The following is a 90,704-nucleotide window of genomic DNA, read 5'->3' on the forward strand; positions in this document are numbered from 1 at the left end:
AAACAAGTAATCTTATTGATATTAAAGCTATTGGTAAAATAACTATTAATTTAAGTAATGAACTACTTTTAATATTTTTTTTGTAATCTATATTAATAAATAATAAAATTAATGCAAATAAAGCTGAATAATGAAACATAGTTGCTAGTAAAACCATTATTATATATTTTGTTTTGTTATTATTTAAAATAAATTGATAAGCTAATAAAATTATTGATACAGCTAAACCCAACCTTATTATTCCAAAATAATAAAAGTATTGAGTTGTTGCAAACATAAACACAATAAGTGGTAACGATGCATTCCCTATTTGATTAGCAAAGATTTTATAGAAACAATACACTGTAAAAGCAGAAGTAATAATTATTAACCATTGAAAATCATCAAATATTACATAAATAATTCTATTTAAAATATAAAAACCTGGTTCAGTTGTATAAGTTTGATAGTATTGTCCTAATCCTACACTGTTTGCATAAACATAACTTCTAAGATAATTTAAATCATCAACTCCTATACTAGGACTTCTCAACCCCATAACTAAGATCAATACACTCATTGATAGGAGCCAAAAAAATAAGTGTGGCACTTTTTCACCATTTTTGTTGTACCTGAAGTACCTCTCTGCTAGACCTGCAAATAAAGTGGCTAACATTATAGTTAATATATAAAATATATAAGAATACATATTAGTTATGCTCCTAACTTACAACTTCAAATTCCTATACGCTATTCTTCATTGAGTGAATTTTTAAATTCCTTTAAAAATCTTTTTCTCCGTATTTCAATTAATGCTTTATCATACATTTTAGCTTCTAAGTAATTTCGCTTCGCTTGCAAAATCATATTCTCTTTATTAAAGCTAACAATCATATTAGCTATATTTTCTATATATTTTTTGTTTTTATTAATAATAAACTTCGATTCAAGTAACTCTGGAATCCCTCCACTTTTTGTACCAAATGCAGGAAGGCCAAAACTCATAGCTTCTATTAAAGCTCGGGGCAAACCTTCGGTTTTACTTGGTTGCACATAAACGTCAATTTTCTTTAACCATTCAAAAATCATATGATGTGACATGGTACCATAGAATTTTATATTTGCTCTCACTTTATATTTTTCTGCAATTTCAATTAAACGATTCTGGTCTCCACCTCCCACTAGGTGATAGCTAATATTTTTATAGCCTCTTTTGTTTAGTAAACCAATTGCTTTAATTACATCTTCTTGACCCTTATATTTAACGTTAACATCTCCAATTGTTCCAAGAGAGATTTTTTCTTTATAATTTGAATTATTAATTAATCTCAGTCTATTGTTTAGAACTTCCTCTTTAAAATCTGTTAATACTACATTTGAACAATTAACACTTTTTCCTAAAGTAGGATAACGTTTTTGCAAAAAGTTACTTGTAACATATATTGTAAAAGTAGCTTTTTTAACTTTGTTTCTCATTTTCATAAAACTAAAATAAGCAAGCATTTTTCCTTTATAATTATAATTCCATAAAGTATCTAATGAGCACCCAACTACTTCTATCAAATAAGGTTTTTGATGTTTTTTAGCATATCTTATAGCTAGATTCCCAGCGTTGCTAGGCAATCTAGCTATAATATAATCATTTTTAATTACATTTCTTTCGATAATTTTCATTTTATTCATATTTTCTTTAATATTAATAAACGACTTAACTGAATTTTTTGTGTCAGGAAGCAATTCACAAGGATTATTTAATATATTAAAATTTTTTTCAGCATAATCCGAGTCATAAATATACTCTTCTTTTCTTCCTATAATTGTTATGTTAGAAAAAACAGATTTATACCTTTCCCAAACCTCTTCGTTATAACTTCCACCTGTATAATAGTTTCCATATTCATCTTTTTTTATCTTAGTATCATGTACAAAAAGCAAACTCATTTATTCACCTCATATCTGTTAACGTGTCAAATTTTCTTTATACCACTTTATTGCAGCCTCAATTCCCGCTTCAAAACTCCATTGAGGCTCATAATTCAACATTTTTCTTGCTCTAGATACATCTGCATTACTATGCTTAATATCACCAGCTCTTTCAGGTCCAAATATTGGTTTTACACTTTCCTTTTTTAGTACTTTACATAGGATTTCAAAAATATCTATTAAATACTCTCTACCACCATAAGCAATATTATAGGCTTCTCCAGCCGCCTCACCTTGAGCTTTACAAGCTTTTAAATTTGCCTCGATTACATTTTCAATATAAGTGAAATCTCTACTTTGTTTTCCATCACCATTAATTGTTGGGGATTGATTGTTGAGTAATTGTTTAATGAATTTCGGGATTACTGCTGCATAAGCTCCATCTGGATCCTGTCTTCTCCCAAAAACATTGAAGTAACGAAGTCCATATGTGTCAAGGCCATACAATTTTGCATACAACTTCCCATATTCTTCATCTACTTTTTTTGTTAATGCATAGGGCGAAAGAACATTCCCTTCCCTACCTTCTTGTTTAGGGAGATTTGGTTCATCTCCATAAACAGATGAACTTGATGCATACACAAATTTTTTAACCCGGTTTTGTTTAGCTGCTTCCATCATAAATAAAGTACCTTTAATATTGATCTCTTCATAGAATAGAGGCATTTCAATACTTCTTGGGACACTACCCCAAGCAGCCTGATGCAGTACATAGTCTATACCTTCGCATACTTTCATACATGTCTCTAAATTAGTAATATCACCTTCAATAAAAGTGTAATTTTGATTATCAATAAACAATTCTACATTTTCATTTTTACCAGTAGAAAAATTATCTATTCCTGTTACTTCATATCCCAAATTGAGAATAGCTTCTACTAAATTTGAACCAATAAATCCAGCTGAGCCCGTCACTAAAAACTTACTTCCTTTTGGAAATTTCAAATCTTTATATCCCACTTTACAACCTCCAATATAAAAAGCTTTCTTCTGCTTCTGATTTATTGAATAACCCTTTTACATCAATTAATACACGAGCATTTTTTAGATCTTCTAGATAGGACTCTGAAAACAAACTACTACTGCCCTCAATTAACGCATTACTTTTTTTGGTTATTTTAAACATTTTCTTAATATCTTCTAATTTGATCATTTTAAATGCTTCATGTGGCACAGCCATTATTACCGCATCTACATCGTTAACTTCCTCGACTTCGCTTAAGGTTATTCCATATACACGCAATAAATCTTCTTTATCAGCAACTGGGTCTATAATTTTCACTTCTACTCCGTACTCTTCTAACTCTTCGGTAATATCTATTATTCTCGTATTTCTAACATCTGGAGTATTTTCTTTGAATGTAAAACCAAATATAGCAACTTTGGCGCCTTGAATCTGTTTATTAGCTTTTATCATTTTCTTTACTGTATTTTCAGCGATATACTTTCCCATTCCATCGTTAATTTTTCTCCCTGAAAGTATTATCTGAGAATGATATCCTAACTGCTCTGCTTTATATGTAAGGTAATATGGATCAACACCTATGCAGTGTCCTCCAACAAGACCTGGACTAAATTTCAAAAAATTCCATTTAGTACCTGCTGCTTTTAACACTGCATTTGTATCAATATTCATCTTATTAAAGATAATAGAGAGTTCATTCATAAATGCAATATTAATGTCCCTTTGTGCATTTTCAATTACTTTTGCTGCTTCTGCCACTTGAATTGTTTCCGCTTTATGGACGCCCGCATCCACTACCAATTCATACACTTGGGCTGCTATATTTAATGTATCGTCATCCATGCCAGATACTACTTTAACGATAGTTTCAAGACGATGCACTTTATCACCTGGATTAATTCTTTCAGGAGAGTACCCAACTTTAAAATCTACACCACATTTTAAACCAGACTCTTTTTCTAAAATAGGTACACAAATATCTTCTGTAACACCAGGATAAACTGTTGATTCAAAAATCACTATTGATCCTTTTGTTAGATTTCTTCCAAGTATATGGCTTGCTGATTCAATAGGAGTTAGATCCGGAGTATGGTCGGAATTAACAGGGGTCGGTACAGAAACAATATGAAATTTTGCTTCCGTTAACTTCTTTTCATCGGAAGTAAAATCTACTGTAGTATTTTTAATTATTTCATTCCCTACTTCTTTTGTTGGGTCTATTCCAGCTTTATAAAGGTCAATCTTTTCTTTATTAACATCAAAACCTATAACCTCCGCTTTACCCGCAAAAGCTACAGCGATAGGCATACCTACATACCCTAAACCAATGATAGATATCTTTTCTGTCTTATTAACAATTTTTTCATATAAACTCATTATGTTCTCCTTTTTTAATTACATTTTCTATTTCCACAAGATAAGAATCAACGACTTTCCTTCTATCAAATTGACTTTCGATTTTCTTCCTTGCGGAAAATCCCATAGCTTTTTTTTGACTATAAGTTAAATTAATGAATTTGTTTAGCGTATTGTATAAACTATCAACATTTTTCGGTTCTAAGCCTAAGCCTGAGATCCCTTCATCAAATATTTCCTTACATCCTGAGATCGATGAAGCTATTATTGGTCTTCCTATTGCTCCAGCTTCCAAAAGAACATTAGCCATTCCTTCATGATAAGAAGGTAAAATTACAGCATTACAATTAATAATAAATTCTTTTACATTTTCTTGAACTCCATGAAAGGTAATAATATTCAATCTTTCCAATTCCTCAGCTTTATCCATGTAATCTTCTTCATAAAAGCCCACTGCTTCAAAATTAACTTTTTCATTGATTTTTTTTATTAATTTAGCTGCTTCCGCTAATTCTTCAATTCCTTTCTCCTTCATTACTCGGCCAATATAAAGTATATTTATTTCTTGACTCTCTTTTGGATATTTGTTGAAGGGAAATTCTTCTAAATTCACTCCTGATCCTGGAACAAGTTTGTGAGAATCAAGTGCAATATTATGCTTTTTAAAGAAATTCATATTCTCATTATTTTGAAAAAATAGGGTTTGTACATTTTTAAATGCAATTTTATATAAATTTATTATTATATTTCGCATGATTCCATCTTTTTCTAAAGCAGTTCCTAATCCTGTAATAGTAGCTATGTACGGTACTTTAAGAGATCTGCAGGCTAAACCGCCATATATATTAGGTTTTATTGTGTAACTAATTACTATATCCGGTTTAATTTTTTTAATCATTCTTCTATACTCTGCAATTAATTTAAAATCATTGACTACATTCGTACCGTGACGCTCAATATTAGTTTCAACATAATGAGCTCCTATTTCTTTTAATAATTCTATTTTTTTTCCGTATGGGGAGGATATGTAAACTTCATATTTATTGCTTATTAATTGCTCAACTAATTCTTTCCTAAAATTATAAATAACCACATCATGATTCACTAATATTAGTACTTTACTCATTTTTTACTACTTCCTAACTCAGTCTCTTCAATAGAGCTCTTGAAATCATGTACTCTATAGTTCTTTTTATAATCACTAATTTTCATCTCATAAACTAAATTACCAAAGACCTTATTAAAAATTTTTATTTTGCCTACCAAAGGAATTAATATAGGGTTAAAAGTTCTAATTAACCTAATTTTTTTCCCATGTACTTCAGAAATAGTTTTTACAATATCACTTGTTTTAACATATTCGTTATTCTGTGGAAAAAAAAGTCCTCTTTCTTCATGTTCAATCATTAATCGGATAAACTCAGAGAGATTATTAATATGAAGAATACTGCGTTGATTATCAACATTAGGAAAGATAGGAAGTTTACGAGCTACTTTAGCTAGTTTAGGATAATTTCCTTTTGAATCTTTGCCATAAATCATTGGAGGTCTTATAATAACGACTTTAAACTTCTCATCTTCTAAAAGACTTATTCCTTCTTCTGCTTGAAGTTTACTTTTACCATAGAAGTCGCTTGGGTTTGGTTGAGTTTTTGAATCGATAACTTTAGATTCTTTACTACTTTCTCCATATACAATGATGCTGCTCATAAAAATAAACTGTTTCACTCCATCGTTTTTCGCTTTTTCTGCCACTTCGACCGTAAGGTCTCGATTAATTTTGTAATATTGCTCTTCCATTTTAGGATTGGAAGATACGTGTGCTATCCCTGCAACATGAAACACGATATTATAATCCGAAAAACTTTTCTCTTTCCATGCCTCTCCTCTTACACTTATAGCATCCAGTGAGTATGCATAGGGATACTGATCTAACCAGTTTTTTAAACTCTTTCCGACATAGCTGTTTGCTCCTGTTACTAAAATTTTTTTCATAAAGAGCGATTCTCCTTACTACTAGCTATTTCTTTATCAATTTCTATATCTCTTACTCCACCTTCAAGTACTCCATCATTTCTCATCACGCTTAGTATTGTTCCAAAGAAACACTTCACATCCATTTTCAAACCAATATTTTTTACATAATCTCCGTCAAGCTTTGATTTTAAAGAAATAGGCAGTTCATCTCTTCCATTAATTTGTGCCCATCCTGTTAACCCTGTAGGAACATTATTCGCCCCATACTTATCACGTTCAGCAATAAGATCATATTGATTCCATAAAGCCGGCCTTGGACCGATGATACTCATATCGCCCTTTAGTATATTAATAATTTGAGGAAGCTCATCTAAACTAGTCTTCCTTAAAAATTTTCCACTTTTAGTAATAAATGCATCCGGATCTTGTAAAAGGTGAGTTGGCATATCCTTTGGGGTCTCTGCTCGCATTGTTCTGAATTTTAATATATAAAAATATTTTTTATTACTCCCAACTCGCTTTTGTTTGAAGAACACTGGTCCTTTCGAATCAATCTTTATAATTATTGCCAGTATAAGAAAAACAGGCCATAAAAATAGCATAGCTAAGAAAGATAAAGTAAAGTCCATCAATCTTTTAATTTTAAAATACATCTTAATACCCTCCTTTATAACTCAATTAATTTCAAGAAACTATTTTTTAGGCGCTATCCCTATTTAATAAGTTTAGTTTTTACTTTGCCATAGCGAATTTTCCTAATTTCTCTTCTTTAAAATGCGCAATATCCAACACTATTTCTCTTAACTCTGTAGGAGTGTTTCTACCAAACTGGGCTAACAAATTATGAATTACTTCAATATTCACTGGAGGCGTTTTTCCACGATAAATCATCGGATATATTTGTTCTTGATGCACCTCATTTTCTCCAAGTAACTCCTCAAATAGTTTTTCTCCAGGTCTCATTCCAGCGTATTTAATAGGAATTTCATTTTCAGAGAACCCTGACAATCTAATAAGATTCTTAGCGAGATCTACTATTTTAACCGGCTCTCCCATATCAAGTACAAAAGTTTCTCCACCTTCTGCAATTGCACCTGCCTGCAGAACTAACCTCGAAGCTTCCGGAATCGTCATAAAATACCTTGTCATATCAGGGTGAGTAACTGTGACAGGTCCACCCACTGCAATCTGCTGCTTGAAGAGTGGAATTACACTTCCGCGGCTTCCTAATACATTCCCAAAGCGAACTGCGACAAATTTTGTGTTGCTGACACGATCCATATGCTGCACGACCATTTCTGCAATTCGTTTTGAAGCTCCCATCACACTAGTAGGGTTTACGGCTTTATCAGTTGAGATCATTACAAAAGATTTCACACCGGCAATATCTGCAGCTTCCGCTACGTTCTTTGTACCGATTACATTGTTTTTGATTGCCTCATGGGGATTTTTTTCCATTAATGGAACATGCTTATGAGCCGCTGCGTGATAAATAACTTCTGGCGTATATTTGAGCATAATGGCTTTCATTCTTTCTTTATCCTGGACGTCTGCAATTTCCGCTTCCAGAATAATTTCCGGAAATTTCATTTTCAGTTCCATTTCAATGGTATAAATGCTGTTTTCTCCATGTCCTAATAGAATGAGCCTTTCCGGAGAGTAACGTGCGATCTGTCTGCACACTTCTGAACCGATCGAACCTCCTGCACCTGTAACAAGAACAGTTTTCCCACTGAGCTTTCTCTCAATTTTTTCCGTCTCGAGTTCTACGGGATCTCTCCCGAGTAAATCTTCTACCTGGACATCACGCATCGCAGTAACATTTACACGCCCGGACATAATATCTTCAATTGAAGGCATAATCTGCGTTCTTACCTTTGTTTCTGCACACTGTTCAAAAATCTTGTTTAAATTTTTTTTAGATAAGGAAGGGATTGCAATGATGATATGTTCAATTTCTTTTTCGTGTGCAATTTTTTCAATTTCATTGCTTGATCCGAGGACTGGTACCCCCATCATTTCTAAATGGAGCTTTGAATGATCATCATCGATAAAAGCTACGGGGCGCAGTTCCGATACTTCACTGTTCATCAACTGTCTCGCTACCATTGTGCCACCGTTGCCTGCCCCGATGATCAGTGTTCGCTTCTTATTAGGGTCGACTTTGAATTTCGTATCGCGGTATAGCCTCCAGGAGAAACGCGAAGCTCCGATCAGAAGGATGTGCAACATCCATGTGATTAACAGCGTTCGTGAATACACCGTTTGAAACATAGCTATTTGCATTAGTGCCACTACTGCAATTGAAAAAGTTACAGCTGTGAAAATAGAGGAAAGCTCTTTAATACTTGCATACTGCCAAACGCGTTTATAAAGCTTAAAAATATGCGCAAAAATGTGGTGGCTGATTATAAGAGCAATGGAAGTAGCAATCAGACCGGCAGTCAGAATCTGCGCTGCGGGAGCAATCAGCCAGTTACCTACAAAAATAGACAGCATTACGATCAGAGAATCAATCAGTATAAGTAAGCCGAGTCGTGTTCGATAACCCAAGGTGGAGTCCTCCTCATTTGTTTAGTACATGCTGCAAAAACACAAAGCCCTTTATCTCATTTCATCGAATGTGAAAAACGGCTTTACGTTTTATGTCTGCTTACTTCATTGGTTCATTTAACCAAGTTGCTCATATAGATGAAGAGGGCTTTTATTACACCCTCCTGTTTTTTCTTGAAAATCATTAAAGGGTTTACGAATATTCCTTAATTTAGATGTCTAGCTGAAGAAGGAGATTTAAAGAAGAAACAATTTTTAAAGTGAGGCTACTTAATAAACGTAAAGGCTTATGTAAATCAAAAGAACCCCACTATTTTTTTATAATATTATTCCATAGTTTACCACATAATGAATGTTAGAAATAGGTCTTTCTTTTATATTTTCTCATAATACCCAATTTTTATGAGTCGATTCTTCCTTATTCATCATCAATTCGTATTATTCAGCTTCCTAATCGAAAGAAATTAATATATTCACTGGGTATATAGATTCACTTTATTTCTTAAGAATCTTCTCTATAAAAGATTTTGGCTTTACTTTCTGCGGTGGCTCCAGCAGAACATATTCGTTTGCAATGATTAATTCCGCATTTCTTTGAAACCTTTCTGTCATATTTACTCCATATTTATTTGTAGTAAATTCATAAGCCTCGTACATATAGAATCCTCGAGAGGTAGTATTGTGCGCATCACTTGCAACCACATGCGTAAGGTTCGCTTCTATTAAATCCTGCGAAAACCGCTGAATATTTTTTCCGAATTTCCCGAGAATACTAGCTGCGGTCACCTGGGTAATCGCTCCATTCTGTACAAATTGGAACAGCTTGTCCGGATGCTCCATCAAAACTTTATTTCTTTCCGGGTGAACGATCACAGCAACATATCCTTTTATCTGCAGATCGTACAGAAGCTGTTTGGCGTAGCGGGGCACCTGGTTAGACGGAAACTCAATAAAGATATATTTCGATTCATTGAGCGGGAGGATTTTCTTAGCATCGATATCTTCCAGCAGTTCTCCGTAAATACGTACTTCCTGCCCGGGAAGAATCGTAAGATCCATTTGATTTTTCTGCAGAATTGCATTCGCTTTTTCTACTGCTTTTTTAATTGTCTCTGCCTCATTCAGGTAAGTGCCATTCTGATGGTGCGGGGTGGCTGTAATCTGGGTAATCCCGTTTTCAATTGCGGCTTTCGACATCGTAAGCATCTCATTTTCAGAGGAAGCTCCGTCATCAAGTCCCGGAAGAATGTGGCTGTGTAAATCAATCATACAAAACACTCCTTTACGTGAAAGAGAGAGCCTCAGCTCTCTCCATAATAATAATAATACTGGGATTCTTCCATCGCGCGGTCATTCAAAACCGCTCCCAGAATATTTGCATCTACTTTTCTTAATGACTCTACGGCCTTCTGTGCATGTTCTTCCTCTGTCTGACCGCTGCGGACTACCAGAATTGTACCGTCTACCAAGCCGGCAATAATCTGCGGATCAGTTACTGCATTTACCGGCGGGGCATCAAAAATAACATAATCATACACAGCCGTTGCATCTCTTACAAATTTTTTCATACGCGCCGATCCAAGCAGCTCACTCGGATTCGGCGGTAATGGACCAGATGGTAGTACATCAAGCCTTTCAATAGAAGTTTCAAAAACTGAATCTTCTAAGGAAGCTTTGTTTGTTACCACATTCGTAAATCCTGCCTGGTTCGGCACCTGAAATGAGAAGTGTACTGTCGGTTTGCGAAGATCTGTATCGACAAGCAGCACTTTATTATCCTGCTGTGCAAGTACGATACTTAAATTCGCTACAGTGGTTGACTTCCCTTCTCCCGGAGAAGAAGACGTTACCATGAGTGTTTTAATTTCTTTATCTACAGAAGCAAATTGAATATTTGTTCGTAATGTGCGGTACTGCTCGGAAATTGGTGAGCGCTTATCAAACTCTGTTATCAGCGCCCGCTGTTTATCGGACATCTCCTGCTTGTTTGCTTTACTACGCGCCATAAGTTTCACGTCCCTGAGATCGTTTCGTATGCGTTAAATTCGCATCAGTTAATTTATCTGTGTTCATCGTAGAAATAGAAGCTAAGACCGGGATGCCCAGTTTCTGCTCTACATCTTCTTCTGTCTTCACTGTTTTATCCAGGAATTCCAAAAGGAAGGCAATACCAACTGCTAGCATCAGTCCAACCACAAAAGCAATTGCCATATTTAATGTCGGGTTCGGTGCCACAGGAGTAGGGTTTTCAGTGAGTTCTGCCGCAGACAGCATAGAAACATTATCTACACTCATAATTTCCACGATATCATCTTGAAATACAGCTGCGAGTGTATTTGCAATCTGTACTGCTAGTGCTGGATTTTCATCCTCTACTGTTATTGTTACTACTTGAGAATCTCCTTCTGCGGATACATTAATTTGGTTACGTAAGTCACCAATACTGCGCTCTAAACCGAGCTCTTCCAGTGTAGGCTCCAAAATTCTCGGAGACGTAATAATTACATTATAAGTATTAATTAAATCAACATTGGTTCTGATATCAGTTTGTGTATAAAGCTGTCCTTCTTCAGCGGATTGATTGACGAGAAGCTGCGTGGACGCGTCATAAGTGGGGGTTAGAATAAAGTAGGATACGATAGCTGCGAAAGCAACGGCTGCGAGTGTAATGCTTATAATCATTTTTATACGTCGTTTCAGCGTCTGGAGAATCTCCGAGAGGCTTATTGTTTCTTCCATTATGTTCCTCCTGTAATCGATGAAATGGTTAGTCATTAGCTCTTATATATGCTAACGGATATTTGCAGGAAAGTAAATCTTTTCTCCCAAATTCTTTCATTTTCTTCAAAAATGTTTATTGCTAAAGCAGTGCTTCGGGATTATACTAAAATCAACAAAAGAATGGATAGGGGAGCAAATATATGAAAAAATTTCTAATTATCGCAGGCAGTCTGTTTTTACTCTTACTGGTTATCGGAGGCGGCTATGCATATTATCTGTATGATTCTGTCAGGGACACGATAGATTCAGATATGCATGTAACACTGGAACGGGACAAATCAGATAAGCGGGACATGGAAGTGAATATGGACAACGAAGATCCTGTATCTTTTCTTCTATTGGGTGTAGATGCGGAGGAGTCCACTTCTGGGCGTACAGATACTATGATGGTAGTTACCGTCAATCCAAACGATGAATCTATGCGGATGGTAAGTCTCCCGCGTGACACCCGTATGGAAATTGTCGGTAAAGGCATTATGGATAAAGTAAACCACGCCTATGCATTCGGTGGTGCGGATATGGCAATGGATTCTGTAGAAAATTATTTTGATATTCCGATAGATTATTTTGTTACTGTCAACATGAGTGGCTTTAAAGATATGGTCGATGCACTCGGCGGTGTAACCGTAGATAACAATTTTGAATTTAACCAGAGCGGTTATACGTTCAATGAAGGCCAGGTAGAACTGGACGGAGATCAGGCACTTGCTTTCTCCCGTATGAGAAAGGAAGATTCCCGCGGAGACCTCGGGCGAAATGACCGGCAGCGACAGGTTGTGAATGCGATGATTAGTGAAGGTGCACAGTTCAGCTCCATCACGCGGGTGCAGGATATCCTCGGTGCTGTAGGTTCAAATGTAGTCACCAATATGAATTTCGATAACATCACTGATTTGATGCAGAATTATTCATCTGCACGTAACAATCAGGAGACAATGGAAGTTACCGGTGAAGGAGCTACCATTGACGGCATTTGGTATCTGTTGGTGTCAGACGAAGAACGCCAGCGCATCAGTAATGAACTTCGGACGCACCTTGAGCTGGAAGACGGTTCTGTTGCTGTAAATGATGAGGAAGACGAATCTTAATACTTCTCGTTAAACAGAGGCTTTGCGCCTCTGTTTTTTATAGGTATATTTTCTTTTTTTTCGCTTTTTTTACATATTTCCCTTTACCTTTCTTTCAGAATGTTCGATACTAGAAGGAGTGATTTTACTTGAAGGAGCGATTGTTCATGTTTTGGAATTTTAACAGAAAAAAAGAAGTGCTGGACGCAACGCACGTTAAATGCCCAAGTTGTGAAGCGCTTACGAAAGTAAAAGAGTGGAACGAAATGGCGGAAGGCACCTACAGAGACGTTCCCGATATCCGGCGTGCAGCTGTAAACCGTAAAAATTCTTTTCCCTTTCAGTGTCCGGAGTGCTTTAAAGGATACTCTGCGCATAAGCTCACTTTTCAGAAGGAAACATCTGGAAACCCGCACATTGCACCCAATACTTCTGAATCTACGAACTAACATATAGAAATTCTTCTGAGCCACTCCTATGAGTGGTTCTTTTTATTTTCACAACAACAAAAAGACTACCCAAATGGATAGTCTCCTTTCTATTACTGCGTCACAAATGATTGTATTAAGTAATTGCTCCAAAGTTCGTGTCCGGACTGATTCGGCATACGCTCTTCCGTTACATACTCAAGCAGCTCTGCCTCATCGATTCCCGGCCAGGCTTCCCAGTGATCAATGTATATAAAGCCTTCATCTTCGACAAACTGCTCAAACTTTTCGATCTGTTCCGGGTAGATAGAAGTTTCAAATGCCGGAGGCGACGGCTGAATCGCTGTAATCAGATCTTCATTCTCAGAAGAAGCCGTATCTATGATTGCAAGAATATTCTCCTGCGCATCTTCTCCAGTGACGACCGCAAGGTTGTCATTCCAGTTAAACCCTTCCAAGAGGAGAATATCTGCGGTAGTATCTGCCAGGCCTCTGTGGCGGTTCTGTGAAACGATTTCTTCTGAAGTATATTCTCCAAAGGAAACGTTATTAAAGGTAAATACACCTTCTCCGTATGCTTCATTTAAACTTTCTTCCAGAAGCTCCGGCCAGGGCGTCACACCTTCGTTATAATAATCTGCCGAAGAACGGGACCCTACTGTTAAGACAGAGACTGCCTCGTCGCTGCTCAGCCGCTCGGTAATTCTTTCTCCGATCTCCGCAGGAATATCTGCTGTTAATTCTTCCAGCTCGTCTGCAGTAAACAAAGCCTCACCGGATACTTCCTGCTCTTCCTCTATTTCTGGTTCTTCCATTACTTCTTCCTCTGCGTTTTCTTCCGTATCCTCGGTTCCGGCACTTTGTGATGCTGCAAGTTCCTGCTGCGCAGATTCTGCTGTGGAAGCTAACTTTTCACTGTAATACATGCGCCCCGCAATAATTATCATTAATGCAGCGGCTATTACTACAAATACACCATATTTCCGCATGAAGATCCCCCTTACGTTTTCACTTTTACCATTATACCTATAATGCTGAGTGCCGTACAGAGGACTTACAGTTTTTTTCTATTTAAACGATTGCCGACTGCTGCAGGGAACGAATTTCTAATGTGACTTCTTTTACAGTCTTAGGAAGCGCAAGCTGAAAGTAGCCGAATTCATCCGTAGCTCCGTGCTGCACTACCCGGTTATTTTCATCTTTTATAATGACCTGCTGATTTGCGCTTGGCTCCTGCAGCACAAACCCGATTGCAAATTTTCCTCCTGCCTCGTTTTCGTTTACTGCCATTTCATAATAATGTTCCATCTCTGTCATTCTCTCCTTCTGTTTTTCTGCTGTATAAGTCGCTAAGCAGGAAAAAGCGTTACATTTTCTGTTAAATTCCCAAAGAAACTCCGGGGAAAGTCCCCGGAGTCTGCGTTAATTCATTACTGCACCATTATTTTCTGTTTCTGTATCCCACGTATTTTCCTGCTCTGTAGTACTGTCTTCACCAGGATTTTCTTCAGGAGAAGTAGTGTCCGTGTCTTCTGTACCGTCCGGCGCTTCCGCATTGTTTCCGTCGAGCTCCAGATTCGGTTCACCGCTGCCGCTCTCTTCCTCATCTCTCTCGAGTGGTTCGCTGTACTGAGGATCGATCTCTTCAATCATCCCTAAATGCTGCTGCAGCAGCTGCCTTGTTCTTTCGAGGGAATAGTCATCTGCTTCGTAGTAGTATACGCCGCCGATCATTACGCCTTCTCCCTCATACGTCAGGGATTCAATGTTATCTAGCTCTGAAGCGTAGGCATGCATATCCACAATTTCGCTGAAATCGACATTCGTATTCAGATTTCTGCCGATCGTGTTGAGCAGGGAATTAAAGTTTGCAATCGAGTTGAAAGAGGCAAGCTCTCTTACGACAGAAGCCATTACTTCTTTCTGGCGCTCGCCGCGCCCAAGATCTCCGTCCGGGTCCTGCTTGCGCATTCTTACATAGGCAAGTGCTTCCTCCCCATCCAGGGTCTGCACACCTTCATTAATAATAATTGTTCCGTACGTCGCATTATCCGTTTCTGAAAATGCCATAGGGGAGTCCACGGTGACGCCGCCGAGTTCATCTATAATTTCCATAAATGCATCAAAGTTAAGAGAAACAAAGTAATCCACCGGAATTTCAAAGAACTGCTCTACTGTGTCTACCGTAAGATCAATGCCGCCATAGGCGTGCGCGTGGTTAATTTTATCTTCTTCCATTCTGCCGGGAATTGGTACGCGGGTGTCCCGGGGAATGTTCACCATTTGGATGGTACTTTCATCAGGATTAAACGTCGCAAGCACCATTGCGTCTGTGCGGCCGCTTAAGTCGCCGTCGCGGGTATCAAGTCCGAGAAAAAGAACAGACACCGGATCGATATCCGGCTTTACTTCTGCATCGCGGTATTCAGACTGGTCGCCGCGCTCCAGCTCCACCTGGGACTCCGAAGTAACATTCTGTACCTGGTTTACTACGTAAGCCAATGCTCCCCCTGCCAGTAATAGGAGTATCAGGAAAGACAGTACCATTATTTTCAGGATAGGACGGGATTGCTTGCCAGAGTTGTTCCGGGATTTCTTTTTATCCATCCGGGAAGGCTGCATAGGGGACACTCCTTCTATATTAAAAACATTCCATGACTTAACAACGGGAAATAAAACCTCAATTATTTATTTTACTGGACATTCCGGGTTTCGTAAAGTTACTTATCTACTTTTTTGTAAGAAAAGGTAGGACTTTTCGTTTAAAAGGGCGTATAATAGGGAATATAAGGTAACTTATTTTTGGAGGGATTACATACTATGGTAAAAGTCAGAAAAGCAATAATTCCCGCAGCCGGACTCGGTACAAGATTCCTGCCGGCAACGAAAGCCCAGCCGAAAGAGATGCTTCCCATTGTAGACAAGCCGACAATTCAATATATTGTAGAAGAAGCGATCGCTTCCGGCATTGAAGATATTATTATTATCAGCGGCCGCGGCAAGCGTGCCATTGAAGACCACTTTGATACTTCCTATGAGCTCGAAGAAACGCTGCGCCGCAAAGAAAAAACAGCACTCCTGGAAGAAGTGCAGGCCATTTCCAATCTGGCAAACATCCACTATATCCGCCAGAAAGAAGCAAAAGGCCTCGGCCACGCGATCAGCTGCGCAAAACACTTTATCGGCGATGAGCCATTTGCGGTGCTGCTCGGAGATGACATCGTCAATTCGAATGGCACTCCGTGCCTGAAGCAGCTTGTCGATGTATTCGAACGCTACAATTCTTCTGTCGTCGGTGTGCAGCCGGTGGCGGATGAAGATGTGTCCAAATACGGCATCGTCTCCCCGAAATCTTCCGAAATTGAACCCGGGGTCATTCACGTGAATGATTTAGTGGAAAAGCCTGCAGTAGAAGATGCGCCTTCCAACTATGCAATCATGGGCCGCTACGTACTCCGCCCGGAAATTTTTGAGATCCTGGAGAACCTTCCTCCCGGTTCCGGCAATGAAATTCAGCTGACGGATGCGATTAAGAAATTAAACGAAACTCAGATCGTGCTGGCTTATGAATTCAGCGGCAAGCGTTACGATGTCGGTGACAAATTCGGCTTTGTAAAAGCGACCGTAGATTTCGCGCTCGAACGCGGCGATTTAAAAGAAGATGTATTAGCTTACTTAAAGGAAGTTACAGCGAAATATAATTAAGATATAAAGAAAGGCGCCTGGAATTTTTCGTTCCAGGCACCTTTTTTATTTACTTATAATAGTTCTTTAATCCCTTTACTACCTCTCCTGCAAGCTTATCCTGTTCATTTACAAGCTTCGCAAGGTCTCCGCTGTTCGTGATAAACCCGGGTTCAATCAGCACTGCCGGCATATTTGGGCCGGTAAGCACCTGCAGGCTCCGGTTGACCGTACCGCGGTTGCGGAAGTTCATGCCGTTTGCAATTGCTGACTGCAGTTCGAGTGCCAGCATGCGGGAATCATTCGGGTGCTTTCCTGCGGCACTGTACAATACTTCTGCACCACTCGCGGCAGCATTCGGAAAAGCATTCGTATGCACGCTGATAAATAAGTTTGCACCAGACTGGTTTGCCTGCGTTACGCGGTTTCCAATGGAAATAAAGCGGTCATCCGCGCGGCTCATGACAACACGGGCACCTTCAGCTTCCAGTTTCTGCTTTATCTTGTGGCTGAGACTTAGTGTGATCGTTTTTTCATATACATTTCCAGCAACTGCACCGGGATCTTTTCCTCCATGTCCCGGGTCCAGGAAGATCGTTTTCCCGCTTAAGCTGCCGGTCCCACTTCCCGTAGTTCCGGCGTTCGCAGATACTTCCCGCACGTAAGACGCATGGACGTAGCCCCAGCTGCCGTTTGTTTTAATTGTGTACCAGTTGTTGTTTTTCTCGTGAATCTCCACCCGGGTGCCGCGCGTTAAGCTGCCGGTGATCTTGGCGCTGGTAGAAGCTTCCGCCCGCACGTTCAGGCTGGAAGCTGTTACTTCCCCGGTCGTCGTCTTTGATGACTCTGCCGGTGCTGTATTGGCACTGCCGGAGCCGGCTGTTTTTACGTAGGAATCGTGAATATATCCCCACGTATTCCCGACTTTAATTTTATACCAGTTGCCGGACTTTTCGTGCAGGTCGACTGTTGCCCCTCTTTTCAGGCTGCTGATAATCGAAGCAGAGGTGGAAGCGCTCGAGCGGACGTTCAAGCTGCTCGCTGTGATTTCTCCCTTCGTAACGTTGGAAGATCCTTCTGCTTTTTTACTCGAGCTGTCAGCGTTCCCGGAGACTTTTACGTAAGAGCCATGTACAAAACCTTCCCGGCTGCCAGATTTTATTTTGTACCATTCTCCTTTTTTCTCCAGCAGCTCTACTTTTGCTCCCCGCTTTACGCTTCCTGTAATAGAAGCACTTGTTGAGGCGGCAGAGCGGATATTCAGGCTGCTTGCAGTGATTTCTCCAGTTCCTAAGGAAGAACTTTGGTTCGATGCAGCAGCTGCAGTTTTCACGTAACCACTATGTATGTATCCCCAGCCGTTGTTGAAGCGGACCTTGTACCAGGAATTCTTCGTTTCGTGAATCTCGACTTTTGCACCTTTGGAGAATCCCCCGATTATCTTCGCAGTCGGCGAAGCATCTGCACGGACAAATAAGGAAGAAGCAGTGATTTCCCCCTGCGTGACGCCCTGGGCATAAGCAGTATTGTCTTTCGTCTGTTCTATTCCGTGAAATAAAGTAATAAATAAAATAAAAATAAGAACCAGTACTGTCGTTCTTTTCAAAGATCTCCCTCCCTGCTGAATAAGTTTTGCTAAATACTGTGTAATTATCAGATTTTTCCCTTTAACTTTATCCTAGTAACGCTTTGTTGTATATAGTATTTTTTAAATTATTTTGTTGCTTGTTGTTAGCAGCAGGTAATTAATTTTAAAACGAATAAATTATTATCGTATCTTTTATAAGACTGTAGAGAAAAAACTTTTCAAAAGCTCAGCATATCTATCTGAAATTCACACCTCTGCACTGCGTCTGCCGGACTGTTACTGTAAGAATTTTTCGATAAACTGCATGCAACCCCTCCCCCAGATAAAAACATTTATGTAAATCAATAAAAATGTATAGCTTTTGTAACCTCTCTGCCTTAATATCGTCATAGTAGTAGTAATATGCAATTATACGTACCTAATTTTACTTTGACTGTCCCTAACTTGTTTGTATAAAAAAGGAGATGCTAGCATTGAGCGAATTATCAAGATCTGATCGTCAGCCGAAACGACGGTCCCCTTTCCGGCGCTTTTTGAAATTTACGATGATTGTGGTATTAATGGCGCTGATTATTACCGGCGGTGTGGCGGGCTACATGGTCTATCAGGTGCAGAGCGCAGCAAAAGGTTCCCACGCGGAACTGGAGCGCGGAGAAAAATCTGACCTGCGGGCAGATGCAGTGAATCCGGGAGACGAGCCGGTTTCTGTTTTGTTTCTCGGACTCGACAGCCGGGAGGATGATTTAAGCGGACGCACCGATGCGATGATCCTTGCCACGTTTAACCCGGAAGATAAATCGATTAAAATGGTGAACATTCCGCGTGATTCCTATGTAAATATTCCGGATAAAGGAACGAACGACAAGATCAACCACGCGCACGCATTCGGCGGCGTACCTTATACGATTAATACGGTAGAGCAGATGCTTGATGTGCCGGTCGATTATGTTGTCTCCCTTAACTTCCTTGCGTTTATGGAAATTGTCGATACGATCGGCGGCGTGGAAGTAGACGTACCGATGCCGATCAGTGATACGGATAACGCTACGTACGGTTCCATTGAAATCGAAGAAGGCATGCAGACGCTGAACGGAGAAGAAGCGCTTGCCTATGCAAGAATGCGTAAGCAGGATCCGCGCGGCGACCTTGGACGCGGCGACCGCCAGAAGGATATTATTGAAGCAGTCGTACGTCAGTCCGCCAGCTTCAGTACTATTACCCGTTTTGATTCCCTGTTAGACAGCCTGGAGCGGAATTTAAGCACAAACTTAACCTTCGGCAACATGGTAAGCATGCATTCCTACGCAGGCGAGTTAAATGATATTGAATCCCTCACTTTTGAAGGAGACGATTCAATGGAAAACGGCGTCTATTACTACAAGATCCGTGATGCATCTCTTGCGGAGGTATCCAGTACATTGAAAGAACACTTGGAGATCGGATCTGCAGGAACTGCTGCAGAATAACTTTTCAGGAAACCGCTACGGGAGAAGACAAAAATAAGAAAAGCGAGTCCCTTTTCCGGGAGCTCGCTTTTCTTATCTTCTCACCCATTTTCTGCAAGACTTCGATAATATTTCATCGTTTCTGCAATTCCTCTATCAAGCGGCACTTCCGGTTTCCAGCCGAAACTCTGTGCCAGGTGCTTATAGGTGAGGTAACTGTGTTTAATATCCCCGGCACGCTCCTCGGCGTACTTCGGAAAAAATGGCTTCCCCGCAGCTTCACTGAGTTTTTTCAGCAGCGTCTCCACGCTCGTCTGCGATGATGTACTGACGTTGTACACAGGATTGTCCTGCTGGGGTTGTTCCAAAGAAGCGAAAATTGCTGCTGCCACATCTTCCACGTACACGAAGTCCCTTGTCTGCTGTCCGTCTCCCTGAATCGTCGGCGCTTCTCCGGCAAGCAGTTGATCGATAAAAATAGTGATCACCCCTGCCTCGGTTGCTGCGGTCTGCCTCGGCCCGTACACATTTGAGAACCGAAGAATGCCGATTTCGAAGCCGTACAGCCTATGAAACATCTGAATGTATGCTTCTGCAGCAAGCTTTGAAGTGCCATAGGGAGACAGCGGTGCCGTAGGCGATGCTTCTGTTACAGGGAGTTCTTCCACATGTCCGTAGACCGCTGCAGAGGAAGCAAATACAAATTTTCTGGTGTGATACTTCTGCGCTGCCTGCAGGAGATTTACAGTGCCAAGGACGTTTATCGCCATATCTTCCTCCGGCCTCTCCACAGATGGACCGACTTTACTCTGCGCTGCCAGGTGAATAACGCCGTCAATCGAATACTCTGCAAAAATACGTGCTGTTCCTTTTTCGTCCCGGATGTCCCCTTCGATAAATACTGCCTGTTCCGGAACATTGTTACGGTCCCCGGAACTCAGATTATCCAGAATAATCACCTGGTAGTCTCGGCGGAGAAGAAGTTCAACGGTGTGCGAGCCGATGAAGCCTGCCCCGCCGGTGATGAGTATCGTTTTCATATGAGACCGCCCTTCTTCTCTTTCTCTTAAAAGTTCATGGAGGATTTCTTTTTTGTCGTCTTGTCTTCTTTTTGACTGTCAATTTTCTGCACCGTCACCGATTCTATTTCTGTTCCCTCGGATTTTGATTTATCGAAAATTACGAGGCAGGTTTTCAGCAGAATCACAATATCCAGCCAGAGGCTGTAGTTGCGGATGTAGTAAAGGTCGAACCGCAGTTTGTCCTCTACATCTGTAGAATATTTCCCCATCACCTGCGCATACCCGGTAATGCCCGGCTGCACCCGGTTGCGGTAGCCGTAGTGGTAGTATTTCTGGGAAAGCTCATTTATGAAAAATTCTCGTTCCGGACGCGGTCCTACAAGTGACATGTCACCTTTGAGCACGTTAAACAGCTGCGGGAGCTCATCCAGTCTTGTAGATCGCATTAATCGTCCGACTTTGGTAATCCGGTCATCTTTCTGGCTGGCAAGCACAGGCCCGGTTTTTGTTTCTGCATTTTGAATCATAGAACGGAATTTATAAATCGTAAACGGCTTATTATGTTTTCCGAGGCGCTCCTGGGAATAGATAATATCTCCCTTCGGATCTTCCAGCTTTACCATAATGGCCGAGAAAATTAATAAAGGAGAAGTTAAAATGATTAAAATTACGGCAGAGAGAAAATCAAACACTCGTTTCACGAATACTTTATCCCAGGTTAACCCGAATGGCCGGACACCCATTACGAGCGTATCATCCATCGGGGAAGTGGTGGAACGCTGCAGCAGAAGCTCATAGAGTGTAGGAATGACGTACACTACTTTGTTCCGCTCCATCGCATGATAAATGATCTGCGATTTCTTTTCTTTTGAAACGTCCGTCGCCAGAACGACGAAGTCGACTTCTTCCATATGATAATCGAGTTCTGCGATCGACTTCTCTTCCTGAATATGCTTTACAGAGGTTCCTTTCATCATCGGATGCCTGATTTTCGTCAGCAGCTTCTCCGTATTTTCTTCATTCCCGATCAGCAGTACTTTCCCGATAATATTTCCCCTGGTGAGTTTTAAGTAAAGCACTTTAAATATCACGAGCAGGAATACCGTAAACACACTGGCAATCAGCACGACCGAACGCGGCATTGCAAACTCTCGGAAGAGGTAGGATGCGGCCATCGTCAGAAAAGTCATGAGCGCGGTTGCGACAAGGATCTTACGCACAATATCACTGACCGTATGCTTCCTGTCCAGGTTGTACAGTTCATAGACGGAAATAAAGAAAAGGCCGATCAAAAGAATCCAGGGAAGCAGTGAGATAAAAGCCTCCCAGTTTCTTCCAGGAAAATCCAGGTAACGAATATAAAACGCACTGATATAAGCGATTAAAATACAGATGAGATCGCCTAGTACAATAAAAAATTTATGATTTCTCGAATTATCCATGTTATACATAATGAAACCCTCTTTCTTTCTCCTTCAGCAAATAAATGTCTGGTTCGGATGCGCGAGCTGTTTCCGCGTGCACCATTCTCTATTATAAAGCTTTTACCAGGTTGACGCTATGGTTTCTCAGAAATCCATCGTCACAACTAATAGTCGGTAAAGAAAGGGAAAAGTCACACCTTATTTGTGTGGATCTTCCCCGGCCCAAAGTCTGGAAGAGGTACGCTAGGGAGAGGGGGGCAGGATTATGCGGGGGACTTATTTATTTGTTTACCCTTTTTATTAAGAGTGGAAGCGTGTTATTTAGGTGCAGATGTATGCAGGTGAAGTCGCTAATTTACGTTCTTGCCCGCTTACTTTACTGACTCGGCTCTTAATTTACGCTGTCCCCTCTATACTTTACACGTTTCCCTCTGTAATTTATTCCCCAGCCTTATATGCTTCGTCCGAGAGGCGCATATTACCTGGAATCCAAAGTGCATATTACCTGATTTTAATGCAATCTCAGTTCTCACAAAAAACCCAAAGAAATTTTGTTTATTATTTACATAAAAAAGTCCCTGTCTTTTTATCAGACAGGAACTTTTTTATTATCCAAATAACGCTTCGTAGGTGATACTATCCACAATACCGTTAACAGTCAAGCCTTTGCTCGCTTGAAATTCAGCAACTACACCAGCCGTTACCCTTCCATACACCTGTGATGGTGATGACGGAAAATTCCCGTAGCCAAGTTTGGTTAACTGAATCTTAATGTCCCGAATTTCTACACTTGCACTTCCTGCCTGATAAAATGTATTTGTGTCCCGATCAAGCAGCTGGATTACACGGTTCGTCACTTCGCCGGATTTCTCCAGTCTGTGGTATTCCTGAAATTCTTTCACCACGCTTGCTGTTACGGAACCATAGACTGTGGATGGATTTGCAGGGAAGCTTCCAAAGCCAAGCTGTGTCAGCTGCTGCTTTATTTTTACAATCTCCTGGCTCCCGCTCGCCCCAATACTGAACAAAATTTCAGAGAGTTCAGACATTTTTTTCTCCGTAGTTCGGTCAATATTGCCAGTTACCATTAACTGTTGATCCCTTTGAAAATCTTTCACCACAGCAGTCGTTACGCTTCCATAAACCCCGGAAGGTTTGGTGGGGAAATTCCCATAGCCTAAACGTGTGAGTTCTATTTTTAATCTGGTTATCTCAGGATCACTGTCCCCGCTCTTCCATGCCTGGCTTAAAAGATGATCGATTTCCTTAAGTGTAATTGAATTCGCAGTACCGGATACTCTTAATCCTGCACGTTCCTGGAATTCTTTTACTACAGAAGATGTTACTGACCCGTAAGCACTTGAAGGTCTGTCAGGAAAGCTCCCATGTCCCAGCCTCGTTAAATTTTGTTTCAGTTCTCTTACTTCTTCTGAATTGTCTCCTATTTTTAATGACAATGTCCACTGTCTTTCCATATGCTCCAAAGTAACTGGATCGCCAATTCCATTATCTTTTAAATTATAAAAGCGCTGGTAATCTTTTACCACCCCGGCTGTAACAGAACCATATACCTGAGATGGATTATCAGGGAAAGTTCCAAAACCCAAGTGTGAAAGCTTTTGTTTAAATCCTATTACTTCTGGTGTACTTGAAGGGGAGGAGAAATCCCCGTTGACAATATTGGTCATAAATTTTAAAACTGATTCATCAGCTTTGCCGCTCACTTCTAACCCATAATACTTTTGAAGTTCTATTATCTGATTTTCGGTATGAGCACCAAATATAAGTTTTTCATCTTTATTGGGGTCAAAACCAAGCTTTTTAAGCATTGCTTGTAAGTCTCCAACCCCCGCTCCATTGTCTCCAAGAGAATACGCTTCTACTTCTTTTAGTATACCAGCAGTATATGAGACGGTGTTGCCGGCACGGTCTTCTACCTTAATAATTAATTCCGATGCCCCATCTCTTAATTTATTGTTTATTGTAAACTTTCCTTCTTTATTAATTGCCAGATTGCCACTTTCATATCTATTTCCGTCTTGTTTCAATTCAAAAGAACCTGTTAATGAAGTGTCTGCCTCTTTCTGCTGTGAGAAATACGAAATAATTTGTCCGGAAATTTGATTCCTCTGGACAGTTTGCTTATCAATTTTCACCTGAGGCTTCACGCTGTATATTTTTAAAGGAATATCTTTTATTGCAGAACTGCTGCCGGCACTCCCAGTAAGCCTGAGCAGATAATCACCATCTGAGATCTTTTTATTCCCCCCCGGAGTATTATAAATCATATCCCATGATAGGGAGGTTGCTCCCTGCCGCAGTGGTATCTGTCCCAATACTTTTTTTGTATCTTTTTCTAAAAGGGCCAATGAAGGATTATAGCCTGAACGAAGAGACCAATTCAACGGAAGATTTTTTGTTCCATTTATCACCGCTGCGCCTGCACTGAAACTGTTGATAGGATCTTCTCCTATTTCTATTACTCCTCCATAGGGTATACGTATTGCTGGCTTACCTGATGACTGGAAGTGAATGTACCCTTGGTAATACCCCCCTTTATCCATAAAAGAAGACAAAAATGAAATAGGAATCTCTTTTGTTTCTTTTCCTTTTAAAGTAACAGAAGATGGGGTTTGTAATTTAAGCGCACTGCTTCCTATTGGTTCACTTTTAATAGAGTAGGTGACTGGTTCAGCTGAATAATTTCGTAATTGTATTGTGCGGTCTTCTTTGAACTCACCGCCCACTTTTAGTCTATTTATGTTTAAACTGCCATTCCAGTAATCATGTTTCTTTTGTTTACCTTCCTCTTCGTATTGATGAGAATCTTTAATTAACGCTGATGCAGTAGTGTTTAAAGCAGCTTGAGGGTTCACCCTGCCTGCACCTGCATCATTTACCCCTGCATTCGTCACAGCAGAAGCTGTATTCATAATTCTCGCCTTCACTTCTTCAGGAGTATAAGAAGCATTTTGTTCAAGCATAAGAGCTGCTACTCCTGCAACATAAGGTGCGGCAAGGCTTGTTCCATCATATGTTCCGTATGCATTTGTATAACTCGTTGTTCCGGTTGTAGAGCGGGAAGCTGTAGAGAAAATTGATACTCCGGGAGCTAGTACGTCCGGTTTAATATCTAAGGAAGTCTTGACAGGTCCTCGTGAAGAAAAGGGTGCAGTATATTCTTTGCCATTTATCAGATGAGAAGCTCCTACAGTAATAGCCAGCGCAGCAGTTCCCGGTTCTCCCACTGTTTCTTTACTGCTTCCATTATTACCGCTTGCCGCTACTACCACGATCCCATTTAACACAGTATTGTTAATCGCCTTCGTTAAAGAGGTATCCGGGTTATTATTTTTGTTGCCAATTGACATATTCACAATATCTACATTATCTTTTGCAGCTTGCTCCAGTGAATTTAAAATAGAAGTAGTAGTACCTTTGTTAGTATTATCTAATGCTCTATACGAATAAATAGCTGCGTTTGGAGCAATACCATTTACTCTCCCTTTACCGGCAATGACTCCACTTACATTCGTACCATGTGTAGAGGTCACACCATTGCGCCCTTCCAAAGGACTCGTTCTTCCATCTTCCACAAAGTTCGCTCCACCTTTATAAGCATGTTTGAGATCTGGATGATGAAAGTCTATACCGGTATCGATTACTCCTATTTTTACACCTTTTCCTGTTAAGCCCAGGGTCGAGAGTGCAGAAATTTCATTATGAACAGCTTTAAATTGCTCTTCTGGATCTGCATCTTTATTATCAACCGCTTCATAAACATGGCTCCTTTGGATTATGTTTATAAAGTCGAGAGAAGTCAGCATTTCTATTTGATCAGCCTGAATAAATAAAGAGAAACCATTGAACACTTCTTCAAATTCATTCAGCTGAGTATATACAATATTTTCGCTTTCCAAAAACTCAATAAACAATTCCGCTGTATCTTGTCGTTCTTTTTCAGCGGTGGCAGCATCGAATGTTTCATTCTGCTCCTCAGCATTCTTTTCTTTGATAGATAATGGATCTTCTTTTAAATCGATAATAATTTCTATCATTTCTTTCGTTTCAGTTGGAACATCAGGCTCTATTACAACGCCTTCTGCAGCTCCTGCATGTGTGCTCATTAGGAAAAATAATAAAAAATACATTACTATCGACATATGTCTCATAAAATCCACCATCCTTATTAGTACCTATATCATATAAAGAAAAGCAAAGGTTCACTATAGGAACCTTTGCTCATATTATATCGTTTATTTTCACATATTTACATATATCTTTGATATTTTCACATAATCACTGATAAGACGGTACTTCAAATGGCAAATATGGATTATCAATTTGATCATATAACGTTTTAATCATATCTGTTTGTTTGTATGCCCATCCAATATCAGTTGCATACTGGTAAAATCTTGTTCTTGGAATAGTTACACTACTATTCATTGATGCTTCATGGAAGTCTGGATCCCATCGCATTTTGTAGAGTGTATCCTGTCCACGATCCAAATAGCTGTTAGATATAAATTGTGCCCCGCCTCGGATTGAATCCTCCGGAGTAAACCAGCCTTCACGGAAAGCTCTTACTGATCCTCTGGTATGGGGATCACTGTCTACTGCTTCAATTCCAAACATATTATAAGTTTTTCTTAAAGTAATATTATTTGTATTAAAGCTGTCATTCCGTGTGCGGTGCCAGCTGTTGGTGCTGGGACGGTATTCTAAAATATAGGTAGCTTTACTGCCGTTTGATAAAGGCTGTATGGAAACCCATCTGTTCGTACTGATCTCTCCCACCTCAATCGAACCATTGGATAATATTGAAGTGCCGTGGCCAGTTTCCAAAATTGCATGAGAGATTAAATAAATATCATTAACTCCCTGTGTTTCTGCAGCTGATTTGAAAGTAGCTCCGGTCCCATGCAGAACTCCCCGGTTACGGAGAATGTTATTCAGCTGCGAAGCAGAAACTCCTGATGTCTGAGAAAGAACTAAAAATTGATACATATCCCGGCTGTTCGGATCCGCTGTGAAATTGTTAGGATCGAGCCAGCGAGCTACTTCAACTGATGTAGCGTTTCTCCAGCCGCCTCCTGCAGCACTTGCCTGAGGAGCAAACATCATCTGTCTTTCAAGCATTTGATTTAAAGTGATTTGGTATGTTCTATATTGAATATTGTTTCCGATTTTATTTAATTCTGTATTAATTTTCTGCATAGTTACAGGATCCCCTATGCCATTCTCCACTAATCCATGATGCTTTTGGAAAGATTTCACAACGCTTGCTGTTACACTTCCATACGCTGTGGAAGGATTAGAGGGAAAACTTCCGAACCCAAGCTTCGTTAAATTTATTTTCAACTCTTTTACGTTCGCATGAGACTGCCCGCTCACGTAGTGAGAGCTGAGAATTGATTCCAGATACTCTAAATTTGTTTTAGACATTTTTCCAGTAGGGTTTAAACCGTAGTACTCCTGGAATTCTTTTACTACTTTTTCTGTTACAGATCCGTAAACTCCTGATGGATTAGATGGGAAGCTTCCGAACCCTAGTTTTGTTAACCCTTGTTTCATGACACGGATTTCGTCTCCGCTGTCCCCTCTTTCATAAGGGAATGCAACTCCTGCTCCCTGTACTTCAATGAAAGAAGCACTTACGTACGCAGGCGACTGAGAAATAGATGCATGACTGATTTCATACCATGTGCCGTGATCTACAAGGATATCCACTATCGTTCCATTCGGTAATGTTCCGTACACTGTACTGGAACTCCCCGTACTTCTAGTACTTCTTACATTTAAATTCGAGGCTGTCACTTTCCCCTGCGCAATAACAGATCTCTGCGCGGTCTGGGAGTCGATCAGCTTCATTGTTACAGAATCTCCAATTCCATTTACCCGGAGATTATTTGCCTTTTGAAAATCTGCTACTACCGAAGCCGTAACGGATCCATAAACTCTCGAAGGATTTTCCGGAAAACTTCCAAATCCAAGAGAAGTCAGATTCTCTTTTAATTCTTTAATTGCATCCGAGGATGGCTGTCCAGATCTAAATGGTGAATTTAGTTCTTTTTGAATTCTGTCTAGAGTTCTTTTATCTACATTTTGGCTTGTCGTTAAACCAAAATAAGTTTGAAAATCATTTACTACTCCTCTTGTAACGCTTCCGTACAAAGTAGAAGGATTCTCTGGAAAACTTCCAAATCCTAAAGTTGTTAAATCTTGCTTCAATTTGACGATTTCTTCACCACTGTCCCCGTTCTTATAAGGGAGGGATAACCTGGAGCTTATTAATTCTTCTTTCAACTCTTTTATTCTATTTAAAGTAACTGAATCTGCTATACCGCTCTCTACCAGATCTTCGGCTTTTTGAAAATCTTTTACTACCGATGCGGTAACAGTTCCATACGCTCCAGATGGCGTTTCTGGAAAATTACCGAATCCTAAAGCTGTTAAATCTTGTTTGAAGCCTACTATGCTGCTGTGACTTGATCCTGGCTGATAGATAGTTTCCAATTCAGAAGCAACTCTATTATATGTCTGCTGATTGGTAACTCCATCTGCAGTTAGTCCAAAATATGCCTGGAACTGTTTAACAACTCCCATAGTTACCGGGCCGTAAACCGTAGAAGGATTCTCTGGAAAACTTCCAAATCCTAAAGTTGTTAAGTTTTGTTTAAATAAAGTAATCTCTTCTCCACGGTCGCCATTCTGGAAAGGAAGGGAAAGGGAAGCTGTGCTAAAAGCATCCTCATGCAGGCTTTGAAGGAGCCCGATTGTTTTTGAATCACCTATTCCATTTGCAATCAAATTATTAGCCTGCTGGAATTCTTCTACTACGCTCTTTGTGACTGATCCATATACTGTAGATGGGTCAGATGGAAAATTACCATATCCCAGATCCGTCAGCTTCATTTTCATTTCACGAACCTGCTCTGAGGCATTTCCTGATTGGTAAGGAGTACCTAATTCATTGCTTAAGCGGCTCATTGTGGGCTCATCTGCAATACCATCAGCGTTCAAACCATAATACGCCTGGAAATCTTTTACTACTCCTTCTGTAACAGGTCCATACACTGTTGATGGATCCGATGGGAAATTGCCGAATCCTAAGGCAGTTAATTTCATTTTCATCTCTTTTATTTCAATTCCGGAATCCCCATCTTTAAAAGGCAGTGCAAGAGCTGTTGATTGAACAGCCATTGAAGAAAAAGTATTTATTTCCTGTGATGAATTTTCCTCTTCACGTTCTGTTTCATTTGAACTTTGGACAATATCTTCTTCAGCTTCCTTTTCTTCATGTGCATTTTCTTCTTGTTCGTTTACGTTCTCCTGCTTTTCCTGCTGTAAATTTTCTTCATTTGTTTCACTGCCGTCAGATGTGTTTTCTCTTTCATTCTGCAGTTCTTCTTCTGCGATTTCATTTTGATCTTTTTCTTCAGCTTCGTTAGTAGGTGCTGTTTCATTTTCTACGCTGTTTTGTTTTTTCTTCTCTTCCTCATTATCAGTTTCTTCCGAGTTTAAATCTTTGTTTTCTTCACTATTCGTTTCTTCTTTTGCAACTGTATTTTCCGTTACTTCATCTGATGATTCTTCCGTAACAGGAAGCTCTTCTTCAAATTCTTCTGATGAAGATTCATTCGCTTCATTCTGCTCTGTTTCTTCAGTATTTTCAGGAATTTCTATTTGCAGCATTTCTGCGGTCTTTTCATCAATAGCTCCATGAACCTTCAGTTCGTGCTCTTCCTGGAATTTTTCCACCAATTCTTTTGTGATAGCTCCGTAAAAAGGAGTAATATTCTCTCCAGTGAACATTTCAGGATCAACGTTATTCTTTAATTTTTCTTTTACCAGTATGACTTCTTCGTGCTCCATACCGAATATATAATAGTAGCCTTTGTCCCTAAGTACTTCCACCATTTTTTCCACAGTTTCCTCAGAATATGTAGGAGTTACCTCTAAATCATACTCTATCTGGAATTCATGTAAATAATTGAGTAAATTCTTTTCAAATTCTTCTTCACTTTCTGTTTCAACCTCATAATACAAGGTTAAATGTTCTTTTAGAATCTGCCAATGTAAATCTTCTAACTGCTCTTCTGTTAATTCATCAAATGAATCGTCAGTTCTTTCATTATAAACTTCTATGTTAGATTCTTCCTCAGATAATTCTTCCGCAAATGCAGTGCCAAAAGAACTAAAAACCAACAAAAGAACTAAACATAAAGAAGTGTATTTTTTCAATGATATGTTCATTTTTTCTCTCTCCCCTCTCTAAAGTATTATATCGACATTTGAATTAATTACAATAGAGACTTTTCTATTGTTTTTTAAGCTCTTACATGATTCTCATTACACAGGAGTTTTTTCAAAATGTTTATATTATGAGCGAGCTCAAGCCGATATTTTTTTCTTTTTATGGTAAAGTAGGTATATACTAATTAACTTTAAATAAAGGAGTCATGAATTTGGAAAATTTCACTAAAAGCGTCTATGAGGCTGTATTGAAGAACAAAAATATTGAAGAAATAAACGAGGTGGCTCCTTATGCATACACTACCAGCGAAAAAAATGTGCTGGTATACCTTTCGGTAGCTAATAATTTTACGAGAGCTGTTGTAACTTTAGGCAGCAGTAAAACTGTACCAAAGGCAGTAAATAGAGCACTTGCTTCTTATCGCAAACACAATCATTCCAACCTCCCACCAGTCTCAGTGAAAATTGACATTGTTACGAATGTATTCGCAAAATCTGCAGAGGGTAAAAGAATGAATGTAAAAAAGGATGAAATTGAGCATGAAACAGGTAAAGAGGGCATCGCCTTCTCTAAAGACTTCCGTATTTCTTTTTTACCTGAAGAAGTAGAAGCTTATGACATGATTAAAAATAAGCTTATAAAGAAAGAAAATGTTTTTGCCGCCTTTGAAAAACATTTTTTGCTTTTCGATCAGCAATCCGTAAAAAGTTTCCTGACTAATGAATTTATGGATGTATACAGTTTCCATACAGAAGCTCATTATTATGATGATAATGGATATACTCCGCTTATCAGAGGGCATCGAATGTATGATAAATTAACTAGAAATCTTTTATTAGATTCCATTCAGCTGGCTAAGGATAATTATTTCAAGCAGGCCGTAAATAATAAAGGGAAAATTGTTTACGCTTATCAGCCTCAGGATGGTTCTCAAACAACGGGATATAATATTCTGAGACACGCGGGTACAGTTTATTCTATGCTGGAAGTTTACGAACAAATGCCGGATGAGAATTTGTTAAAAGCCTCGAAAAGAGCGATCAAATTTTTACTATCTAAAATTAAAAACATAACAATAAATAATAAAGAGGCGCTGGCAGTTGTAGAAAAAGATGCCTGCAAGCTGGGCGGAAATGCTTTAGCAGTCATTGCTCTCTGCAAATACACTGAGTTATCCGGAGATAAGCAATACTTACCTATTATGCAGAAACTTGCATTATGGATGGTAGAATCTCAGGATAAGACTGGAAAATTTGCTGTACACAAGCAAATTTTTTCTACTGGAAAAGTGACGGATTTCGTATCTCATTATTATCCGGGTGAAGCTATTTTATCTTTAGTAAGACTTTCCAAAGTAGATGGAGATTCTCGCTGGCTTGATGCGGCTGAAAATGAAGCGAAGTATCTGATTAATAGAAGAGATAAAAATGAAACAAAAGAGACTGTTGCTCACGATCACTGGCTCCTTTACGGCCTGAACGAATTATACCGGGAACGTGCGAATGAAATATATGTAACGCATTCTTTCTTCATAGCAGATGCTATAGCTGAATCTCAAAGAACAGATAGAAAAGAGCATGATAAAGAGTGGATAGGTTCATATAAATCTAAATTAATTCCCGCTTCTACCCCTGTCGCCTGCAGGAGTGAAGGATTAGGCGCAGCTTATCAGCTTGCTGTATACAAAGATAGAAACGATCTTGCCGAAAAGTATAAATCAGCTGTTGATTTAGGTATTCGTTTTCAACTGCAGATGCAGCTTCGTCCTGAATCTGTAATGTATTATGTAAATAAAAAATTATGTCTTGGGGCTTTTCAAGGCGGCCTTCATAAATATGAACTAAGAAATGATTACACGCAGCATAATATCTCAAGCATTATTGCATATTCTAATATTCTTCAATCGTAAGCTCAAAAAAGGATCCCGGCGAAATTGATGCCGGGATCCTTTTCTACTTCTTAAAATATTATATTCAAAATAGTATTGTAGAAAGTGAATGGTTTTAATCAGAAGAGACGCTATACGCTTCCTGTATTATTCTTCTGTACTGTAAAAATGTTCCGGCTTATGGTCGCGGCTTCCTTTTCTCTCTTTCCTTTCTTTCATTACATGAGATATTACTTCTTCAGTTAAATCACCAAATACACTTCTTTGGGAAGCTAACTGGTACAGCCACGTTGCTCCACTAAAGTTTGCCTCAATTAATATCGGTTTTTCATCTTCCCCGACTGCTATATCCCAGGAAATATAATCTTGATGGAGTACTTGTTCATGAAGTTCCTTTACAAATTTAATATACTCATCAAAATTAGGTATCTTTACTTCATTTGCAAAAGAATATCCAGATGTTGGATGAGTCACATGTTTACGTGCATGCTCATCAACTGCAAAATCCATGAATTCTCCTTCATCCGTAATCCCTAGACAAACTCCCCCAGTTCCGGCATTATCATTTACACTATCATTTGCACCAAACCTGGCAAATGTTAAAAGGTATTTAATTTCTCCTTTCCAGCGCAATGTCACCATTCTAAGCGAGTTTACCGAACTTGGATGTGGTTCTGCCATGATTGGATGCTGTTTCAGAACTTCTTGAATAACAAAGTTTGGACCAAATTGCTCTTCCAGTGTTTCAATTGATATTTCCTCGTTTTTAATGTACCCTTTTCCATTTTCAAAATATATCTTATTTATTCCAACACCGTTATTCGTAACTGTAGGCTTAATTATTACTGGCTCTTTTTGAGATAATAAATAATTCCAGGCCTCTTCCTTGTTCAGGTGTTGGTTGTCTCCTGTAAAATAGTTTTCTCTTACTCTTTTCAGCACGGATTTAACTAGACGGTCCGTCTGAAAAAACATGTCATATAAATTTTTATCTGCATACATATTTAGTTTTCCACGAATATTGAAATAAGGGATAACTTCAAACCTCATGACCTCTCGAGGCATCACCCTCACTTCTTTTCTGCCTACCAGATTTTGAAATGCTATATGAAGTGCAGGGTCTACTTGTTTTCCAGAGAGTTCCTGCCAGTAATCTGTTACTTCTTGAGCGAAATCCTCATCGACCGGAGTCAGCAATTTTGCTGCCTCATATTTTTTATACATATTCCCAGTTACATTACTTCCATATTTCGCCAGTAATTTATCTACGTATTCTGTAATGAAATAGTGACCTTTTTGATCTCTTTTTCTCTTGAAACGGTAGGGCTGTTTCAGATCAAATGTTTTTTCCAATATCTCGGCCTGGATATTTCTAAATTCAGCTCTTTTAACTTTTCTAGGCTTATACTTAGTAGATTTGTTATTGGTAGCAATTGGGTAGATCAGAGGTTCGACACTCCATTCGTCCTCTGTTTCATTTACCTCTAGATTTACTATATAGCCGTAAGGAGGAGCTTCCTCACTTTTAAAACGCCCGACAGAGTTAAACACATAGTTCCCTAACGAATAGATAATAATCCCGTCTTCGTTTCTTTCAATAGGAGATACCGTGTGGGTTCCGTGACCTAATACAATATCAGCCCCTGCTTTTAATATATTTTGACAAAGCTCCTGATATTTATCTGCAAGACTAAAGGTTTGATAATCATTTTTTATCCAGTGAGGACTTACTACTATAATACTGTTCGAATCTTCTTCTTTTATCTTTTCAATTTGTTTAACTATTTTGTTTGTTGATAGAGCATTCCAACCCGGCTGGCTTTCCTCTGCAAAATAAGGATTTTGTTCTCTGAACTGCTTGGAAGGTCTCAGTCCGCTTAATACGTATACGTTTCTGCTGGAATTTTCTCCTTCTAATGACCAGACAATCGGTTTTTCCGCTTCTTCTTGACTGTTTCCCGCCCCTACCGTTTTAATACCTTGGTTTTCAAGAGATTGTTTCATGAACTGAGCTTTATCCACCCCAAACTTCATGGTGTGATCGTTCGCTAAATTTACACCTGTCACTCCTAAATCTTTTAATAGAGAAATACTTCTCTGCAGACTATCCCAGTTTTTTTTGTTGTTTTCATCTATTTCTTCTTCAGGATTTCCTAAGAGTGTAGTCTCTAAATTCAAAAAGAAATAATCACTGTTCTCAGTAATAGGAATTACTTTTTCGAAAAAGGATAAAGGCTGCTCTTCCAGCCTTTTTTTTAATAACTCTCTTCCTGTTTTATTAAAATAAAAATCTCCAATACTCGTGTCTCCAGCAAATGACAATGTAAACTGTTTCAAGAATATTCCCCCTATAAAAAAATAAATGATCTCACAAAGCTATATTTAGTAGTGCTGCACCTTAATTTCAATTAATAAAAACCTCGTATTTGCCAAAAATATTTTTTAGTTCAATCCGCTCTCTCTACTTGGACAATTGTTAAATACAGATATCACTATTTTGAAATTTCTTCCCTTGAAAAACTATTCCCTAATGATTGTCTTTAAAACTTTACTTCATTCGCTTCAATTTTCTCTTTTTCTGCGAAGTTTTAATAAAACCTTTTTAACTGCCTTCTTGCTTAAAGAGCACTCCATGCTTAAACTGCCTGCCATTTGCAGTGAATAATCGACAGGCATACTTTTATTTTAGTTTTTTCTTTATCTGACCTGCTTTTCTCAGCGGTTTTGTGATTTTCCAGGAAGAACTGTATTTCATTTTTGTAAGAGATTCTTCTAACTCTTTTGTTTTCTGAATGTAGTAATTTTTTATTTCTTCTTCTTGTTCTTTAAGCATTTCCAATTCTTTTAATTCTTTTTCATATCTATAAAGATCTGTTTTTAATTCATTAACTTGCTCATTAAGATATTCATTTTCTCTTCTTAGTTTTCTAACACTGCTTTTTGATTTCTTTAATCTCGCTCTATTTTCTTCTAATTTATCTTGAATTTTCCGTTCTTTTGGAGTGAATTTTTCTAAGTCCAGCTTTTCTTTGTCTCTTTCTTCTTTTATTGTTTTTAATAGTTCTTCTGTTAGCTCTCCAAACATAGGCCGCTGTGAAGCGAGCTGGTATAGCCAGGTAGCTCCCCGAAAATTAGCCTCGATAAAGACTGGTTCAGCCATTTCGTTTATTGCAATATCCCAGGATACAAAATTTTGATGAAGTACATCTTTATGAAGATTTTTTACAAAATCAATACATTTTCCAAATTCAGGAATCTTCATTTCTTTGCTAAAGTCGTAACCTGTAGTTGGATGAACATTGTGAGTATTTCCATTTTCATCAACTGCGATGTTTAATAGTTCCCCGGAATCTGAAACTCCAACGCATACTCCTCCTGCTCCTGCATTATCCTGGACAGCATTGTTAGAGCCAAATCTTGCAAACGTTAATAAATAATGAATTTTATTTTTCCAACGCAGCGTGACCATTCTCAGCGTGTTAACAGAAGAGGGATGAGGTTCGGCCAGAACTGGATGCTGCTTAATGCGCTTTTGAATGATAAAATTCTGATGGTAACTTAATTCCAGTTCTTCTAGAGAAATTTCTATTCCCTCTTTGAATATTTTTCCATCCTGAACTGATAACTTACTGATTCCTTTCCCGTTGTCTGTATTACTTGGTTTCACTATTAAATCATCATTTTGCTTTTTTATCTCCAATATTGCTTCTTCGTAATTTAAAACGTTGTTAAATGTATCAAAATATGTGCCATTGACCCTTTTCAACACTGCTTCAGCAGCATTTTTAGTAGTGATTAATTTATCATAGATATTTTTATCACTATAAACAGCTTGAAGTGATAAATCATTCAAATAAGGAATAATAACGTCCCACATTACTTTCCCAGGAACTACCATTTCCTCTTTAAGACCTGTTACATTGTAAAAAGCTGCATGTAAAGAGGTATCCGGCACTAACCCGTAATTACTAAACCAATATTTTTTTACTTTATCCATATATTCCGCGTCCAGCTTTTGAAGCAGTCCAGCTTCATAATAGCGTTTAAATGGTTTTGTATTTACTTCGAAGCCACTTGCTTTAAACTCAGCTAACATTTTTTCATTCATATGTAATTTCACTGCCCATCTCTTAAAGTCTTTTGCATTAAATCGAGCTTAAATAATATTTCAATAATATATTACGAACCGAGTAAATAATTTCCACCGTTTCGGAAAGTCTCTGAACCCGCCGCTTTCAGTCTTTCTCAACTCTGTGACTGTCCGCTCTTCATTTTTTTTGCGTATTACTGCACAGACTATTTATTACGCTTTACCTCGAATGCTCATATAAATAACAGAACATTACATGATAAAACTAAACTAGCTGATTATAAATAAATCGTGTGTAAAAATATAGATTTTTCATATAAATCATCGCTTCTTTTGATTTTTTCGATATTAAGTGATCTATCTGCCTCAAAAAATAAGTTACAATCAAATTTAAAGAGCTGTACCACGCCTTCTACGACGTTCACTTCCCCATTTCAATTTATCCTGCACTTTAATTTTAACAGAAAAAGAATATTATTATTAAGAAATTTAAGAACCTTGGCTTCAAATAAGGATAATTAGTGAATTAACATATTAAATATTGTATTTAAATATTAAATCAGCTGATTACTCTACTTTAATGATATTATAATTAAAAGTCTTTTTCCTGCCTGAATCTCAATAAAACAATGAAGAGGTGTGCGAGAATTGAGTAAATATATTATTACTTTTGCTGGAGATACAAGTCTGGGTGATGGGTATTTAAGTACTGACAAACGTGTTAACGAAAAGAAACGTTTGCAATCTGATCCTTTTTCTTTCTTTGAGGACGTTGCACCCTTTATTAAAAAAAGTGATTTTTTCATATTGAATTTAGAAACTGTGCTTGCAGTAGACCCTCCCTCTTACTTAAAGGATAAAAAGTTCCCGAACTGGGATGATCCATCACGCACACCAAAAGTATTGAATCAACTGGGTGTCGATGCAGTTACTCTGGCGAATAATCATACAAGGGATTTCGGTCCCAAAATTCTGCTGGATACAATCAACGTGCTTGATAAAGCTAAAATTAAACATATTGGAGCTGGGGCTGATTCCGGAGAAGCCTCCAAACACCTTAAAATTGAAATTAAAGGTTCTTTTCCTAAGAAAACCATTTATGTATTTAATGGGATGAGGGCTACTCGCAGATATAGGGATTACTATGAATTTTTAGCAAAAAAAGATACACCCGGAGTTAATTCTTTAAACGAAAATCGAATGACCCGCAGAATTACCGCGGTAAAAGAAAAAGATCCAAATTCAATTGTTATTGTGTGTGCTCACTGGGCGGAAGCTGATTATAAATGGATTGGAGAATCTGCGCAGATCCGCGCGAGAAAATTTGTGGATGCCGGTGCAGATTTTGTTATCGCGCACGGTACCCATATGGCGAATCACATTGAGAAATACGAGTCTGGAATTATTGCCTATTCTCTTGGTAACTTCGTATTTAACGCACCAGGCCGCTACGCTAAAATGGGGGCTCCTCCATATAGTATGATAGCGAACCTTACAATTGAAGAAGAGAATAGTGAATGGAATATCAAGCCTGCATTTTACCCGATTATGACGGATAATAAGCAAAATGGATTTCACTGCCGTTTTACTACTTATGAAGAAACGGTTGAACTACTTGGCCATTTAAATGAAAGACAGTACCTTGGTACACCTAAAGAAATTATCAGAAAGGATAATGAGCGTTATTACTTCGATATCGAATATGCAGGGGAAAATATTAAACTTGTACCTGATGAATTAGAACAACTTCTGCCTAAGACCTCTCTTACTTCAAAAACAGATTTTGAAGACCTTGAAGATTTTTCTGAAGAAGTGGAACAATTAAAAGAAATTCAGGATAAAATTGATGACTATTTAGTCCAATATTATCGTAAATTTTATAATAATTCTTCTGTTACCACTGATAAAGAAAAGTTATCCATGCTTTCTAAAGTAGTGGACAAGCGTTATTTAAGTCACGGCTTCTTAAAGAAATTCGAGAGAAAAAAAATTCCAATGACCAATTCTTTATCTTTCCGGGATATTATGGTTGAAAAATCTGCGATGAGAAAGCTCGGTTACAAAGAATATTCCTGGCAGCTGGATCGTAAAACGAAAGCATATGAATTTGCAGACACGATTGGCCTGAGAAGACCTGAGTCTGATTCGCAAATCTATCGTTTTGAAGAAATTAAAGGCAAAGCGGGACCAATAGTAATTAAACCTGTGCAGTCTACAGGTTCTATGGGAGTATATTTAATTTTTAATGAGAATCGGATTCTATCTGCCCGCGGCGGCCACTATTTAAACAGCTGGGGAGAAATTGAAGCTGAAATGAGACCGGAATTAGAAGCAGTGTATCAGGGGAATCCACGAGGCGCACTGCGAAAAGATGAATGGATTGTAGAAGAATTAATTTTAAGAGCTCCTGATTCTACGGAACCCCCGCTGGATTACAAGTTTTACTGTTTTTATGGTGAGGTCGTGTTTGTGCTGGAAGCAGATCGTTCTGATTCTTCAGGATTTAGTACCTGGGACAGAGATGGAAATTTGATTCAGACCGGTTGGCAGGATAACAAGCTTCGTGAAGGAGTCGGTTTCTCTCACCAGGATGCAGAAGTTGCCATTCAGGCAAGTCTGCAAGTTCCGTCACCATTCGTTCGCATGGATATGTTAAAAAGCCATGATGGCATCGTGTTCGGTGAAGCGACGCCTCGTCCGGGGAGATTCCACTTATTTAATAAAGAATTTGACCGTACACTCGGAAAAGCTTACAGGGAAGCGGAAGCCCGCTTACTTCAGGATCTGCTGCGTGGTAAAAAGTTCGATGCATTTACAAAACACTTCGACGTGTAATTTAATTTGCAGAGGATCCTGGTTGCAGGATCCTCTTTTTTGGTTATTGTGTACTAAAAGCTGAACTTCATGCAGACGTAATTCAGTATAGCTTCATTTCATATTAGTATAAGGTGTTTTTATGATAGTATAGCTGCTTTTTATGTCAGTATAGCCGGTTTGGATGTTATTATAGCGGATTCGGAGTATATTAACGGCCGCGGCAGATAATTAACAGGCTCAACTCTCAAGACACTCAAGCTTTTTCAAAAAAATAGTTAGACAGGAAAGAAGCCGATGCGCAGCACCGGCTTCTTTCTTCAGCTTTATAATAGTTTACATCAATGAATGTCTGTCCCATCCCTGCTAACGGAAGCTTTTCTGTTCACTTTCGAGATTTCCACTAAAAATATTCAGAAGTTTAAACTGGAACTTCTTTTACTCTCATTGGAAAATTTGAAAAGACAATATTTTTAAAAGTGATAGACTGTGCGCTGTAATTTCATCAGAAAAAGTATAGTTTCCAGCTTACTTTCCAAGCCTCTTTATTTTTTTGGCGGTATCTAAAGCAAATCGTACCGGCTTCGTCATTTTCCAGGTAGTACTGTTAATAAGCTGGTCATATTTACGAGCGATCCGCTTATAGTCTGTTTTACTGAGTTTATCGTATTGACCTGAGGAAAGCTTTCTTGGAGCAGAAAGCATTCTAAAGCCAAGCCGGACTGGCTTTGTCCACTCTTCTTCAATAATTTCTTCCACTACCGCAGACTCAGGTCCTTCAATACAGACCTTTTTAAAGTTGTTTACTTTCTTTTTGTTCGGATGCGTTACTACTACAGATACAGAACCATCTGCTTCGTTTTTTGCATGGCCATGCAAATCTCTTTTTAATGCTTCTCTTTTTATCCACTTTCGGTAACCTACATTCTGCACATTTCCACGTACAGTGTATCTTTTCCCATATAACTCTCCAACCGGTGGCACGGGTAATTCTACCATAGAGGCTGAGCGAACTTTAATAGGCTCAATAATGCTGTCGAAATCAAAGTAAAGGTTAGAGCGCGGTGTTTCAGCAGTTTCCGGAAAATAGAAATTAATAAATTCCCTTGCAAAGTCACGTGGCGTTCCGATCATCGGGAATAAATGACCCCCTAGACCCGGACGGGAGTTCACTTCAATTACAGATCCGCTGCCAGTTTCGTCATCTACAATAATATCAACTCCGCTCTGTGCCAGCCCCGGAATTGCTTTTGTCGCATCAATCGCAATTTTTGTGAGCTCCGGTGAAAGGTCTTCTGTTACGTCCACCGAGTCGCCGCCGTTTGAAAGATTACTCTGCACACGAAGGAAAATGCGTTTTCCTTCCTCCAATACGGAATCCAGTTCATACCCTGCCTCTTCTATCATATATAGCACTTCTTTATCAATTCGGATCATCCTGCTTGTTAAATGCGGATTCAGCTTTCGAAATTTATTTTTTCGGGAAATCAGCTGGCGTATCGTTGCTGTCCCATCTCCTACAACATTTGCTGGGATACGGTGCATCGCACCAAGCACTTTTTCCCCAAGGACAATAACGCGGAATTCTTTTTCCCCCGGGATATGTGTTTCAATGATTACTTCTTTATACTCCAGCTCATTTCTTACATACTCAATCGCTTCTTTTAATACCTGCTCTTCCCGTACGTTTGCAAATACACCTTTTCCGCCATTCGCGCTTACCGGCTTCAGGACGAGTGGATAGCCCAGCTCGTTTCCGTAGGCGAGAATTTCTTCATTGGTGGCGTCTTCAGGGAATTTCTTTCCTTGTGGTGTCGGTACACCTTCTTTTGCAAGGTACTGCTTTGTTAAATCTTTATCGTCACAGATGTCGAATGCTTCTTCTGTAACAAGGTCTCCTTTGGATAAGGCAAAGTGGTGCTCCCGGTCTTTATATTTTAAGGAATAGCGGACTTTGAGTTTCATTTCTTCATCGAACGCGCTGTAGAAACGGAGCCTGATACCTCTTCTCCATCCTTCCAATGCAACGGTATAGGTGCTGATTCGTTTTCCTTGGCCTGCTTTTGGTACTGCCCCTTCTAAGTGAGGCAGCCATTGATAGCTGGTTTCTTCTGCCACGGTAATGTCCTCCAGTTTTAAATGAGTTTTTTGTGAACCTTCATAGTTTAGTAATGCAGTGCCCACACCTTTTTCTCTGCAATTGCAGGGGAGGAGGGGTTCAGTTTCCAGGATAGTTCACCGGGTAACCTTCAAACTTTCTTTTCTGCTGGCATCTTGAAAATTCACCTTGGCACTGCTGAATAATTTCAATTGCCAATAATACTTTTTAAGACTTTGAAACTAAGACACTTCTATTAGTACATAACTTATTAAAATTACCTAAATATCTTTATAGTAATTGTATGTTTTTTGATATTGGACCAGTCGAGTAAGGCAGAGCTGAAAATTTATTTATTATGTCATAGAAATATTAAAGTCCACACAGACAAGCTCCGCCTTAAAGACGTTCAGTGAAATTTAAGCGACCTGAAGTACAAACGGGCATTCTCTCTGTTTCACAGCCGCTGTTTTCTCGATATGCGTTTTGTAATTCTTTCTTTTACTTTCTGCCACTGACGATTGACTCTGTTTGTCTTTTTTTCTTCTTCCTTCCAGCGTTGCAGCACTTGCTGCTTGGATGAATAAAGATCTGCTAGAGATGGCTTAGTGTCATCGTACCAGGAAAGTTCCTGTGCGAGTGGCAGGCTGTAACACTCAGTTGCTGCCAGGATGCCTGACTCCTCCAGCCAGTGAAAGAAATCTTTCAGGTACTGCTTGTCCGTGTGCGCGATCACACCTTCCAATGCCTCATTTTTCTTTATCTCTATTTTACCAATAAACTTCTTTTCGCGCAGGTATTGTTCAATTTTCTGCTTCTGCTGCCGCAGCGCTGAAGAAGTGACGGAAATTCTGTCGGCGTGAAACCTATCTTGTCTCGCTGGTTTCACCTGAACCTCTTCCACCATACCTGTTTTTATTGCAGCTTCTATTTCTTTTATCTCAAAGAATAGCTGCTCTGCCCGAGGTGCGTCCCTGCTTTCCGGAAAGTAAAAGTCGATCAGCGCTTTTGGTATATCGCGTCCTATTCCAGTCATCGGAAAAAGATGCGAACCAAGGCCCGGACGGGTATTCACTTCAATTACCACAGCTTTATCCTTCTCAAAGTCTACCATTAAATCGACTCCACTGTGGGGCAGATCCGGGATAGCTGCTGTAGCATCGACAGCTACGGCTTTGACTTTTTCAGAAAGGATATCCGTTACGTCGACCGGATCACCGCCCGCGGAAATATTACTTACCCGCTTCACGATGATTTTTTCCCCTTTTGCAGGGACAGTTTTTAACGTCCAGTCACTCGTGTGCATCGTGTTATAAAATTGTTTGTCCAGCTTTATTGGCCTGTTCGCTAAATGAGGTACTCGTTTCCTTGCTTCATTTTTTTTATCTATCAATTGTTGAATTGAGCTTCGCCCATCGCCAATTACGTTTGCCGGAGCGCGCTGGACGGCTGCAAGTACTTTCCCTTCCAGTACGAGTACCCTGCATTCTTCTCCCTGTACAAACTGTTCGACGATGACTGTTTCCAGCTTCAGCTGTCCTCTCACATATTCAAGCGCCCGCTCCAGTTCTTCTTCGGCCTGAATATTTACGACAACCCCTTTGCCACCGGAGGCATTCGTTGGCTTTAAAACAACCGGATAGCCGATTTCTTTGGCGTATTGGAGAATAGATTCGTCTTTTACGTGGGGTGTAAATGTACTTCCCAGTGGCACAGGTACATTTGCTGCCTTTAAGACAGCATTCGTTTTGGATTTATCATCGCAGATTTCCTGCGCCTTTTCAGAGATTTTATCCCCTTTTGAGCCCTGAAAATAATGACGGCTGGCAGCGGAGGAAAGCGAATAGCGGAGCTGGAACTCTCCATCTTCTCCCCGATCTGCAAGAAAGGTCAGTGTTAAGCCTCTCCGCCAGCCTTCCAGTGCAATCATGTACAAGCTGATCTTTTTTTCTTTTGCTTCCGACGGGATCGCATGCTCCAAATGCGAAAGCCATACTGCTGGCAATTGTTCCATCTCTTCGCTTCCCTCCTTTTACTTGCCGCGTAATGCTTTGCTCCAGGTACCTACAGGCGCTTTGGAAAGCGTCGCTGCTGCATGAAGCATTCTTTCTTTCGCACGGCGCTGTTTTTCCATCAGACTGACCTGTGACTGCAATTCTTTGGTATACTTCTGTTTTTCTTTCTTTGTTTCCTCTAATTGAAAAGTGGGTGTAACGAACACCGGAGCATCTGCAAGAAAATGCGACGTAATTCCTGTTTCCTCAAGATACGCAAGCATATGTACATAACCGTTCAGCGCACCTGTCAGGTAAAGGTGATATTGTTGTTTCTCTTTTTTCTTTAAAAATCCTGCCATACGGTAGAAGACCGCGGTCTCTCTTAATTTTTCCCGCGCAATCAGAGAATCCAGATCTCCTTCCAGCAGCCAGTGCTTTCCTTCTACAGCCGTTGTCCTCTCACACGGAGTAACCTTTACTTCTGCTGCAGCACCCGTTTCCAGCGGGATCAAGGCCTGATGCAACTTAAAGTAGTACTGATTGGCACAAGGTGTTTCTACTGTTTCCGGAAAGTAATAATCGACAATCGCTTTTGGCACATCTCTGCCCTGCCCTTTGCTTGGATAAAGAAGTGAGCCAAGCTTTGCGGTCGGATTTACCTCAATAACCGTAGGTCCTTTGCTGCTCATAATAATATCGACGGTGCCGTGCGGAAAATCTGGAAAAGCTTTCAAGGCATTTACTGCTGCTGCTTTCAAACTTTCCGGAATTTCTTCCAGACGGTCGATTGGATCTCCTCCAAGAGAGATGTTGCTGCGGTTCCGAAGAAATATCTGCTGTCCCTGCGGAAGCACAGCATTCAGTGACAACTGCTGCATTTTCAGCATCTGATGAATTTCTTCGTCAACAATGATAGGAAAATATTTCAAGTGAGGGTTCTGCTTTCTCTTTTGATTCTTTTGTTCAATCAGCGTTCGAATAGCAGTACTGCCGTCACCGATTATATTTGCAGGTACTCTCTCAATCGTTCCTGCCACTTCTTCTCCGACCACATATACCCGGTATTCCGCTCCTGAAAGATGCTCTTCTATCATAATGCTTTCTTCCGGATATACTTTTTTCAGCTGCTGAAATGCTTTTGTTAATTCATCTATTGAAGTGAGACCAGTAACAACACTAAGGCCAAAACTGCCATTTGCGCTTTTTACAACGAGAGGAAATTCAAGAGTTTCGCTTCGCGTATGGAGAACTTTCAAGTCCTCGGACGGCTGCATTATAAATCCGCGCGGTACAGGAACCTTTCCTGCTTCAAGAATTTTTTTCGCAGCGGCTTTGTCCGTTCCCTGCGTTACTGTGTTCCGACCTACTTTATCCCCCCGGCTGCGATAAAAATAGTGTGTCCGGCTGCCGTGCGTCAGGGAAAATAATTTTCCCGGTTTATGTACAAACCATGCTCGAATATCGGCGAAAGCCGGAGAATCATCTGCATGAAACCGCAGCCCCAGCCCTCTTCTCCACCCTTCCAAAGCGATTAGATAACTGTCCAGTAGCTGTCTGCCTGCTTGTTCTGTTACTTCAGGAGGCAGATGCGGGAGCCATGCAGCGTTCTGTGTAGTTAATGTCATTGCAGCTCCCTCCACTTTTCAAACTTCTTTCCCTGCCAGATATCATGAAACAAATTCTCTTCTGCTTCTAAAAATGCTTCGCCGAGCTTTGTGTCGGTAGCTTCGTCAAAGTGATCATAGTTCCCCGGTTTCGGGGTGAATTCACCGAATACCGGACCCTCGTCTGTGAGTAAAAAATCAATTCTGCAGAAAGGGGCGGGAATTTCTTTGCTCATTTTCTCGGCAACTTCAAGTTCTTCTGCTGAGACGCCGTTTCCTGTGAACAAATGCTCTGTATATTTCCCGGTCTCCACCTGTTTTCCATCTGCCGTCCACCAGCAGTAGCCAAGCTCCGGATAGCGGCGGATTTCCAAAATAAGCACTGCTTTTCCGTAAAAGCAGTAGAATTTAATATCCCGTGCCGGCTCCAGTGCTGCTTTATCATAAAAATACAGTTCTTCTGCCATCCACGTATCTTCCTGCACTGCCCCTGTTTGCAGGTCTTCCTGCATGGAGGCCAGGAGCTCCTCTTTCGATAAAAGCTTCTCCGAGGTTTTTGCGTTCACGTAATGGTCCTGCTCCAGCAGAAGATAGACACCCCGTCCGCCTGCCCCGTGCTGCGGCTTAATTACCGTTCCCGGCTTCAGGGGAAGTTCTTTTAACTGATATGTTTCTTTGTGCTGATGCGGGACAGGGATGTCGAGCTTTTTCGCAAACCGATATCCCAGTTCCTTATTGTCGAGCTTCCATTCCGGAAGCTGGTGCCCAAGCTGTTTTCTGCGTACGCGCGTGGTAATTAAGCCGCGGAAAGAAACGACCGGAGCCAAAGAAGGAATCGCTCCTTCTTCCATCCCCCGCGCGAATCTTTCCGGGAGCTGGGAAACATAAAAAGCAGGCAGAAGACGCTCGCGCATTTTATGATCCACTTCTTTCCCGTGCTTACCTGCCGCTTTTAATGCGTACAGGAGCGCCTGGGTATAATGCAGATCATGCTGCACTTTCTTTGCTGCAAGTGTTTGCGCTGTTTCAAAAAGCGTTCCCTCCTGATGCGCTTCCCGGACAATCCGTTGCAGTTCTTCATCATTCGCATTTTCCAGTACATGAGAGGGTGTGGAAACAGGACGGTCCGGGTTCGCCACCGATTCGTAAAGCTTCTGCTTCAGCTTTTTGTTTTCCGCTTCGAGCTTTGTAACCTTGTGTCCTACCAGCTTTGCCCGAAGCGCTGCTGGCAGGGACAAAATTTTGTCTTTCATCCTGTCTCCCCCTCTCGTATTAAATCCAGGAAATGTCCCCGTTTGTAAACTTACCGGCATTTCCTGTGATTCTTTGCTGCTGTTCCGGCTTGAGTCCAGCATCTGCAATAGTAACTTGCTCTGCTTTGATTTCCGGCACGTATTTTTGTTCTTCCAGCAGGCTCTGTGGATCAGTGAATACCATTTCCGGGGTTTTCACTTTCTCCCCATAGACAATCATTTCCGCGGTCCCATCGTTAATCATTTTGCGGTATTTATGATGTACATCGGTAAAAGGTGACTCTTCATAGCGGTAAAATTGCACAAATCCAATTTTTTTATGTGCTTCTGCTTTCAGCTTCTCCAGAAAATCTTCTGAGAGCGCTGTTTCCTGGCGGAAGTCTGCTGCGTACAGCTTATCAAAAGTGCGGAAGCCGTTTTCTTTTAACTCTTTTTCCGGAAGCATTGGTTCCGGTACAGCAAACGGCCGCTCTTCCTGTGGGAAATCATAGTATAGATCGTCTGCATATTTATGGTGGTGATCATGCGCCATTTCATATTCTCTGCGCGCACCCATTTTGTAATTCGGAAGCCCGAACGCTTCGCTGCCGGTTAACGAGCTTTTTGAATGACGCTGGAAAGAGAGTGGTCCTGTTTCCAGTTCTACCACTGACAGTTCCCCAAATACGTTTTTCACACGGAAAATGAATTCAGAGTCTGCCGCAAAGCGCACGGGATCCCAGTGGCCTAATTTCGCAAGTACTTCCTCCCTGCGGAACATAAACGAAGACATGTTTTTAAAGATATACTCCCCAGGGCGCCCTCTTCTAAAGAAAGAAAGATCATCGAACATTCTTGCCTGTTCTGACATGTTGCCCATCACTTCTGCATGCTCCAGAAGATGCTTTACCTGCTTCTCAATTTTTTCCGGATGCGACCAGTCATCTGCATCATTAATCGTAATGAATTTACCGGTGGCTTCCTTGAGCGCGATATTTCTCGCTACGTAGGGACCGCCGTTTTTCGGAGCCTGCAGCACGCGGATTCTTTCATCCTTCTCTGCATATTTCTTTACCGTCTCGACTGTTTTATCCTGGGAATGATCATCTATCACGATAATTTCCAGGTTCGTCCAGGTCTGCGCCTGAATTGACTGCAGTGCAGTATGAATCTGATTTTCTGCCTCATATACCGGCATCAGTACTGTTACTTTATTTTCATGGAGCGCTTCATTGTTTACAATTTCCTTTTTCACTTTTGTCTTGAGACCGTCATAAGGGGTGAGTGTCTCCACTTTCTTATCGTCCAATCTTATTTCCAGCAGGTGATACTGTTTAAAAACTTTGTTGATCCAGGCGACTCTGCTGCTTACTTCTTCTTCCGAGTTGGCTCTCGCAAAATATACATCTGCATGCTCTGTTTTCTTCAGCAGCAGATCCGCCGTATTTCTGGCATTGGAGTGAGCGCCCAGCAGATTCATCGCTTCAATAGCCAGAATACTTCCTCTGCGGACTTTTTCTTCATTTTCTTCTCCGGAAAGATGAACTTCTAAGTAATCCAGTGCTTTTTGTGCGTCTTCTTGTGTATATTGGTTCATATGCCATAGTGCCAGTTCAAAAGCTGCGTACTGTTTGAAGTTTGCACGTTTTGCGTTATTGTACAGGTCTTCCAATTCCTGGAGTCCACGCGAAACAAAGCCCAGATTGTTCAGCTTATGCTTGGCGACCTGGACTTTTGTGATAGGAAGTCCTAAAAATGGCACGACCTGTTTCAGCTTTTCTTTTTGTGATTTGGATAGTCTTGCGCTGATTGATTTTTTCACTGTTTTTAGTTGATTCATTGAAAAACACCTACTTTTCCTGGTTTTGTCTTTCAAAAAGTTTCTTTAGATTAAAAATAGCTGTTTCATTTTCAATTAAGACTGGTGGTGTATTTTCAGCGCCGTCGGCGCTCTTGGGATGACGCTTTCCCGAGGGCTTATCTTCAGCTAAATAGAACTCGAAAAACCTCTCGTTCTATTGGATCTTCAGATTGCGCTTATTCCTCCGGGAGTCGCATCCCATCGCTCTGCCGGCTGGTTGTTTTACTTTAATAAAAATTCTCTTTTCTAAAGTGAATTTTTTTTAAGACACTCCGAAGACAACTTCTATAATAAAATTAAAATCAGTTCCGCTTCAGTCTGGCTTTCTTTTTCACGCTGTATTTTTCTTTGTAGAGCTGAATGGCTTTTTCTGGTTCTCCATCGTAGAGAATTTTGCCGCCGTCCATCCAGATGGCTCTGGTACAGATTTTTTCGACAAATCCCATACTGTGGGAAACGATGATTACGGCTTTCGCCATTTCGATCATTTCCTGGATTTTTTCACTGGCTTTCTGCTTAAAGGCAATATCTCCTGTAGACAGTGCTTCGTCGAGAATAAATATGTCCGGCTGCAGGGTGGCTGCGATACTGAAACCGAGGCGTGCCTGCATTCCGCTGGAATAATTTTTTACCGGTTTATCGATTGCACGACGGATGCCGGAGAAATCGACAATCTGTTCGTAGTCTTTGTGGATTTTCCATTTAGGAATTCCCAGCAGCATTCCATTCAGGTATATATTATCTTTCCCGGTCAACTGATTGTTGAACCCCGTTCCATAGCCGAGGAGAGAGGTCGTTTCTCCTTTCAGCTGCAGTTTTCCTTCATCCGGGGTTAGGATATTCGTCATTAATTTACACATCGTACTTTTTCCGGCACCGTTATGGCCGATGATACCAACAATTTCTCCTTCTTTAATTTCGAAGGTATTGTTTTTCAACGCCCAGAATTCTTCTTTATTTACTACATACCGCACTCCGACATTTTCTGCTTTTACGATAGTCCGGTCTTTGATCTTCGCTTTTGTTTTTTCAATGTCCAGCTGCTTCTGCATCTGCGGCTTTTGTTCCGGTACTGAATCTTTATACATCTGCACAATCTTTTTTGGTTCGCCTGCTGCTCGTATGACACCTTTATCCATCCAGATCAGCCGGTCACAGTTGCGCCGTGCATATTTAAGACTGTGGGTCACGAGGATAACCATTTTCGCTTTTGCTACAAGCTCCTGCATCTTGTCTGCTGCTTTCTGACCGAAGGCTGCGTCCCCCGTATTCAATGCCTCATCCAGAATCAGAATCTCCGGTTCCAGGTGTGCGGCGACACTGAACCCAAGTCTTGCTTTCATTCCGCTGGAATACGTTTTTATCGGCCGGTCCAGAAACTGCTCCAGTCCGGAAAATTCATGAATGTCCTGAATGAATCCGTCAATTTTCGCTTTGGAAATTCCAAGCATCATTCCATTTAAATAGGCGTTTTCCCGCCCGGTAAGCTCTTTGTCAAAACCCATCCCGAGAGAGAACAGTGCCGAAACCCGTCCGTTTACCTTCAGTTTTCCTTCATCCTTTTCCAAAATACCGGAAAGCATTTTGCAGACGGTCGTTTTTCCGGAACCATTGGAACCGATAATCCCCAGTACTTCCCCCTGATAGCCTTTAAAACTTAAATCCCGAAGGGGCCAAAACTTTTTATTTGCTTCCGGATCTTTTTCACGCTTTAAAAATTTCAAAGCGAATGATTTATAATCATCAGTATGTGTCCCGGAGCGGAAAGAAACACCTAAATTCTCTGCTTCAATTACCACTTCCCGGTTTTCTTCCTGATATTGTTCTTCCATGCTTTTTGCCATATGCAAACCCTCTTTTTATAACGCTTTAATTATTTTGTATTCATTCTTACTGTAGTAATAAAGGAAAGAGAATACAAACAATGCAGAAGCCGCCAGAATAATGGATAACGCCAGAAAGTTCGGTGACACCTGATACATTAAGACATCCCGGTAGGAATTCACCAAATGTGCTATCGGATTAATATCGACAACCCACTGGTATTCCTCCGGCAGGCGGCCGCCCTCCCAGATAATCGGGGAGGAGTAAAACAAAATTCTTACTACGTGCGTCAGCAGATTTTCAATATCCCGGATAAATACGGAGACATAAGCGAGAAACAAGCTGATTGCCAATAGAAATACAAGCTGTACAATAATAATTATCGGTAAGTAGATTGCCTGCCATCCGGGGATGACGCCGAATATCACGAGAAATAATGCTACAATTACCAGGCCGAAAGAAAAGTTAACCATCTGTGAAAATGTTCCGGTTACTGGAAAAATCGCTTTTGGCAGATACACTTGATTTATAATAGAAGAGTAACGGAGAATCGACTTGGCCGAACTGTTAATTACTGTACTTGTCCATCTCCATGAAACGAGTCCGATAACTAGAAATACTGCGAAGTTTTCACCGCCGCGGTCTAAGATGACGCTGATTAAAAAGTAGTACACCACTACCCCTAAGAGGGGGTCAAGCAGCCACCAGAAGTAGCCGAGATAGCTGTTCCGGTGTTCTGCTTTTAAACCTGACTGTATTAAATAGACAATCAGGTCTTTTCTTTTTTTGATTTCTTCCATATATTGTCGCATAACGTTTGCTGACACCGCCATTCCTTATTTCACTTGCTAAGGTAGATTATTTCTTACCTGAATCCCTTATTTAAAGATCCGCTTTGCTTTCTTCGGGCGCTTTCCGGAAGGGACTCTCTCAGCTAATCTGCCTGCGGCAGATGGATCTTCGAGTCGTCCTAAATCCTCCCGGAGTCGCCGACAGCGCTCCGCTATTCTTTATTTACTTAAAAATATCAAGCAATTAGTCGAATGAATCTTACTCGTTATAAAAAACAGAGGGGATTCATTAATATCTTATTTCACCCACGGTATTTGTTAATTTTGTTGAAAGCGTAGTGTGCGAAGTACCAGCTGCTTTGGAGCAGGTTTAATTTTTCTACTTCCCGGTACACTTTCCAGTTCTGCTTTGCCATTTCTTTTTTGTTGCTGGAGATGGATTCTGTCTGTCTCCGGTAAAGTGCGAGCGGCTCGCTCATGCCGTAAGCATCAAATCCCCGTTTGCACAATTCCAGCCAGAGTACATAATCCTGTCTCGTACGTATGTTAACCATTCTTATTGTACCAATTTTTTCTATGTCAAGCATTACTGTTAAACACCCAACGACATTCTGCTTCAGGAGATCCTGATAGGTCACGCGCGTCGGTACGATATCTCCGAGACCGAGCTGGCGGTCCTGTTCATCGACAACGTAATACGGCGTAAAAGAAAAAGCTATATTTCTTTCCTGCATCCATTGCAGCTGTTTCTGCAGTTTTTCCGGCAGCCACTGATCATCACTGTCAAGAAAGGCAATAAATCTACCTTTTGCAGCTTCTATTGAGGTGTTTCTTGCAACAGCCGCTCCTTGGTTTGTTTCCAGCTGCAGGAGATGTATTCTTTTGTCTTCCTGCTGCAGTTTTTGGATTACTTTAATTGTCTCATCTTTTGAGCAGTCATCGGTGATAATCATTTCCCAGTTCTCGTAGGTCTGCGCCTGTACCGAACGAATGGTTTTTTCAATAAAGGCTGCTGCATTATATGCCGGAGTGATCACGGAAATAAGCGGCTGGCCTTCATTTTTTTCTGCCTGCGTCATGTGATTTTCGCCTGCCTTCTATTTGTGGACAAGCTGCTCATACAGCTGCAGCAGCTTTTCTTCTTCCTTTTCCCAGTTTAAATGCTCCAGTACAGCACGGCGGCCGTTTTCTCCCATTTCTTTTGCTTGCTGCGGATTTTCCTTTAGAAATGACAAAGCCCCGCGAATTTCATCTGCATCGTCGGGATTTACACTGAGACCGCACTGATATTCTTTCATGAATTCGCTCCATTTTGGAAAATCGGAGCATACAATAGGAAGACCTGCAGTCATGTATTCAAAAAACTTGGTTAACTCTTTCTTCATATAATGCTCCGTTGGTGGAAAAAGTGCAATCCCTGCAAGCCAGTTTTTCTGCTCATAGGCGTGATCGATCTCTGTTTTTGGCACATAATGATCTATGCCGTGGATAAACATCCGGTCTGCAGCTGTTCCTGCTGCCTGCTTCATTTCTTCTGCCAGGTTACCTGGACATTTCCCGAAGAGGTGTACAGAAATATCTTTATCTATGCCCGGGAGCTTTGCGTGCTGGACGGCTCCTCTGTCTTTTGTCACATTTCCTGTATATAACAGCTGGGACGCGTCTTTAAACTCGCGTTCCTTTTCCAGAAGCGTTCCATTTAAAAGGGGATAGTTTAATACACAAATGCCCTGCGGATATTTTTCCTGATAATATTTTTCAGCGAGGATAAGTTCCATATTCCTGGTGCACTTTTTTTCAATCAGTTTGTATACCTTTGCAATCAGCCTTCGTATGGGAGCGTTAAAATAATTACGCTGTACAATTCCCGTTTCATAATCTTCGTGAATATCATAAATTACATGGTTGGACTTATTTTTAAGCAGCCAGCCTACAATCAAAAGCTCGGGATCATGGAAATGATACACATCTGCTTTTTCCTTTTTCGCACGGAAATATGCCTGCACGGTGCCGAACAACAGCCCTTTCCACCGGTTGCGGTGTTTTTTCAGCGGTGCAAATGTTACTTCCAGTTCCTCCTTCACATCAGCCGATGCAGGAGCAATTAAAGTTACATCAAAGCCCGCCTGCTGGAGGGAGCGGCACTGTTTATAATAAATCCTTGGGTCTAAAGGATGGTGCAGGGTTGAGATATGTACTACTTTTTTCTGTTTGCTCATCTGTTCAAGCCCCTTTTATCATTCCTCGATTGACTGCTAACCAACATAGAATTATACCACATTTCTTCTTATAATCGAGGATTACTGTTTATATTTATTATATTTACCTTCTTCCGAATGTTACAAACATATTACATTTTCATCGTTTTTGAATAATAACAATAATAGTCCCGTGTTTTCTGAATAAATATGTAATAAGATGGAACACGTACTAGTCTTTCCGAAAGGAACTAGTTACACACTAATGAATGCAGCCTCTCTCTCGCACCTCATTTACCAAGAAATCTATTTAGGAAAAGAAAGGAGCGAAAGTATTGAAGAAACACCGATTAAAACAAGCAGGCATTACAGGGTTGGCATCGCTGCTCTTTTTGTCTTCTGCACTTCCTGCTACGGCTGGTTCGATGGAGGATCTTTACGAAGATTTATTTCCTGAATTGTCGGATGAAGAGTCCAGTTTAGAAGTCTCTCCTTCGCTGTTCAATCAATCTTTTGAAGAAGCTCTGCATATTTCATATGAAGAAGGGATAGAAGACGTTTCCCTTGGCTTGTTTGAAGAAGAATCAGGTACGCTGCTCGGAGAACTTGAAGTAACACCTATAGATGCAACAAAGGCAGCTTGGGAATTTCAAGTAACCCAGGAAGATGTCACGGAAGAAGTAATTCTTGAAGATCAACGCTACTTCATTGAAGTACTGACGGACGAAGAAGCAGAAGAAGAAATTGAAACAGCGCAGGTCTCTTTTGTTCACTACAGCGAACTTCCTGTACTCAGCTGGGAAGAAAGCGAAGAACTTGAAGAACTCGAACTTGGAGGGCAGGCCTACTCCGCTTTACAGGAATTCGGTCTTGATCCAGGCGAATTGTCTTTATCTTTTGAAGCTGAAGGACTGGAAGAAGCGGAAGAAGTGTCTATCGAAGAAGATGGCTCTTTTAATGTAGATGTTTCTTTTCTCAGTGAAACAACTTCTCTTTATTTTACGTTAGCAGATCCACTCGGCAACACGCTCGAAGAGGAAAAGCTTGTAACAATTGAAGAAGATACAGATACTTCCTTCGAAGAGGAAAATGCTGATGCTGACGAGTCCACTTTAGAGAACGAAGAAGATGCTTCTCCTGCAGAGGAGGAAATCACTGAAGCGAAAGAGTCTGAAGAAACTGCTTTGGAAGAAGAGACAGAAAAGAAAGAAGAATCTTCTAATGAAGAAGAAACTGATGTATCTGAAGAGAATACTTCGACTGAAGAGGTTGTAAACGAAGAAAAGAATGAAGATGTTTCGGAAGAAGAGGAACTTACTTCAGAAGAAACAACTGAAAAGGAAAAAAGCACAGAAAAATCTTCTAATGAAGAAGAAACTGATGTATCTGAAGAGAACACTTCAACAGAAGATGTTGTAAATGAAGAAAAGAATGAAGATGTTTCGGAAGAAGAGGAGCTTACTTCAAAAGAAACAACTGAAAAGGAAAAAAGCACGGAAAAATCTTCTACTGAAGAAGAAACTGATGTATCTGAAGAGAACACTTCGACAGAGGACATTGTAAATGAAGAGAATACGGATGCTGCAAAGTCCACTGCAGAGAACGAAGAGGCAGTGAATGAAACAACTGCTTCAGAAGAAACGGAAGAAACTTTTTCTACTTTCTCCACTTTCTCTATGCAGGCGACTGAGGCTCCTGCAGAAGAATATTACGATGGCGCTTCCGGTGAATATATCCGAGAACTGAAGTTTGACCTTACAGCACTTGGATTCGGAAATTTCCCATCTTACCCTTCTACTCGATTTGGTCCTGTAACAATGGGGGTTGTTGAGGACTTTCAAAGAGCTTATGGACTTCCTGTTACAGGTATTCCTGATCAGGCTACCTTAGATGCAATTGAAAATGCTTTGAATGAGGAAACAAAAGAAACTATTTCTAGTTTTTCCACACAGGCAACAAAAGCTAGTGAAGGTGAATTTTATGACGGAGCTTCCGGTGAATATATCCGAGAACTGAAGTTAGATCTTACAGCCCTCGGATTTGGTAACTTCCCATCTTACCCTTCTACTCGATTTGGTCCTGTAACAATGGGGGTTGTTGAGGACTTTCAAAAGGCTAACGGGCTCAATATAACTGGTATACCCGATAGCATTACGCTTAAAACTATAGATTCTGCTTTAAATTCCAATTTTTATAGCGGAGCAACAGGCGACTACGTTACTGACTTAAAAATAAATTTAACTAAGTTAGGATTTGGTAATTTCCCTGAATCTCCTTCCAGTCTTTTCGGTCCAGTTACAATGAGTGTCGTTGAAGATTTCCAAAAAGCTCACGGCCTTGCTGTTACGGGCATTCCTGATGCAGCTACTTTAGATGCTATGAATGTTGCGTTAAGTACTACATTTTATAATGGTGCTTCTGGTGAATATGTCCGAAACCTGAAACTGGATTTAACTAAGCTGGGGTTTGGAAGTTTTCCTGAGTCTCCTTCCAGTCTTTTTGGTCCAGTTACAATGAGTGTCGTTGAAGATTTCCAAAAAGCTCACGGCCTTGCTGTTACGGGCATTCCTGATGCAGCTACTTTAGATGCTATGAATGTTGCGTTAAGTACTACATTTTATAATGGTGCTTCTGGTGAATATGTCCGAAACCTGAAACTGGATTTAACTAAGCTGGGGTTTGGAAGTTTTCCTGAGTCTCCTTCCAGTCTTTTTGGTCCAGTTACAATGCGGGTTGTAGAAGATTTTCAAAAAGCTAAGGGACTAGCAGCAACTGGTATTCCCGATACAGCTACTCTACAAGCAATGGACCTGGCTTTAAAAACTGCTTTTTACAACGGTGCCTCCGGTGAACATGTTCGCACCCTGAAATTAGATTTAACTAAGTTAGGTTATGGGAGCTTTCCATCCAGTCCATCGGCTGCTTTTGGGAACGTTACTATGAAAGTAGTTGAAGATTTTCAAAAGGCTAATAACTTAAAAGTAACTGGGATTCCAGACAGCGCTACTTTAAAATCTATCAATGATCAATTAGAAATTCTTGCTAACACTACTTATGAACCAGGATCATCAGGTGTTCATGTGCAGGAACTAAAGAAAAAGCTTACCCTGCTCGGATTTGGAAGCTTCCCTTCAAATCCATCCATCTACTATGGATCTGTAACTAAAAAAGTAGTTGAAGAGTTCCAGAAGTATTATGGAGTAAAAGTAACAGGCATTGGTGATAAATCAACTTTTAATAAAATTGAGGAGCTTTTTAAATCTCCTTTATCACCTGGAAATAGTAATACTCAAACTGTAGAATTAAAAAACAATTTGACTAAACTTGGTTATGGAAGTTTTCCAACTAATCCTTCAAGGGTTTACGGTTCTGTCACCTCAAGTGTAGTTAAAGACTTTCAAAAGAAAAATTCTTTAGCAATTAATGGGATTGCAGATGGTCCTACCCTGCAAAAGATTAATTCCCAGTTAAACAACCAACCAAAAGAAGAAATAAAGCCAGTAGTAATTGAAACTGGCGAAGTTACTGCTACTGCTTTAAACATTCGCAGCGGTCCTGGAACAAGTCATGACAGAGTCGGAACTCTGACAAATGGGACGGTAGTTGAAATATTAGGAGAAGAAAGCGGTTGGTATTTAATCAAGTTTGATGGTGGTACTGCTTATGCTTCCGGTTCCTTTATCGATACGACTAAAAAGGAAGCAGCTCCTAAAGTAATCGACACTGGAAAAGTTACTGCTACGACTTTAAACATCCGCAGCGGTCCTGGCACAAGCCACGACAGAGTGGGAACTCTAACAAATGGCACGGTAGTTGAAATATTAGGAGAAGAAAACGGCTGGTATTTAATCAAGTTTGATGGTGGTACTGCTTATGCTTCCGGCTCCTTTATTGATACTTCTAAGCTGCCTGCGCCAGGAAACGATTTTACAGGTTCCAGCATTATCGCTTACACAAATGGATCTTCCTTAAACGTAAGATCTGGTCCAAGTACTGCCTATAGAGTACTTGATAATCTTGGAAGCAATACAAGAGTAGAGATTATTTCTACACGAGCTTCCTCTGGAAGCGACACTTGGCATCAAATCCGTTATGATGGCGGGAAAACCGGCTTTGTATCCGCAGGCTACTTGCAGTTAGCTACAAAAGCTTCTGCTAGAACCGGTCCGCTTGCCGGCAAGAAAATAGTTCTTGATGCAGGTCACGGCGGTCACGATTCCGGTGGCATCGGCGGCGGCATGCTGGAAAAAGATGTGGTGCTTGATATTACAAACCGTGCGGAAGAACTTCTTCGTGCTGCTGGAGCTGAAGTAATTATGCTCCGCCGTACTGACTTCTTCCTTGCACTCGGACAGCGAAGCTTTATGGCAAACCGTTCCGGTGCAGATGTGTTCCTGAGCATTCATACGAACATGTTTAACGGACAGGCACGTGGTACAGAAACATTCTGGCATGATAGATATGAGAGATCTAACAGTATCCGCTTGGCTAACGCCGTGCAGGATGCAACTGTTGCTAAAATGGGTACTCACTATCGCAGAGTAGATTATGGAAACTATTCTGTAATCCGCCAAACTGAGATTCCAAGTGCTTTACTCGAAATTGGTTTCAAGGATCATCCTGATGATGCTGCAAAGCTGCGGTCGAATACTTATCGACAGCGTGCTGCAGAAGCAATCCGTGATGGTATGATCAATTATTTCAAATAAGCATTAACTAACGAAGCTCCTTCTGGGGCTTCGTTTTTTGTTTAGGAATTTCTAATGAAAACAAAATTATTTGCTGCATAAGGAACACTTTATTTGCCGTTACGCTTTCAGCGGATGAATAAATGTAAAAATCCTCCCCTTTTATAGGAAGGATTCAGCATTAGTTCGCTTGTTCGATTGGCATCAGACTTTTTAATTTCTCTCCGTACCGCTGCCAGGAGAAGCTGCTGCTTACATAGGCATAGGCTTCCTCTGCCTGGTTTTCGCGGGCACCTTCTTCCTTCATCAGCCGGTGGACTGTAGAGCTGAGGCTGCCCGGCACTGCATAGCTTGCTGCTTTTCCGAGCTTGGCCTGATAGATCGGAGAAACAATCAGCGGAACGCCGGCTGCCATCGCTTCTATGAGCGTCTGATTTATTACTGGCTCCTTTCCTGGAGTCAGGTCGCCAAGGAAAATATCGAGCGTGGAGAGGAAATTTCTTGCCGTTAACGTTTCTTCATTTATCAGAAGGCAGTTTTTCGAAAGATCTTGGGAAAGATTTTTTAATGTTTTTTCATTTCCATAGATGCGAATTTCAAAGTCAGCGTCTGCAGGAAGATTTCCCTGCTGAAGCGCGGTGCTGGTGCAGCCTATCTTTATTTTCTCCTGTAATAATGGCGGCATCGCACGCTTCCAGTCTTCACTTTCAATTACAGAAGTCCAGTTCTCCGGCTCCGGGGCGATCGGCTGGTGCTCCAGCTCATTTCGTACATGATCGTCTGCTGGATGCAAGTGTCCTGTTTTGCCGAAACAGTTCCTCAGGCTTTCCTGCCATAGTGCTGCTTTCTCTGTATAATTTTCAGCATCATCTATAATTACCTTTATCTGCTCTGCTTTTACATCCACTGTATAGTTTTGTTTTTCTTCCAAGATGGACGGATTTCTCACGATCATCAGCGGACAGCTCGCTCTTTCTCCGTATACGAGCAGCTGCACCTGCTCCTCGTCTATAAGCGCACGTATTTCCGGATGAATTGGTCGCGTTTTAGTTTCATACTCGGCCATTTGCACGAGTGCCGTGCGGCAGCCGAGTCTGCGCAGTGCTTTTATTTCTTCTGCGTTTGCGGCATTTACCGGTCCTGGCAGCCGGAAGTCGGAAACGAGTACAATATCAAACTTTCTCCGCCCTTCTGCCTTTGCTTCACGCTCCGGACGCATCGGCTCTACTACTGGAAACGGACGTTTCCGCTGAGGAAACTCGTATTTTAAGTTTGCGGCTGTCTGATGATATTCTTCATATACGTCGGCATATTCTTTCCTGGCACCCATTTTCTGACCGTAATAGCCGAATGGTCCGCTGCTGGTCAGAGAATTTTCTGCCTGCCTTGGGAAAGAGAGCGGCCCTGTCTGCAGGTGCACGAGGGCATGTTTTCCAAGTACTTTCGTGAGCCGGGCAATGAATTCTGCATCTGCTCCAAACCGTACTTCGTCCCAGTACCCTATTTCCCGCATCGTTCTTTCCCGCCGGAACATCAGGGAGGAAAAATTCGGCTGCAGGTAGGTTCCATACGTGCCCCTTCGATAGACTGTGAGATTTTCTGTAAGCCTTGCTAATTCTGAAGTATTTGCTGCCAGAAGCGGATTTTCCACTAAATGCAGTGCCTGCCGCTCAATTTTTTCCGGATGCGACCAGTCATCTGCATCATTTACCGTCACAAATTCTCCGGTTGCTTCTTTTAAACCGAGGTTTCTGGCATAGTAGGCCCCTCGGTTTGCTTCTGCTTCTATCAGCTTTATTCTTGCGTCTTTTTTCATGAAGGACTGTACAATTGCTGCAGTATTATCATTGCTGCAGTCGTTCACTACGATAATTTCCAGGTTGCTCCACGTCTGCTGCTGCAGGGAAGATAACGAGTTATCAATAACTGCTGCTGCATTGTATACCGGCATAATGACGGTAACCTTATGCGCTTTCTGTAAATCTTCCGGAGTGTTCGAAGTACCCTGCGACTCCAGCCGGTCATAGAAGGAACGCGCTGTGCGGCTTTTCAGATACACCGGAGCTGCTTCATAAAGCTCCAGCACTTTATTTAAGCGCCCGACTCTGGAAAAGATATCCTCTTCAAGATTTACCATGGCAAGATATACATCAGGATGCGCTTCCGCTTCGAGCTGTTTTTCCAGGATATCTGCTGCTTTTTCTTTGTTCTGGTGCAGAAGATAGCTTTCTGCTTCGAGGATGCTTGCTTTTCTGTATGCAGCTGCATTATTTTTCCCTTCAAGCATTTTGGGAAGCATTGCTAAATATTTTTCTGCCCCTGCGGCTGTTTTTGTATTTAAGTGCCATAACCCGATTTCTTTCGCTGCAAATTTCTTCAGCGGAAGGCTTACTTCTTCTGTATAAAGAAGCTGATGCAGGTCGCGCAGCGCCGCTTCAGTAAAACCAAAGTGATACAGCCGGTGCTTTAAATGCTTGGCGTACTTGTCCCACTGCTTTCCGCTGCTGTTTTGCTGGGATGGCTTTCCTGCGGATGGACGCTCCGGTTGTTTTCTTTTTGCCTTATCAATTAAAAACCGCACCGGCAGTGTCGCTTTCCAGATACGGCTCCTGGAAAAATGCTCGTATTTTTTCTGCTGCTGCTCTTTCCAATGCGCAGCCTTTTCCACTTCTTTTCGCAGCCTTGCCAGTTCTTTATGCTGTCTTTCCAGCTTTAGTCGCAGCTGCTTTTCCCTTGCCTGCTCCAATGCTGTGTTGGCAGGAAGAGCATGATGTATTCTGTTTACGCCGTTTCTCATACGCTTCTCTCCTCTTTCAAACAAATTCTTCTCTGTCAGAAAGCTTTAGTGGAAACGCTGCAGCTGATTTGTAAGTGCTTCTGCAGCCCTTCTTATTTTCACGAGGCTGAATACCTCCTCTTCGGGATGGTAGTAACAGATCAGGCGTTTATTTTTAGGCGCATTGCTGATCGGTTCTTCTACGACTATGTGGTAATCCGGGTCTCTGCCAGTCCAGGATCTTAACTTCTCAAAGCTGACAGGGTCCTGCACGTGCTCTTTACTGGATCCTGCTTCCCACAGAAACGGTACGGAAATCAGCACACGGTCTCCTGCCTGAAACAGCTTTTCTGCAAATGTGCGGGCGTCTTCTATATGCTCCAGCACCTGCAGGCAGAGCACAAGATCAAACTTTTTCGGTATTTCATACAATAAAAAATCAGCTTCAATACTTTGAATGTTTTTTGAGGCGTAAGGTTTTGAAATGTCTATAGCGAACCGTTCCGGGATCCAGGCGAAGTTTTCAGTGTAAGCCGCATTGGAAGAGCCTACATCCAGCAGAGACTGGGCCTCGGCCCCGACACCCCGCACAATATAATCCACGTACTGGTAATACATCAGATTGGAGCGTTTTTTCCAGTAGTCCTGGTCCACCTGCACCCTCGCGGCCATTCTTCATTCCTCCTAATGCGGCACTTTTTTTCCCAGTCCGATTCTTTCTTCATGCTTCCTATAGCCAAAATTCTTTTCTACATAGTCATGCGCCGCCTGCACCTGCTGCTCGTAGTATTTTTCCCTGTCCATCAGCTTATTTATTTCTTCCTGTACATCAGCAGGGTCTGCGTAAATGGCTGCATTACCAAAAAGTTCTTCATAAATCGGCGGAATAATTACCGGAACCCCGACCGCCATTGCTTCGATAATTACTCTTCCGAAGGCTTCTACCATGGTTGGATTTGTATAGTAAACAAATACATCCAGGGTGGCGAGAAAATCCCGGGGCGGCATTTCGCCGAATTCCAGTACGTGCCAGTTGTCCGGAAGTCCGCCAAGAATCTGCTTCGGTGCTTCAGCTCCACCGAGAATACGAATTTCAAATTTCTCATCCCGAGGATACAGCTGCAGCAGCTCCGCGGGATCCGGCGGCCACTTTAAAAAGTGTTCCCGTGAATGTCTGCCGATTTTAATTTTGGAGGTATCCTCCGGTCTTGCCGGCCGCTTCCATTCTTCCAGGCTGATAATGTTTGACCAGTCCTCTTCTGCGAGTGTTATCTGTTCCAGTTCGACGGGGTGGTGCGTGAGAAGAGCCTGGCGGATCTGCGGCCCAATCGGATACCACGTCCCCGGCTTACCGAAATAACGCTCCAGATTTTCTGCACAGCGCGGTATGTGATACAGCACTTCATTCGTTTCTCCGTAATCTTTCTTCGGGGTCTGATTTGCAATGACGCTGATCTTTCGTGCCTCTACCGCGGGAATATACTTCTGCCAGTCTTCCAGTGCCGGCGGGTGACGCAGGATCAGCAGGTCACAGGAAATATTTTCTCCGTAAACGAGCATCTGCACCTGTTCCCCGTCGATCAGCTCCTGCACTTTGGCATTGATCGGACGCGGCCGTAAGTCGTAACGAGCCATTTGGATCAGGCCGGTCCTGTAACCGAGCTTTTTATGCGCTTTAATTTCTTCGATGTTCGACATGGTCGTTCCCCCGGGGAGCCGGAAATCGGAAACGAGAACGATATCGAGCTTTCTTTTTCCATTTTCTTTTGTCTCACGTACCGGCAGCATCGGCTCGGGTACAGGAAACGGGCGCTGTCGCTGAGGAAACTCATATTTAAAGCTTGAGGCGTGTTCGTGATATGCCGTAAAGGTCTCAAAATATTCTTTTCGGGCACCCATAAAAAATCCCGGGTAGCCAAAGGCACTGCTTGCCGTAAGTGAGTCCGCGGACTGCCGCTGGAAGGAGAGCGGTCCTGTTTCCAGGTTGACGAGTGCATTTTCCCCGAAAACTTTTTTGATTCTTCGGTTAAACTCTCCATCTGCGCCAAACCGCACGCTGTCCCAGCAGCCCAGTTCCTCCACTACCGGCGCCCTACGGAAGAGAAGGGAGGAAAGGTTCGGGATCACGTAGTGTCCCGGCTGATTTCTCCTGAAAACATTCAGATCTTCTGTCATTCTTGTCTGCTGCGAAATATTTCCGATCACTTCCGGAAATTCCAGCAGGTGCAGTAGCTGCCGCTCGATTTTTTCCGGATGGGCCCAGTCATCTGCGTCGTTGACTGTCACGAATTCTCCTTCCGCTTCCTGCAGTGCCAGGTTCCGCGCAGCATAAGCGCCCCCGTTTGATGCTGCTTTCACCAATTTTACACGGGGATCTCTGCTGCAGTATTCATTAATGATTTCTCTGGAACTGTCCGTGCTGCAGTCGTCCACTGCCAGAATCTCCAGATTGGTCCAGGTCTGTGCAAGTACGGCTTCCAGTGAGGTACGAAGCACTTTTTCTGCATTGTACACTGGAATAATCACACTGACTTTGTGCGCTGCCTGCTGCTCCACAGGGGTCTGCCTCTTGCCTTCTGTCTGGATACTGTCATAGTAAGTCTGCCCCTCCGCCTTTTGCAGATGCACAGGTGTTAACCCGTACATTTCAAGCGCTGCGTTAAGCCACCTGATTTTTTCTGCTGCTTCTGCTTCAAGGTTCGCCCGTGCGAAGTAAAGGTCTTGATGTGTGTCCTTCTGCATATGTGTTTCCAGCAGCTCTGCTGCTTCCTGCTTTCTCTCCAGCAGTGCAAAGCATTCTGCTTCAATAATTTTTATGCGGCGCAGTTTCTCCTGATTTTTTTCAAGCAGAGCTGCTTCCTGGAGAAATTCCAGACAAGATGCGGCACCTTCTTTTGTCTGTGTATTGATATACCACACTGCCAGTTCCCAGGCGGTCCGCTTTTTCATTGCTGGATTTTCCTGCATCTGCTCGTGAAATTCCTGGAGCTCTTTTAATCCCTGCCCGGTAAAGCCTAAATTATATAAACGGCTTTTAATCACTTTTAAGCGCTGTTCCTGTTTTTTGTTCGGGTTATGTGTTTGTCTGGAAGAAGATGATTTTGCCGGCTTTTTACTGGAAACGTTTGATGAACCTCCTGCCAATCTTCTTTTTGTATGTTTAATAAGGTCCAGCGTTTTCCGCAGTGGAAATGTCGCTTTCCAGGTGCGGCTTTCTTCTATTTGTTTTATTTTTTGTGCGTACTTTTTGGCTTCGCTTTGGAGCTCCATCTTTTTTTGCTGGAGCATTTGTTTTTCCTGGGCTGCTTTAATGATCTGTTCGCTGAGCATCTGGTTTCTTTGCTGCATCACTTTTTTCCCGGCGGCTTCGGACGACCCTGGATGGGGCTGATAATTACTCATGAATAAACCCTTCCTTCGGCAGTATGATTTAACAATCGTCAATCTCTTGATTGAGTAGAGGTGCAACTTTCCGGCGGAGACATGCGCAGTAGGATACATGTAAGAATCAAGATATTTACTCATTTATTTCATTTTTCTGACAATATCTTTTTGTTTATTATAGCAATTTATTTCTTAAAAACAATAAAAGTCCTTGTTTTTCCATAATTGTTGTAAGTATAAAATCTACCGTATGCAGCTCGGACACTGATGGATTTAAGGATTTCCGGGTGCTGTGCGATTTTCGGTGAAGGTTTGCGGGAGGCAGCTTACTTCAGCCTATGAATAAAAACAGCTCCCGCCGAATAGGCAGGAGCTGCTTTGAGGAGCTGGGCTTTCCCCCAGCTTTGTTTCTGCTTATTCAAATTGTGCTTCAAGTGCGAGATCTTCTTCGAGCAGTATTTCTATCGTTTCGGCCTCTTCTGTAGAGGTGCCGCTCCAGCCGGCAAACGTATACCCATCTGCAGGTACTGCTGTAATGGTCACGGGAATGCCTTCGAAATAAGTGCCGTTCCAGTTTTCCGTCGCAGTGATTCCGGGAGTTTCCGGAGAAATTTCCAGTGTATTGATGAACACAGAACCACGGGAACTGTCGAAGCTTATTTCAATATCTGATGTTCCGCTTAAGTCAAAGAAATTTACAAGGTGCTCCCTCATTGCCGCCGGCCTGTTTCTCGCAAAGCCTCTTGTATCTTCCACGAGCTGCTCCCAGGCTTCTCTTGATTCCGGAAGTCCCCAGCGTTCGATGTGTCCGTTTATTTCTGGAGCAATTGTTCCCTGGATCTCCTCAATTTCCTGCACTACCCGGTCTTCGTCAAAACTTGAATTAAGCTGATTGGCGAATTCAGTTAAAAACTGCTGCGTGAATTCTTCATTCTCGAGCAGGTTCCGGAGCAATGAAGTGGACCATTCATCTTCTGCAGCCGCGTGGGACATCGTATCATCCTCGTAGGCATCTGCTCCGTGATAGGCAAAGCCGTGATCCGTGTCATACAGGAGCCATCTCCAGCGTCCATCATACGGTGCTGGCTCCTCCGGATTGAAATCGGTTTTTACCCGGTAAAAGTTAATGTTATTATGCGGCCAGTCAGTGTTTTTAAAATAAATCTGCGCTGCCTGATAGGTAATAAAGTTATCGATATCCATCAATGTCTGCACATGTGCATAATTTTCTTCCGAAGACATATCATTCTCTTCAATAAACTCCAGCATCTCAAGATAGTGGCGGATGTCTCCTGGCTTCCCGGTATCTACACCGATATTTCCTTCAATCGCATTTCCCGCTTCTAAAATCACGAGGTTTTCTCTGTCTATATCATACTTTCTCTCAAAGTAGTGCTGATCGTATCTTTCCCGCAGATTATGTATCCCCCAGTATTCTCCATTCAAATAAACTACTGACGGCTGGTAGGCCTGCGTTTCCACCTCGGTGTGCGTCACGAGACGCTGCATGAGCGCATCGTTAAACATCGTTCCGCCCCAGTCATTTCCGGACTGCCGGAGAAGCAGCCGCTTAAACTCTTCGCGCGGCTCTTCAGGAAAGAAAGGATAGCGGAACAAATTCTCCCCGTAATCATTTCTTGCATACAGCCGCAGTGTTTTCTGCGGGAAGCGGCGGGTAAATCCTCCGTGAATTCTGACTCCTGCATCCTGGGCTAACACCCGCTGCTCTTCTTCAAAATATTCTATATGCAGCGGCTGTTCCCATTCCCTGCCCCGCTGTTCGAAGTTTCCCATTGCATCTGGTGCATCTGCATCGGGGTCGTGATACACTCCCGGCGCATAGATACCTGTTTCTTCACTGAAAAAATGTTCTGCATCCGTAGATAATGAAAATACAGGCAGGGAAGACTCTTTATTTACAAAGTACGTATTCGTTTCGACGCTGCTTAATGTATTGTCCTCTGTGTTCAGACTGACCGCCTTTATCACCGAAGCTTTTGGAATATCCTGCGGCGGCTCCTGCCAGCTTCTCCTGTTGGTTGCATCTTCCAGCAGATTCGTGCGGATCGAAGCAAACTGATTTGCTTCGTTTTCACGTGCGGTTACCTCAATGGGGCCGGTGTACTCCTGCGTGCTGCTTTTCCCGGAAAATGGATTCGGTGTGGAACCGTCCAGTGTATAATAAATTTCCTCTGAGTCGTCAGCCGTAAGCTCTACTTCAAGGGGCTCCCCATAAAAGCCTGCTTCATAAGAAAATTCCGGACCGCTGGAAATAAAACGTTCCTCAATATCTGTGTCATTAATCTCTTCCAGATAATGTTCTACCGGGGAAAAATCTTCTATTGGATTGCCTTCTACATAAAGCCGCTCCCTGAGATTGTTCAGATTACGCAGCGGTTCAATGCTTTCAATTTGATTGTGGCGGATATTCACATCTTCCAGCTGCTGCATAAAGCTGAGTGGAGAAATATCAGTAATGCTGTTTTCCCGCAGATTCAGCTCCCGTAAATTCGTCAGGGAAGCCAGCGAGGAAATATCCTCAATTTGATTGCCTCGCAGATTTAAGCTGGTAAGGGACGGAAGTTCTTCCAGTACACTGATATCTTCTATTTGATTATCTCTCACATCCAGGGAGACGAGAGAAGTAAATTCATCTATTCCTTCGAGATTCTCGATTCCTGCTTCCCGAAAGCGGAGCTCCTGAATATCTTCCACCTGATCCGGGCGGATTTCCCCGCGCGGGTAATCTATTTCTATCCGTACTGCTTCTTCCAGCGCTTCGTCTGTAATGAACGGCCCTGGCGCTGCCAGGTAAGCAGCTCCCCAGCCAAGGAATAGCAACGGAAAAATCAGCACTAATATTAAAATCGTTTTTGGGGGTTTCATGCCTGCCTCCCTTTCGCTAAACATTCTGTAAACCGTTTACATATCTCTTCTGCTTACTATATAATAAAGTACATTCATTCACAATATTTACAAAAACAATATATTTCTTAACTTGGCTCTGTTTAATTCTAGTGTTGTTTGAAGGTCGGTGCGCCTGCTGCTCTTTTTTCTTCGCTTGCCGCGGAGAAATCCTTCAGCTATCCCTTCATTTCGTCCGGGATGATCTTCACGCTTTCTTTTTCCGCAGGCGTCTTGAAAAATCGCCTAGTCTTCCCTATAAGGTTGAGAGCAAAGTTCACGAGAAAAGCAATCGCTTCTAAATTAACAATTGTGAGAACAAAGCGGAATACCTAAGTTTAAATGGAGAACTTCTTTATGTCAGATCAGTAGAATCGAAGTTTTCCATCGTTCTTCACAAGAAACTTTTACAGAGATCTTCATGCAGAAAAACTGCACCATGATAAATACTTCCGTGTAACGAAGGAGAACAAGCCCTTGGATAAGCCTCTCCGAGAGTACAGCAGCAATATTACTTCTTTTTAACGAAACTTTTATTTTAAAGGCAACCTTAAATTTAATGATCGTTTTTTGATGGTCAATTTGGAGGGATAGGATGGCCGGTGAAATTTTCAGTCGCTACGAAATAAAATATTTAATTCCCTTTGATATGTATCAGTCACTGACAAAGGAACTGCAGAAAAAAATGACTTTTGACAGCAATGGGGATGAAAATGGCTGCTACAATATTATCAGCCTGTATTTTGATTCGCCTGATAAAAAGATCTATTACGAAACCCGCAACAAAGCCCGTTTCCGCCAGAAGCTGCGCCTGCGGATTTACAACAGCGCTTCCCTGCAGGACAACGCTTATTTTGAGATGAAAAAGAAATTTAAAAAACGGGTGAACAAACGGAGAACGAGTATTCAGCTGCAGGGTGCCTATGATTATCTGAATAACTGCCTGGATGAAGAAAAAACGTATATTTCCAACTACCAGATTTTTAAGGAAATTGATGCTTTCCGCAAGCTGTATAATTTGCAACCGGAAAATATCGTCAGCTATGACAGACAGGCGTTTTCGGGAATTAACGATAAAGATCTGCGGGTAACGTTTGATTACAATTTAAAATGCCGCAAAGAAGATCTGCGCATCGAAAACGGTCCGGACGGCTTTCGCTTTGTCGACCCGAACCTTGTCGTAATGGAAGTAAAAGTGGATCACAGCGTACCGCTCTGGCTTTCCCGCCTGATCAGCGAGTTCGGATGCCCGAAAGACAGTGTCTCCAAATTCTGCACGAGTGCTGATGTGTTGGAAGAAGCAGCACTCACCGAAGAAAATTACAAAGAAATCAATTAGCTACAGCGTCTTGCTAGGAGGAACTATATGGAGAATCTGTTAGATTTGATCAGAGAACAGGATATGACAACACGGTTAACATTGATAGACGGGTTTGTAGCTGTTTTTCTCAGCTTCATTCTTTCCGTCATCATTACGCAGGTCTATAAACTCACCTATAAAGGAAACCGGTATTCCCAGTCCTACGTACATACGGTGATTATTATGAGCGTCGTCGTGGCGCTCGTGATGATTGTAATCGGCAACAATATCGCAGCCGCATTCGGTTTGGTCGGTGCGTTTTCAATCATCCGCTTCAGAAGTGCGATGAGCGACCCGAAAGACATTGCGTTTATCTTTTTCGGGATGGCGACAGGGATTGCCTGCGGACTCGGCTTTTATCTTCTGCCGATTGTTTTCACTTTCTCTTTATGTGTACTGATTTATTTTCTGTACGCAATTAATTTTGGAAAATCAGACGGTGAGAACAGGCGCATGAAAATCACCGTTCCCGAGAACCTGCAGTATGACGGGGTATTCGATGATATTTTTGAGAAGTATATGAGAAGCCACTCCCTCACCCAGGTGCAGACCACGAATCTCGGCACCATGATCCGCCTGGAGTATGATGTCGTTATGAAAGAGGGCGTCCGTGATAAAGATATTATGGACGCGGTCAGAGAACGGAATTCCAATATGGATATTTCTATTAACTATGCAGAAACTGGTTATTAAAAGCGCGCGCGCCCGGGAGGAGAATTCCCGGGCTTTTATGCTTGCTGAAAAAGATTTGAGAATGATGAATTCCGTCTCTTGATAGGTGAATTAACGGAAATATGCGTTTCTTAAAATCAGATAATCGGCGTCAGTGTCCAGATAATCCTCCCTATTAACAGAATAACAGCTGAAATTTGCAGAGCAGAGATCGGTGAAGTTCACAGATCTCTGATTTACTGTCCTGCTGAACTCCATAAACAATGTACTTTCTCAGCCGCTTTCTCTATAATTATCAAAATAATCAGTAAACATTTTACTTTTCCTGCAGCTTAAGGTTAAATAAGTATATTCTCTAAATAAATATACAGCCAAAGGATGAAGCTGCCATGAATTTCCTAGAGGCATTACAAAACAGAACGGGAAAAATTTCTGTTGTTGGTTTAGGCTATGTTGGACTGCCGCTTGCTGTGGAATTCGCTGGGAAATATCATGTTACAGGCTTTGACATGAACGAGAGAAAGCTGGAAAAATACAGGGCCGGGATAGATGTGACAAATGAAGTGGGGAACGAACGTCTGTCTGCTGCCTCCATCGAGTTTACTTCTGATGAAACGAAGCTTAAGGAATGCCGTTTCCATGTAGTTGCTGTGCCCACTCCTGTAAATTATGATAAAACTCCTGACCTTGCTCCGGTTATTGCTGCGAGTGAATTGGTTGGCAGAAATCTATCAAAAGGTGCTGTTGTTGTTTTTGAATCTACTGTCTATCCAGGTACGACCGAGGAAATCTGCGTGCCCATACTGGAGCAGCTTTCCGGCTTAAAACTGGGGACAGATTTTAAAGTAGGCTATTCCCCTGAACGGATTAATCCGGGGGATAAAGTAAATACGCTTCCTACGATCATAAAAATCGTTTCCGGTTCTGATCCGGAAGCGTTGAGGATTATTTCTGCCGTATACAGCTCCATCATTCACGCAGGTGTTTTTGAAGCCGAATGCATTAAAGTAGCCGAAGCGGCAAAAGTCATCGAGAATGCGCAGCGTGATATAAATATTGCTTTTATGAACGAGCTCTCGCTTGTTTTTGACAGGATGAATATCCGTACAAAATCTGTGCTGGAAGCTGCGGGAACAAAATGGAACTTTTTAAACTTCAGTCCCGGCCTGGTCGGCGGACACTGTATCGGCGTTGACCCTTATTATTTTACTTATAAAGCAGAACTGCTCGGCTATCATTCCCAGATTATCCTTGCCGGACGCAAGATAAATGATGAGATGGGCAAACATGTGGCGGACAGTACTATTAAAAAGATGATCCAGGCAGCTATTCCTGTAAACTCTGCCAGAGTGGCACTGCTTGGGCTTACTTTTAAGGAAAATGTGTCAGATGTACGCAATACAAAAGTGATTGATATTGTGAAGGAACTAGCTGAATTTTTTATTGAGGTTCACGTATATGACCCAGAAGCAGATGCAGAGGAAGTGAAAGAAATATTCAGCCTGGAACTGCTGCCTGAGAATCAGTTGAACAACTTTGATGCAGTAATTATTGCTGTTCCTCATGCATCGATGAAACATTTATTTACTGTGGAGGAACTGGATCCTATGTTTAGAAACCCGGAGAAAAAAGTGGTAATTGATATTAAAAGTGTACTAAGTAAGGAAGAATTTGAAACTGCTGGGTATCATTACTGGGCTTTGTAAAAAAGTTATTTAATTTTATGTTTAGGACTTTCTGGTACGGGGTAGAATACAACTAAGAGTTGAAACCACCACTTTCATCTCTCCCCCCTATCATTTTTTATAGAATGATGCCTTAAGTACTTAGTATTTTTGGCGAGAAAAAAGCAGTATGCACCTCCGTCCCAAGGTGCATGGCTGCTTTTTTCTTTTGTTTATTTTGGCTTGGGGAGGGCGCGCGGGAGTACAGCATAGAGGGAAGTTAGTTAATTATAAGCGGTTTGGAGTTTAATATAGAAGAAAGTTGATAAAGCATAGCGTGATCAGAGTAAAATATAGCGCATTCGGAGTAAATTAGCGGTGCTGGCAGTAAAATAAGCGGGCATAGGAGCAGCTCCCGCGCTACACTTAAAATACACATTAAAAAAGAGCGGATTTTCACCCGCTCTTTTTTTCTCTGTAAACAATTTCCGGTGCCTTTCAAGTATTACTTTCGGGCTTTCTTTACTTCGTCCAGATATGCAGCTGCTTCTTTCTTAATGGCGTCCCAGTCACCTGCTTCAATTTTCTTTTTGTCGATAAGGGAACCGCCGACACCTGCGGCGACTGCCCCTGCTTGGATAAACGCTCCAATATTATTCAGGTCGATGCCGCCGGTAGGCATTTTCGGAATGTGCCCGAGCGGTCCGTTCACATCTTTAAAGTAGTTCGGACCGAGTGAGCGGGCCGGAAATACTTTGACTACGTCTGCTCCCCACTGATAGGCCTGCTGCATTTCTGTAGGAGTGTAAACTCCAGGAATCACAATAACCCCTTTTTCTTTCGTAAACTCCACAGTTTCTTTATCCAAAATTGGCCCGAAAATAAATTCTGCTCCGGCATCCAGTGCTTTCTCTGCCTGCTCTTTATTTAATACCGTTCCTGCGCCGATAAGCGCCTGATCACTCTGATGCTTCTCGGAGAGCTCCTGTATTAACTGATAGGCACCGTCCGAATCCAGCGTGATTTCTATGCCTGTAATCCCTGCTTCAATCAGCGTTTCGGTCAGCTTTGGCACTTTATCCTCTGCGACACCTCTTACAACTGCTACTACGCCAGAAGAAAGTAATTGATCCAGTTTGCTCATGCGTAACTCCTCCTTTTATCTTGATACATCCTGTCCTGATTAAGAAAAATTTTCTGTTTTCCTATACTCTTTTATTTCAATAACCTGTGCCGTGCAAATTGAAACACTTATTTCGTCATTGAAAAAAAGCCGCCCTGAGGACGACTTAGATTCTTAATGCCTTCTTGTACCGATATAACGCTGCTTCCAATAGTTTGTATTCAAGCTGGCAATCGTAACCCCAGTGGAGCTTCCCGCATGAATAAACTGGCCGTTTCCGATGTAAATCCCGTTATGGGAAGGTCCGGAAGTATACGTCTCAAAGAAGACCATGTCTCCTACCCGGCGGTTGGCGTCTGACACGTGAGATCCTGCATTATACTGCTGCGCAGCCGTTCTTGGAAGGTTCTTGCCGTTCTTTTTATACACATACTGTGTAAAACCGCTGCAGTCGAATCCAGCAGTCGTTGTACCGCCCCACCGGTATGGCACGCCAATTAAATTGGAGGCATCTGCTATCAGATTTAGTGTATTAAATCCGCCGCTGCTTTGGTTTGGTGAAGAGCTGCCCAGGTGAACAGAAGAAACTTCCTGAATTTTTGACCATGTTGCCTGCGTGACAATGCCGTCTGCAACAAGGTTCCATTTTTTCTGGAAATCTGTCACTGCTTTCTTCGTTACATCCCCGAAATACCCTGTAGAAGTGCCGGAGAAAAATCCAGCAGCTTTTAAACTGTCCTGAAGCTCACGCACGTCATCATTTCGTGCTCCGTGCTGCAGAAGTACTTTCGAGGTGCTGCCGCTTCCTGCGCTGCTTGCTGAGCCGCTTTTCGGGCTTGCAGTTTCCAGCGCTTTAAACGTATTTGGTCCGGCAATCCCATCGACGCCTAATCCTGCTGCTTTCTGGAAATCCCGTACTGCCGCTGCAGTCTGTGAGCCGAACGTTCCTGAGATGCTGCCGCTGTAGTACTTTAAATCCCGCAGCGTTGTCTGCAGAGAACGAACCTGCTCTCCCGTTGCTCCCTGGCGCAGAATTGCAGAAGAGTTACTGGTAGAATTCCCGCTGGAAGTATTGGAGTTGCTGCTAGTTTTTACCGGGCTGGCATTCTCCATTGCACGGAATGTCTGTGGTCCTGCAATTCCATCCACCCCAATCCCCGCTGCCTTCTGAAAATCACGCACTGCAGACTGTGTAGCAGCGTTATATGTACCTGACACACTGCCGCTGAAATAATTTAGTTCTTTTAATTTTGACTGTAGAGAACGAACGTTGTCTCCTGTGGAGCCAGATCTTAAAATAGCCGTAATGCTGCCGACAGAACTGCTGCCGCTTGACGTATTAGAAGAGTTACTGCTTGTTTTCGCCGGAGCTGCATTTTCTAAAGCGCGAAATGTCTGCGGTCCTGCAATTCCATCCACGCCAATTCCCGCTGCTCTCTGAAAATCTCTGACAGCCGACTGCGTCGCAGTGTTATATGTACCTGATACACTGCCGCTGAAATAATTTAGTTCTTTTAATTTTGTCTGAAGCGAACGCACCTCTCCCCCCTGGGATCCCGAACGGAGTATGCTCGTAGAACCTGCCAGGGAAGCAGAGCTGTATTCACTTGTATTTGTATTTGAAGAAGCATTTATTTCTTTATTCAGCTGCGTAAGCGTCTGAGGACCTGCGATTCCATCCACCTGGAGGCTGCGGGCTCTTTGAAAATCTCTTACAGCACTGCGTGTTGAATCACCGTAACTTCCCGTAGTGTGCCCAGGTTTATAAAATCCGCTTTTCCCAAGCGCGATCTGAAGTTTTTCTACTTCACTTCCCGTAGATCCCTGACGCAGAATCTGCTGCGTATTTAAAGCAGAAGCTGAACTGCCTGAAATGCTTTTTCCCGAGGAACCTGAAGAAGAGGAAGCATTGGAAGATGAGGGCGTGCTGCTGCTTTTCGCACTTAATGCTCCAAACGTCTGCGGACCGGCGATTCCATCTACCTGCAGTCCTTTTTCTCTTTGGAAGCTTTCGACTGCCTGCTTGGTTAATGGACCGAATACTCCAGTAATAGAATATGTATAGTGTCCTTCTGCCTTGAGCTTTTCCTGCAGTGTTTTCACTTCACTGTTCTGCATTCCGCTTCGCAGTGTCTGGTCCCCAAAAGCTGCTTCTGTTACGGTAGGCATCATAAAAACGACGCCGGCAGCAGCCACTGAAGATACCACTGCAGTTTTTGCGCTGGTCATTCCCTCTCTCATACAGTCTTCCTCCTTCTTCTCCTATAAGATTCAAATTGTATCCATAGCTAAATTTCCCAATAAACTCATACTTCGGATTTACGAAAATATGAAACCTCTTTTATTATCATTGATTATTAGGTATTAATAATAGATTCTTTAGTCCTATTTTCAGAATATTCATTGGTTTACTTTCATAGGTCATTTGCTGATACCCAAGAGAGAAATTGTTTTTTTCTTTCCATAGAAAAATCCCCGGACCTGGGAAGGTCCGGGGATGGAACTAGAGTAATTACTCTGCGTCTTCTTCTGCATTCATGTCAGTCTCTGCATTGTTTTCTGCAGCTGGATCTTCTTCCATGTCATTCTCCGCTGCTGGATCTTCTTCTGCAGCTGGATCCTCTTCCATGTTGTTCTCTGCTGCTGGGTCTTCTTCTGCAGCTGGATCCTCTTCCATGTTGTTCTCTGCTGCTGGATCTTCAGTGTTTTCTTCTACTGGAGTAGTGTTGTTCGTTTCAGTGTTTTCTGCGTTATCTCCTCCGCCACATGCAGCAAGCATTCCAACTGCAAATACACTTGAAAGGATAGATAGAGTAAGTTTCTTTTTCATGATTAAATTCCTCCTGAATTTTGTTTCTGATTTGGTTTATATATTCCTGTCTTACACAAGAACTGTTGTAAGCATAGCTGTTAAACCCTTTAGTATCAATAGGTTTCGCTCTTTTTGCAAAGTCTTCCATCTTTTACGTAATTGTTGTGTAAAATAATGTTATCTCGAAATAAGGCGTTTTGATTTAAAACAGAAAAAGGGGATCCCGACATTTATCAGGATCCCCTGTAAGATTGTATCGGTGTTTTTTTACAATTCAGCGTCAGTATCATTGTTTTCAGTAGTGTTTTCTGCCGGTTCTTCCATTGGTTCGTTATTAATCTCGTTACCTTCCATATCGCCGCAGGCTGCAAGCGTACCAATCGCAAACATGCTCGTCATTGCTGTAATCATCATCTTTTTTTTCATTTGAAATCTCTCCTTTTTAAGATTTTTTCCTAATGAAACTTTCAGTTTATCTATATTAACAGGCCGCAGCCTGAATTTTACCTATAAGTCGGTGTTGTCATTTTCCACATCTCCGACAGGTTCATTTATTCCATTGTTCATATTCGCGTCTTCATTAATCTGCGGCTCGTTTTCGACATCTGGATTATTCACTCCATTTTCCGGAGTATCCCCGCAGGCAGCGAGAGTGCTGACAGCAAATATGCTGGATAACATCGTAACCCATATTTTTTTCTTCATTCATCAGGCACCTCCTCTGGCTTCAACAAATTAATTGTTTACTGCATCTTCATTATTATTGTCCGGGCCTTCTTCTAATGGATCATCTTCCAGTCCTTCAGAAGGATCATCGTTCGTATTTTCTTCTGCATCATTCATACCTTCATTTGTGTTGTTCATTTCTTCATTACTTTCGTTCATGCCGTCATTTGCATTATTCATTTCGTTATTTGTTTCTTCTGATTCTGTTTCATTCATTCCGTCATTTCCTGCATTGATGTTATCTTCTACTTCATTGTCAAAGTTATCTTCTGTGTTTACTGCGCCTCCATTGTTATCTGTGGCCGGCTCATTGTCCATTCCATTATTATCTCCGCATGCTGCAAGTGTTCCGATGACAAACATACTTGATAGTGCAGAAATCATCATTTTTTTCTTCATCAAAAATTCCTCCTTGGAATAATTAAGCTGTGATTGTTGCTGCTTATTGTGCTCAACAGCTGGCTTTTAACAACTGCTGTATAATGGCTATTTCACAATTCATCGTCATTAAAACACATTTAGCGTGAATTCGAGAATATACCATATTCCTCTTACAAAGTACCAAACTTCGAAATATTTTTGTAACTTGAGCCTCGCTGATATTTTCAGATGGAATCGTGTCTCGAAATTTGCAGAGGAGAAATGGTATACGTAAGAAAACATATGAAATACTAAGGAAAACGAGTGAATTATAAGGCTGATTGAATGAAGAACTACTGGGCAGGAGTTAAATGAGGTGGGAATCAATAAAGTATGACTTACTAATAATGAAACAAAGCAGACCTCTGCACGTTGCCAGACAGTGAAGCCGCGGCTACATCTGGTGAATATCCCCGATATCTGAATAAGGATAGAAAAACCCAGCACTTGACGAGTGGAATCGTGCCTTCCCCTGAGTTTGCACATTTAAAAAGCCCCGCGGATGTGCCCACGGGACTTTGCCAGATAAACTTGTAAGGGCTACGCTTCTTTTTCTCCCAGCGCAAACATGAGCTCTGCTTCTGCTACGATTTTATCGTCTACTTTAGCAACTGCCTTTCCTTTGCCGATTGGACCGCGAAGCCTGGTTATTTCCACTTCCAGGTGCAGCTGATCGCCCGGCTTCACCTGTCCTTTAAAGCGGCAGCCATCAATGCCTGCAAAAAACGCAAGGCGTCCTCTGTTTTCTTCTTTCTTTAGGATCGCTACTGCTCCCACCTGTGCAAGAGCTTCTATAATAAGCACTCCCGGCATAACTGGATAATCCGGAAAGTGGCCATTGAAAAACTCTTCGTTGGCAGTTACATTTTTTAGTCCTACTGCCCGTTTGCCCTCTTCTACTTCCAGAATTTTATCGATCAGCAGAAATGGATAGCGGTGTGGGATAATTTCTTTGATTTCTTCTATGTTCAGCATTGCATTCTTCCTTTCTTAATGAATGTTAGTTTTAGGACCAGGTAATAATATTTCCATTTCTAATTTTAATAGATACAGCCGAGGAATACAATGCTTCCCCGCTTTCTCCTGCAGAGAAACAAAAAACCATCAGCGCTTTGTCTGATGGTTCCCTTTGTTAGATACTGTCATAAATAATGTCATAAATATGATTCCATGTGTCTCTGTTGAAAACGTCCATCATATCTCCGCCGTCTCCAATAATGGCATAACCTATCATTGCTCCAACAGCTGCTGCTAACGCAATAAGCGCAAGCACAATGATAATGCGGAGCCAAATAGGCACCCATCTTGTAGGACGCCAGAACCAGCTGCGAAGCTGTTTATCTTCCCGCTTCAAATCCTGCTCTTCCACGTCTGCAGTCTGTTCTTGCTCTGCGGACTCCGCTGGCTTTTTCTTTGTATCTACATTGCTTTTTTTTCGCTGCTGACGCAGTTTCGTTTCATTATCCATCATTAAAGCTACTCCTCAAAGACATGTTGTTTTAAGGTTACCTTAAATTAGTAACCATTCCCATCATCTGATCAGTCATATTAATAGCACTGGAATTAAATTGATAGAATCGCTGCGCCGCGAGCATATCACTCATTTGCTTTGCTGTATCTACATTTGCCATTTCAAGGCTCCCTGCCTGAAATACTTCGGCTCCCCCAGCTTGCTCCATTACATCTGCTTCCACAAGATCCAGCGCTTCCAGATCTGGAAAGACAAAGTTATTTCCACCGGTATTAGCCAGCAGCTGCGGCTTCGTTATATTTATTGCGTTCAGCTGGTCCACAGCAATCTCTTCCCCATTTTCAGCGGTATAAAATACTGCTCCTGTTTCACTGATTCTAAGATCCTGGGCAGGGAAAGGGATAACCAGCGGTTCTTCATTTGTATTAAGGACATACTCTCCTTCTGAATTCACCAGAAAATTTTCCATTTCATCAGCTGGATTCGGGCTTAAATAAAAAGCACCGTCTCTTGTAAACCTCCGCGTGCCGTCTTCATCTGGAGAAATTTCGAAAAAGTATCCAGGCTGGGTAAGTGCGACATCAAGCGGCCTGTCTGTCTGCTGGAGGCTCCCCTGTTCAAAGCGCATCGCAGTCTGGGCAGTTGCAGCACCGCTGCCTGTACGGATGCCGCCCGGCGTCTGCCTGCCTTCCTCATAAGGTCCCACCCGCTGATTGTTCACCTGTTGAAACAGTAGATCTGAAAATGAGGTGTCTCTTCGTTTAAAGCCTGTTGTATTGGCATTCGCCAGGTTATTACTTACTGTATCCAGCTTCTGCTGAATCTGTCCCATCGTTACGGCGGCGTTAATCATCGATTGATTCATTTTATTCTCTCCCCGCTATCTTAAGAAATACGGCCAATATCATTTACTGCTCGTTCCAGACTTTGATCATATGCCTGCAGCATCTTCTGGTTTGCTTCAAATGTGCGCATGGCATTCATCATTTCTGTCATTGTCTGCTGGGCATCCACATTGGAACGCTCCACAAATCCCTGCTGCAGCTGATAGGTAACCTCTGCATTATTCACTGCAGTGACAATTTCTTCTTCACCCTCATAATTCAGGAGACCCTGCCCTTCTTTTACAAGCTGTACAGGATCGGGAATAACTGCAATATTAATTTGTCCCAGCAGCTCGTCCTCTGCTCCTAACACATTTCCTGCTTCATCGACGCGGAAATTTTCATTGCCGGTGTTTATCGGTTCTCCGTCAGTGCCCTGTACATAGTAACCTGCAGGAGTTGTTAAAAATCCCTGCGCATCGACGGCGAAGTTTCCGTTCCTTGAATAGCGTACTTCCCCTGCTTCATTTTGGACTTCATAAGCAAGCATTGCTTCTTCTCCGGCTTCATTCACCGGAACGAGCGCCTGGAGTAACGCGATATCCGTGTTATTCCCAGTTTCCTGCATATCCCCCTGACGAAAATTCGGTGTCTGCTCCTGCAGATACACGCCGGTAGTGAGCTCTCCCACTACGGAAGAGCCTGGGCCATTCTGCTGTGTACCGAGCGCCTGGATAAGCATGTTGGGAAATTTCCGCATAGATGCCTGATCCGCTTTATATCCCGGAGTTTCAATGTTCGACATGTTATTTGTGAGCATTTCCTGTTTTCTCTGCTGCGCGATCATTCCAGCGCCTGCGGTATATAACCCTCTTAACATCTGTAGTCATCCTTTCGCTTTGGCGGTACTTTAATTTTTAACTCTTGTAATTTTATCAAGGTTTTCAAGCATTCTTCCTGTCCCTACTGCTACACAGTTCATTGGCTCTTCTGCAATAAACACCGGTACTTTCAACTCTGTGCTGAGCAGTTCATCAATGCCGTGGAGGTAAGCTCCGCCTCCGGTGACAATAATCCCTCTGTCAATAATATCGGCAGAAAGCTCCGGCGGTGTGATTTCAAGCACCGTTCTCGCAGCCTGCACAATGTGCCCTGCAGATTCCTGCATCGCCTGGCGTATTTCGTCAGAATAAATAGTTACCGTGCGCGGCAGTCCATTTACCATGTCCCGGCCGCGGATTTCAATCTCTGCTGTACGGCCGGAAGGAGAAACTGTACCGACCTCTTTCTTTATATCCTCTGCCGTTCGCTCGCCGATAAGCAGTTTATGATTTTTCTTAATGTGACTTAATATGTCGCTGTCGAAACGGTCTCCCGCTACCCGGATAGATTCTGCAGTTACAATCGATCCCATGGAAAGCACAGCCACGTCAGTTGTACCGCCGCCAATATCTACGACCATATTTCCGCTCGGCTGGAAAATATCCATTCCTGCCCCTACTGCGGCTACCTTCGGCTCTTCTTCCAGATAAATATTTTTCCCGCCGCTTTTCTCTGCAGCTTCTCTGATTGCTTTTTGTTCTACAGAAGTGATGTTCGTCGGGCAGCAGATAAGAATTCTTGGTTTTGAAAACCAGCCCTTTACCTTTATTTTATCCAAAAAGTGCTTCAGCATTGCTTCCGTAGTATCAAAATCTGCAATAACACCGTCCTTCAGGGGGCGGATTGCTACAATATTTCCGGGAGTTCTTCCTACCATCATAAAAGCTTCTTCTCCTACCGCAAGCACTCTTCCGGTATTAGTATCGATCGCTACCACAGAGGGTTCGTTTAAAACGATTCCCCGCCCTTTTACATGAATTAAAACATTTGCCGTGCCCAGGTCTATTCCGATATCTCTTGATAACATGCTGTGAAAGCCTCCTGCCCAATCTCAATATAGTCAAAATGTGCTGTGTATATGTAATAATTATTAGAATATATTTTTGAAAATATCAGACGATGCTTAAATGTACTGAATTCTGTGTGTTTTTTATTTACAATTCATGTCTCATCATAACATTTTATCATAAAAAAGTGCTAAAAAAGATTATTATTATTGACATCATGATGAATTCTCTTTTCTTTTTATCGGGTGGAGCATCAGATGTATTTAGAGGCATCTCCGCAGAAATTTCCGGGGGGCTTGTACATTTGAAATCTATCTTCATTTCCCGGGAAATTGCAGCCGGCTTCCTAATCGTAATAAACCCCTGCAGCAATTACTGCAGGGGTTAAAAGTATAAGTGCAAATTATGCTAAATTTGACCCAATAGTTTGTTCCTGTCCTTCTTTGGAAGCTGCTGCTTCTGAAGAAGCTTCTTCCTCATCACTTACCCGCTCAATATCAGCACCAAGTGCGAGAAGCTTTTCTGTAAATCCTACGTAGCCTCGATCAATATGCTTTAATTCTGTTACACGTGTACGGCCTTCAGCTACCAGACCTGTAAGTACAAGCGCTGCGCCTGCACGTAAATCTGTAGAAGCAACTTCTGCTCCCTGAAGTTTTACCGGACCATTTACAATCGAAGTGCGTCCCTCAATTTTAATGTCAGCATTCATACGTCTGAATTCTTCCACGTGCATAAAGCGGTTTTCAAAAACTGTTTCTGTAATAACGCTGTTTCCTTCTGCTACAAGCATCATTGCCATCATCTGCGACTGCATGTCTGTCGGGAAACCAGGGTGCGGCATTGTTTTAATGTCCACAGCTTTCATTTTTTCCGGGCCGATAACGCGAAGACCAGTTCCTTCTTCTTCGATATGCACACCCATTTCTGTCATTTTCGCAATTACCGGGCGAAGATGTTCAGGCAGTACGTTTTCAATAAGGATATTTCCTTTAGTAATCGCTGCAGCAGCCATGTAAGTGCCTGCTTCGATTCGGTCAGGAATAATTGTGTGATCCGCTCCGACAAGCTCTTCTACACCAGTAATGCGGATGGTACCGGTACCTGCGCCGCGAACTTTTGCACCCATTGCATTCAGGTACGTTGCAAGACAAACAATTTCCGGCTCTTCTGCTGCATTTTCAATGATCGTAGTGCCTTCTGCCATAGAAGCAGCCATCATAATGTTTTCCGTAGCGCCTACACTTGGGAAATCGAGGTATACTTTGCTTCCCTGTAAACGGCCATCCACTTTTGCTTCGATATAGCCGTTCCCGATTTCTACTTCTGCCCCCATTGCTTCAAATCCTTTTAGGTGCTGGTCAATTGGACGTGATCCAATTGCGCATCCCCCAGGAAGAGCGATTCGTGCATGGCCAAAACGCGCAAGAAGCGGCCCCATCACAAGAAATGATGCGCGCATTTTACGCACATATTCAAATGGAGCTTCCGTTTGCAGTGGTTTTTCTGCATTTACTGTGATGTGATTTTTCCCGTTGTAGTTCACCTCAGCATTTAAGTTGCGAAGCACCTCGCTGATAGTAAAAACGTCTGCTAATGCTGGAACATCATAAATGTTGCTGGTTCCTTTGCTGGCTAAAATTGAAGCTGTGATAACCGGTAGTACTGCGTTTTTTGCGCCTTCAACGCGCACGCTTCCACTTAGTGGCCGGCCACCTTGTACAATGATTTTTTCCAATATTTTCCCCTCCGTCTCCCGGTTGCTGTGACAACTGGTAGTAGTAAAATGATTTTAAGAATATTTAAATACTGCTTTTATTAGTTGAAATGAGTAGTCCTTCAAAAACTTAAGTGACATTGATATGATTTTCGGATCAAGCTTCTCAAAACAGCAGATACTTTCTCTGCATCCGTTAAAACAGATAACGGAGTGAAGTGGCCCAATTTAAATAATTGAGAATAAAGCTTGTAACCAAGTGTGTTAAAGCCAGCGTTGTAAGAATCATCAGCGTTTTTACTTTAATTCCATCGGGGTCTTTGACAAACACATCGAATCGAAATGATTGGATACACCACCAGACAATCACAAGGACCATCAGGCTCACCAATATACTGAATAACGACTGCTGTCCTAACGTTTCAACCATACTACCCCTCCGCGCCATGCTCTTTCAGTTTGCCAGCTTCGTAAGTGTCTCAAAATGATCTCAAACGAACACAAACATAATCTTAACGAAAAAAGCCCTTCAGTGCCACCTCTAAAATGCATAAATCACGTTAATTCTGTAGGCAATTAGAATCATTTTTCGTCACAAAGCTGTAGAATGGTTGTTTAACCCTTGTTCACAGGCTGCATCTTGTGAAATAACCTTGTAGCTCTTAGGTTACTAATTCACCAAATTGATAATATTAAACCTGCTTTTTTACTTTTTGTAATCTTTTTGTAATATTTCTCCTGCTGTCAAAATACATCTGTTAAAAATACCCAGCTGTGTATCACTTGATATGTATGCATTTCCTTGCTGCAATTATATAGACGTTTCTTTCAAAAGGAAGTTTCAGCTTTTTTTAAAAAAATTATGAGCTGGTATAAATTTTTTTAATGAATGATTAATTGGAAATCGATGTGATAAACCTCGCATTTGGGAAAAGAAAAGAAATTGAGGTGTATATCTATCTATAAATGGTACGGGATAAAAGATACAGCCGTTCATTACGGAGGATTTTGGGACAGGATGATTCGAGACTGTAAAATCTGCAGGTGTTTCTGCAAAGTACAGCAACGGCGGCGGCACGACGAAATATGCGTGTTCCAGCTGTATTGACGGAAGTCTCTGCTGGTAAGCGTTATATTAGCGGAACTACACTAATGACAGATTGGAGGGAGTTAATGACAAATAAAAAGAATTTTACCTGTTTTTAAAATCAGTTAATCCTCCACTAAAATCAGATAATCTCCGATAGTGAACAGATAATTGCTGCTAATGACTGAATATTTGGTGGAGTCCACCTAATAAATTTTATCCTCATTCCGAAGCTAATAAGGACCAGATGCTGATTTAGATAAACGGCTGAAGCAGCATTCGGCTGTGATGTCCCGATTACCGCAACACAAAAAAACCGCCTGCATGCGCAGACGGGTTCTTCTTAATTTTGAGCCACATCGAGCCGGTTCAGTGCACGCTTTAACGCGAGCTCCGCACGTCGGAAATCAATGTTGTCTCGTTTTGCTTCTTCCAGGCGTCGTTCTGCACGTTCTTTCGCAGCACGCGCACGTGTGATGTCGATATCTGATGGCAGCTCAGCTGATTCAGCAAGAATGTTCACTTCATCCTGACGCACTTCAATGAAACCTCCACTGAGTGCAATCAGCCGAACATCTTTGTCTTTTTTCAGACGAATCGCGCCGATAGCTAGCGGTGTGACGAGCGGCAAGTGGTTTGGGAGAATCCCAAGCTCACCGTTAATCGTTTTGACGCTGACCATATTGACTTGTCCGTCGAATACGCTGCCGTCAGGTGTGACGACATTGGTTTGCATCGTCTTCACCGGTCACCCTCCTTGTCGAAAGGATGCTGCCTTCCGCGCATCGGCGGAAGGAGGATCGCTTTTTATATCGTTCGGTGAGCAGGAAGCATTTTGCTTCCCCTCTCACAGGTTAAACTTTTTCTGCTTTTTCGAGTACTTCTTCGATGCGGCCTACAAGACGGAATGCATCTTCCGGCACGTCATCGTGTTCTCCGTCTAAAATCTGGCGGAAGCCTGCAATTGTATCTTTCACCTGTACATAAGAGCCCTTCTGACCAGTAAACTGCTCCGCTACGTGGAAGTTCTGGGACAGGAAGAACTGAATACGACGCGCACGGGAAACCGTCAGCTTGTCTTCTTCAGAAAGCTCATCCATACCAAGGATCGCAATGATGTCCTGAAGCTCTTTATACTTCTGCAGCGTTACCTGTACTTCACGAGCTACTTCATAATGCTCTTCTCCAACGATTTCCGGAGAAAGTGCACGGGAAGTAGATGCAAGTGGATCCACCGCTGGGTAGATACCCATTTCAGAAAGCTTACGCTCCAGGTTTGTTGTTGCATCCAAGTGAGCGAATGTTGTTGCTGGTGCAGGGTCTGTATAGTCATCCGCAGGTACATAAATCGCCTGGATGGATGTTACAGAACCTTTCTTTGTAGATGTAATACGTTCCTGCAGCTGACCCATCTCTGTAGAAAGTGTCGGCTGGTAACCCACGGCAGAAGGCATACGTCCCAAGAGGGCGGATACTTCCATACCTGCCTGTGTGAAACGGAAGATATTATCGATAAAGAGCAGTACGTCCGCACCTTTTTCATCACGGAAGTGCTCTGCCATTGTAAGACCAGTTAATGCTACACGCATACGTGCACCAGGCGGCTCGTTCATCTGGCCGAATACCATGGCGGTTTTCTTAATAACACCGGAATCCGTCATTTCGTAGTAAAGGTCATTTCCTTCACGAGTTCGTTCCCCAACGCCGGCGAATACGGAAATACCACCGTGCTCCTGGGCGATGTTGTTGATAAGCTCCTGGATAAGAACCGTTTTACCAACTCCGGCACCGCCGAAGAGACCGATTTTACCACCTTTTACATACGGTGCAAGCAGATCAACTACTTTAATTCCTGTTTCCAGAATTTCGGTTTCTGTCTGAAGCTCATCGTATGCAGGTGCCTGGCGGTGAATTGGATCACGCTGGACTCCTGCTTCAATTGGCTCATCCAAATCGATGTTTTCCCCAAGTACGTTGAATACACGGCCGAGGGTAGCATCGCCGACCGGAACAGAAATCGCGCTGCCGGTATCTATTACTTCTGTACCGCGGACAAGTCCGTCGGTAGATGACATTGCAACTGTACGAACTGTGTCATCTCCTAAATGAAGCGCTACTTCCAGGGTAAGCTCGATGCCTACATTTCCTGCAGTTGCCGGTTCGGAGATTTTGATTGCGTTATATATCTCAGGGAGCTGGCCGCGTTCGAATTGAACGTCTACGACCGGACCAAGCACCTGTGTGACGCGTCCTTTGTTCATCGTCTTTCCTCCTCCACAATTGCTGACTAGCTTTGTGCTGATGCTCCGCTTACAATCTCATTAATTTCCTGTGTGATTGCTGCCTGGCGGGCACGGTTATAACTGAGTGTTAATTCGCCAATACGGTTGTCTGCGTTATCTGTAGCAGAACGCATCGCAGACATTCTTGCACCAAATTCACTTGCTTTTGCATCCAGCAGGGAGCCGTAAATAAGACTCTCTGCATAATGAGGCAGAAGCTTTTCGAGAATCGTTTCCGGGTCCGGCTCATAAAGATAGTTTAATGTACCTTCGCCTGATCCTTCTTCGTTCTCTTCCATTAATCCTGTCAGCGGAAGAATTTTGTCTTCCGTAACTTCCTGGCTGATGGCACTGAGAAAGTGGTTGTAATGGATAAATACTTCATCAAATACTTGATCTGCAAACATCTGCACTGTCGTTTCCGCGATGTTTTTAATCTCCGCATACTCCGGCTGATCTGCGAGTCCTACAATTTCCTGAAAAATTGGCATGTTCCGCTTTTTAAAGAAGTCACGTCCGATCTTTCCGATGACTACAAGCCCGTACTCATCTGGAGAGGCGTGACGTTCTTCGATCAGCTGCAGCGTATAGCGGAGCAGTCCCGCGTTGTAGGCACCTGCAAGTCCACGGTCCGAGGTGATGATGATATATCCCGTCTTTTTAATCTCCTTGCGTTCCTGGAGCATTGGATGGGAAACATCTTCGGACCCCTGTGAAATGCTTGCTACTACTTCACGGATTTTATCCCGGTAAGGAAGGAAATTCTGCACCTTTGTCTGGGCGCGGTTCAGCTTTGCAGCAGACACCATTTCCATCGCTTTTGTAATCTGTTTGGTTTTCTTCGTGGAACCAATTCGCGTTTTAATCTCTTTAAGAGAAGCCAACGTTCTTCACCACCTTTGCTCCGAAAAGCAGGGGTGGACCCCCTGCTCTATTTCTTAGTTTGACTGGAACGTCTTCTTGAACTCGGTAATTGCCCCGCTCATCGCATCTGCATCTGCAAGTGCTCCGGTTTCTTTAATCTGTGCAAGAAGATCTTTATTGTTATGCTCAAGGAAGGTAAACAGTTCTGCTTCAAAGCGGCGAACGTCTTCTACCTCAATATCATCCAAGTGCCCTTTGGTAAGTGCGAAAAGAATGAATACCTGCTTTTCTACTGCCAGCGGCTGATTCAATCCCTGCTTCAGTACTTCTACTGTACGTGCACCGCGGTCAAGCTTCGCTCTTGTAGAAGCATCGAGATCGGAACCGAACTGTGTGAAAGCTTCCAGCTCACGGTAGGATGCAAGGTCCAGACGCAGTGTACCCGCTACTTTCTTCATCGCTTTAATCTGCGCAGAACCACCTACACGGGATACGGAAAGACCAGCATCAATCGCTGGGCGTACGCCGGAGAAGAAGAGGTTCGACTGCAGGAAGATCTGTCCGTCTGTAATCGAAATTACGTTCGTCGGGATATAAGCCCCGATGTCCCCTGCCTGTGTTTCAATGAACGGCAGTGCCGTCAGAGAACCTGCACCTTTATCATCGCTCAGCTTCGCTGCACGCTCAAGAAGGCGTGAGTGAAGGTAGAATACGTCACCAGGGAAAGCTTCACGACCTGGAGGACGGCGGAGAAGAAGGGAAAGTTCACGGTAGGCAGATGCCTGCTTCGTAAGGTCATCATAAATAACAAGAACGTGCTTTCCGTTATACATGAATTCTTCACCCATGGAAACACCCGCATAAGGAGCAAGGTAAAGAAGTGGTGCCGGCTGGGATGCACTTGCTGTTACAACGATCGTGTAATCGAGTGCTCCGTGCTGACGAAGTGTTTCCACCACGCCTGCAACCGTTGATTCTTTCTGGCCGATTGCTACGTAAATACAGATCATGTCCTCATCTTTTTGATTGATGATTGTATCCATGGCAATCGCTGTTTTCCCTGTCTGGCGGTCTCCGATAATAAGCTCACGCTGGCCACGGCCGATCGGGATAAGGGAGTCAATCGCCTTAACACCAGTCTGCAGCGGTTCGTGAACAGATTTACGGTCCATTACGCCGGGTGCATCACTTTCGATTGGGCGTGTTTTTGTCGTTCCTACTGCGCCTTTGCCGTCCAGCGGCTGGCCAAGCGGGTTTACGACACGTCCAAGAAGTTCTTCTCCCACAGGTACTTCCATAATACGTCCGGTACGTTTCACTTCGTCACCTTCACGAATATCTGTAAAAGGACCAAGAATAATGATACCTACGTTATTTTCTTCTAAGTTCTGTGCCATACCCATGACACCATTTGAAAATTCAAGCAGCTCTCCGGCCATTACATTTTCCAGCCCATGAGCTACGGCGATCCCGTCCCCTACACGGATGACGGTACCGACATCACTTACTTCCATTTCTGTTTCATAGCCTTCGATTTGCTGCTTTAACAGCGAGCTGATTTCATCGGCTCTGATGCTCATATCGTTCACCCCTATCTACTGTTCCCTGCAATCATGCGTTCATGAATGCGTGCGAGTTGATTAGCGACGGTGCCATCATACACGGTATCTCCGATGCGTACGCGCAGCCCGCCAATGACGTCTTTATCTACTACGTTTTCAATAAGAAGCTTCGCTTTGCCTGCTTTTCTTGCAAAGACTTCACCAATCGCAGTTTTTTCCGCTTCGCCTAAAAGTTTCGCTGAATATACAGTGGCTTCTGCGGTTCCCTGCGCTTCGTAAGTCAATGTTTTGAAATCTTCTGCAATCGCTGTAAACAGTGATTCCCGTTTATTATCTACGAGAAGCTGCAGCAGATTCAGCACGTGTTCGCTTACTTTCCCTTGAAACGCTTGTTTAAGAATTTCCTTCTTTCGGCTGCCCGTCATCTTTGGGTGGCGGAACACTTCGTCAAGAAGGTTCGTTTCCTGTATTACCTGCGTAACGGTGTCAAGATCTGTGAGCGTCTGGTCCAGTGCATTTCTTTCCTGCGCCAGTTCGAAGAGCGCAGCTGCATAACGGGACCCAAGCGGATGCTTGATCATAGGCCTTCGCCAACTTCTCTAAGCGTCTCCTGAATGAGTTTCTCCTGTTCCTGTTCATCCAGCTCTTTCTCGATCACTTTTGATGCTACGAGTACAGACAACGTTGAAACTTGCTCACGAAGCTCGGAGATAGCCTGTGCCTTTTCGGAATTAATTTCCTGCTTTGCATTTTCTTTCATACGGTTCGCTTCTTCACGAGCGCTGTTCAGGATTTCTTTCGCCTGCAGGTCACTCATCTTCTGCGTATTTTCAACAATTTCTTTTGCTTCTTCGCGTGCAGCCTGAACTGCCTCACGCTGATCTTTTAAATACTTCTCAGACTCTTCCCGGTTTTTTTCCGCTGTAGCGATCTGATCTGCGACGTGCTTTTCACGCTTTTCCATCATATTCATGACAGGACCGAAAGCAAACTTTTTAAGAAGGAGAAGCAGAACGAAGAATGCAGCTATTTGATAAAGCGCATTAATCCATTCAATTTCGTTAATATCAAACAACAGGGTCGCCTCCTTTGTGCAAAACTACTGTTAAGAAAAGAATACCCGGGATCGCCGGGCACATCTACGTACATAAGGAATGGCGAAGTTTGTATGAAAACGTCCTCCGCCATTTAAATTGTGGTTACATATTTCCGAGTAGTAAAAAGGCAATAACAATTGCGAAAATCGGCAGTGCCTCAACAAGCGGTACACCAATGAACATTACAGTTTGAAGCGGGCCGCGAAGTTCCGGCTGACGAGTAATACCTTGTACTGTGTTGGAAACTACCATCGCAACTCCAATTGCACCTGCGATTGCTGCTAAACCTGCTGCTAAACCTATACCAATACCAATTAAACCTACATCCATTATGAAAATCCTCCTTCAATATATCGTAATTACATTTATTAAGAATACGCTCATTAGAGCTATTATTCACAAAATTATTAGTGCTCTTCGTTTACTTTGTGGGCCATGTAAACCATGGTCAGCATAACAAATATGAACGCCTGCAGCGATCCGATAAATACACTGAATGCCTGGAATACAACGAGTGGTAAAAATGCACCAAACACCCAAAACAGACTTGATGTTCCTAAACCAACCAGCATGATCAGAATAACTTCTTTCGCATAAATGTTTGCGAATAGTCGCATACCGAGCGTCAGCGTGTTGGAAAATTCCTCAATCAGTTTAAATGGAGCCAACAGCGGAGCCGGACGGAAATAATCCTTTCCATATTCCTTTACGCCTTTTAATTTTATCCCATAAATATGTGTGAGCAGGATAATGAAAAGGGCAAGAGAAAGTGTTAATACTGGGTTTGATGTCGGTGAATTCCACCAGACATAGTGTTCTGCTGTTGCTAGTTCAAACGGCACACCCATCATATTCGCTACAAAAATGTAGAGTATTAAAGTGATTCCTAACATCAGGAAGTTTTTGCCGCGTTCCCAGTCCATCGTACTGCTGATAACGTTTTTAATGAACTGTACCAGATATTCAAGTGCATTCTGCGCACCGGTTGGGTACATTTCAATTTTTCTTGCCATGAAGAAGCAGACGAAGAAAACAATGGCCATGGCTGCCGTAATAAGCAGCAAATTGGGAATGTTCACTGTCATCCATGGAATGCCGAATAAATCGACCTTTAAATAATGAGTATCCAATCGTAAATTCACCTCTCTTTGATGCATTACAGACTGCACCAGTTAAGATAAGCTGCGCTACTGCAAATGCTTGATTTGGAAAATGGGATCAATAAGAAGGATGACATACGTAACTGCAAGTCCTGCAATTACTCCAGCCATATCAAAATACTGGGGAAAAGCTTGTGCAATAAACAACGCTGCTAAGACGATAATCAGTCTTCCCACTGTGCCTATGGAAAACCGGTACTTCTGTGTTCTCTCCGTTTCTGCCAGCCGCTTCACTTGAAAGTATGTACTTACAAAGTTCACTAAACTCAAAGCGGTGCCGAATGCCATTCCGAAAAAGAATGTCGACATGGAAGTTACAAGAGCTACAGTAAGCAATAACAAGATGATGATGCCTGTATAAATCGAGTAACGTCTGGCGAGGTCATACATCGTTGTCATTTTCGTCCTCCGTAAATTTCTTTACTGCGGAATAAATGCCGTACATGGCAGTCCCCAATCCGGCTAGCAAAGTAATGACCAGGAATACGCTGTTTGTCCCGAAGTACTGATCAAGCCACCTGCCTCCAAACACTCCCAGCAAAATCGCTCCTATTATATAGGAAGAAATTGTGGACATAAGCGCAAAGGCTTTCAAAACCGACCTGTAAGGTGATCGCTTTGGCTCGTTTGGCATATCGCATGACTCCTTGCTCACAATTAGGATCTTCCACCCGATACCCTTTGTAATCGTACAACACGACCCCTGTCATGTCAATACGATGAAAACGGAACCAAACCCTGCTATTCAGCCTTTTATTATCGGCTTTTCAAGACACTTTTAAAAGCCTCTATCTAGGGAGTTTCCTTTTGTGCACGCTCCTTATTATACATAAGATTGTGAAAAATGTCTGTTAATTTTGTAATAAAATTAAATTTGAACTTTTTGTGAAAATAGTGAAGTTTTAATGTGGTTTTTGAATTGTTTTGCAGGTTTTCCTGGTGTGGCGGTTGTGATATTTTTCACAATTACGGAGAGGGAGAGGGTCAGCGCTTGGTGATAAGATGAAAGTTTCGCAGCGGGGAAGGATATTTTAGTATCGCGGGTTTTTGGGGAGGAGTATAGGGTGACTTTAGTTTATTAGTGTGTGTTTGGGTGTCAGTATAGCCGGTTTGGATGTCAGCATAGAGGGATTTCATGTTACTATAGCCCGTTCGGAGTAAAGTATAAGCGATTCGGAGTAAAATAGCGGGTCCGACAGTAAAATAAGCGGGCACAAACGTTAATTAGCTTCTTTATTTTACACTTCCTACAGGAAACGCTCTTAGATGAAGAAGGTAACATGCTCTTCGGGGTTGGTTTTGCTGGACGGCTGG

67 protein-coding genes (1 of these 67 only partly in view) are annotated in these 90,704 nt (G+C 42.0%); 10 read left to right on the plus strand and 57 right to left on the minus strand.

Annotated features, from left to right (window positions below):
- The 11 genes from BLP92_RS10940 to BLP92_RS10990 all read right to left on the minus strand — a co-directional run.
- A protein-coding gene (locus tag BLP92_RS10940) for an EpsG family protein (protein WP_090842998.1) crosses the window boundary here: on the minus strand, window positions 1-688 show its 5' portion. It extends 413 nt beyond the left edge of the window; only the first 688 of its 1,101 coding nucleotides appear in the window; its start codon is at window positions 686-688; the stop codon falls past the left edge of the window.
- 41 nt (window positions 689-729) lie between these two features.
- Window positions 730-1,920 carry a glycosyltransferase gene (locus BLP92_RS10945; protein ID WP_090842999.1) on the minus strand — a complete coding sequence of 397 codons (1,191 nt, stop codon included), beginning with the start codon at window positions 1,918-1,920 and terminating at the stop codon, window positions 730-732.
- 18 nt (window positions 1,921-1,938) lie between these two features.
- Window positions 1,939-2,922: an SDR family oxidoreductase gene (locus BLP92_RS10950; protein ID WP_090843000.1), complete on the minus strand. Its 984-nt coding sequence runs from the start codon at window positions 2,920-2,922 to the stop codon at window positions 1,939-1,941.
- A gap of 1 nt (window position 2,923) precedes the next feature.
- Window positions 2,924-4,303 carry a nucleotide sugar dehydrogenase gene (locus BLP92_RS10955; protein WP_090843001.1) on the minus strand — a complete coding sequence of 460 codons (1,380 nt, stop codon included), beginning with the start codon at window positions 4,301-4,303 and terminating at the stop codon, window positions 2,924-2,926.
- On the minus strand, window positions 4,290-5,408 hold the full coding sequence (locus BLP92_RS10960) for a glycosyltransferase family 4 protein (protein WP_090843002.1): 1,119 nt from the start codon (window positions 5,406-5,408) through the stop codon (window positions 4,290-4,292). The genes BLP92_RS10955 and BLP92_RS10960 overlap by 14 nt, the downstream gene beginning before the upstream one ends.
- The gene (locus BLP92_RS10965; RefSeq protein WP_090843003.1) at window positions 5,405-6,277 is read right to left on the minus strand and encodes an NAD-dependent epimerase/dehydratase family protein; all 873 of its coding nucleotides are present in this window, start codon (window positions 6,275-6,277) and stop codon (window positions 5,405-5,407) included. Before BLP92_RS10965 ends, BLP92_RS10960 begins: the two co-directional genes overlap by 4 nt.
- Window positions 6,274-6,912 (minus strand): sugar transferase, encoded by a 639-nt coding sequence (locus BLP92_RS10970; protein WP_090843004.1) that lies wholly within the window; start codon window positions 6,910-6,912, stop codon window positions 6,274-6,276. The genes BLP92_RS10965 and BLP92_RS10970 overlap by 4 nt, the downstream gene beginning before the upstream one ends.
- A gap of 79 nt (window positions 6,913-6,991) precedes the next feature.
- On the minus strand, window positions 6,992-8,812 hold the full coding sequence (locus BLP92_RS10975) for a nucleoside-diphosphate sugar epimerase/dehydratase (protein ID WP_090843005.1): 1,821 nt from the start codon (window positions 8,810-8,812) through the stop codon (window positions 6,992-6,994).
- A 495-nt stretch (window positions 8,813-9,307) separates the two neighbouring features.
- The gene (locus BLP92_RS10980; RefSeq protein WP_090843006.1) at window positions 9,308-10,081 is read right to left on the minus strand and encodes a tyrosine-protein phosphatase; all 774 of its coding nucleotides are present in this window, start codon (window positions 10,079-10,081) and stop codon (window positions 9,308-9,310) included.
- Window positions 10,082-10,113: 32 nt separating this feature from the next.
- Window positions 10,114-10,818, minus strand: a complete 705-nt coding sequence (locus BLP92_RS10985) for a CpsD/CapB family tyrosine-protein kinase (protein WP_090843007.1) — start codon at window positions 10,816-10,818, stop codon at window positions 10,114-10,116.
- Window positions 10,808-11,551 carry a YveK family protein gene (locus tag BLP92_RS10990; protein WP_090843008.1) on the minus strand — a complete coding sequence of 248 codons (744 nt, stop codon included), beginning with the start codon at window positions 11,549-11,551 and terminating at the stop codon, window positions 10,808-10,810. The genes BLP92_RS10985 and BLP92_RS10990 overlap by 11 nt, the downstream gene beginning before the upstream one ends.
- A gap of 182 nt (window positions 11,552-11,733) precedes the next feature.
- Between BLP92_RS10990 and BLP92_RS10995 the strand changes: the two genes are divergently transcribed.
- A complete protein-coding gene (locus BLP92_RS10995; protein ID WP_090843009.1) occupies window positions 11,734-12,681 on the plus strand; it encodes an LCP family glycopolymer transferase in 948 nt (315 codons plus the stop codon).
- A 146-nt stretch (window positions 12,682-12,827) separates the two neighbouring features.
- Window positions 12,828-13,109: a hypothetical protein gene (locus tag BLP92_RS11000; RefSeq protein ID WP_090843010.1), complete on the plus strand. Its 282-nt coding sequence runs from the start codon at window positions 12,828-12,830 to the stop codon at window positions 13,107-13,109.
- 92 nt (window positions 13,110-13,201) lie between these two features.
- Here BLP92_RS11000 and BLP92_RS11005 read toward each other — a convergent pair whose 3' ends face one another.
- The 3 genes from BLP92_RS11005 to BLP92_RS11015 form a co-directional block, all read right to left on the minus strand.
- Window positions 13,202-14,077 (minus strand): SGNH/GDSL hydrolase family protein, encoded by an 876-nt coding sequence (locus tag BLP92_RS11005; protein WP_090843011.1) that lies wholly within the window; start codon window positions 14,075-14,077, stop codon window positions 13,202-13,204.
- An 82-nt stretch (window positions 14,078-14,159) separates the two neighbouring features.
- Entirely contained in the window at window positions 14,160-14,405 is a 246-nt protein-coding gene (locus BLP92_RS11010; RefSeq protein WP_139148949.1) for a hypothetical protein, read from the minus strand.
- Between the two features lie 105 nt (window positions 14,406-14,510).
- On the minus strand, window positions 14,511-15,710 hold the full coding sequence (locus tag BLP92_RS11015; RefSeq protein WP_090843013.1) for an LCP family protein: 1,200 nt from the start codon (window positions 15,708-15,710) through the stop codon (window positions 14,511-14,513).
- 198 nt (window positions 15,711-15,908) lie between these two features.
- Here BLP92_RS11015 and galU point away from each other — a divergent pair, with 198 nt between their 5' ends.
- Window positions 15,909-16,793, plus strand: a complete 885-nt coding sequence (galU, locus tag BLP92_RS11020; protein ID WP_090843014.1) for a UTP--glucose-1-phosphate uridylyltransferase GalU — start codon at window positions 15,909-15,911, stop codon at window positions 16,791-16,793.
- Window positions 16,794-16,842: 49 nt separating this feature from the next.
- Here the strand turns inward: galU and BLP92_RS11025 are convergent, their stop codons facing one another.
- Window positions 16,843-18,378: an N-acetylmuramoyl-L-alanine amidase family protein gene (locus BLP92_RS11025; RefSeq protein WP_090843015.1), complete on the minus strand. Its 1,536-nt coding sequence runs from the start codon at window positions 18,376-18,378 to the stop codon at window positions 16,843-16,845.
- Window positions 18,379-18,824: 446 nt separating this feature from the next.
- Here BLP92_RS11025 and BLP92_RS11030 point away from each other — a divergent pair, with 446 nt between their 5' ends.
- Window positions 18,825-19,826 (plus strand): LCP family glycopolymer transferase, encoded by a 1,002-nt coding sequence (locus BLP92_RS11030; RefSeq protein WP_090843016.1) that lies wholly within the window; start codon window positions 18,825-18,827, stop codon window positions 19,824-19,826.
- Between the two features lie 80 nt (window positions 19,827-19,906).
- On the opposite strand, the gene BLP92_RS11035 is transcribed toward BLP92_RS11030, so the two are convergent.
- The 4 genes from BLP92_RS11035 to BLP92_RS11050 all read right to left on the minus strand — a co-directional run bounded on the left by BLP92_RS11035 (window position 19,907) and on the right by BLP92_RS11050 (window position 30,510).
- Complete coding sequence (locus BLP92_RS11035; protein WP_090843017.1) at window positions 19,907-20,845, minus strand: SDR family NAD(P)-dependent oxidoreductase; 939 nt, start codon at window positions 20,843-20,845, stop codon at window positions 19,907-19,909.
- A 26-nt stretch (window positions 20,846-20,871) separates the two neighbouring features.
- Window positions 20,872-22,278 carry a sugar transferase gene (locus BLP92_RS11040; protein ID WP_090843018.1) on the minus strand — a complete coding sequence of 469 codons (1,407 nt, stop codon included), beginning with the start codon at window positions 22,276-22,278 and terminating at the stop codon, window positions 20,872-20,874.
- Between the two features lie 581 nt (window positions 22,279-22,859).
- On the minus strand, window positions 22,860-26,423 hold the full coding sequence (locus BLP92_RS11045; protein ID WP_175444262.1) for a peptidoglycan-binding protein: 3,564 nt from the start codon (window positions 26,421-26,423) through the stop codon (window positions 22,860-22,862).
- Window positions 26,424-26,550: 127 nt separating this feature from the next.
- Complete coding sequence (locus tag BLP92_RS11050; RefSeq protein WP_090843020.1) at window positions 26,551-30,510, minus strand: peptidoglycan-binding protein; 3,960 nt, start codon at window positions 30,508-30,510, stop codon at window positions 26,551-26,553.
- A 212-nt stretch (window positions 30,511-30,722) separates the two neighbouring features.
- Between BLP92_RS11050 and BLP92_RS11055 the strand changes: the two genes are divergently transcribed.
- On the plus strand, window positions 30,723-32,420 hold the full coding sequence (locus tag BLP92_RS11055) for a glycoside hydrolase family protein (RefSeq protein WP_090843021.1): 1,698 nt from the start codon (window positions 30,723-30,725) through the stop codon (window positions 32,418-32,420).
- A 126-nt stretch (window positions 32,421-32,546) separates the two neighbouring features.
- Here BLP92_RS11055 and BLP92_RS11060 read toward each other — a convergent pair whose 3' ends face one another.
- Window positions 32,547-34,736 carry a CapA family protein gene (locus BLP92_RS11060; protein WP_090843022.1) on the minus strand — a complete coding sequence of 730 codons (2,190 nt, stop codon included), beginning with the start codon at window positions 34,734-34,736 and terminating at the stop codon, window positions 32,547-32,549.
- Window positions 34,737-35,079: 343 nt separating this feature from the next.
- A complete protein-coding gene (locus tag BLP92_RS11065) occupies window positions 35,080-36,519 on the minus strand; it encodes a sugar-transfer associated ATP-grasp domain-containing protein (RefSeq protein ID WP_090843023.1) in 1,440 nt (479 codons plus the stop codon).
- Between the two features lie 618 nt (window positions 36,520-37,137).
- On the opposite strand from BLP92_RS11065, the gene BLP92_RS11070 reads away from it, so the two are divergent.
- Window positions 37,138-39,324: a CapA family protein gene (locus tag BLP92_RS11070; RefSeq protein WP_175444263.1), complete on the plus strand. Its 2,187-nt coding sequence runs from the start codon at window positions 37,138-37,140 to the stop codon at window positions 39,322-39,324.
- Between the two features lie 507 nt (window positions 39,325-39,831).
- Here BLP92_RS11070 and BLP92_RS11075 read toward each other — a convergent pair.
- From BLP92_RS11075 to BLP92_RS11115, 9 genes are all read right to left on the minus strand, one after another.
- On the minus strand, window positions 39,832-41,421 hold the full coding sequence (locus BLP92_RS11075; protein ID WP_090843025.1) for an acylphosphatase: 1,590 nt from the start codon (window positions 41,419-41,421) through the stop codon (window positions 39,832-39,834).
- A gap of 437 nt (window positions 41,422-41,858) precedes the next feature.
- The gene (locus tag BLP92_RS11080) at window positions 41,859-43,415 is read right to left on the minus strand and encodes an ATP-grasp domain-containing protein (protein WP_090843026.1); all 1,557 of its coding nucleotides are present in this window, start codon (window positions 43,413-43,415) and stop codon (window positions 41,859-41,861) included.
- 18 nt (window positions 43,416-43,433) lie between these two features.
- Window positions 43,434-45,023 carry a hypothetical protein gene (locus tag BLP92_RS11085; RefSeq protein WP_090843027.1) on the minus strand — a complete coding sequence of 530 codons (1,590 nt, stop codon included), beginning with the start codon at window positions 45,021-45,023 and terminating at the stop codon, window positions 43,434-43,436.
- On the minus strand, window positions 45,020-46,255 hold the full coding sequence (locus tag BLP92_RS11090) for an ATP-grasp fold amidoligase family protein (RefSeq protein WP_175444264.1): 1,236 nt from the start codon (window positions 46,253-46,255) through the stop codon (window positions 45,020-45,022). Before BLP92_RS11090 ends, BLP92_RS11085 begins: the two co-directional genes overlap by 4 nt.
- Window positions 46,256-46,274: 19 nt before the next feature.
- Window positions 46,275-48,074: a glycosyltransferase family 2 protein gene (locus tag BLP92_RS11095; RefSeq protein WP_090843029.1), complete on the minus strand. Its 1,800-nt coding sequence runs from the start codon at window positions 48,072-48,074 to the stop codon at window positions 46,275-46,277.
- A 323-nt stretch (window positions 48,075-48,397) separates the two neighbouring features.
- A complete protein-coding gene (locus BLP92_RS11100; RefSeq protein ID WP_090843030.1) occupies window positions 48,398-49,939 on the minus strand; it encodes an ABC transporter ATP-binding protein in 1,542 nt (513 codons plus the stop codon).
- Window positions 49,940-49,954: 15 nt separating this feature from the next.
- Window positions 49,955-50,731 (minus strand): ABC transporter permease, encoded by a 777-nt coding sequence (locus BLP92_RS11105; RefSeq protein ID WP_090843069.1) that lies wholly within the window; start codon window positions 50,729-50,731, stop codon window positions 49,955-49,957.
- A 281-nt stretch (window positions 50,732-51,012) separates the two neighbouring features.
- On the minus strand, window positions 51,013-51,789 hold the full coding sequence (locus tag BLP92_RS11110; protein ID WP_090843031.1) for a glycosyltransferase family 2 protein: 777 nt from the start codon (window positions 51,787-51,789) through the stop codon (window positions 51,013-51,015).
- Between the two features lie 18 nt (window positions 51,790-51,807).
- A complete protein-coding gene (locus BLP92_RS11115; RefSeq protein WP_090843032.1) occupies window positions 51,808-52,929 on the minus strand; it encodes a glycosyltransferase in 1,122 nt (373 codons plus the stop codon).
- A 314-nt stretch (window positions 52,930-53,243) separates the two neighbouring features.
- Here BLP92_RS11115 and BLP92_RS11120 point away from each other — a divergent pair, with 314 nt between their 5' ends.
- Window positions 53,244-57,617 (plus strand): peptidoglycan-binding protein, encoded by a 4,374-nt coding sequence (locus tag BLP92_RS11120; RefSeq protein WP_090843033.1) that lies wholly within the window; start codon window positions 53,244-53,246, stop codon window positions 57,615-57,617.
- A 160-nt stretch (window positions 57,618-57,777) separates the two neighbouring features.
- On the opposite strand, the gene BLP92_RS11125 is transcribed toward BLP92_RS11120, so the two are convergent.
- The 4 genes from BLP92_RS11125 to BLP92_RS11140 all read right to left on the minus strand — a co-directional run bounded on the left by BLP92_RS11125 (window position 57,778) and on the right by BLP92_RS11140 (window position 66,642).
- A complete protein-coding gene (locus tag BLP92_RS11125) occupies window positions 57,778-60,393 on the minus strand; it encodes a glycosyltransferase family A protein (RefSeq protein ID WP_090843034.1) in 2,616 nt (871 codons plus the stop codon).
- A 45-nt stretch (window positions 60,394-60,438) separates the two neighbouring features.
- Window positions 60,439-61,044, minus strand: a complete 606-nt coding sequence (locus tag BLP92_RS11130) for a class I SAM-dependent methyltransferase (RefSeq protein WP_090843035.1) — start codon at window positions 61,042-61,044, stop codon at window positions 60,439-60,441.
- 12 nt (window positions 61,045-61,056) lie between these two features.
- Window positions 61,057-63,774: a glycosyltransferase gene (locus BLP92_RS11135; RefSeq protein ID WP_244516797.1), complete on the minus strand. Its 2,718-nt coding sequence runs from the start codon at window positions 63,772-63,774 to the stop codon at window positions 61,057-61,059.
- A 396-nt stretch (window positions 63,775-64,170) separates the two neighbouring features.
- Window positions 64,171-66,642: a CotH kinase family protein gene (locus tag BLP92_RS11140; protein WP_175444265.1), complete on the minus strand. Its 2,472-nt coding sequence runs from the start codon at window positions 66,640-66,642 to the stop codon at window positions 64,171-64,173.
- Between the two features lie 613 nt (window positions 66,643-67,255).
- Between BLP92_RS11140 and BLP92_RS11145 the strand changes: the two genes are divergently transcribed.
- From BLP92_RS11145 to BLP92_RS11155, 3 genes are all read left to right on the plus strand, one after another.
- Window positions 67,256-67,999 (plus strand): polyphosphate polymerase domain-containing protein, encoded by a 744-nt coding sequence (locus tag BLP92_RS11145; RefSeq protein WP_090843037.1) that lies wholly within the window; start codon window positions 67,256-67,258, stop codon window positions 67,997-67,999.
- A 27-nt stretch (window positions 68,000-68,026) separates the two neighbouring features.
- The gene (locus BLP92_RS11150) at window positions 68,027-68,713 is read left to right on the plus strand and encodes a DUF4956 domain-containing protein (RefSeq protein ID WP_090843038.1); all 687 of its coding nucleotides are present in this window, start codon (window positions 68,027-68,029) and stop codon (window positions 68,711-68,713) included.
- 368 nt (window positions 68,714-69,081) lie between these two features.
- Window positions 69,082-70,398 carry a nucleotide sugar dehydrogenase gene (locus tag BLP92_RS11155; RefSeq protein WP_090843039.1) on the plus strand — a complete coding sequence of 439 codons (1,317 nt, stop codon included), beginning with the start codon at window positions 69,082-69,084 and terminating at the stop codon, window positions 70,396-70,398.
- 463 nt (window positions 70,399-70,861) lie between these two features.
- Here the strand turns inward: BLP92_RS11155 and BLP92_RS11160 are convergent, their stop codons facing one another.
- From BLP92_RS11160 to BLP92_RS11265, 23 genes are all read right to left on the minus strand, one after another.
- A complete protein-coding gene (locus tag BLP92_RS11160; RefSeq protein ID WP_090843040.1) occupies window positions 70,862-71,500 on the minus strand; it encodes a bifunctional 4-hydroxy-2-oxoglutarate aldolase/2-dehydro-3-deoxy-phosphogluconate aldolase in 639 nt (212 codons plus the stop codon).
- Between the two features lie 153 nt (window positions 71,501-71,653).
- Window positions 71,654-73,720, minus strand: a complete 2,067-nt coding sequence (locus BLP92_RS11165; RefSeq protein WP_090843041.1) for a C40 family peptidase — start codon at window positions 73,718-73,720, stop codon at window positions 71,654-71,656.
- Between the two features lie 271 nt (window positions 73,721-73,991).
- Window positions 73,992-74,309, minus strand: a complete 318-nt coding sequence (locus tag BLP92_RS11170; RefSeq protein WP_090843042.1) for a hypothetical protein — start codon at window positions 74,307-74,309, stop codon at window positions 73,992-73,994.
- A gap of 249 nt (window positions 74,310-74,558) precedes the next feature.
- Window positions 74,559-74,717: a hypothetical protein gene (locus BLP92_RS18035; RefSeq protein ID WP_175444266.1), complete on the minus strand. Its 159-nt coding sequence runs from the start codon at window positions 74,715-74,717 to the stop codon at window positions 74,559-74,561.
- Window positions 74,718-74,798: 81 nt separating this feature from the next.
- Window positions 74,799-74,996: a hypothetical protein gene (locus BLP92_RS11175; protein ID WP_090843043.1), complete on the minus strand. Its 198-nt coding sequence runs from the start codon at window positions 74,994-74,996 to the stop codon at window positions 74,799-74,801.
- 30 nt (window positions 74,997-75,026) lie between these two features.
- Window positions 75,027-75,416, minus strand: coding sequence for a hypothetical protein (locus BLP92_RS11180; RefSeq protein WP_090843044.1), 390 nt, complete (start codon window positions 75,414-75,416; stop codon window positions 75,027-75,029).
- 561 nt (window positions 75,417-75,977) lie between these two features.
- Entirely contained in the window at window positions 75,978-76,412 is a 435-nt protein-coding gene (gene fabZ, locus BLP92_RS11185; protein WP_090843045.1) for a 3-hydroxyacyl-ACP dehydratase FabZ, read from the minus strand.
- Window positions 76,413-76,569: 157 nt separating this feature from the next.
- Window positions 76,570-76,908 carry a DNA-directed RNA polymerase subunit beta gene (locus BLP92_RS11190; RefSeq protein ID WP_244516799.1) on the minus strand — a complete coding sequence of 113 codons (339 nt, stop codon included), beginning with the start codon at window positions 76,906-76,908 and terminating at the stop codon, window positions 76,570-76,572.
- A gap of 34 nt (window positions 76,909-76,942) precedes the next feature.
- Window positions 76,943-77,773 carry a flagellar hook-basal body protein gene (locus BLP92_RS11195; RefSeq protein WP_090843046.1) on the minus strand — a complete coding sequence of 277 codons (831 nt, stop codon included), beginning with the start codon at window positions 77,771-77,773 and terminating at the stop codon, window positions 76,943-76,945.
- A 20-nt stretch (window positions 77,774-77,793) separates the two neighbouring features.
- A complete protein-coding gene (locus BLP92_RS11200) occupies window positions 77,794-78,612 on the minus strand; it encodes a flagellar hook-basal body protein (protein WP_090843047.1) in 819 nt (272 codons plus the stop codon).
- A 30-nt stretch (window positions 78,613-78,642) separates the two neighbouring features.
- Window positions 78,643-79,641: a rod shape-determining protein gene (gene mreB, locus BLP92_RS11205; protein ID WP_090843048.1), complete on the minus strand. Its 999-nt coding sequence runs from the start codon at window positions 79,639-79,641 to the stop codon at window positions 78,643-78,645.
- 383 nt (window positions 79,642-80,024) lie between these two features.
- Window positions 80,025-81,359, minus strand: coding sequence for a UDP-N-acetylglucosamine 1-carboxyvinyltransferase (murA, locus tag BLP92_RS11210; protein ID WP_090843049.1), 1,335 nt, complete (start codon window positions 81,357-81,359; stop codon window positions 80,025-80,027).
- A gap of 175 nt (window positions 81,360-81,534) precedes the next feature.
- Window positions 81,535-81,768 (minus strand): DUF1146 domain-containing protein, encoded by a 234-nt coding sequence (locus BLP92_RS11215; RefSeq protein ID WP_090843050.1) that lies wholly within the window; start codon window positions 81,766-81,768, stop codon window positions 81,535-81,537.
- 1,000 nt (window positions 81,769-82,768) lie between these two features.
- Window positions 82,769-83,161, minus strand: a complete 393-nt coding sequence (locus tag BLP92_RS11220) for a F0F1 ATP synthase subunit epsilon (protein ID WP_425284445.1) — start codon at window positions 83,159-83,161, stop codon at window positions 82,769-82,771.
- Window positions 83,162-83,279: 118 nt separating this feature from the next.
- The gene (atpD, locus tag BLP92_RS11225) at window positions 83,280-84,686 is read right to left on the minus strand and encodes a F0F1 ATP synthase subunit beta (RefSeq protein ID WP_090843052.1); all 1,407 of its coding nucleotides are present in this window, start codon (window positions 84,684-84,686) and stop codon (window positions 83,280-83,282) included.
- 26 nt (window positions 84,687-84,712) lie between these two features.
- Window positions 84,713-85,591 (minus strand): ATP synthase F1 subunit gamma, encoded by an 879-nt coding sequence (gene atpG, locus BLP92_RS11230; RefSeq protein WP_090843053.1) that lies wholly within the window; start codon window positions 85,589-85,591, stop codon window positions 84,713-84,715.
- A 54-nt stretch (window positions 85,592-85,645) separates the two neighbouring features.
- Window positions 85,646-87,151: a F0F1 ATP synthase subunit alpha gene (gene atpA / locus BLP92_RS11235; RefSeq protein WP_090843054.1), complete on the minus strand. Its 1,506-nt coding sequence runs from the start codon at window positions 87,149-87,151 to the stop codon at window positions 85,646-85,648.
- Between the two features lie 11 nt (window positions 87,152-87,162).
- Complete coding sequence (locus tag BLP92_RS11240; RefSeq protein WP_090843055.1) at window positions 87,163-87,714, minus strand: F0F1 ATP synthase subunit delta; 552 nt, start codon at window positions 87,712-87,714, stop codon at window positions 87,163-87,165.
- Window positions 87,711-88,208, minus strand: coding sequence for a F0F1 ATP synthase subunit B (atpF, locus tag BLP92_RS11245; protein ID WP_090843056.1), 498 nt, complete (start codon window positions 88,206-88,208; stop codon window positions 87,711-87,713). Before atpF ends, BLP92_RS11240 begins: the two co-directional genes overlap by 4 nt.
- Before the next feature lie 124 nt (window positions 88,209-88,332).
- Window positions 88,333-88,560, minus strand: coding sequence for a F0F1 ATP synthase subunit C (atpE, locus tag BLP92_RS11250; protein ID WP_090843057.1), 228 nt, complete (start codon window positions 88,558-88,560; stop codon window positions 88,333-88,335).
- Window positions 88,561-88,637: 77 nt separating this feature from the next.
- Window positions 88,638-89,360 carry a F0F1 ATP synthase subunit A gene (gene atpB / locus BLP92_RS11255; RefSeq protein WP_244516801.1) on the minus strand — a complete coding sequence of 241 codons (723 nt, stop codon included), beginning with the start codon at window positions 89,358-89,360 and terminating at the stop codon, window positions 88,638-88,640.
- Window positions 89,361-89,417: 57 nt separating this feature from the next.
- The gene (locus BLP92_RS11260) at window positions 89,418-89,789 is read right to left on the minus strand and encodes an ATP synthase subunit I (RefSeq protein ID WP_090843058.1); all 372 of its coding nucleotides are present in this window, start codon (window positions 89,787-89,789) and stop codon (window positions 89,418-89,420) included.
- Window positions 89,773-90,024: an AtpZ/AtpI family protein gene (locus BLP92_RS11265; protein WP_090843059.1), complete on the minus strand. Its 252-nt coding sequence runs from the start codon at window positions 90,022-90,024 to the stop codon at window positions 89,773-89,775. Before BLP92_RS11265 ends, BLP92_RS11260 begins: the two co-directional genes overlap by 17 nt.
- Window positions 90,025-90,704: the final 680 nt, after the last annotated feature.

This window comes from Alkalicoccus daliensis, assembly GCF_900103955.1.
Classification (GTDB): Bacteria; Bacillota; Bacilli; order Bacillales; family Salisediminibacteriaceae; genus Alkalicoccus; species Alkalicoccus daliensis.

Bases quoted from the DNA above. Each gene is read 5' to 3' on its own strand.
- atpA (WP_090843054.1), bottom strand. From the start codon at position 87,151: ATGAGCATCAGAGCCGATGAAATCAGCTCGCTGTTAAAGCAGCAAATC.
- BLP92_RS11160 (WP_090843040.1), bottom strand. From the start codon at position 71,500: ATGAGCAAACTGGATCAATTACTTTCTTCTGGCGTAGTAGCAGTTGTA.
- BLP92_RS11090 (WP_175444264.1), bottom strand. From the start codon at position 46,255: ATGAAAGACAAAATTTTGTCCCTGCCAGCAGCGCTTCGGGCAAAGCTG.
- galU (WP_090843014.1), top strand. From the start codon at position 15,909: ATGGTAAAAGTCAGAAAAGCAATAATTCCCGCAGCCGGACTCGGTACA.
- BLP92_RS11165 (WP_090843041.1), bottom strand. From the start codon at position 73,720: ATGAGAGAGGGAATGACCAGCGCAAAAACTGCAGTGGTATCTTCAGTG.
- BLP92_RS11045 (WP_175444262.1), bottom strand. From the start codon at position 26,423: ATGAGACATATGTCGATAGTAATGTATTTTTTATTATTTTTCCTAATG.
- BLP92_RS11260 (WP_090843058.1), bottom strand. From the start codon at position 89,789: ATGACAACGATGTATGACCTCGCCAGACGTTACTCGATTTATACAGGC.
- BLP92_RS11265 (WP_090843059.1), bottom strand. From the start codon at position 90,024: ATGCCAAACGAGCCAAAGCGATCACCTTACAGGTCGGTTTTGAAAGCC.
- BLP92_RS11125 (WP_090843034.1), bottom strand. From the start codon at position 60,393: ATGAGAAACGGCGTAAACAGAATACATCATGCTCTTCCTGCCAACACA.
- BLP92_RS10970 (WP_090843004.1), bottom strand. From the start codon at position 6,912: ATGTATTTTAAAATTAAAAGATTGATGGACTTTACTTTATCTTTCTTA.
- BLP92_RS11195 (WP_090843046.1), bottom strand. From the start codon at position 77,773: ATGAATCAATCGATGATTAACGCCGCCGTAACGATGGGACAGATTCAG.
- BLP92_RS11030 (WP_090843016.1), top strand. From the start codon at position 18,825: ATGCTAGCATTGAGCGAATTATCAAGATCTGATCGTCAGCCGAAACGA.
- BLP92_RS11220 (WP_425284445.1), bottom strand. From the start codon at position 83,161: ATGCAAACCAATGTCGTCACACCTGACGGCAGCGTATTCGACGGACAA.
- BLP92_RS11145 (WP_090843037.1), top strand. From the start codon at position 67,256: ATGGCCGGTGAAATTTTCAGTCGCTACGAAATAAAATATTTAATTCCC.
- BLP92_RS10995 (WP_090843009.1), top strand. From the start codon at position 11,734: ATGAAAAAATTTCTAATTATCGCAGGCAGTCTGTTTTTACTCTTACTG.
- BLP92_RS10955 (WP_090843001.1), bottom strand. From the start codon at position 4,303: ATGAGTTTATATGAAAAAATTGTTAATAAGACAGAAAAGATATCTATC.
- BLP92_RS11140 (WP_175444265.1), bottom strand. From the start codon at position 66,642: ATGAAACCCCCAAAAACGATTTTAATATTAGTGCTGATTTTTCCGTTG.
- BLP92_RS11130 (WP_090843035.1), bottom strand. From the start codon at position 61,044: ATGGCCGCGAGGGTGCAGGTGGACCAGGACTACTGGAAAAAACGCTCC.
- BLP92_RS10945 (WP_090842999.1), bottom strand. From the start codon at position 1,920: ATGAGTTTGCTTTTTGTACATGATACTAAGATAAAAAAAGATGAATAT.
- BLP92_RS11115 (WP_090843032.1), bottom strand. From the start codon at position 52,929: ATGAGCAAACAGAAAAAAGTAGTACATATCTCAACCCTGCACCATCCT.
- mreB (WP_090843048.1), bottom strand. From the start codon at position 79,641: ATGTTATCAAGAGATATCGGAATAGACCTGGGCACGGCAAATGTTTTA.
- BLP92_RS11180 (WP_090843044.1), bottom strand. From the start codon at position 75,416: ATGAAGAAAAAAATGATGATTTCTGCACTATCAAGTATGTTTGTCATC.
- BLP92_RS10965 (WP_090843003.1), bottom strand. From the start codon at position 6,277: ATGAAAAAAATTTTAGTAACAGGAGCAAACAGCTATGTCGGAAAGAGT.
- BLP92_RS11015 (WP_090843013.1), bottom strand. From the start codon at position 15,710: ATGCAGCCTTCCCGGATGGATAAAAAGAAATCCCGGAACAACTCTGGC.
- BLP92_RS11050 (WP_090843020.1), bottom strand. From the start codon at position 30,510: ATGAACATATCATTGAAAAAATACACTTCTTTATGTTTAGTTCTTTTG.
- BLP92_RS11135 (WP_244516797.1), bottom strand. From the start codon at position 63,774: ATGAGTAATTATCAGCCCCATCCAGGGTCGTCCGAAGCCGCCGGGAAA.
- fabZ (WP_090843045.1), bottom strand. From the start codon at position 76,412: ATGCTGAACATAGAAGAAATCAAAGAAATTATCCCACACCGCTATCCA.
- BLP92_RS10960 (WP_090843002.1), bottom strand. From the start codon at position 5,408: ATGAGTAAAGTACTAATATTAGTGAATCATGATGTGGTTATTTATAAT.
- BLP92_RS10985 (WP_090843007.1), bottom strand. From the start codon at position 10,818: ATGGCGCGTAGTAAAGCAAACAAGCAGGAGATGTCCGATAAACAGCGG.
- BLP92_RS11085 (WP_090843027.1), bottom strand. From the start codon at position 45,023: ATGACATTAACTACACAGAACGCTGCATGGCTCCCGCATCTGCCTCCT.
- BLP92_RS11095 (WP_090843029.1), bottom strand. From the start codon at position 48,074: ATGAATCAACTAAAAACAGTGAAAAAATCAATCAGCGCAAGACTATCC.
- BLP92_RS11170 (WP_090843042.1), bottom strand. From the start codon at position 74,309: ATGAAAAAGAAACTTACTCTATCTATCCTTTCAAGTGTATTTGCAGTT.
- BLP92_RS11200 (WP_090843047.1), bottom strand. From the start codon at position 78,612: ATGTTAAGAGGGTTATATACCGCAGGCGCTGGAATGATCGCGCAGCAG.
- BLP92_RS11100 (WP_090843030.1), bottom strand. From the start codon at position 49,939: ATGGCAAAAAGCATGGAAGAACAATATCAGGAAGAAAACCGGGAAGTG.
- BLP92_RS11155 (WP_090843039.1), top strand. From the start codon at position 69,082: ATGAATTTCCTAGAGGCATTACAAAACAGAACGGGAAAAATTTCTGTT.
- BLP92_RS11240 (WP_090843055.1), bottom strand. From the start codon at position 87,714: ATGATCAAGCATCCGCTTGGGTCCCGTTATGCAGCTGCGCTCTTCGAA.
- BLP92_RS18035 (WP_175444266.1), bottom strand. From the start codon at position 74,717: ATGAAAAAAAAGATGATGATTACAGCAATGACGAGCATGTTTGCGATT.
- BLP92_RS11000 (WP_090843010.1), top strand. From the start codon at position 12,828: ATGTTTTGGAATTTTAACAGAAAAAAAGAAGTGCTGGACGCAACGCAC.
- BLP92_RS11190 (WP_244516799.1), bottom strand. From the start codon at position 76,908: ATGATGGATAATGAAACGAAACTGCGTCAGCAGCGAAAAAAAAGCAAT.
- BLP92_RS11215 (WP_090843050.1), bottom strand. From the start codon at position 81,768: ATGGTTGAAACGTTAGGACAGCAGTCGTTATTCAGTATATTGGTGAGC.
- BLP92_RS11150 (WP_090843038.1), top strand. From the start codon at position 68,027: ATGGAGAATCTGTTAGATTTGATCAGAGAACAGGATATGACAACACGG.
- BLP92_RS11105 (WP_090843069.1), bottom strand. From the start codon at position 50,731: ATGCGACAATATATGGAAGAAATCAAAAAAAGAAAAGACCTGATTGTC.
- atpE (WP_090843057.1), bottom strand. From the start codon at position 88,560: ATGGATGTAGGTTTAATTGGTATTGGTATAGGTTTAGCAGCAGGTTTA.
- BLP92_RS11010 (WP_139148949.1), bottom strand. From the start codon at position 14,405: ATGACAGAGATGGAACATTATTATGAAATGGCAGTAAACGAAAACGAG.
- BLP92_RS11080 (WP_090843026.1), bottom strand. From the start codon at position 43,415: ATGGAACAATTGCCAGCAGTATGGCTTTCGCATTTGGAGCATGCGATC.
- BLP92_RS11035 (WP_090843017.1), bottom strand. From the start codon at position 20,845: ATGAAAACGATACTCATCACCGGCGGGGCAGGCTTCATCGGCTCGCAC.
- BLP92_RS10980 (WP_090843006.1), bottom strand. From the start codon at position 10,081: ATGATTGATTTACACAGCCACATTCTTCCGGGACTTGATGACGGAGCT.
- BLP92_RS10990 (WP_090843008.1), bottom strand. From the start codon at position 11,551: ATGGAAGAAACAATAAGCCTCTCGGAGATTCTCCAGACGCTGAAACGA.
- BLP92_RS11005 (WP_090843011.1), bottom strand. From the start codon at position 14,077: ATGCGGAAATATGGTGTATTTGTAGTAATAGCCGCTGCATTAATGATA.
- atpD (WP_090843052.1), bottom strand. From the start codon at position 84,686: ATGAACAAAGGACGCGTCACACAGGTGCTTGGTCCGGTCGTAGACGTT.
- BLP92_RS11175 (WP_090843043.1), bottom strand. From the start codon at position 74,996: ATGAAGAAAAAAATATGGGTTACGATGTTATCCAGCATATTTGCTGTC.
- BLP92_RS11040 (WP_090843018.1), bottom strand. From the start codon at position 22,278: ATGTATAACATGGATAATTCGAGAAATCATAAATTTTTTATTGTACTA.
- BLP92_RS11110 (WP_090843031.1), bottom strand. From the start codon at position 51,789: ATGACGCAGGCAGAAAAAAATGAAGGCCAGCCGCTTATTTCCGTGATC.